This window comes from Pseudomonas sp. AP42 (genome assembly GCF_001728935.1).
Lineage (GTDB): Bacteria > Pseudomonadota > Gammaproteobacteria > Pseudomonadales > Pseudomonadaceae > Aquipseudomonas > Aquipseudomonas lactis.
Window position 1 is genome coordinate 1 of the sequence record NZ_LYSO01000002.1, and the last position, 109454, is coordinate 109454.

At 58.2% G+C, this 109454-nt stretch carries 124 protein-coding genes, 6 tRNA genes and 2 pseudogenes (1 of these 132 running past the window's edge); 89 read left to right on the forward strand and 43 right to left on the reverse strand.

Annotation, left to right across the window (positions count from 1 at the left end):
• Positions 1-319 precede the first annotated feature (319 nt).
• The 11 genes from A7K61_RS00940 to A7K61_RS00990 all read left to right on the forward strand — a co-directional run bounded on the left by A7K61_RS00940 (position 320) and on the right by A7K61_RS00990 (position 10936).
• A complete protein-coding gene (locus tag A7K61_RS00940; protein WP_003192538.1) occupies positions 320-877 on the forward strand; it encodes a CvpA family protein in 558 nt (185 codons plus the stop codon).
• Positions 878-918: 41 nt separating this feature from the next.
• The gene (gene purF, locus A7K61_RS00945) at positions 919-2424 is read left to right on the forward strand and encodes an amidophosphoribosyltransferase (protein WP_003192537.1); all 1506 of its coding nucleotides are present in this window, start codon (positions 919-921) and stop codon (positions 2422-2424) included.
• Between the two features lie 65 nt (positions 2425-2489).
• On the forward strand, positions 2490-3701 hold the full coding sequence (locus A7K61_RS00950; RefSeq protein WP_069556729.1) for an O-succinylhomoserine sulfhydrylase: 1212 nt from the start codon (positions 2490-2492) through the stop codon (positions 3699-3701).
• 11 nt (positions 3702-3712) lie between these two features.
• Positions 3713-4477: an SDR family oxidoreductase gene (locus tag A7K61_RS00955; protein ID WP_044274697.1), complete on the forward strand. Its 765-nt coding sequence runs from the start codon at positions 3713-3715 to the stop codon at positions 4475-4477.
• Positions 4478-4585: 108 nt separating this feature from the next.
• Positions 4586-4661 (forward strand) — tRNA-Val (locus A7K61_RS00960).
• 55 nt (positions 4662-4716) lie between these two features.
• Positions 4717-4793 (forward strand) — tRNA-Asp (locus tag A7K61_RS00965).
• Between the two features lie 105 nt (positions 4794-4898).
• Positions 4899-4975, forward strand: a tRNA-Asp gene (locus tag A7K61_RS00970).
• Between the two features lie 386 nt (positions 4976-5361).
• The gene (locus tag A7K61_RS00975; RefSeq protein WP_069556730.1) at positions 5362-8193 is read left to right on the forward strand and encodes a xanthine dehydrogenase family protein molybdopterin-binding subunit; all 2832 of its coding nucleotides are present in this window, start codon (positions 5362-5364) and stop codon (positions 8191-8193) included.
• The gene (locus A7K61_RS00980) at positions 8186-8725 is read left to right on the forward strand and encodes a (2Fe-2S)-binding protein (RefSeq protein ID WP_003192529.1); all 540 of its coding nucleotides are present in this window, start codon (positions 8186-8188) and stop codon (positions 8723-8725) included. Before A7K61_RS00975 ends, A7K61_RS00980 begins: the two co-directional genes overlap by 8 nt.
• Before the next feature lie 2 nt (positions 8726-8727).
• A complete protein-coding gene (locus A7K61_RS00985) occupies positions 8728-9963 on the forward strand; it encodes a cytochrome c (protein ID WP_069556731.1) in 1236 nt (411 codons plus the stop codon).
• Position 9964: 1 nt separating this feature from the next.
• On the forward strand, positions 9965-10936 hold the full coding sequence (locus A7K61_RS00990) for an XdhC family protein (protein WP_003192526.1): 972 nt from the start codon (positions 9965-9967) through the stop codon (positions 10934-10936).
• A 42-nt stretch (positions 10937-10978) separates the two neighbouring features.
• Here A7K61_RS00990 and A7K61_RS00995 read toward each other — a convergent pair whose 3' ends face one another.
• Positions 10979-12262, reverse strand: coding sequence for an FAD-binding oxidoreductase (locus A7K61_RS00995; protein ID WP_057711836.1), 1284 nt, complete (start codon positions 12260-12262; stop codon positions 10979-10981).
• A gap of 184 nt (positions 12263-12446) precedes the next feature.
• Here A7K61_RS00995 and A7K61_RS01000 point away from each other — a divergent pair.
• Positions 12447-12523: transfer RNA gene (locus tag A7K61_RS01000), tRNA-Val, on the forward strand.
• 109 nt (positions 12524-12632) lie between these two features.
• Here the strand turns inward: A7K61_RS01000 and A7K61_RS01005 are convergent.
• The 9 genes from A7K61_RS01005 to A7K61_RS01050 all read right to left on the reverse strand — a co-directional run bounded on the left by A7K61_RS01005 (position 12633) and on the right by A7K61_RS01050 (position 19726).
• Positions 12633-13769 carry a tyrosine-type recombinase/integrase gene (locus tag A7K61_RS01005; protein WP_069556732.1) on the reverse strand — a complete coding sequence of 379 codons (1137 nt, stop codon included), beginning with the start codon at positions 13767-13769 and terminating at the stop codon, positions 12633-12635.
• Positions 13769-14002, reverse strand: coding sequence for a hypothetical protein (locus A7K61_RS01010; protein WP_049712342.1), 234 nt, complete (start codon positions 14000-14002; stop codon positions 13769-13771). The genes A7K61_RS01005 and A7K61_RS01010 overlap by 1 nt, the downstream gene beginning before the upstream one ends.
• A gap of 2 nt (positions 14003-14004) precedes the next feature.
• Positions 14005-14223 (reverse strand): hypothetical protein, encoded by a 219-nt coding sequence (locus tag A7K61_RS01015; protein WP_069556733.1) that lies wholly within the window; start codon positions 14221-14223, stop codon positions 14005-14007.
• A 42-nt stretch (positions 14224-14265) separates the two neighbouring features.
• Complete coding sequence (locus A7K61_RS01020) at positions 14266-15225, reverse strand: hypothetical protein (RefSeq protein ID WP_069556734.1); 960 nt, start codon at positions 15223-15225, stop codon at positions 14266-14268.
• A gap of 289 nt (positions 15226-15514) precedes the next feature.
• Entirely contained in the window at positions 15515-16168 is a 654-nt protein-coding gene (locus A7K61_RS01030) for a hypothetical protein (protein ID WP_069556735.1), read from the reverse strand.
• An 80-nt stretch (positions 16169-16248) separates the two neighbouring features.
• Positions 16249-16806, reverse strand: a complete 558-nt coding sequence (locus tag A7K61_RS01035; protein WP_069556736.1) for a hypothetical protein — start codon at positions 16804-16806, stop codon at positions 16249-16251.
• 180 nt (positions 16807-16986) lie between these two features.
• The gene (locus A7K61_RS01040) at positions 16987-17355 is read right to left on the reverse strand and encodes a hypothetical protein (RefSeq protein ID WP_069556737.1); all 369 of its coding nucleotides are present in this window, start codon (positions 17353-17355) and stop codon (positions 16987-16989) included.
• Positions 17352-17762, reverse strand: a complete 411-nt coding sequence (locus tag A7K61_RS01045) for a DUF4406 domain-containing protein (protein ID WP_069556738.1) — start codon at positions 17760-17762, stop codon at positions 17352-17354. The genes A7K61_RS01040 and A7K61_RS01045 overlap by 4 nt, the downstream gene beginning before the upstream one ends.
• Positions 17763-17980: 218 nt before the next feature.
• Positions 17981-19726 (reverse strand): DNA cytosine methyltransferase, encoded by a 1746-nt coding sequence (locus A7K61_RS01050; protein WP_069556739.1) that lies wholly within the window; start codon positions 19724-19726, stop codon positions 17981-17983.
• Between the two features lie 81 nt (positions 19727-19807).
• On the opposite strand from A7K61_RS01050, the gene A7K61_RS01055 reads away from it, so the two are divergent.
• Complete coding sequence (locus A7K61_RS01055) at positions 19808-20038, forward strand: hypothetical protein (protein ID WP_069556740.1); 231 nt, start codon at positions 19808-19810, stop codon at positions 20036-20038.
• A gap of 7 nt (positions 20039-20045) precedes the next feature.
• On the opposite strand, the gene A7K61_RS01060 is transcribed toward A7K61_RS01055, so the two are convergent.
• The gene (locus A7K61_RS01060) at positions 20046-20606 is read right to left on the reverse strand and encodes a hypothetical protein (RefSeq protein WP_069556741.1); all 561 of its coding nucleotides are present in this window, start codon (positions 20604-20606) and stop codon (positions 20046-20048) included.
• A gap of 108 nt (positions 20607-20714) precedes the next feature.
• Here A7K61_RS01060 and A7K61_RS01065 point away from each other — a divergent pair, with 108 nt between their 5' ends.
• Positions 20715-21359: a hypothetical protein gene (locus A7K61_RS01065; protein WP_069556742.1), complete on the forward strand. Its 645-nt coding sequence runs from the start codon at positions 20715-20717 to the stop codon at positions 21357-21359.
• Positions 21360-21430: 71 nt separating this feature from the next.
• Here A7K61_RS01065 and A7K61_RS01070 read toward each other — a convergent pair whose 3' ends face one another.
• From A7K61_RS01070 to A7K61_RS01085, 4 genes are all read right to left on the reverse strand, one after another.
• Positions 21431-21796, reverse strand: coding sequence for a hypothetical protein (locus tag A7K61_RS01070; RefSeq protein ID WP_069556743.1), 366 nt, complete (start codon positions 21794-21796; stop codon positions 21431-21433).
• An 81-nt stretch (positions 21797-21877) separates the two neighbouring features.
• Complete coding sequence (locus A7K61_RS01075) at positions 21878-22192, reverse strand: hypothetical protein (RefSeq protein WP_069556744.1); 315 nt, start codon at positions 22190-22192, stop codon at positions 21878-21880.
• Positions 22189-22551, reverse strand: a complete 363-nt coding sequence (locus tag A7K61_RS01080; RefSeq protein WP_069556745.1) for a hypothetical protein — start codon at positions 22549-22551, stop codon at positions 22189-22191. Before A7K61_RS01080 ends, A7K61_RS01075 begins: the two co-directional genes overlap by 4 nt.
• Positions 22552-23015: 464 nt before the next feature.
• Complete coding sequence (locus tag A7K61_RS01085; protein WP_069556746.1) at positions 23016-23399, reverse strand: LuxR C-terminal-related transcriptional regulator; 384 nt, start codon at positions 23397-23399, stop codon at positions 23016-23018.
• A gap of 701 nt (positions 23400-24100) precedes the next feature.
• On the opposite strand from A7K61_RS01085, the gene A7K61_RS01090 reads away from it, so the two are divergent.
• The gene (locus A7K61_RS01090) at positions 24101-24418 is read left to right on the forward strand and encodes a DUF1654 domain-containing protein (protein WP_069556747.1); all 318 of its coding nucleotides are present in this window, start codon (positions 24101-24103) and stop codon (positions 24416-24418) included.
• Positions 24419-24455: 37 nt separating this feature from the next.
• Here A7K61_RS01090 and A7K61_RS01095 read toward each other — a convergent pair whose 3' ends face one another.
• Positions 24456-25283 (reverse strand): S24 family peptidase, encoded by an 828-nt coding sequence (locus tag A7K61_RS01095; protein ID WP_069556748.1) that lies wholly within the window; start codon positions 25281-25283, stop codon positions 24456-24458.
• 90 nt (positions 25284-25373) lie between these two features.
• Between A7K61_RS01095 and A7K61_RS01100 the strand changes: the two genes are divergently transcribed.
• The 42 genes from A7K61_RS01100 to A7K61_RS01295 all read left to right on the forward strand — a co-directional run bounded on the left by A7K61_RS01100 (position 25374) and on the right by A7K61_RS01295 (position 54876).
• On the forward strand, positions 25374-25580 hold the full coding sequence (locus A7K61_RS01100; protein ID WP_032903584.1) for a hypothetical protein: 207 nt from the start codon (positions 25374-25376) through the stop codon (positions 25578-25580).
• A 152-nt stretch (positions 25581-25732) separates the two neighbouring features.
• Positions 25733-26476 (forward strand): phage regulatory protein/antirepressor Ant, encoded by a 744-nt coding sequence (locus A7K61_RS01105; RefSeq protein WP_083263025.1) that lies wholly within the window; start codon positions 25733-25735, stop codon positions 26474-26476.
• Positions 26477-26487: 11 nt separating this feature from the next.
• Positions 26488-27264 (forward strand): helix-turn-helix domain-containing protein, encoded by a 777-nt coding sequence (locus A7K61_RS01110; RefSeq protein ID WP_069556750.1) that lies wholly within the window; start codon positions 26488-26490, stop codon positions 27262-27264.
• Positions 27264-28025 carry a replication protein P gene (locus tag A7K61_RS01115; protein ID WP_069556751.1) on the forward strand — a complete coding sequence of 254 codons (762 nt, stop codon included), beginning with the start codon at positions 27264-27266 and terminating at the stop codon, positions 28023-28025. Before A7K61_RS01110 ends, A7K61_RS01115 begins: the two co-directional genes overlap by 1 nt.
• Positions 27997-28293, forward strand: coding sequence for a DUF1364 domain-containing protein (locus tag A7K61_RS01120; protein ID WP_069556752.1), 297 nt, complete (start codon positions 27997-27999; stop codon positions 28291-28293). The genes A7K61_RS01115 and A7K61_RS01120 overlap by 29 nt, the downstream gene beginning before the upstream one ends.
• The gene (locus A7K61_RS01125; protein ID WP_069556753.1) at positions 28290-28706 is read left to right on the forward strand and encodes a VRR-NUC domain-containing protein; all 417 of its coding nucleotides are present in this window, start codon (positions 28290-28292) and stop codon (positions 28704-28706) included. Before A7K61_RS01120 ends, A7K61_RS01125 begins: the two co-directional genes overlap by 4 nt.
• Positions 28703-29983 carry a tyrosine-type recombinase/integrase gene (locus A7K61_RS01130; RefSeq protein ID WP_069556754.1) on the forward strand — a complete coding sequence of 427 codons (1281 nt, stop codon included), beginning with the start codon at positions 28703-28705 and terminating at the stop codon, positions 29981-29983. Before A7K61_RS01125 ends, A7K61_RS01130 begins: the two co-directional genes overlap by 4 nt.
• Before the next feature lie 16 nt (positions 29984-29999).
• Positions 30000-30206, forward strand: coding sequence for a hypothetical protein (locus A7K61_RS01135; RefSeq protein ID WP_069556755.1), 207 nt, complete (start codon positions 30000-30002; stop codon positions 30204-30206).
• Positions 30203-30520 carry a hypothetical protein gene (locus A7K61_RS01140; protein ID WP_069556756.1) on the forward strand — a complete coding sequence of 106 codons (318 nt, stop codon included), beginning with the start codon at positions 30203-30205 and terminating at the stop codon, positions 30518-30520. The genes A7K61_RS01135 and A7K61_RS01140 overlap by 4 nt, the downstream gene beginning before the upstream one ends.
• Positions 30521-30523: 3 nt before the next feature.
• A complete protein-coding gene (locus A7K61_RS01145; protein ID WP_069556757.1) occupies positions 30524-31087 on the forward strand; it encodes a hypothetical protein in 564 nt (187 codons plus the stop codon).
• A gap of 118 nt (positions 31088-31205) precedes the next feature.
• Entirely contained in the window at positions 31206-31577 is a 372-nt protein-coding gene (locus tag A7K61_RS01150) for a chemotaxis protein (protein WP_069556758.1), read from the forward strand.
• The gene (locus tag A7K61_RS01155; protein WP_069556759.1) at positions 31577-31894 is read left to right on the forward strand and encodes a hypothetical protein; all 318 of its coding nucleotides are present in this window, start codon (positions 31577-31579) and stop codon (positions 31892-31894) included. Before A7K61_RS01150 ends, A7K61_RS01155 begins: the two co-directional genes overlap by 1 nt.
• Before the next feature lie 40 nt (positions 31895-31934).
• Positions 31935-32156, forward strand: coding sequence for a hypothetical protein (locus tag A7K61_RS01160; RefSeq protein ID WP_069556760.1), 222 nt, complete (start codon positions 31935-31937; stop codon positions 32154-32156).
• 60 nt (positions 32157-32216) lie between these two features.
• A complete protein-coding gene (locus A7K61_RS33415; protein ID WP_069556761.1) occupies positions 32217-32573 on the forward strand; it encodes a hypothetical protein in 357 nt (118 codons plus the stop codon).
• Between the two features lie 8 nt (positions 32574-32581).
• Entirely contained in the window at positions 32582-32887 is a 306-nt protein-coding gene (locus A7K61_RS01170) for an HNH endonuclease (RefSeq protein WP_371914713.1), read from the forward strand.
• A gap of 126 nt (positions 32888-33013) precedes the next feature.
• Positions 33014-33421, forward strand: a complete 408-nt coding sequence (locus A7K61_RS30675) for a hypothetical protein (RefSeq protein WP_083263026.1) — start codon at positions 33014-33016, stop codon at positions 33419-33421.
• A gap of 2 nt (positions 33422-33423) precedes the next feature.
• Positions 33424-35115: a terminase large subunit gene (locus A7K61_RS01180; protein ID WP_069556763.1), complete on the forward strand. Its 1692-nt coding sequence runs from the start codon at positions 33424-33426 to the stop codon at positions 35113-35115.
• Positions 35115-36515: a phage portal protein gene (locus A7K61_RS01185; protein WP_069556764.1), complete on the forward strand. Its 1401-nt coding sequence runs from the start codon at positions 35115-35117 to the stop codon at positions 36513-36515. The genes A7K61_RS01180 and A7K61_RS01185 overlap by 1 nt, the downstream gene beginning before the upstream one ends.
• 14 nt (positions 36516-36529) lie before the next feature.
• Positions 36530-37417, forward strand: a complete 888-nt coding sequence (locus A7K61_RS01190) for a head maturation protease, ClpP-related (protein WP_069556765.1) — start codon at positions 36530-36532, stop codon at positions 37415-37417.
• The gene (locus A7K61_RS01195; protein WP_069556766.1) at positions 37414-38628 is read left to right on the forward strand and encodes a phage major capsid protein; all 1215 of its coding nucleotides are present in this window, start codon (positions 37414-37416) and stop codon (positions 38626-38628) included. The genes A7K61_RS01190 and A7K61_RS01195 overlap by 4 nt, the downstream gene beginning before the upstream one ends.
• A 42-nt stretch (positions 38629-38670) precedes the next feature.
• Positions 38671-38904: a hypothetical protein gene (locus A7K61_RS01200; RefSeq protein ID WP_069556767.1), complete on the forward strand. Its 234-nt coding sequence runs from the start codon at positions 38671-38673 to the stop codon at positions 38902-38904.
• A 1-nt stretch (position 38905) separates the two neighbouring features.
• Positions 38906-39247, forward strand: coding sequence for a head-tail connector protein (locus A7K61_RS01205; protein WP_069556768.1), 342 nt, complete (start codon positions 38906-38908; stop codon positions 39245-39247).
• Entirely contained in the window at positions 39248-39580 is a 333-nt protein-coding gene (locus A7K61_RS01210) for a phage head closure protein (protein WP_069556769.1), read from the forward strand.
• On the forward strand, positions 39573-40064 hold the full coding sequence (locus tag A7K61_RS01215; protein WP_069556770.1) for an HK97-gp10 family putative phage morphogenesis protein: 492 nt from the start codon (positions 39573-39575) through the stop codon (positions 40062-40064). Before A7K61_RS01210 ends, A7K61_RS01215 begins: the two co-directional genes overlap by 8 nt.
• The gene (locus A7K61_RS01220; RefSeq protein WP_069556771.1) at positions 40061-40429 is read left to right on the forward strand and encodes a DUF3168 domain-containing protein; all 369 of its coding nucleotides are present in this window, start codon (positions 40061-40063) and stop codon (positions 40427-40429) included. The genes A7K61_RS01215 and A7K61_RS01220 overlap by 4 nt, the downstream gene beginning before the upstream one ends.
• Before the next feature lie 59 nt (positions 40430-40488).
• A complete protein-coding gene (locus tag A7K61_RS01225; RefSeq protein ID WP_034127816.1) occupies positions 40489-40980 on the forward strand; it encodes a phage tail tube protein in 492 nt (163 codons plus the stop codon).
• A 9-nt stretch (positions 40981-40989) separates the two neighbouring features.
• On the forward strand, positions 40990-41337 hold the full coding sequence (locus A7K61_RS01230) for a phage tail assembly chaperone family protein, TAC (RefSeq protein ID WP_069556772.1): 348 nt from the start codon (positions 40990-40992) through the stop codon (positions 41335-41337).
• A gap of 29 nt (positions 41338-41366) precedes the next feature.
• A complete protein-coding gene (locus A7K61_RS01235) occupies positions 41367-41621 on the forward strand; it encodes a hypothetical protein (RefSeq protein ID WP_054917174.1) in 255 nt (84 codons plus the stop codon).
• A gap of 25 nt (positions 41622-41646) precedes the next feature.
• Positions 41647-44343 (forward strand): phage tail tape measure protein, encoded by a 2697-nt coding sequence (locus A7K61_RS01240; RefSeq protein ID WP_069556773.1) that lies wholly within the window; start codon positions 41647-41649, stop codon positions 44341-44343.
• A 6-nt stretch (positions 44344-44349) separates the two neighbouring features.
• On the forward strand, positions 44350-44688 hold the full coding sequence (locus A7K61_RS01245; protein WP_069556774.1) for a phage tail protein: 339 nt from the start codon (positions 44350-44352) through the stop codon (positions 44686-44688).
• A 9-nt stretch (positions 44689-44697) separates the two neighbouring features.
• The gene (locus tag A7K61_RS01250) at positions 44698-45450 is read left to right on the forward strand and encodes a phage minor tail protein L (RefSeq protein WP_069556775.1); all 753 of its coding nucleotides are present in this window, start codon (positions 44698-44700) and stop codon (positions 45448-45450) included.
• A gap of 3 nt (positions 45451-45453) precedes the next feature.
• The gene (locus tag A7K61_RS01255) at positions 45454-46218 is read left to right on the forward strand and encodes a C40 family peptidase (protein ID WP_069556776.1); all 765 of its coding nucleotides are present in this window, start codon (positions 45454-45456) and stop codon (positions 46216-46218) included.
• Positions 46219-46359: 141 nt separating this feature from the next.
• Complete coding sequence (locus tag A7K61_RS33035; protein WP_014717924.1) at positions 46360-46530, forward strand: hypothetical protein; 171 nt, start codon at positions 46360-46362, stop codon at positions 46528-46530.
• Entirely contained in the window at positions 46527-46985 is a 459-nt protein-coding gene (locus A7K61_RS01260; RefSeq protein ID WP_014717925.1) for a type II toxin-antitoxin system YafO family toxin, read from the forward strand. The genes A7K61_RS33035 and A7K61_RS01260 overlap by 4 nt, the downstream gene beginning before the upstream one ends.
• Positions 46986-47073: 88 nt before the next feature.
• Positions 47074-47418, forward strand: coding sequence for a hypothetical protein (locus A7K61_RS01265; RefSeq protein WP_014717926.1), 345 nt, complete (start codon positions 47074-47076; stop codon positions 47416-47418).
• Positions 47419-47468: 50 nt separating this feature from the next.
• Positions 47469-48050 carry a tail assembly protein gene (locus A7K61_RS01270; RefSeq protein WP_069556777.1) on the forward strand — a complete coding sequence of 194 codons (582 nt, stop codon included), beginning with the start codon at positions 47469-47471 and terminating at the stop codon, positions 48048-48050.
• Positions 48051-48109: 59 nt separating this feature from the next.
• Complete coding sequence (locus A7K61_RS01275) at positions 48110-51835, forward strand: DUF1983 domain-containing protein (protein WP_069556778.1); 3726 nt, start codon at positions 48110-48112, stop codon at positions 51833-51835.
• Between the two features lie 328 nt (positions 51836-52163).
• Positions 52164-52811, forward strand: coding sequence for a hypothetical protein (locus A7K61_RS32045; protein ID WP_124356071.1), 648 nt, complete (start codon positions 52164-52166; stop codon positions 52809-52811).
• A 24-nt stretch (positions 52812-52835) separates the two neighbouring features.
• The gene (locus tag A7K61_RS01280; RefSeq protein ID WP_057025738.1) at positions 52836-53303 is read left to right on the forward strand and encodes a hypothetical protein; all 468 of its coding nucleotides are present in this window, start codon (positions 52836-52838) and stop codon (positions 53301-53303) included.
• Between the two features lie 2 nt (positions 53304-53305).
• Positions 53306-53866, forward strand: coding sequence for a tail fiber assembly protein (locus tag A7K61_RS01285; protein WP_057025737.1), 561 nt, complete (start codon positions 53306-53308; stop codon positions 53864-53866).
• Between the two features lie 57 nt (positions 53867-53923).
• On the forward strand, positions 53924-54349 hold the full coding sequence (locus A7K61_RS01290; protein WP_057025736.1) for a cell wall hydrolase: 426 nt from the start codon (positions 53924-53926) through the stop codon (positions 54347-54349).
• Positions 54349-54876: a lysis system i-spanin subunit Rz gene (locus tag A7K61_RS01295; RefSeq protein WP_069556779.1), complete on the forward strand. Its 528-nt coding sequence runs from the start codon at positions 54349-54351 to the stop codon at positions 54874-54876. Before A7K61_RS01290 ends, A7K61_RS01295 begins: the two co-directional genes overlap by 1 nt.
• Here A7K61_RS01295 and A7K61_RS01300 read toward each other — a convergent pair.
• A complete protein-coding gene (locus A7K61_RS01300; protein ID WP_057025568.1) occupies positions 54857-55216 on the reverse strand; it encodes a hypothetical protein in 360 nt (119 codons plus the stop codon). The genes A7K61_RS01295 and A7K61_RS01300 overlap by 20 nt on opposite strands.
• A gap of 144 nt (positions 55217-55360) precedes the next feature.
• On the opposite strand from A7K61_RS01300, the gene A7K61_RS33040 reads away from it, so the two are divergent.
• The 5 genes from A7K61_RS33040 (at position 55361) to A7K61_RS01325 (ending at position 58960) form a co-directional block, all read left to right on the forward strand.
• Positions 55361-55477 (forward strand) — tRNA-Ser (locus A7K61_RS33040).
• Between the two features lie 627 nt (positions 55478-56104).
• The gene (locus A7K61_RS01310) at positions 56105-56821 is read left to right on the forward strand and encodes a DUF969 domain-containing protein (RefSeq protein ID WP_034135980.1); all 717 of its coding nucleotides are present in this window, start codon (positions 56105-56107) and stop codon (positions 56819-56821) included.
• Positions 56818-57768, forward strand: coding sequence for a DUF979 domain-containing protein (locus A7K61_RS01315; RefSeq protein ID WP_032896174.1), 951 nt, complete (start codon positions 56818-56820; stop codon positions 57766-57768). Before A7K61_RS01310 ends, A7K61_RS01315 begins: the two co-directional genes overlap by 4 nt.
• A gap of 7 nt (positions 57769-57775) precedes the next feature.
• Positions 57776-58405 carry a pyroglutamyl-peptidase I gene (gene pcp, locus A7K61_RS01320; RefSeq protein WP_069556780.1) on the forward strand — a complete coding sequence of 210 codons (630 nt, stop codon included), beginning with the start codon at positions 57776-57778 and terminating at the stop codon, positions 58403-58405.
• 63 nt (positions 58406-58468) lie between these two features.
• The gene (locus A7K61_RS01325; RefSeq protein ID WP_032896178.1) at positions 58469-58960 is read left to right on the forward strand and encodes an anti-virulence regulator CigR family protein; all 492 of its coding nucleotides are present in this window, start codon (positions 58469-58471) and stop codon (positions 58958-58960) included.
• Positions 58961-58972: 12 nt separating this feature from the next.
• On the opposite strand, the gene A7K61_RS01330 is transcribed toward A7K61_RS01325, so the two are convergent.
• From A7K61_RS01330 to A7K61_RS01340, 3 genes are read right to left on the reverse strand one after another with little or no spacing between them, the layout of a single operon-like run.
• Positions 58973-60373: a heavy metal sensor histidine kinase gene (locus A7K61_RS01330; protein ID WP_069556781.1), complete on the reverse strand. Its 1401-nt coding sequence runs from the start codon at positions 60371-60373 to the stop codon at positions 58973-58975.
• The gene (locus tag A7K61_RS01335) at positions 60370-61041 is read right to left on the reverse strand and encodes a heavy metal response regulator transcription factor (protein ID WP_044275184.1); all 672 of its coding nucleotides are present in this window, start codon (positions 61039-61041) and stop codon (positions 60370-60372) included. The genes A7K61_RS01330 and A7K61_RS01335 overlap by 4 nt, the downstream gene beginning before the upstream one ends.
• A gap of 42 nt (positions 61042-61083) precedes the next feature.
• The gene (locus tag A7K61_RS01340; protein ID WP_044275182.1) at positions 61084-61344 is read right to left on the reverse strand and encodes a DUF2790 domain-containing protein; all 261 of its coding nucleotides are present in this window, start codon (positions 61342-61344) and stop codon (positions 61084-61086) included.
• A gap of 253 nt (positions 61345-61597) precedes the next feature.
• Here A7K61_RS01340 and A7K61_RS01345 point away from each other — a divergent pair, with 253 nt between their 5' ends.
• Complete coding sequence (locus A7K61_RS01345; RefSeq protein ID WP_153474734.1) at positions 61598-62218, forward strand: HAD-IA family hydrolase; 621 nt, start codon at positions 61598-61600, stop codon at positions 62216-62218.
• A gap of 20 nt (positions 62219-62238) precedes the next feature.
• Here A7K61_RS01345 and A7K61_RS01350 read toward each other — a convergent pair whose 3' ends face one another.
• The 3 genes from A7K61_RS01350 to csrA all read right to left on the reverse strand — a co-directional run bounded on the left by A7K61_RS01350 (position 62239) and on the right by csrA (position 63299).
• Complete coding sequence (locus A7K61_RS01350) at positions 62239-62535, reverse strand: hypothetical protein (protein ID WP_047711353.1); 297 nt, start codon at positions 62533-62535, stop codon at positions 62239-62241.
• A gap of 98 nt (positions 62536-62633) precedes the next feature.
• Positions 62634-62894 (reverse strand): hypothetical protein, encoded by a 261-nt coding sequence (locus A7K61_RS01355; RefSeq protein WP_047711352.1) that lies wholly within the window; start codon positions 62892-62894, stop codon positions 62634-62636.
• Positions 62895-63104: 210 nt separating this feature from the next.
• Positions 63105-63299 (reverse strand): carbon storage regulator CsrA, encoded by a 195-nt coding sequence (gene csrA, locus A7K61_RS01360; RefSeq protein ID WP_003192511.1) that lies wholly within the window; start codon positions 63297-63299, stop codon positions 63105-63107.
• A gap of 263 nt (positions 63300-63562) precedes the next feature.
• On the opposite strand from csrA, the gene A7K61_RS01365 reads away from it, so the two are divergent.
• Entirely contained in the window at positions 63563-63928 is a 366-nt protein-coding gene (locus tag A7K61_RS01365; protein ID WP_044275175.1) for an SPOR domain-containing protein, read from the forward strand.
• 32 nt (positions 63929-63960) lie between these two features.
• Here A7K61_RS01365 and A7K61_RS01370 read toward each other — a convergent pair whose 3' ends face one another.
• The 3 genes from A7K61_RS01370 to A7K61_RS01380 all read right to left on the reverse strand — a co-directional run bounded on the left by A7K61_RS01370 (position 63961) and on the right by A7K61_RS01380 (position 66238).
• Complete coding sequence (locus A7K61_RS01370) at positions 63961-64650, reverse strand: endonuclease (protein WP_003192508.1); 690 nt, start codon at positions 64648-64650, stop codon at positions 63961-63963.
• 4 nt (positions 64651-64654) lie between these two features.
• Positions 64655-64906, reverse strand: a complete 252-nt coding sequence (locus tag A7K61_RS01375) for a DUF1654 domain-containing protein (protein ID WP_044275172.1) — start codon at positions 64904-64906, stop codon at positions 64655-64657.
• Positions 64907-65149: 243 nt separating this feature from the next.
• Positions 65150-66238, reverse strand: a complete 1089-nt coding sequence (locus A7K61_RS01380) for an asparaginase (RefSeq protein WP_032896200.1) — start codon at positions 66236-66238, stop codon at positions 65150-65152.
• A gap of 565 nt (positions 66239-66803) precedes the next feature.
• Here A7K61_RS01380 and A7K61_RS01385 point away from each other — a divergent pair.
• Genes A7K61_RS01385 through A7K61_RS01415 form a run of 7 tightly spaced genes read left to right on the forward strand, consistent with a single transcriptional unit; the run spans position 66804 to position 73773 of the window.
• A complete protein-coding gene (locus A7K61_RS01385; RefSeq protein ID WP_044275171.1) occupies positions 66804-67763 on the forward strand; it encodes a sugar ABC transporter substrate-binding protein in 960 nt (319 codons plus the stop codon).
• 57 nt (positions 67764-67820) lie between these two features.
• Positions 67821-69374 (forward strand): sugar ABC transporter ATP-binding protein, encoded by a 1554-nt coding sequence (locus A7K61_RS01390; protein WP_032896204.1) that lies wholly within the window; start codon positions 67821-67823, stop codon positions 69372-69374.
• Positions 69371-70348: an ABC transporter permease gene (locus A7K61_RS01395; RefSeq protein ID WP_044275169.1), complete on the forward strand. Its 978-nt coding sequence runs from the start codon at positions 69371-69373 to the stop codon at positions 70346-70348. Before A7K61_RS01390 ends, A7K61_RS01395 begins: the two co-directional genes overlap by 4 nt.
• Positions 70349-70351: 3 nt before the next feature.
• Positions 70352-71374 (forward strand): LacI family DNA-binding transcriptional regulator, encoded by a 1023-nt coding sequence (locus tag A7K61_RS01400; RefSeq protein WP_003192500.1) that lies wholly within the window; start codon positions 70352-70354, stop codon positions 71372-71374.
• Positions 71375-71397: 23 nt separating this feature from the next.
• A complete protein-coding gene (rbsK, locus tag A7K61_RS01405; protein ID WP_069556783.1) occupies positions 71398-72315 on the forward strand; it encodes a ribokinase in 918 nt (305 codons plus the stop codon).
• Positions 72312-72716, forward strand: coding sequence for a D-ribose pyranase (rbsD, locus tag A7K61_RS01410; protein WP_047711349.1), 405 nt, complete (start codon positions 72312-72314; stop codon positions 72714-72716). Before rbsK ends, rbsD begins: the two co-directional genes overlap by 4 nt.
• 28 nt (positions 72717-72744) lie before the next feature.
• Positions 72745-73773 (forward strand): nucleoside hydrolase, encoded by a 1029-nt coding sequence (locus tag A7K61_RS01415; protein WP_032896207.1) that lies wholly within the window; start codon positions 72745-72747, stop codon positions 73771-73773.
• A gap of 34 nt (positions 73774-73807) precedes the next feature.
• On the opposite strand, the gene A7K61_RS01420 is transcribed toward A7K61_RS01415, so the two are convergent.
• Positions 73808-74014 (reverse strand): hypothetical protein, encoded by a 207-nt coding sequence (locus A7K61_RS01420; RefSeq protein ID WP_047711348.1) that lies wholly within the window; start codon positions 74012-74014, stop codon positions 73808-73810.
• 156 nt (positions 74015-74170) lie between these two features.
• On the opposite strand from A7K61_RS01420, the gene A7K61_RS01425 reads away from it, so the two are divergent.
• On the forward strand, positions 74171-74476 hold the full coding sequence (locus tag A7K61_RS01425; protein WP_069556842.1) for a hypothetical protein: 306 nt from the start codon (positions 74171-74173) through the stop codon (positions 74474-74476).
• A 144-nt stretch (positions 74477-74620) separates the two neighbouring features.
• The gene (locus A7K61_RS01430; protein ID WP_003192494.1) at positions 74621-74941 is read left to right on the forward strand and encodes an I78 family peptidase inhibitor; all 321 of its coding nucleotides are present in this window, start codon (positions 74621-74623) and stop codon (positions 74939-74941) included.
• Between the two features lie 67 nt (positions 74942-75008).
• Here A7K61_RS01430 and A7K61_RS01435 read toward each other — a convergent pair whose 3' ends face one another.
• Positions 75009-75221: a cold-shock protein gene (locus tag A7K61_RS01435; protein ID WP_003179963.1), complete on the reverse strand. Its 213-nt coding sequence runs from the start codon at positions 75219-75221 to the stop codon at positions 75009-75011.
• 289 nt (positions 75222-75510) lie between these two features.
• Entirely contained in the window at positions 75511-75825 is a 315-nt protein-coding gene (locus A7K61_RS01440) for a hypothetical protein (protein ID WP_019820908.1), read from the reverse strand.
• A 364-nt stretch (positions 75826-76189) separates the two neighbouring features.
• Here A7K61_RS01440 and thrS point away from each other — a divergent pair, with 364 nt between their 5' ends.
• The 9 genes from thrS (at position 76190) to A7K61_RS01485 (ending at position 83644) form a co-directional block, all read left to right on the forward strand.
• Positions 76190-78112 carry a threonine--tRNA ligase gene (gene thrS / locus A7K61_RS01445; protein ID WP_003192490.1) on the forward strand — a complete coding sequence of 641 codons (1923 nt, stop codon included), beginning with the start codon at positions 76190-76192 and terminating at the stop codon, positions 78110-78112.
• Positions 78112-78663, forward strand: a complete 552-nt coding sequence (gene infC, locus A7K61_RS01450; protein ID WP_015884933.1) for a translation initiation factor IF-3 — start codon at positions 78112-78114, stop codon at positions 78661-78663. Before thrS ends, infC begins: the two co-directional genes overlap by 1 nt.
• 59 nt (positions 78664-78722) lie before the next feature.
• Positions 78723-78917, forward strand: coding sequence for a 50S ribosomal protein L35 (rpmI, locus tag A7K61_RS01455; protein ID WP_002553160.1), 195 nt, complete (start codon positions 78723-78725; stop codon positions 78915-78917).
• A gap of 29 nt (positions 78918-78946) precedes the next feature.
• Positions 78947-79303, forward strand: a complete 357-nt coding sequence (rplT, locus tag A7K61_RS01460) for a 50S ribosomal protein L20 (RefSeq protein WP_003192488.1) — start codon at positions 78947-78949, stop codon at positions 79301-79303.
• A gap of 109 nt (positions 79304-79412) precedes the next feature.
• A complete protein-coding gene (pheS, locus tag A7K61_RS01465) occupies positions 79413-80429 on the forward strand; it encodes a phenylalanine--tRNA ligase subunit alpha (protein ID WP_003192486.1) in 1017 nt (338 codons plus the stop codon).
• 26 nt (positions 80430-80455) lie between these two features.
• Positions 80456-82834 (forward strand): phenylalanine--tRNA ligase subunit beta, encoded by a 2379-nt coding sequence (pheT, locus tag A7K61_RS01470; protein WP_069556784.1) that lies wholly within the window; start codon positions 80456-80458, stop codon positions 82832-82834.
• A gap of 3 nt (positions 82835-82837) precedes the next feature.
• Positions 82838-83140, forward strand: coding sequence for an integration host factor subunit alpha (gene ihfA / locus A7K61_RS01475; RefSeq protein ID WP_002553164.1), 303 nt, complete (start codon positions 82838-82840; stop codon positions 83138-83140).
• Positions 83121-83477, forward strand: coding sequence for a MerR family transcriptional regulator (locus A7K61_RS01480; RefSeq protein WP_003174972.1), 357 nt, complete (start codon positions 83121-83123; stop codon positions 83475-83477). Before ihfA ends, A7K61_RS01480 begins: the two co-directional genes overlap by 20 nt.
• 90 nt (positions 83478-83567) lie before the next feature.
• A tRNA-Pro gene (locus tag A7K61_RS01485) sits at positions 83568-83644 on the forward strand.
• Positions 83645-84777: 1133 nt separating this feature from the next.
• On the opposite strand, the gene A7K61_RS01490 is transcribed toward A7K61_RS01485, so the two are convergent.
• The 5 genes and pseudogenes from A7K61_RS01490 to A7K61_RS01505 all read right to left on the reverse strand — a co-directional run bounded on the left by A7K61_RS01490 (position 84778) and on the right by A7K61_RS01505 (position 88915).
• Entirely contained in the window at positions 84778-85134 is a 357-nt protein-coding gene (locus A7K61_RS01490; protein ID WP_069556785.1) for a type II toxin-antitoxin system RelE/ParE family toxin, read from the reverse strand.
• Between the two features lie 2 nt (positions 85135-85136).
• Positions 85137-85427: a type II toxin-antitoxin system ParD family antitoxin gene (locus A7K61_RS01495; protein WP_069556786.1), complete on the reverse strand. Its 291-nt coding sequence runs from the start codon at positions 85425-85427 to the stop codon at positions 85137-85139.
• Between the two features lie 272 nt (positions 85428-85699).
• Positions 85700-85801, reverse strand: a pseudogene (locus A7K61_RS33420) (hydroxymethylpyrimidine/phosphomethylpyrimidine kinase); the annotation flags it as partial.
• Positions 85802-86018: 217 nt separating this feature from the next.
• Positions 86019-87815, reverse strand: a complete 1797-nt coding sequence (locus A7K61_RS01500) for a hypothetical protein (protein WP_139129443.1) — start codon at positions 87813-87815, stop codon at positions 86019-86021.
• A 59-nt stretch (positions 87816-87874) separates the two neighbouring features.
• Entirely contained in the window at positions 87875-88915 is a 1041-nt protein-coding gene (locus A7K61_RS01505) for a hypothetical protein (RefSeq protein ID WP_069556788.1), read from the reverse strand.
• Positions 88916-89027: 112 nt separating this feature from the next.
• On the opposite strand from A7K61_RS01505, the gene A7K61_RS01510 reads away from it, so the two are divergent.
• The 4 genes from A7K61_RS01510 to A7K61_RS01530 all read left to right on the forward strand — a co-directional run bounded on the left by A7K61_RS01510 (position 89028) and on the right by A7K61_RS01530 (position 94738).
• Positions 89028-89291 (forward strand): hypothetical protein, encoded by a 264-nt coding sequence (locus tag A7K61_RS01510; protein ID WP_069556789.1) that lies wholly within the window; start codon positions 89028-89030, stop codon positions 89289-89291.
• 238 nt (positions 89292-89529) lie between these two features.
• Positions 89530-91080, forward strand: a complete 1551-nt coding sequence (gene istA, locus A7K61_RS01515; RefSeq protein WP_069556790.1) for an IS21 family transposase — start codon at positions 89530-89532, stop codon at positions 91078-91080.
• The gene (istB, locus tag A7K61_RS01520; RefSeq protein ID WP_069556791.1) at positions 91077-91823 is read left to right on the forward strand and encodes an IS21-like element helper ATPase IstB; all 747 of its coding nucleotides are present in this window, start codon (positions 91077-91079) and stop codon (positions 91821-91823) included. Before istA ends, istB begins: the two co-directional genes overlap by 4 nt.
• 584 nt (positions 91824-92407) lie before the next feature.
• Positions 92408-94738 (forward strand): hypothetical protein, encoded by a 2331-nt coding sequence (locus A7K61_RS01530; RefSeq protein WP_256557686.1) that lies wholly within the window; start codon positions 92408-92410, stop codon positions 94736-94738.
• Positions 94739-95176: 438 nt separating this feature from the next.
• On the opposite strand, the gene A7K61_RS01535 is transcribed toward A7K61_RS01530, so the two are convergent.
• On the reverse strand, positions 95177-97462 hold the full coding sequence (locus tag A7K61_RS01535; RefSeq protein WP_069556843.1) for a restriction endonuclease: 2286 nt from the start codon (positions 97460-97462) through the stop codon (positions 95177-95179).
• 505 nt (positions 97463-97967) lie between these two features.
• A complete protein-coding gene (locus A7K61_RS01540) occupies positions 97968-98207 on the reverse strand; it encodes a hypothetical protein (RefSeq protein WP_069556794.1) in 240 nt (79 codons plus the stop codon).
• 332 nt (positions 98208-98539) lie between these two features.
• Here A7K61_RS01540 and A7K61_RS33425 point away from each other — a divergent pair.
• Positions 98540-98824: pseudogene (locus A7K61_RS33425) on the forward strand (LysR substrate-binding domain-containing protein); the annotation flags it as partial.
• 134 nt (positions 98825-98958) lie between these two features.
• Here the strand turns inward: A7K61_RS33425 and A7K61_RS01550 are convergent.
• Positions 98959-99396: a nuclear transport factor 2 family protein gene (locus A7K61_RS01550; RefSeq protein ID WP_171905446.1), complete on the reverse strand. Its 438-nt coding sequence runs from the start codon at positions 99394-99396 to the stop codon at positions 98959-98961.
• A 195-nt stretch (positions 99397-99591) separates the two neighbouring features.
• Here A7K61_RS01550 and A7K61_RS01555 point away from each other — a divergent pair, with 195 nt between their 5' ends.
• On the forward strand, positions 99592-100458 hold the full coding sequence (locus tag A7K61_RS01555) for an AraC family transcriptional regulator (RefSeq protein WP_069556797.1): 867 nt from the start codon (positions 99592-99594) through the stop codon (positions 100456-100458).
• 312 nt (positions 100459-100770) lie between these two features.
• Here A7K61_RS01555 and A7K61_RS01560 read toward each other — a convergent pair whose 3' ends face one another.
• The 6 genes from A7K61_RS01560 to A7K61_RS01585 form a co-directional block, all read right to left on the reverse strand.
• The gene (locus A7K61_RS01560) at positions 100771-101742 is read right to left on the reverse strand and encodes a hypothetical protein (protein WP_256557687.1); all 972 of its coding nucleotides are present in this window, start codon (positions 101740-101742) and stop codon (positions 100771-100773) included.
• Positions 101743-102415: 673 nt separating this feature from the next.
• A complete protein-coding gene (locus tag A7K61_RS01565; protein ID WP_083263028.1) occupies positions 102416-103519 on the reverse strand; it encodes a sigma-54 dependent transcriptional regulator in 1104 nt (367 codons plus the stop codon).
• A gap of 50 nt (positions 103520-103569) precedes the next feature.
• A complete protein-coding gene (locus A7K61_RS01570) occupies positions 103570-103821 on the reverse strand; it encodes a hypothetical protein (protein ID WP_069556799.1) in 252 nt (83 codons plus the stop codon).
• A complete protein-coding gene (locus tag A7K61_RS01575; protein ID WP_069556800.1) occupies positions 103818-105338 on the reverse strand; it encodes a phosphatidylserine/phosphatidylglycerophosphate/cardiolipin synthase family protein in 1521 nt (506 codons plus the stop codon). Before A7K61_RS01575 ends, A7K61_RS01570 begins: the two co-directional genes overlap by 4 nt.
• Positions 105338-106477, reverse strand: coding sequence for a hypothetical protein (locus tag A7K61_RS01580; protein WP_069556801.1), 1140 nt, complete (start codon positions 106475-106477; stop codon positions 105338-105340). The genes A7K61_RS01575 and A7K61_RS01580 overlap by 1 nt, the downstream gene beginning before the upstream one ends.
• Positions 106464-109007, reverse strand: coding sequence for a DEAD/DEAH box helicase (locus tag A7K61_RS01585; RefSeq protein ID WP_069556802.1), 2544 nt, complete (start codon positions 109005-109007; stop codon positions 106464-106466). The genes A7K61_RS01580 and A7K61_RS01585 overlap by 14 nt, the downstream gene beginning before the upstream one ends.
• A 235-nt stretch (positions 109008-109242) precedes the next feature.
• On the opposite strand from A7K61_RS01585, the gene A7K61_RS01590 reads away from it, so the two are divergent.
• Positions 109243-109454 carry the beginning of a DUF6361 family protein gene (locus A7K61_RS01590; RefSeq protein WP_139129444.1) on the forward strand. The gene runs 829 nt beyond the window's last position, so the window shows 212 of its 1041 coding nt (coding positions 1-212); it begins with the start codon at positions 109243-109245; its stop codon lies off the right edge, out of view.

Here is a 109454-nt window from a genome sequence, read left to right on the forward strand (position 1 = left end):
GGCCGTTACCGCAGCAATGGATATGTACACAATCCAACTGTGTTGACTGCTAGGCCGCCTTCGCGAGCAAGCCCGCTCCCACAGTTGGATCGTGGGGTGTCAGTTGTCGGTTCGTCACGGGCGGGAGCAAGCCCCCTCGCCACAGCTTCAGCGTCTGCCCTAAGCTATGTAGATACAGCTCCCACATTGGTTTGTGCCGGGGTTGAAATACGATCGGCCCGTCACAATCTATTGATTTGCAAAGCACCCGCAATCACCGCTTACCGATAGCCCGGCGCTCTGCTAAAATGCGCCGCCTTATCCGTACGTAGGCTGCACTGTGCCATTTACCTGGGTTGATTGGGCGATCGTTGCAATCGTCGCCATCTCCGCTTTGATCAGTCTGAGCCGCGGCTTCGTAAAAGAAGCACTGTCGTTGCTGACCTGGATCATCGCAGGAGTCGTAGCCTGGATGTTCGGTGGTTCACTGTCGGTCTACCTGGCCGGGTACATAGAGACACCTTCGGCTCGCGTCATCGCGGGCTGCGCCATCATGTTCATCGCCACGCTGTTGGTGGGGGCAATGGTCAATTATCTTATTGGCGAGTTGATACGTGTCACCGGCCTCTCCGGGACCGATCGATTTCTCGGCATGGCCTTCGGGGCTGCGCGTGGCGCGCTGCTGGTGGTCGTGGCGGTCGGGTTGTTGAGCCTGGGGCCGGTACAGCAGGATTCGTGGTGGCAGGAGTCGGTACTCGTGCCAAAATTTCTATTGGTTGCAGACTGGTCCAAGAACCTCATATTGGGGTGGAGCAGTCAGTGGCTGGCCAGCGGAATCAGCGTACCCGCTGATCTTCCGTTCAAGGAACACCTCTTGCCGGCCAAAACGCCTCAGTAAGTTGTGTTCAGTCAAGATTCATTAAGTAGGGGTTGCGTCGCATGTGTGGCATCGTCGGTATCGTCGGTAAGTCGAACGTCAATCAGGCGCTGTATGACGCGCTAACCGTCCTCCAGCACCGCGGCCAGGACGCTGCCGGTATTGTGACCAGCCACGACGGCCGGTTATTCCTGCGCAAGGACAATGGCCTGGTGCGTGACGTGTTCCATCAGCGTCACATGCAGCGCCTCGTCGGGCACATGGGCATTGGCCATGTGCGTTACCCGACTGCCGGTAGTTCGACCTCGGCAGAAGCTCAACCGTTCTACGTCAACTCGCCTTACGGCATTACCTTGGCGCACAACGGTAACCTGACCAACGTTGAACAACTGGCCAAGGAGATCTACGAATCTGACCTGCGCCACGTCAACACCAGCTCCGATTCGGAAGTGCTGCTCAACGTGTTCGCCCACGAGCTGGCCCAGCGCGGCAAGCTGCAGCCGACCGAAGAAGATGTGTTCGCTGCCGTGATCGACGTGCACAACCGTTGCGTCGGTGGTTATGCGGTGGTGGCGATGATCACCGGTTACGGCATCGTCGGTTTCCGCGACCCCCACGGCATTCGCCCGATCGTGTTCGGCCAGCGTCACACCGACGAAGGCGTCGAGTACATGATCGCTTCCGAAAGTGTGTCCCTGGACGTGCTGGGCTTCACCCTGATCCGCGACCTGGCGCCGGGCGAGGCTGTCTACATCACTGAAGACGGCAAGCTGCACACCCGTCAGTGCGCCGTAGCGCCGAAACTCACCCCGTGCATCTTCGAACACGTCTACCTGGCGCGCCCGGATTCGATCATCGACGGCGTCTCGGTCTACAAGGCGCGCCTGCGCATGGGCGAGAAGCTGGCCGAGAAGATCCTGCGCGAGCGCCCCGAGCACGATATCGACGTGGTCATCCCGATTCCGGACACCAGCCGTACCGCTGCGCTGGAGTTGGCCAACCATCTGGGCGTCAAGTTCCGCGAAGGCTTCGTGAAGAACCGTTACATTGGCCGTACCTTCATCATGCCCGGCCAGGCGGCGCGCAAGAAGTCGGTACGCCAGAAGCTCAACGCCATTGAGCTTGAGTTCCGCGGCAAGAACGTGATGCTGGTGGATGACTCCATCGTGCGCGGCACCACCTGCAAACAGATCATCCAGATGGCCCGCGAAGCCGGGGCCAAGAACGTGTACTTCTGTTCCGCCGCGCCTGCGGTGCGTTACCCGAACGTGTACGGTATCGACATGCCGAGCGCCCATGAGCTGATCGCGCATAACCGTTCGACCCAGGACGTGGCCGACCTGATCGGTGCCGACTGGCTGATCTACCAGGACCTTCCGGACCTGATCGAAGCGGTTGGCGGTGGCAAGATCAAGATCGAGCAGTTCGACTGCGCCGTGTTCGACGGCAAGTACGTGACCGGCGATGTTGACGAGGCCTACCTGAACAAGATCGAACAGGCGCGCAACGACTCGTCGAAGATCAAGACCCAGGCGGTCAGCGCGATCATCGACCTGTATAACAACTGAGTAAACACCGGCCCTGAGGGGCCGGTTTTGTATCTTAAACAAAGAATTGAATAAGGAGTCGCAGCATGAGTCAGGAATGGGATGCCGGTCGGTTGGACAGCGACCTCGATGGCGTAGCTTTCGATACCCTGGCTGTGCGCGCCGGCCAGCACCGTACCCCGGAAGGTGAGCACGGCGACCCGATGTTCTTCACCTCCAGCTACGTGTTCCGTACTGCCGCCGACGCCGCTGCGCGCTTCGCCGGCGAAGTGCCGGGCAACGTGTATTCGCGCTACACCAACCCGACCGTACGCGCGTTCGAAGAGCGCATCGCGGCCCTGGAAGGTGCCGAGCAGGCCGTGGCGACCGCCACCGGCATGGCGGCCATCCTGGCCGTGGTGATGAGCCTGTGCAGCGCCGGCGACCATGTGCTGGTATCGCGCAGCGTGTTTGGCTCGACCATCAGCCTGTTCGAGAAGTACTTCAAGCGTTTCGGTATTGAAGTCGATTACGTGCCCCTGGCGGAGCTGTCCGGTTGGGAGGCGGCCATCAAGGCCAATACCAAGCTGTTATTCGTCGAATCGCCGTCCAACCCGCTCGCTGAGCTGGTGGACATCGCCGCGCTGTCGGAAGTCGCGCATGCCAAGGGCGCGATGCTGGTGGTGGACAACTGCTTCTGCACCCCGGCCTTGCAGCAACCGCTGAAGCTGGGTGCGGACATCGTGGTGCACTCGGCAACCAAGTTCATCGACGGCCAGGGCCGTTGCATGGGCGGCGTAGTGGCCGGCCGTAGCGAGCAGATGAAGGAAGTGGTGGGCTTTCTGCGCACCGCCGGCCCGACCCTGAGCCCGTTCAACGCCTGGATCTTCCTCAAAGGCCTGGAAACCCTCAGCCTGCGCATGAAAGCCCATTGCGCCAACGCCCAGGCCCTGGCCGAGTGGCTGGAGCAGCAGGACGGTATCGAGAAGGTGCATTACGCCGGCCTCAAGAGCCACCCGCAACACGCCTTGGCTCAGCGCCAGCAGCGTGGTTTCGGTGCGGTGGTGAGCTTTGAAGTGAAGGGCGGCAAAGACGGCGCCTGGCGCTTTATCGACGCGACGCGCTTGATCTCCATCACCGCCAACCTGGGTGATAGCAAGACCACCATCACCCACCCGAGCACCACCTCCCACGGGCGCCTGGCGCCGCAGGAGCGTGAAGCGGCCGGCATCCGTGACAGCCTGATCCGCATTGCGGTGGGCCTGGAAGACGTTGCTGACTTGCAGGCAGACCTGGCCCGCGGGCTGGCGGCCTTGTGATCGAGTGGTCCATGGAGGCCGCGGGGGCCAGTAACGGGCGCGTGGCGTTGGTGACGGGCGCGGCGCGGGGCATTGGCCTCGGGATTGCCGCGTGGCTGATCAGTGAAGGCTGGCAGGTGGTGCTGACCGACCTGGACCGCGAGCGCGGTGCCAAGGTGTCCAAGGTGCTGGGCGACAATGCCTGGTTTATCACCATGGACGTGGCCGACGAGAAACAAGTGGCCCAGGGTGTCGCCGAGGTGCTGGGGCAGTTCGGGCGCCTGGATGCGTTGGTGTGCAACGCGGCGGTGGCCGACCCGCGCAATATTACTCTGGAAAGCCTCGACCTGGCGTACTGGAACCGCGTGCTGGCGGTCAACCTCAGTGGGCCGATGCTGTTGGCCAAGCACTGTGCGCCTTACCTGCGTGCCCATGGCGGTGCCATCGTTAACCTGGCCTCGACCCGGGCGCGTCAATCCGAGCCCGACACCGAAGCCTATGCGGCCAGCAAAGGTGGGCTGTTGGCCCTGACCCACGCCCTGGCCATGAGCCTGGGGCCTGAAGTGCGAGTCAATGCTGTCAGCCCTGGCTGGATCGACGCGCGTGACCCGGCGGCGCGGCGTGCAGAGCCGCTCACCGACGCCGACCATGCCCAGCATCCGGCGGGCAGGGTGGGGACGGTGGAGGACGTGGCGGCGATGGTGGCCTGGTTGCTGTCACGCCAGGCCGGGTTCGTCACCGGGCAAGAGTTCGTGGTGGACGGCGGCATGAGCAAGAAGATGATTTACAGCGAGTAGGGCCGGTAGCCGTCTTGAAGTCATTTTTGTCTTTTTCAGAAAAACTTCAAGCAGGCTATTGACTTAGGTCCGCTACCTGCGTAAATTTCGCGGCCTCAACGAAGCAAAGGGTGATTAGCTCAGCTGGGAGAGCATCTGCCTTACAAGCAGAGGGTCGGCGGTTCGATCCCGTCATCACCCACCACTTCTTGAGAGTTTTGCCTTAGGGCAAGACGCAACGTTAAAGGTTGCACCGACGCGCAGCGGTAGTTCAGTCGGTTAGAATACCGGCCTGTCACGCCGGGGGTCGCGGGTTCGAGTCCCGTCCGCTGCGCCATATTTTCCAGGTCCGATCCGTCGGGCTTGAGATTGAACAGCCAAGGCTGATCGGTCAGATGTTTAAAGGTGGTTGAGGCTTCATGCTCAATCAGCCAAGCGATACGCAGCGGTAGTTCAGTCGGTTAGAATACCGGCCTGTCACGCCGGGGGTCGCGGGTTCGAGTCCCGTCCGCTGCGCCATATCTGCCTCAAGGCCCACTGAACGCCTTGAAGCACAAGGAAAGCCACTGGCTCACCTTGATCCGATAGCAAAGACCCTGGTCGAAAGACCGGGGTTTTTTGTGTCTGGGGTTTGGAAAAACCTCATCTTCTTCGCTGCCACCAGTGCTCATTATCGGCAAACGGCCGACAGATCTTTTTGATTCTGTCGGCCGTTTTGCGTTCTTGTGTCAAAAAATTTCAATGTGGTTATTTGCCGCAGGCGCAGAAACCTTTAAAGTTAACCCTTCGGTCAACTTTGCACTGTCATCATGGCCTTTTGATTCGTCGAGAAAGGCTTCTGCAAGTCTCCAGATTCGGTGTACTTAACCATAAGGGCGGATTTATAACCGCTCAGAGGATGATCCATGTCCAACCGTGAAATAACCCGGCGCTCGTTCCTCCAGGGCGGGCTGGTGGCGGGTGTGAGTGTCACGCTCACGCCGCTCAGCACCCAGGCGCTGGCTGCCTTGATGGAAAACAGCGTGACCGTGCCGTCTGAAAAGTGGCTCGGCCATAATGGCAAGGCGCGCCAGCGTAACGATGCCTTGTCGAAAGTCTGCGGCAGCAAGGTGTTTGCCCGCGACATTCGTTCCAAGGACATGCCGGGCTGGCCCCAGCAGCAAGGTCACGCCATGCTGCTCAAAACCATCAAGGCCGACCACATCTACGCAGGCTACGACCTGTCGTGGCTTGGCGCCGATCTGCAGCCGGACCGTATTGTCACCGCTGCCGACCTGGACAAGGACGGTATCGTCTTCCCGGAAGAGCATGCGCCGGACCCGTTGCTGCCCGAGGGCAAAGTGCCGATGTTCATCGGTCACCCGGTGGCGATCCTGATCTGGAACGACTTCGAGCGTTTCCGCCAGGCCAAGAACAAGCTCAAGTTCAATGACAAGGCGATTCGTTACGGCGCCAAAGTGCCGTATTACGAAGGCGACCCCTACGGCAGCTTCCGCTATGTGCGCGTGGGTGGCGCGACCTCCGCCGATGAAGACGAATTCGCCAGCCTCAAGGATTCGATCCTGTTCCCGATGCTGAAAAACCGTCGCCCGGTGTGGAATTCCCAGCCGAACCTGCACGGCAACCTGACCGAGCGCGGGCTGTTCTATGCCGAGCGCATGAAGAGCCAGATCAACACGCCGCCGGACAACTGGCTGGTGTTTGACGAGCGCTACCAAACCCCATCGATCGAGCCGGCCGCCATGGAGCCGGACAACGGCAACGGTTGGTACGATCCGGCGACCAAGACCCTGCACTTTGTGGTGGCCACCCAGTGCCCATTGGAAGTCGCGACCGAGACCGCCAAGATGATCTCGCCGTCGCGCTTCGGCCTGGCCCATCTGAACATGCACCCAGGTTACACCGTGGGTTACGGTTCCAAAGACCACAATATCTTCGTCTACTACGCTGCCCTCGCTGCGTTGTATGGCGCCGGTGTGCCGGTGCGTCTGGCCAATGACCGTTACGAGCAATTCCAGAGCGGCATCAAGCGCCACCCGTTCGATATTCGCTATCAGTTGGCGGTCGACAAGAACGACCACAGCTTCAAAATCTTCCTCGCCGACATGAGCGTCGATGGCGGTGGCCGTATCAACTACAGCCCATCGGTGGCTGCGGTCGGCGCCACGGCGGCGCAGTCGATCTACTACATGCCGCAGAACGACCTGCAAGTCACCGCGTATCACTCCCGTGGCGTCGAGGCGGGTTCGATGCGTGGCTACGGCACCCTGCAAAGCATGGCCGCCACCGAAATGATGGTCGATGAAATCGCCGACCGCCTGGGCATTGATGCCATTGAGCTGCGGCGCAAGAACGCACTGCGTTCGGGCATGAAGAACACCCAGGGCGCGATCCCTGCCGGTGCGTTGCGCCTGCACGAAATTCTCGACAAGGCCGCTGTGCACGACGTGTGGAAAAACCGCGACGCGATCAAGCAACAACGCGAAGCCGCCGACCCGGATAACTGGTATGGCGTTGGTTTTGCCATCTGCCAGAAAGACTTCGGCACCGGTTCCGAAGCGCCGATGGCCAGTGTTGAATTCAGCGCTGACGGTCGCATCAGTCTGCGTCATATCGGTATCGAAATCGGCACCGGCATGTCCACTTCGCAATCGCTGGTGGTCGCCGATTTTCTCGGCAGCCCGGCCCACGAAGTGAAGACTGGCGAAACAGAGTGGAAGGAAATGCAGCTGGTCACCGGCGGCAACCCTTACACCATGAGCCAGGCCGAGCAGGACAACCTGCTGCGCAACCCGCGTTGGGTGGGCAAGCTCGCGTCGGCGTCTTCGGCGACCAACTCGGCGTACTACTTCAGCCACGCCACCCGTGAAGCGGCGCGTGTGCTGTTCAACCACGGCCTGTGGCCAGCAGCGCTGGAGATCTGGCGCCAGGGCCCGTTCGGCGGTCAGGCCAACCCCTATGTGGTACGCCGCGAAGACGCGCACTGGGTGGACGGCAAACTCACCGCCAACGGTATGCAGCCGTTGAGCTTTGAAGAACTGGCCAAGCGCGCGCACGAGCGCGGCCTGGTCACCGCTGCCACGGTCCACGGGTTCAACCGCTGGAGCTGGGCCGAAGCCGAATACAGCATCGACGGCGTGCGCGAGCGCCTGCCGCTCGACGGTCTGGCGGTGAAGTACGGCGACGGCGCACCGAAAGCCAAGCAGGCGCTGATGAGCACGGCCGGTTTCCACCTGCTCGATCGCCAGAACGTCAGCTATCCCGCCACCCAGTTGAACAACGCTGCGGTGACGTACTACAGCCCCGTCGCCACGTTGGTCGAGTTGAAGGTCAACAAGGGGTCGGCACAGGTCGAAGTGCTCAATCACCATTCGTGGATCGAGTGTGGTCGGGTGCTGGTTGAAGAATTGGTCAAGGGCCAGCTCGAAGGTGGTGTGGCCATGGGCATCGGTCACGCCTTGATGGAAGAAATGCCGCTGTACGAAGGCGGGCCGGGGGAGGGTGACTGGAACTTCAACCGTTACCGTCTGCCGATGGCGCGTCACGTTGCCGTGTGGAAACAGACCTCGGAGATTCTGCCGGCGCTGTCGCCAAGCGACCCGTCCAAAGGTATCGCTGAGGTGGTGATGATCCCGATTGTCGGGGCCATCGGTAATGCGGTGGCGCACGCCATCGGTAAACGTGTTCGCGACCTGCCAATCACGGCTGCCCGCATCAAGGAGGCCCTCAATGGCTAACCGTCCGCTTCAACTGACCCTCAATGGTCAATCCGTCGGCCCGGTGGACATCCCTGATGACCTGCCGATGATCGACTACCTGCACGAGTACAAGAACCTCACCGGCTCGCGGTTGGGCTGCGGCCAAGGTATTTGCCACGCCTGCGTGGTGATCGTCGATAACCCGGACGGCACCAGCGAAGAAGTGCGCACCTGCATCACCGGCGCGCACTACTTTGAAGGCAAAAAAGTACGCACCATCGAAGGCCATGCCAAGCGCGACGAGGCGGGCCAGGTCACTGAGCTGAACCCGATCCAGCAGCGCTTCGTGGATGAGTTCGCCTTTCAGTGCAGCTATTGCGCACCAGGCTTCGTCAACGCGGCCACGGTGTTGGTGGAGAAACTGCAACGCCAGCCGACCGTGCACAGCAAGCTGGAACAAGTCATCGAGGACAGCCTCGGTCATCACGTCTGCCGTTGTACCGGGTACGTGCGTTATTACAACGCCACCCGCAACGTGCTGACCGATCTCGGCCTGGTCAAGGAGGGTTAAGCATGAAGCTTTTTCTGACCCGCCTGGCCTTGGCGGTTGGCCTGGCCGCGCCGGTATTGTTTGCCCACGCTGATGATCAAGCCAAGCGCGGCGAATACCTCGCCCGCGCCGCCGACTGCATGGCCTGCCACACGGCACCGGGCGGCGCGCCGTTTGCGGGCGGCCTGCCGATTGTCTCGCCGTTCGGCACCATCTACGGCACCAACATCACGCCAAGCAAGGAACACGGCATCGGCTTGTACAACGATGATGAGTTCTTCGCCGCGTTGACTGAAGGCAAGCGTCGCGACGGCGCGTACTTGTACCCGGCGATGCCCTACACCTCGTACCACCTGATGCCGCGTGAAGACTCGGACGCGATTCATGCGTACCTCAAGACCATCGAGCCGATCGAGCGCGCAGCGCCGGTGACGAGCCTGAGCTTTCCGTTCAACGTGCGCCTGGGCCTGATGGGCTGGAACGTGTTGTACGGCAAAGCGCTGAAACTGGAACCGGCGCAAGGCAAGAGCGAAGCCTGGAAGCGCGGCCAATACATGGTTGAAGTGCTCGGTCACTGCGGCGAATGCCACACGCCACGCGGCCTGCCCGGCGCGATGGAGCTGGACAAGCGCCTGACCGGCGGCATCCTCAATGGCTATCTGGCGCCCAGCCTGCTCGCCACGGACCTGGCCGCACGCGGCTGGAATGAACAGGACCTGAGCACCTTCCTCAAGCACGGCATGAGCGCTCAGGGCACGATGTTCAACGAGATGTTCCCGGTGTTTCACAACAGCACCCAGGGCCTGAGCGATGCGGACCTGGCCGCGATGGCAACCTTCCTGCTCGGTGATAAACCGCCGGCAGCCAAGGCGTTGGTCGAAGTGCCGGTGGACCAGCTCGGCCCGAGCGCTCAGCGCGGCCGCCAGGAATACCTGAACGTCTGTGCCGGTTGCCATGCGGCAGGTGGCGAAGGCAAGCCGCACATCGCGGTGGCGATGCGCGGCAACACCACGCTGCGGCTGGAAGACCCGCGCAACCTGGTACGGGTGATTGAGGACGGGATCGGCGAGCAGAAGTTCTCCGGGTTCGAACACATGCAACCGATGCCGGGCTTCGCTGGAAAACTCAGCTCGGAGCAACTCACCGATCTGATCAATTACCTGCGCCAAGGCTGGGGCGGGCAATCGGCGGAGCTGGCGGTAAGCGACGTGCAGAAGCTGCAGGCTGAGGCGCCGTCCATCGAGCACAAGGCGCACTGACATGCAGCATCTGGATCTGCAGGTGATACGACGGGCGCTGGAGTGGTCGGTGGCCGGGCAGCGCATCTGGCTCTGTACGGTGCTGGCCACCTACGGCTCGGCGCCGCGGGCGCCGGGTTCGCTGCTGGCGGTGAACGCCGCTGGGCAGTGGATTGGGTCGTTGTCGGGTGGTTGCGTCGAGGAAGACTTTCTCGAGCGCGTCGCCGAAGGTGCGTTTCTCGATGCGGTCAACGTGGTGCGCTATGGCGCAGGGGACGATCCGCGCTCGCGGGTCAGCCTGCCCTGTGGCGGTATTCTCGATGTCTTGGTTGAGAAGCTCGAGCCTGACTGCGAGGTGCAGGCGCACCTGCGTGAAGTGGAGTCGGCGCTGCTCGGGCAGCGCCGCTTGATTCGCGAGGTGTACCTGGCCAGCGGGGCGCACAGCCTGTTTGCTGACCGCGAGCAGGGCGCGCGCATCGAGCGTGACAGTGACCGGGTGCGCATCCGTGTTGGTGCGGCTCAGCGTTTGTTGCTGGCCGGGTACTCCAGCGTGGCGCAGGCGTGTGCCGAGTTTGCGGTCGGTCTTGGGTTTGAGGTGATCCTCTGCGACCCGCGCGATGAAGTGCTCGAAGGCGTGGTGCTCAATGGCGTGGAGATTCGTCGCCAGTTGCCGTCGGTGTTTATTGCCGACGGTGGCTGTCACCGTGATACGGCGGTGGTGGCGCTGACCCATGACCCGCGTATCGACGATCTGGCGATGATGGAAGCGGTGCGTACCGACGCGTTCTACATTGGCGTGATGGGGTCGTTGCAGACCTCGCAGAAGCGCTTTGAGCGACTGCGCCGTATCGGTGGGTTAGGGGAGGCTGAATTGGCGCGGATACACGCACCCATCGGGCTTAACCTGGGCAGCAGGACGCCATCGGAAATCGCGCTGGCAGTATTGGCCGATATCGTGCGGATTCGCAGCGGGATTGCTCGCGACCAGCTCTGAAGCGCAGCCCTGTAGGAGCGAGCAAGCTCGCTCCTACAGTGGTTACATCCCGAACTTATCCCGCAACCCGTAGTACCAGGCCCCCAACGCCGCAAACGGCGTGCGCAACATCTGCCCACCCGGGAACGGGTAATGCGGCAAGTCCGCAAACGCATCAAAACGCTCAGCCTGACCCCGCAAGGCCTCTGCCAGCACTTTGCCCGCCAGGTGCGTGTACGTCACGCCATGGCCGCTACAGCCCTGGGAGTAATAGATGTTGTCGCCAAGGCGGCCAACCTGCGGCAAGCGCGACAGGGTCAGCAGGAAGTTGCCGGTCCAGGCGTAGTCGATCTTCACGTCCTTGAGCTGTGGAAATGCCTTGAGCATTTTCGGCCGGATGATCGCTTCGATATTCGCCGGGTCCCGCGCGCCATACACCACGCCGCCGCCGAAGATCAGGCGCTTGTCGCTGGTGAGGCGGTAGTAGTCGAGCAGGTAGTTGCAGTCCTCGACACAATAATCCTGGGGCAACAGCGTCTTGGCCACTTCATCGCCCAGTGGCGCCGTGGTGATCACTTGGGTGCCGCACGGCATCGACTTGGCCGCCAACTCCGGCACCAGATTGCCCAGGTAAGCGTTGCCCGCGACGATAATGAACTTGGCCCTGACCCTGCCTTCGGCGGTGTGCACCACCGGATTGGCACCGCGCTCAATGCGCACCGCTGCCGATTGCTCATAGATCGTGCCGCCCAGTGATTCCACGGCCGCGGCTTCACCGAGCGCCAGGTTGAGCGGGTGGATATGACCGCCGCTCATGTCCAGCAGGCCGCCCACATAGTTGTCACAGGCCACCACTTCGCGGATGCGGTGCTCGTCCAACAACTCCAGTTGCGTATGGCCGTAGCGCTCCCACAGGCGCTTCTGCGACTCCAAGTGGCCCATGTGCTTGCTATTGAGGGCGGCGAACACGCCGCCGTCCTTCAAGTCGCACTGGATCTGATACTTGGCCACGCGCTCACGGATGATCCTGCCGCCTTCAAACGCCATCTGCCCCAACAACTGCGCCTGCTGAGGCCCGACACTGCGCTCGATCACATCGATATCGCGGCTGTAACTGTTGACGATCTGCCCACCGTTGCGGCCCGAAGCACCAAAACCGACCTTGGCGGCTTCCAGCACCGTGACGCGAAAGCCGTTCTCCAGCAAAAACAGCGCACTGGAAAGCCCGGTATAGCCAGCCCCGATCACGCACACGTCGGTCTCGACTTCACCTTGCAGCACAGGACGGGGCGGGACTTCATTCGCAGAAGCGGCGTAATACGACTGGGGGTAGGGGGTGTTCGCCATCCTGGAACCTCTGTTTTATATTTTTTACGAGTACGCCGATCCTACCTGAGTTGAAAATTGCCTGCCAGCCACCCGGAAATCACGGGTGTACCCGACGCAAATAAAAAATTCGCATATTCATAGGGTTAGCTGCAAAAAAGATGTTGACACCCCTTCGGAATTCCGTAGAATGCCGCCTCACAGCAGGCACGTAGCTCAGTTGGTTAGAGCACCACCTTGACATGGTGGGGGTCGTTGGTTCGAGTCCAATCGCGCCTACCAAACAAAATCCGCTCTGCTGGGCGGTCTAGAGGGGTCATCGGAAACGGTGACCCCTTTTTGCTTTCTGCGATTTGCAAAACTTTTGCAAAACTTTTGCAAAACCCCCACCTCAAAACGCCAATTCGGCGCCCACCTCGACATACTCGATCTTCTTTTCGTCGTGCCCCTCCTGGTAGTGCTTCGTCATCTTCTCGTCCGCGTGGCCCATGAGCGCCTGGATGTACTCCTGTGGGAATTTCTGCTGCTCGTACAGCCACGCGCCCAATGCGCGGATCTCGTGAAAAGTGGGGCGCTCACCAGCCGGCACATGGTCGTAGGCGTGCGCGGCGTCCCTGGCCTTGCTGAACTCTTTGGTTAAGTAGTCCGGCGTCACGGATGTCCAATGATCCTTGGCGTCTATCTGTTCCCGCCGGCGGGCCTTGGGCTTGTAGTGGATCAGGTAGGGCGAGGCGAGCGGCGACCGCAGGCACTCCCCAACCACCTCCCGCAGCGCAGCGCCCATGGTGATTTTTAGGTGCACAGGGTTCTCATAACCCTGGGTCTTTCCGGGGGAGACGGTCAGCGTGTTCTTTTCCATGTCGGCTGCTGACTTTAGCCAGGTGACGATGTCGTCCCGGCGCTGAAGACTGGCCAAAGCCAGGCGGATCGCGCGCTTCAGCCATGGCGGCGTTGTCGCGGCATCGATGATCAGCTTCAATCCGTCGAGCGTGTGGCGCTGGCGCTTCTTCTCGGCCTCCTTCTTGACCAGGGTCAGCTCTGCGTTGTTGCGCTCGGCCAGGCCCTTGGCCACCGCAAAGGCGAAGATCTGCACCCATAGCCCGCGGTGCTTCGTGTAGGCGTTGTTGCTGAAGTTGTCGAGATACTCGGCCATCGCCAGCACGTCCAGTTGACCTATCAGTCGGTCGCCTAGGTCCTGCCGGTACCGCTCAAGCTTGAACTTGATTTCCTCCAGTGTGCGGGCCGCGTATGACCGGTCAGGTAGCCATTCCTCTTCGAAGCGCGTCAGCAGGTTGCTCACCATGGGAAGCCGGTCTCCGGTCAGCACGGCCAGCAGCGAGCCGTCATCGACTACCAACTCGGCGAACTTGAGGTTGGCCGCCCGGGCCAGCTTAATTGCTTCCTCCAGTGGGCGGTTGATGCTAGTCATCACGCCGGTGACCGGGTTGCGGTACCGCCAATACTTACCGTTCGGGTAAAGGTTTGGGGGCAGCTTTCTGTTTTGCAGCGTGCGCGGGCGGGCAGCCATCACCCGATCTCCAGCATCTTGGCAAGCAGCGGGTCATTCGAGCCCATGACCGCCGCCTGCACATCGACGAAATACATCCCGCCTTTTACCTCTCCGATCACTTCGCCTTCCTCGATCCATTTTTTCAATTGCTGCAGGCTCGGCTTTCCGCCGACGTACCGCAACTTCCTGTATTCGCCGGCCTCCATGAGGCGCGGCAGCTTGACCGTAATCTGGGCAAGGACTTTTGCCATACCTACCTCCCGCCCACCGTGGGCCGCGCTGTCTTGATGATGTGAATTGCCAGGCCGAAGCTGATCAGCAGCCAGGCGCAAGTGCCGGCGAAGGCGTAGAGCAGTGCCTCGGCGGTACCGGTGTCCAGCAGGTCGAGCCCGAGCCAGCCGAACCAGCCGAGGGTTCCGACCAGGTACAGCAAAGCGCCCAGCAGGATCAGGGTGAGTTTCATAGCGAACATGGGGTGTCCTTGCCGCGCTGGGCGGCAGAAGGTGGGTGTGAGTTATGCGATCGGCACGTAAGCTTCGCCGCGGCGTTGAGCTGAAGCCTTCCGGTAAGTCTCGTTGGTGTACGGAGCGTCAGGCTCTCGGCGGACCAGGGTCATCTGGTAGTGGGAGCCTTTGGCGCGATGCGTTCCGGCGCAATATTTCTCGATGAGGAACTGGGCGTCGTGCTTATCGCCTTTCTCTGCCCGGCTACCTGTGCCGATCGTTCCGCCTTTCCACGAACCTTTCTCGGGGCCGGTCTCGCCATCAAAGGCGATATCCAGCTCAACGAAAGTTCGTGTAGGGCGCAGTGCACCGAAGTACTTTTTCACCCAGCCGGTACCGATTCGGTAAACGCGCTTCTCCATATGGCAATAGGCTCGTATTTCCTGGCCGTCATAGTCCTTGAGCAAAAACACATAGCGGGGCATTGTGTCTTTGATGGCCTGAGCTTCCTTGTAGCCAAGACGAACACCTTTGCTCTTCTCGATATGCTCAACGCCGTTTGCGTCACACAGCGCATTCAGGACCAGATCGAATTCGCGCCAAGGGAATGAGAAGTACCGAGACTTTTCGGATTGCGAGTCCATTGTGCTAGGCCCGAAATTCGTGTGGATTCCTCGGGTTTGCAGGCGGAACCCGTACTTGCGAGCGTGATACTCGAAGTAGTCGAGATGTCCGAACTGTTCAAGTCGTCGCGCTGTAGCTTCCGGGCTCAATGTAGTGAATGTGTGCTTCTGCGCCCAAGGCTTGATGATGTTGGGAATTTTGATCCAGGCTGAATACTTCCAGACATGGATGATCAGCTTATTTCCTGGGTAGTCGCCGTTGTCGCCGGAGTCGATGGCGATGCCGAATATGCTGTCACGCTGGCCCTTGTAGTAGAGGTCGATGAAATTGAGGATCACGAACTTGTCTTGCCATGGGTTGGCCCTGAAAACATTGCGGGAAAACCAGGCTTTGATTATTTCGAACATGCAGGAATACCTCGCCCGCCGCTCACCGGCAGGCATGTAGGGGGATTGGGGTTAGGGGTAGTTCTTGCTGATGCGCTGGGCGATGGCTTCGAGTTTTTCGGCCATGTACCACATGTCGTTATTGTCACGGCGTTACACGACAAGGGATCGCTTGACGTTCCGGCCCATGAGGATTGCGATAGCCAAGCGGATCATGGCCGACTCTAACTTTCGCCGAATAAATCCGGATCGCAGGATCATGGCCTGATCCCTCGATAGATGAAGACGTAGGCGAACTAGAGGGTGGCGATCATGGCGTCACCCGCTTGAACTCGACCACCCAGACCCAAGGGTTGGCGTCCCAGTCGCCGCCAGTGCCAATCCAAAGGTCTTGGAACGCAAAGGCAGGTGACTTGAACCCGAACTGATGCCAGTCATCAACGTTGCTCGGATCATGCTGGTGCCAGTGCCAGCCACCACGGACGTGAGGAATGATTCCCTCGGCCAGCGCCTGCTCTTCGCTGATGTCCTGCAACCGCTCGACGCGCACGTCGGTGATCTCCAGCAGGATGCGGCTGTCGCGGCGGAACATGTGGATGCTGGGTTTCCAGCGGATCTGGCTGGCAGGCGGAATGTTTTCCAGTTCTGGCGGAAGGCAGGAAGGGTAGGTGGCGCCGAAGGTCAGATAGCCCGGATCGTCATTGCCGACACGGGCCCAGGTCTCACGCACCCACAGCCGGTCACCGGGCTTGCCATAGGGGCAGCAGCCGTTGACGAAGTGCTTGGTTACAGGTTTTCCGTAGCCGTCCTGGCCGTAGCTGGAGTTACCTACGCAAAAATTTCCGCTAACATCGATGTGCGGCTGAACCTTGATTGCCCTCCGCGTGACCGTCTTCCGGCCTTCCAGGATGGCGCGCACCATTGGCGCCGAGAATAGGATGGGCCGTTCCTTTATTTCAGACATGTGTCGTCCTTGCCGCTATAGCGGCTGACTTTGAAGGGGGAGGGGTTACAGATTGTCGCAAGGAGTACAGGCGTACTCTTTCAGGGTCTGACGCCCAGCATCTTGTCGATTGCGGCGTTGTGGCCGGTGACGTACTCGTAGGTGTGCAGGCCGTCGGTCATAACCAGGGGCTCAGGGATTCGAACCGTGGCGGTCAGGCGAGCTACTTCGTCGAGGCAGGCGTTCCAGCCCCATTCCGAATCGCTTTGAGGCGAGAAGTCTCTACGCTCAGGCAGCACCACCGCTACCGGCGCGGACTGACCGCGATACAACGTGCAATGCCCATCCTCGGCACACAGCTCCTGATCCTCGGCAGCGATCAGTAGCACAGCACCCTCCCAAAGCTCAGCCGTGCCGCCTTCAAGGGTCCACCCTGGCGCCAGACCACCGTCACCGTCGTCGCGCAATACACCGACTGCCGTTAACGCCACCGGCACTCCCTGGGGCGTCGATGCCGGAATATCGGCATCGGTCTTATCCAGCAGGGCGCGCAGCTGACTAGCAGCGTTACCCCCGACACCCCATTGCTGCAAGGTGTCGGTGTAAAGGCTTTGCAGAAGACTACGCGGCACGCCGTCAATCGTTTGGTTGGTGGTCATGGCTTCGGGCTCGCATTCAATACAGTGGTCACCGCGTACTTCGTCCTGATGGATTGACGTTTTGCACGTCAGGCAATGGCCGTATTCTGGCGGGTCAGGTGGTTGGAAGTTCATAAATACCTCAGCAAATCAGTTGTGCCAGTGCCAGCAGGCACCAGCAGTAGGCGGGGAGTTGGGCTTTCATGGCTCGTCGTACTCCATAGGCTGCATTTTCTCGGTGCCTATCATCCGGAAGTCAGGAGTCGCCTTAGCTGGCCCGAGTTCGGCGTCGATATGTTGAGATAGTCTGCGCATAGAGCCAGCCAACTCCCAATCAGCTTGGTCTTCACAGTTTTCAGCCATGTCATCTACGGCAACTTTTGATTTTCGCAACAACACCTCCAGCGCATCCGCCCGCTCATCCGCTGCGGTCAGCAGGGCTTGCAGGGCGTCACGCTCGGCGACAACTCGGTCATAGGCCCAATCCTTCACAACACACGTGTCGTCCTGGTGCCAGCCTTCCTGAACCAATCGGCTGGGGTCGATCCAGTAGCGCTCAACTTGGCTCATACAGCCTCCCTCGTTACCAGATCATGGGCACTCACGACCGTCATCCCAGCAAACTCTTCGGCCGTCGGCAAATCTTCCAGGCATGCAAAGATCGGCATACCCAGCTCGCGAGCCCGGTGTACCTCGCCAAGGGTTCCGGCGCTGTATCGCCAGCCATTGATCAGGACAACCGCGTCACACCGCTCCATCAGCGCCAGGGTACCGTCAAGGAAGAACTGGTCTTGACCGGGTAGGTCGTCATCGAAATGCGCTGTGTTGGTGTGCGGGCAGAGCGGGAACCAGCACAGACGGGCGGTGGCGACCGCGACCGACCTGGCAACGGCAATATTCTCGGCAATCAGTTCGCGGGTTGTGGCGCGGTAAGGGCCGGCCACGTAGACGACAGGGATTTTCTGTTTTGTAGGCATGGGGAGTCCTTGCCGGGCCATGCCCGGGCGGTGGAGTGGGGTCAATGGGGGAAAGATTTCAGAGGTAGTTGTAGTCGGGGCTTCTACAAGGTTTCACCCGCGAGAACTTCAATAAGCGCGTCATAAACTGGGCGGACTTGAAAAAGAGGCTCAGACCATGTTCGACAAATTTATGAAGTTCGTTCTGCTTGTCACAGCGATTCTCAAGCTTGTAGAAGTTATTCGCCGTACGGGCTGGTTTTGAGTTGCTGCAGAAGCCGCCGGCCGATCCAGCGAACTACGGTGACGGCCTTGCTGTTGCCGATCGCCTTGTAGCGGGGGCCGTCTGGGCATTCGCTTGCAGGCTTGCCGCGCCAGGGGATCAGCGTGTAGTTGTCGGCCATGCCTTGGAGTCGTTCGCACTCGACAGGAACGAGTCGGCGCACAGAGCTTGTATGCGACACAACGTTGGGGCCCAGGGCTGAGTCCGTGTTGTCGACCTGTTTGCCGTAGTTGCAGGTCAGCGTCTGCGCCACTTCTCGACACGCAACAATCGGCTGCCCGCGACCTGTCCCATCCTCGCTACCGTCGAATCCCTCAGCTTTCAGCGTGTGAGTGATTTCTCCAGTGATGCACACAGCTACCTGGCCGCCGGCGTTTGCATGGCTGCCTGAGTGATTCATTGCGCGCAGGGTCGGCGCAATCACCCCGGCATCAGCGCCGTGATCCTTGCAGGAGAAGGCCAGCAACGCATTTTCCGCTCCGTTGTTTCGGCCCAAGGCAAAGGCAAGACTGTCACTGACACCAGGGTCTTGCGTGCCATGCACCACCAGCAGACCCGATTCAGCATCCTGCTGAGTGGCGCTGCCAGCGGCCTTTCCGTTGGCGTTGAGTGTGCCTGCGATCAAGTGACCAGCTTGGGCGTGGTCGACATCGGCGCCGCCATCTGTGCTGCGTAGTGCGCCTGCGACCGCAAGAAAGTGACCTGCCGCTGCGCCCTCCGGTCTTCCGCCTGCGCCGCCACTGTATGCGTTACTTGTGAAGGCTCCGATGACATCTGGCTGAACAAAGAACGTCTCGCTGTCCAGATCGTTCCGGCCTTCATGGTGGGTGAGGGTGCCAGCCTTCTCGATGGAACCGGACATGCGGCCGGCACCGAAGGCCGGGATGCCGCCGAACATCGATACCGCTGGCCCGAAGTCGCCTTCGCAGTTCGGGCAGCCATAGGCGCCTAACTGCTCGGGGAAGACATACTCGCATCCTTCTCCGCACTGGAGCGCAGGGCCGAAAGGAGCTGTTCCGGTAACGTCCTGCCCCTCGCCTCGGCGCGGCGCAGTATCCCGGCGCACGCCTTCTCGCTCAAAAAGTACCTCGGTGGGATCGAATGCGTCACGAGCACTTGCGACAACGAACACACGACGGCGTCGTTGGGCCAGGCCGAAATATTGGGCGTCCAAGATCCTCCACGCGATTGTTCTTTTGGGTCCATACACACAACCAGCGTCCTGCCATTTTTTCCCTGGAGGCTGCAGCTCGCAGTCTTCCCCAGCAAGCGCGCCAAGAAAGCATCCGAAGGCGTTCCCTTTGTCGCTGAGGACGCCGGGGACGTTTTCCCAGACGATAACGCTGGCGGGCTTTCGCTGGCCGGCGCGAACATAGTCAACTGCATCTGCAAGCTCCACGTACTTGATGGTGAGGGCGCCGCGCGGGTCGGTGAGGCCTTCGCGCATACCGGCGACCGAGAAGGCCTGGCATGGTGTGCCGCCGACCAGCACGTCCGGCGCCGGGATCTTGCCGGCCAGCACCAGGGCGGCCAGCTTGGTCATGTCGCCGTGGTTCGGCACGTCGGGATAGTGGTGGGCCAGGACCGCCGAAGGGAACGGCTCAATCTCGGCGAACCAGGCGGCGCGCATGCCCAGCGGGTGCCAGGCCTGGGTCGCGGCTTCGATGCCGCTGCACACAGAGCCGTAGGTGATATCGGGCATAGGGGATCCTCGCCGGCTGGCGTGATTCGTTGATATGGGGTATTACGGGTGACCGGCATGGAGCCGGATCAAGGAGAGGAAATGGTTAACGATTCGATATACAAGGGCATACAGAAGGTGGCCCAGGTGAACAGTGGTGTCGGAGAGTCTTGCTCAGTTTGCAGCGCAAGACTCGATGCGACCGAGAACTTTGGGCAAGCAGTAAACCACTACCTAGATCACGGCTATATTCTGCTGCACGTCGGCCAGCAAACCTCTCGCTCAGATGAAGGCATCTGGCACGAGACGGTCGCTATGCTTGGTCGCATTTAGAGCAGTGTCACGCTGCCTTGCGCTGGTTAAGCACACGATCCCGCGCCGCTTCAAACTCGCTGCCGAGGATCTCGGCGGCACCCTCGATGCTCTCGTGCCCATCCTCAAGCCTGAGGCCGAGGTTCAGGTAAACGACCCCATCCAGCTCGAAGAACACGCCACCGCACATCCACAGGGCGCCCAGGTTCAGGCCGATCGCCTCCCAGGCCTCGTCCATATCGATGCTGGCCGGGCAATGCTCTTTCCACAGTGCCGACAGGCGCTCGTGCTCGGCGACCTGAGCAGCGCGCGCCTCCTTCGGCGTCCCTTTCGCGTGCTTGGCGCTGGATCGCAGAGCGCGGTAGTCGTACTGGTCTGGGCGGCACCAGTGCACGTCCAGATCTCGGCTATCACTGAGCTTCACGCCGCCGACATATCTTCGATTGCCTGAGCGCATAGGTGAGGCCGCACCACCAAACACCTGCCCAAGCTTGGCGCGCTGGGCGTCCCACTCTTTGCGCTTGGTTTCCCAGGCGATGACCGCCGCAACCACGGCTGGCGCAGTCGTCTTGTACATGTAGTTGCTCATGGATTATCTCCAGTCAGGCGCCGCCCTCCGGTTACCGGTGGTGGCAATTTGGTTTGGGTTGGGGTATTACGGGTGACCGGCATGGAGCCGGGTCGAGGGGAGACGCACATGTACGTTAGAGAACTAGTTGATGAATGCGGCAGTAATTGGAGGCAGCAGCATGAGGCAGACTTTATGTTACCAACATTGCTTTCTTTTCTCTTTCAGACAGTTGATGCTCTTTATTGTGCTGTGAAAAACTTCCCGGATACATGGACTAAAGCAGAGCCGGTCAAGATAGTTAGTGGCGGGACTCAGTCAATGTACATAAGGTTTAACGCGGGTCCAGATGCTCTTTTTATGCAGAAGTCAGCAATAAGTCTAACCGGCGACATTTGGTGTATCCTAAAAAGACTAAATAAAGAGAAGCTTTTTGATCTTGAGCAGCCTGTCTCAGCCTTAATAGACTTGCTGGACGAATTTCGTGACCTCAGAAATTTTTACGCGCACCTTGATGAGCGCCTGTCCGACCTAAAAAATAATGGTTTTACTGGGAGCTGCGAGACGGGTTGTGGTATTCGGTACGAAAATGCAAAAGAGTGCTTTCACATGATTCTTGTTGGAAACACTTTCTATTACACATCCCAAGGAAAATGTCTTAAAAAGGACATTGGAAAACGCTCTTTTAGAAATGTTCTCCATTTGTCGTTAGATATATTGAGGGTATTATCTAAGGATAAAGGCATTCCTATTGAGCAGATTTACAAGGTTTAGCACTGCTTTTTATAGTTTCTATGCTCTTTGAATAAGCAAGTTACATCACCGGGAGCGGCGAGTATGGCGGGTTATGCTGGTGTTTCGATTTCGTCGTCAGGCTCGGGTGGGTCGTCGGCGAGCGACTTCAGGCCGGCTGCCCTGATGATCTGCGACACCTTTTCGGTCACTACGAAAGGTGTCGTGACACACTTGAGCATCTGCGCCTGAGTTTCGAAGTCGGCGGCGATCAGGTTGCGCAGCAGGGCCTGGTGCACCTCCTGCTGGTTGTTGAAGCCGTGCTGCTTCATCAGGCGTTTGAGGTCGGCCTTGAAGATACCGGCCACCTCAATCGTAAATTTCTCGACGCCCAATGCAGCGTCCTTCGCTGCTGCCTTCTCGCGTTTTCGGCGTTGCTTCAAGGCTTCCGCCGTCGGCTGCTGCTCTTCCTCGGCCATGGCCTACCTCTTCGATTTCATGTGCTGGCAAATCAAGCCATGCCTGGCGCCGGCGTTGTCGCACCTGGTTGTTGATGCGCTTCATGGGTTGTCGGCGAACTTGAAGCCATTTTCCTGGGCGATCAACGTCACACGCTTGATGTGCATACCCAGGTTCTTCGCTGCCACGCTGGCTACCACGCCCTTAGCTGCTTCGGCGCGTACGGACGGTGCAAGCTTGTCGCGTTCTTTGCGCAGACGTTCGTGGTGTGCCGTGGTGCCGCTGTAGGGACCATCAACACCAACGCCGTTCGGGATGACCTGAGCTTTCTTGCCAGAGCCGAAGAACGCTTCCAGCTGCTGGTTCAGGTTGTCGATAATTGAGTGCTGTGGATCCGGCATTGGTTCGCCGATCATGGCTGCGCACCGTAATAGGCGAACAGCACAAGCAGCGCCGAGAAGCCGGCCGTCCAGCGCACCATCCGCCAACCGAAGCGTTTCGACGTGGTCATGGCTGCGTTGAAGAAGTCAGCGTTGCGCTCGAGCTGGTCGGCGTACTGACAGGCCCCATCGTGACCTTCGCGAGCGCCGCGGGAAACGCCTGTGGAGCGCTCCACCACATCGAACAGGTTCTTGCCGAGCGGCACCACGTTGAAGCGCGGCACCCTCACGGGTTCTTCGCGACCGATCTTCATGTACATCTCCGAAGTGGAAAGCGAAACACGTTCCCGCAGGGCCTGCAGAACGGCTTGGCTTTGTTGGATGGCTGGGTTCATGCCGACTCCTTGGTTGTGGTTGCGTTTATTCGTCAGCACCCTGACCGCCTGGTTCGTACCGGTGGGCCCAGGGGAGGGTGCTGACGGGTAAAGGCTAGGCGTAAAAAAGCCCAGTCGAAACCGGGCTTTTGGTGGCGCACATAGACCTCCCTATGTGACGCCGGGGTGGCGGTCGAGCGCCTGGGTGTTATTCCTGCATGGCTGCCAATCCTCCGTGCTGGGTGGGTTGAATGCAGGTGGGCGGTTATAGGCCGCGATTTCGTCCGCATCGGGGTGTGATCTGTCGTCCGGTCTGGGCTGCCCGGCTTACTGGCTTGCGCCTCCCATATTCCTCCGCTCCGGCTTCCCATTTCTGGGCCCACCCATTGCGGGGCAAACAGATCACACCCCGATGCGGCCTGGTGCTGGGGAGTACCAGGTGCTCGGGCAGTTAACGACAGGCTGTCGTGGCGCTGGTTGTTCGGCTAAGCGATGAGGCTTGGACGTTCGGCTTGGCGCACCATCCGCACCTGGGCAGTACGGCGCTCAGGAGTTCGGCGATCACGCCGCATGGCGTCATCACCGATCATTGCGTGCATGGCGATCAGGCTGGCCAAGACGAAGCACATCGGCGAGATGATCTGCCGGCGCATGGCCTCGGCAACTGCTGCTGTCTGGCGGGTCACGCCGAGCTTGAACATAGCGCAGGAAAGACGCTTGGCCACGGTGCAGGCCGCCACGTCGAACTGGCGGGCTATTTCTTTTGCTGTCATGCCCTGGGCAGTGCCGAGCAGGTACTGAACTTCTTTTGGCGCAAGGCCGCGTCCGAGATGACCCTTCCATGCGCCGCTGACGATTGTTGCTTCCATCGTTGTGACTCCCGGTTGGTTTCCCGTTAGGCCCTGTCGCCAAGGCCTATCGGTGAAACCCCCGGCCTCGCTACTGGCGACAGGCCGGGGTTGTTGCTTCATCGGTGTTGGCCAGTCACCCGCCGCTGATTGCAGGGCTGGCCGTTCGTCTTCGTGGTTGGGCTTCGAGCTTCCTACGCACAGCGTCAAACAGCATCTTTTCGCCGTGGATCACAGGTCCTTACAACATGCACGCTACAGCTCTGAATGCCCTGATTGAGTGGGGCAGGGTGCATGAGGTCCGGCGCGCCCAGCCGAAGCTATCGGGCCCGCTAATTCAAATCGCTTGGATCTGGCCGTGACCCGCTACTGGCGGCCGTCACTGGCTTGAATCAAATGTCTCTCCAGCCGCGGGCCTTTCGGCTTGTTCTCCCGCTGGATAACTCGTCTTGGTGTTTTACGCTGCACACCCGGGTCAGTTGCCAACCCTCTGAACCGTTGAGGCCGGTTCATCGCTGCCTTCCATCTGGCCGGTTGTTATCCGGCGATGGAGTTAATTTAGAAAACTAAACAGAACTCGTCAACAGTTATTTTAGATATCTTAACTATCGAGACGATGAGGTACGCTCGAACGGTTTGCACGTCAAGACTTACGCGACTAGAGAAGTTCGGATAGTCTGCTCTCAAACCTGTATGGATATACAGCAATCAAGGAGCAGCCCATGGCGAGCCCGCAGAAGAAAACTCAACAGCAAGCGCCCATGTCAGGAGTTGAGCGCCTGACGCTCAGAGTTTCCAGCATGATCAACCATCCCATCGCTCAGGAACGAAAGTGGGCAACCATCCATAGGCTTGATAGCGATGGAGAGCGTGAGTGGGAGGAGGTTATGGGCGTGCTGGCCGACGTAGACGGTATTGAGATGACTTTCAACGACGAAGATGAGTCGGTCACTTTGAGCTGGGAAGCTGCGGCTGACGAAGACCCTCGGGTCCAGAATCACGATGAGTTAGATTCGGTTGAAGAGCCTGCGACTTTCTGAGCCGCATAAAAAAGCCCGCTAGGTGGCGGGCTTTTGGTCATGCCTTTCGGGCATTCCAGATCAAGAGCACCTTGGCGTGGATTGTTACGTCGTCAATTCGAGCCGTTTGGTTTTCATAGTGTTTGTTGTCGGATATCAGCCGATAGCACTCTTCATCCAGGCGCATTACACGTTTGATGTACAGTTCTCCATGCCAAGTGAGAACGTATATCCCCTCACCGATGAAATCCTTTACGCCCTTGTCGACTATCACCAGATCTTTGTCGTTGATGGTTCCTTCCATGCTTTGGCCCCATCCGTTAATCATGCCTAGCGCTGACGCGGAGGTGTAAGTGACCCCTTTCTCGCGCAGAATTTCCTCTCGCACCACAAGGTTTCGTACGACCTCGGTGTAGTCGGGTGGTACCTGGCCGTGCCCCATAGCGGCTCGGATATCGTATTGAGGAATGACAATTTCTTCATTGGTTGGTCGAAGGCTAGCTAGATGACTAGGGACGTAACTCCCGCCGTGCTCGACTGGGCTATCTGCTTGCTCCGCTGCAGCGAGCATCGTCTCCCGAGCTTTTTCTGAAAGATTCTTTCCAGCCCTCGACGCGAGCATTTTAGCCATCAACTCAACCGTGGACATGCCGGCCTTGGTGTCATCGGTAAATGCCTGATCCGGTGTACCGACGCCGTCGGACAACCAGTCAGGCGAGCAATCCAAAGCCTTCGCCAGCGCCAAAAGGTTTTTGCCCTTCGCGCCATTCGTCCCGCTCACCCAGAAACTGACCGTCGCCTTCGATACGCCAGTCAGTTTGCTGATGTCGGTGGCGCTGAGGTTGAGCGCCTTCATGCGTGAGGTCACGCGGTCTTTAAAGTCCATATTTAGGATTCTAAACATTTCACTGTTTAGATAACTTGCCTTGTGTTGTTAAGAACTCTAAACTCGTCAGAGACAACGGAGACGCACCCCATGACCTTTGACGAAGCCCTGAAATATTTCCGCACCGGTCGCGCCATCGGTGACGCGCTCCGCGTTAGCGGTAGCCGCGTCTCCCAGTGCCGCGCAGCAGGTGGATTTTCGTACCCGATGCAGTGCGTTCTTGAAAAGGAGTCCGACGGTGCACTGGTTGCCAAGCGAGACGATGACCCAGCCCAGCCAATGAAACAGTCCGCTTAAGCGTTCGATGTGGCCATTTTCCGCTGAAGCGGATAGGGCGAATAGAGATTCTGGATCAGCTGTTAATTCATACAGTGACCAAATCGCAGGCATAAAAAAACCGCCTGGCAGGGCGGTTCTTCCAACAACTTGTAAAACACAGTGGGGCCATTATGAACACCAATACCGCTCCAGGCAATACCCCCCATGTCGCGACACTTTTTCGGCACGAACAAAACGTGTCGCGACACACGATGTCTTCACGCGAAATCGCCGAGCTGACCGGAAGCACGCACGACAACGTGCTGAAAACCGTCCGGGCCTTGGTTGCCAAGGGTGTCGTTTCTTCAAACGACACCCCCTACATCCACCCGCAGAACGGCCAAGTCTACCGCGAGTTCCTGCTTTCCCAGCGTGACACGCTTGTGGTGGTCTCCGGCTACAACGTCGAACTGCGCGCGCGGATCATTGATCGCTGGCAGGAGCTGGAGGCGAGGGCGGAACAGTTCCAGATTCCAGCCACCTATGCCGAGGCTCTGCAAGCGGCAGCCGACCAAGCCAAGGAAAACCAATCCCTTCGCTTGGTGATCCTGGATCAAGAGCCGAAGGTTTCCGCCATCAAACGCTTGGCGGCCGCCGGTGGGGCGATCTGTATCAGTGATGCTGCTAAACAACTTCAGGTTCCACCCTCAAAGCTTTTTCAGTGGCTGGAGAAAAACCGGTGGATCTTTCATCGCGGCGGCTCGAAGCGCTGGACCGCCTACCAGCCGCGCATTACTTCCGGCTATCTGGTTCACAAGGTCACTGCGCTGAAGAGCGACCCGGAGACCGGTGGGGATCGTGCTGCCTTCCAACCTCTTGTTACGACGAAAGGCCTGGCCTACCTGGCCGAAAAGAATATCGGAGCTTCGCTGTGAGCGTTCAAGCAATGGGCTGGGCGCTTGCTCTGCCAACGGAAATTCTCAAAGATTCGAGCGCGCGTCACGTGCTGCTTTGCCTCGCCAACTACGCCGGGCCTAACGGTGCTGGTGCGTTCCCATCGGCCTCGACCCTGGCACAGGACACCGGCCTGTCTGAGCGTACCGTCCGATACAAGCTGGACGATTTGGAGAAGTCCGGGTTGATCCAGAAGGGCAATCAGGCTATCGCCGCTGTGCATATCGATCGTCATGACCGCCGCCCAGTCGTTTACGACCTCCAGATATTGCGGGGTGCAAATCCTGCACCCCGTACAAAACGGGGTGCAGATGACGCAACGGGGTGCAACTCACAACAGAACGGGGTGCAGCCTGGAACAGAACGGGGTGCAGCAGCTGCACCCAATACATCACTTAACCATCAAGTAACCGAAGAGCAGCTGCAGCAGCGCGAGATCGATTCCGCTGTCGCCGACCAAGACCGGGCAGCCCTCGAATCGCAAGACGACCGCCAACGCTTCGCCATGTTCGCTACCTGGGCTCCGAAAGAGAAAGCGCTGTCGGATCAGATTGCAATCGCCGGGCTTCCTGCCGATGCGGTTCCCGATGCGGCGATCCGGGCGTTCATGGGGTTCTTCGTCGCCAAGCCAGCAACCATCGACACCTCCGCCGGCTGGTGCTACCGGCTGGTTCAGTGGGTCAAGCGCGAACGCGTGAAAGCTTCGGGGCAGGGCAAGGCTCCTGACTTCGATGACACCAGCTGGGCGAACGATCTGGGGGACCTGTGATGGAAAACAAGAAGCCACGCAGCACCGAACAGCTGCTCAGCACGATGGGCAATCTTCCACCGGTAACGCTGGTTCAGCCGAAGCAGTTGCCGCCGGGTACCGCCGACGTCGTGAACGCGTTGTTCAAGGAGCTACAAGCAATATTCCCGGCCTGGAAACAGGCTTGGCCTGATGCCGAATCGCTGAACGCCGCCAAGCGCAGCTGGATCAAGGCGTTCATCGTTGCAGGGATCACGACCCTTGAGCAGATCAGGTATGGCCTGCAGAACTGCCGGCAGATCGGGGGAGACTTCGCGCCAAGCGTCGGCAAGTTCATCAAGTGGTGCCAGCCGACACCCGAGATGCTGGGCATTCCTTCCCACGACAAGGCGTTCCGTGAGGCGCTCGAAAACTCCCACCCAAGCCGTTTTGGTGCGCGCACCTGGTCTCACCCGGCGGTCCGTCATGCAGCCTTGCAGTGCGAGCTGCATAACCTCGGCGACTTGATCCCGGAGAAGGCCAGCAAGGTGTTTGACCGGGCTTACGACATCACCATACGCCGGCTGGTGCAGGGGCTCCCGCTTGAAGAAATCGCAGTGGGCATTGGTTATGACGGCAACAAGTCGGCCGCCGATCTGGCTTCTGAGCTCACCGAGCGAGTTGCCAGTGCGCAAGTCGCCCGGATGGGCATCAAGACGGATGGCAAGGCTGCCCGCCAAGAGTTGATGGCCAGATTCGGTATCGGGAGGCGCAATGAGCAAGCTCACGAAGGCCGCGCGTGATCGTGAATGCCAGGTTCGGTTGCCTGGCTGTTCTTGCGAACCGTCTACCACTGTCCTGGCGCACTACCGCCTGGGCGGCACCTGCGGCATGGGCATGAAGCCGAACGATTTCCAGGCTGCCTGGGCCTGCGGCTACTGCCACGACATCGCCGACGGACGCCTGCGCGCACCGGTGCAGCTGAGCCGTGATGAGGTCCGCCTCTACCTGGCCGAGGGCGTCATGCGTACTCAGGACATCCTTATCCGTGAAGGGAAGGTGAAACTTTGAAGCCGTTCATCGCGAAGCCAGTGCGCGCCAAGTCCATCGACCGGGAGGGCCTGGAACAGGCCGCCCTGATCAAGGAAATAAGCCTGCGCTACCCGGCCGCCGCGAAGCTGATCTACCACGTCCCGAACGGTGGGCACCGGCACAAGCTGGTGGCGATCAAGCTGAAAGAGCAGGGCGTCAAGGCTGGTGTTCCCGACCTGGTGTTGCCGATGGCCCGCGGAGGGTACTTCGGCCTGTACATCGAATTCAAGGCCACAGCACCGCATGACGCCGCCGTTTCCCCGGCCCAGGACGCTTACCTCCAGGCGCTGACCGATCAGGGTTACCTGGCCATCGTTTGCCGCGGGCACTTCGACGCCATCGAGGCGATCCGGGCCTACCTTCTCCAACCTCAGACCAAGGCCGCCGCATGACCCAGACAATGCTCACTTCGTTTACCGATGCGGAGATCAGACGCCAGGCCAGCAACAGCGCCGTGCGTGACCTGCGCGACGCTCGGTACCCGGGCGTGTACTTCCGTTTCCACCAAAACCGCGAGCGCGGTACCTGGTACCTGGTGTCGGGCGGCAAGTGGGACAAGATCGCCGGGTTTCCTCAGCTGCCGGTGAAGGGGCTGATTGTCGCGTTGCCGAAGATCCGCGAGCGTCTGGCCGCTGATCCAAAGGCCTCGGCCGCCGCTGGCACCTTGCAGACTGTCGGCGAGGTGCTCGACTGGTTCGCCGCCCGCCAGGCCGTGGACCGGAGCCTGTCAGCCAAGCGCCGTTCTACCAATACCTCGATCATCTCGTGCCACCTGAAGCCACGGCTTGGCACCCTGGCGGTGGAGGATGTTGAACGGTCAACGCTCGACAAGCTGGTCATGTGGCCGATGCAGGCTGAAATGTCGCTGTCCTACGTCCGGTTGATGTGGGGCGTGCTGGTAGTCGCCTTCCGCCAGGCCGAGAAACTGCGCCTGATCACTACAAACCCCATCGCCGGGTTCAAGTTCACCGACTTCACCAAGGCCCGCATTCAGCCAAAGCCATCACGGCTGCGCGCCGTCCAGCTCGAGGAAGTGATCGGGCAACTGGCCGCCGCGTTCGACCAGCACCCCCAGGACTGCATGCTGGCCCTGATGATGCTGTGCCACGGCACCCGCGCCGGCGAGACTCGGCAAGCCCAGTGGTCCCACCTGACCTTGGGTGAGCAGGGCGAATGGTTCATCCCCACCGAGAACACCAAGACCCGCTGCGAGCATCACCTTCCGCTCACCCACCAGGTGTGTGCCTTGCTGGAGCGGTACCGTGATTGGCAGTCGTCCAAGGGCTACAAGGGCACCTACCTGTTCCCGGCTCGCACCCGCGGACCGATGAGCGATAGCCAGGCCTGCGCCGTGTTCACCCGACTGGGTAAGGGCGAGTGGACCAGCCACGACCTGCGCAAGGTTGCCCGCACTGGCTGGACCGACCTGGGTGTCGACTTCCTGATCGGCGAGATGCTGGTGAACCACACCATGACCCGCAACGTGCAGACCTACATCCATACCTCGGCGGAACTGCTCAAGCGCGAGGCGCTGAACAAGTGGCACGACTGGTTAGACGGGAAGGGTTTCAACCTCATTCACCGCTCGACCATGACTAGAAACGGAAATTCGCACAATGACGCCGAAGCCTTGAGTGGCGCGGCCTCTAGCCAAATTCAGAAACCATAAAAGGCGAGGTTTAAAAATGATGATTTTGGTCGATCCTCGCAGCAAGCTTGCGGTCCAGCCCGGGGATATCAGTTCCATGCAGGTCGTTCAGGCTCCTGGTGGTCGCTGGATTTTGGAGCTACGCATGATCTCTGGCGGAGAGATCGTTATTCCGGCCAGCAACGATTACGGCCAGGTTGATCTGACTTCTATTCACGCCAAGTTGATGGAGGCCAGCAAGTGAAGAAGCCCCACGGACCAGCATTCCGCGCCGCCCAGCTCGACCTAGCCAAGTGCCCGGCATGCCGTGGTCGCGCGGTGATCAATGGCGTGTTCCACGAACTGGCCTGCGTGCAATGCAACGCCTCCGGCTGGGTCACCGCCGAAACCGGCGAGTCGCTGCCGCTGGATGTCCTGGTGACGCAACTGAGCATCCGGCTCCAGGCCGCAAATCATCAACTTGCGCAACTTCGCAAGTTGGCCCCGTCCGGGCCTTCCGCACAATACGAACAGAACAACCGCCGCGGCGCCGGCGGCACCAACTACACAGGGGATTGAGCCATGGCTATGTATAAGGACGTGATGAGCACCCTGGTGCGGGTGCTGGCAGCAGACAACATCGACAACAGCACCAAGCAGTCCTGGCAGAAGCTGATCGACGCAGACCTTCGCCAGGGCGGCACCGGTAGCACGCTGTCAGTGCGTGACAAGTTCGATTACGACTGCTGCCTGTACGCGCTGCTGCACCGCAAGCTTGAGCCGGCTCAGTGGGATGTGCTGGTGGCCAAGTATTCGACCCACAAGGCCAACAAGGTCGGTGCCATTGGCAGGTTGGTAGCACGCATGGTTTCGCCGGCACCGCAGCTGTTCATCTATAAGGCGTTGACGGCCTGGGCCATACCGAAGCTGAAGGGCGTCCAGGTTGGCAAGCGTTCCACCGACATGATCGTGCTGCCAACTGAGTTCTACGACATGAATACCTGGGACCTGGCTGGCTCGCCGGAGCGCACCCGCCGCAACTGGCGAGGCGGAATCCACAAGCGTTTGGAGAAGCTCGAAGAGCAGGCCGTGATCCATGCGACCGAGATATTCGACAGAGAACAAATCTTTGTAGATGCCGCTTGACCCATTGGCCGACTGGCCGTAAATTAACCCCATCATGTCGATCTTGCGCGTTATGAGAGACGACCAAAAATTCTGAGCCCCGCCCCTGTGCGGGGCTTTTTCGTTTCTGGAGTATCGGATGGATCCAAACGACCTCGGCCCTGGCGGCTTTGCTTGGCTGGGCGGCAGCGGAACCATCCTGCTCGGCGTCTTTCTCTGGCTGAGGAAGTTCCTCTCCAGGGATGCCACAGAGCGCGTCATGGACAATGCCGACATCGGCACCGTGCGGCGCCTGAACGAGCTGCTTGATTCGGAGCGTGTCGCTCGCAAAGAGGCCGAGGCCAGAGCCGATCAGTTCGCCAAAGAACGCAATGAACTGGCTGCAGCTGTAGGTCGAATGGAAGGGCGCATTGATGCGCTGACCAGTCAGGTCGCTCAACTCACTGACAAGGTGACATCGCAGAGCCAGGAGATCGCCCGGTTGCGCACTCAGCTTGGAGGTAACAACTGATGGAAAGATGCGCAATCAACTTCATCGCCCGCCATTGGTGGAGGCGATTCGAGGTCTGGGTCATCGCGCTCGCTCTCGTTGGTGGCGGCGCCATCTTCGGCTACCAGGCCGCGTACTGGTCTCTCGCCGAGAAGCAGAGCAATCAGGTTACCGACATCCGCAAGGCCTATGACACCGCAATGGACGAACGTGACAAGCGCCTCGAAGAGCTGACCCGCAAGACTGGCACCGCTGCTGACAAGGCGTCGAGGGCTGCGACTACTGCTGCGCAGGCTGCCGACAAGGCGGATGAAGCGCTCAACCGAGTAGCTCAGTGATGGCTTGTAGTGGATGCGCCAAGATCGCAGGAGGTTGGTGATGCGGTATAGAGAGCTGGTGCGCAAGACAACGAGCGACCTGAGTGCCTGTGTAAAAGCCGGCGTGCCTGAGTGGCTGGCAGGGTATGCCAAGGCGTCGATGGCCAAAGCCGACTACTACCACGCCAGGCGCAGAAGTCGTACCTGCCCTTTGCGAGCGCGGGCAATGAACGAACTGCTGCAGCTTAGCGACGTGCTGCGGCACTGGAGGCGGTGGGCGTAATGGCTTGCAGTGGATGCGCCGCCCGGCGCGAATGGTTCAACAAGATGACGAGGCTGGCACATGAGCGAGCAGTTCAATTATTCAGATCAAATCCAGAAGATGAATCCGGGCGCGGGCGAGCTTCTGATAGTGACGGCCCCGTCTCGGCTGACCTTGGAGCAACGCCAGAAGATGGCGGACAGCCTGGCGCCATTGGCTGACCGCCTGGGTGTGCAGTTGCTTGTACTCGATGGCGGCTTCACTGCCCAGCTTCAGCCTAGTGCCAGCGAGCTACTGAGCGAGCAGAAGAAGCAGACAGCGATCCTTGAGCGGATGGAGAGACAGCAAGGCCTGTTGATCCAGGCCCTGGCCGAGGATCAGGGTGAAGACCATGACGCGCCGCCTTCCACCTACATGGATGGCAGCAAGGTGACCTGATGGCGAAGATATCCAGCCTAAAGTCCAGGTTCACACCTGTTGACAGTCGCAAGGTTTCGAAACTGGCAGACGCTGCAAGCACTGACTCATGGGGCTCTGGTCGCGGCGGCCGTCCATGGCGCCGAAAACGCGCCGCGATACTGGTGCGTGACAACTACACCTGTCGCGTCTGCGGACTGATTACCAAAGACCTTGAGGTAGACCATATCGTCAACGTTGCTCAGGGTGGCACCGATGACGACGACAACCTCCAGGCAATCTGCATCCCATGCCACAAGGCCAAGACGGCGCGTGAGTCGTCGGCACATCGATAGGTCTGCACGTCACGGGCGTGCCACACATGGGGGGGGAGGGGTAAGAGTTCACGCCCTTTTGTCTCGGACACCGCTCCCCCTCTCACGCGCAGATTTTCTCCCCCTTTTGAAAAAGGAATTCAGCAAATGGCAGGCGTCAAAGGCAAGAGCGGGGGCGCTCGCCCCAACTCTGGCGGCGCTCGGCCGGGTGCTGGCAGGAAAAGGAAGGTCGAGCCGGAATCAGCAAATTCCTCGGCGATCTCTGTGGAGTTTGAGGCACAACCTCACGGCGGCGCGTTGAAGCGCGAGAGGGCGGTGCCGGTGCCAGCGCCTGAGATGGATATGCTGGCCCTGCTGACCAAGATCGCGCTCGGTCAACTCGACGCGAGCCCCATTCAGGTTAGGGCAGCCATCGCAGCAGTCCAATACACCCACGTCAAAAAAGCGGAGGGCGGCAAGAAGGACGGGAAGCAGAAGGCGGCTGAAGAGGCTGCTGGAAAATTCAACCGGCAGGCCCCGCCCAAATTAGTCGCAGCTAACGGTAAGCAGGTTTAACTATGGAATGGTCGACCGCATGTCCTGACTGGGAGCAGCGCCTGATCGACCATAAATCGATTATCCCTCCCCCTATTTTTATAGAAGAGGCGGAGCGTGCACTACAAATATTCAAGGAGCTGCGCGTTCCAGATCTGCCGGGCAAGCCAAGGATGGCCGAATGTTGCGATGAGTGGGTACTCGACTACGTTCGCTGCATCTTCGGCGCTTACGATGCTGAGACCGGCAAGCAAATGATCCGCGAGTTCGGCTTACTGATCAGCAAGAAGAACACGAAGAGCACCATCGCAGCCGGCATCATGCTCACTGCCTTGATTCTCTGCTGGCGCGAGGAAGAGGAGCATCTGATTCTGGCGCCGACCAAGGAGGTTGCGGACAACGCTTTCAAGCCAGCTGCCGGGATGGTTCGCGCTGATGAAGAGCTTTCAGCGATGTTCCACATCCAGGAACACACCAGGACCATCACGGACCGAACTACCCTGAACTCATTGAAGGTCGTTGCGGCCGACACTGACACCGTTTCCGGCAAGAAGTCGGGCAAGGTGCTGGTCGATGAGCTTTGGGTGTTTGGTAAGCGCGCAAATGCCGAGTCGATGTTCATGGAGGCCCTAGGCGGACAGATCTCCCGAGAAGAGGGATGGGTCATCTATCTCACCACTCAAAGTGATGAGCCGCCGGCAGGGGTTTTCAAGGAGCGCCTGAGTTACTGGCGCGATGTTCGTGATGGAAAGGTGGTGGATTGCAAGACGCTGGGGGTTCTTTACGAGTTCCCGGTCCGGATGGTCGCTAACAAGCAATACCTGAATCCAGAAAACTTCTACATCACCAACCCGAACATCGGGCGCTCCGTGAGTGCGGAGTGGCTAGAAGACCAGCTCAAAAAGAGGCTGGGCACTTCAGATGGATCCCTGCAGAAGTTCCTGGCCAAGCATCTGAATATCGAAATTGGTCTGAACTTAAGGACCGACCGGTGGGCGGGGGCTGATCACTGGGAAGCCGCCGGCGACAAGTCGCTCACCTTTGATGAGTTGCTGCGGCGCTCCGAGGTGATTGTGGTAGGTATCGATGGCGGCGGCCTTGATGACTTGTTGGGCCTGAGTTTGATTGGCCGCGAGCGTGAAACTCGGCGCTGGTTGCACTGGGCGCACGCCTGGGCCCACCAGATCGCACTCGACCGCCGCAAGGATATCGTTTCAAACCTGCGCGACTTCGAAGCTGATGGCGATCTGACCATTGTCGAGCGGCCAGGTGATGATGTCCTGCAGGTCGCAGATATCATCTGCGAAGTCCGGGACGCTGGATTACTGCCTGACAAGCAGGCAATAGGCGTCGATGCGGCCGGTATCGGCGATATCGTTGACGAGCTCACCACTGAAGATCGCGGCATTACCATGGAGCAGATTGTTTCTATCTCCCAGGGCTGGCGACTCAACGGCGCAATCAAAACCACAGAGCGCAAGGTTGCGGGCGGCGAGTTTGTGCACGGTGGCACGCGGCTCATGGCCTGGTCTGTCGGTAACGCCAGGACGGTGGCGGTAGGCAACGCGATTGCAATCAACAAGCAGGTGAGTGGGTCGGCCAAGATTGACCCGCTCATGGCTACCTTCGACGCAACAACGCTCATAGCGCTGAACCCGGTGGGTTGCGGTGATCTACAGGGCTTTTTCGACAATCCAATTATGGTGGGGCTTTGATGGCGCGCGAAAAGAAACCCGGGCGAATCAAGGCCACTCTTCAAAATTGGCTTGGTGTGCCCATCGGCTTAAAGGATGGTTCGTTCTGGCAGGAGTGGTTCGGAAGTTCAGTCAGTGGACAGCACGTATCGGTTGATAAAGCCATGCAGCTGTCCACGGTATGGGCCTGCGTGCGTTTGCTTTCGGAATCGGTATCTACGTTGCCGCTGAAGCTGTACCGGCGCCTGCCTGATGGCTCAAGGGCGCCGGCTACTGATCATCCGCTTTTTCGGCTGCTATGCCGGGTGCCGAACGCAGAAATGACCCCTCAACGCTTCATGCTGTTGGTGGTGGCCAGCATCTGCCTACGCGGCAACGCGTTCGTTGAAAAGAAGATGCTTGCGGGCCGGATCATCGCCCTGGTACCGCTGTTGCCGCAGTGCATGCGGGTCAAGCGCGAGGACAATGGCCGACTCAAGTACACATATACCGAGAATGGAGTCGAGCGCGACATCCCCGAAAAATCCCTGATGCATATCCGCGGCTTTGGCCTGGATGGCGTGTGCGGGATGCTGCCCGTTACCACAGGCAAGGAGATATTCGGTTCTGCAATGGCGGTAGAAGAGGCCGCCGCGAAGGTTTTTGCCCAGGGTATGCAGGCCTCCGGGATTCTCTCCAGCGACAAGACTCTCACGCCGGCGCAGCGCGAGCAGTTGCGAAGCAGTCTCGGTTCCTTCATGGGCTCCAAGAACGCCGGCAAGATCATGGTGGCCGAGGCTGGGTTGAAGTACCAAGGGATCACGATGAATCCCGAAGCCTCGCAAATGCTTGAGTCGCGGTCGTTCAGCATTGAAGAGATGTGCCGGTGGTTCCGGGTGCCGCCCTTCATGGTCGGTCACATGGATAAGCAGTCCAGTTGGGCCAGTTCGGTGGAAGCGCAGAACCTGCACTTCCTGACCAACAGTTTGCGCCCACTGCTGGTGAACATTGAGCAGGAGATCACCCGATGCCTGATCGGTGAGGCTGACGCTGACGAGTTCTTCGCTGAGTTCGCTGTTGAAGGCCTGCTGCGCGCCGACAGCGCCGGTCGTGGCGCCTGGTACAACACCGCTCTGCAAAACGGCTGGATGTGCCGCAACGAGGTGCGGCGTCTGGAAAACATGGCTCCAATCCCTGGCGGCGATACGTTCACTGTTCAGTCGGCGCTTGTACCGCTTGACCAGCTCGGCAAGCAGTCAGCCGGCATGTCGCCGGCGGCTACCGCCTTCATGTTGCGCATCACTGCGGCAAATCAGAGCGGGGATAGGGAGGCAATCAAGGAAGCCTTCGACCTGGCGACCAAGGCGCTCGATGCCGGAAACCCCGATGGGCCAATGATGGCCCACGCACTGATATCTCTACCTCGGCTTCTCGCCGCTTGATCCTGGAGTAACCAATGACCCTAAAGACCATTCCGGCGGCGCCGGAGGCTCGGCCGCGCGCGCAGGTTCACTGCGACCTGACGCCGAAGGCCTTGGAGCGGTGGAATCCATCGATCAAGGCGGCAAGCACGGACGACAACACCATCACCATTTACGACCCAATAGGGTTTGATTGGTGGACGGGCGAGGGCGTGACTGCAAAGCGGATCAGTGCCGCGCTGCGATCAATCGGTGACAGCGATGTAACCGTGAAGATCAACAGCCCAGGCGGCGACGTGTTTGAAGGCCTGGCCATCTACAACCTGCTGCGCGAGCACAAAGGCAAGGTAACAGTGCAAATCCTCGGCCTAGCAGCCTCGGCCGCATCGTTCATCGCCATGGCAGCGGATGAAATCCAGATTGCTCGGGCCGGCTTCCTGATGATTCACAACAGCTGGACCATGGCCGCCGGCGACCGCAACGACATTCGGGAGGTTGCCGACTTCCTCGAGCAGATCGACGGAACATTGGCGGATATTTACGCCGTGCGAACCGGCGACCCCATCGAAGCCATGCGCAAGCTCATGGATGTTGAGACCTGGATGGGAGGCGCTGCTGCAATCGATGCAGGGTTTGCAGACAGCCTTCTGTCATCTGACGCCGCTGTCGAGGATGCCAGCGCATCGGCGCCTCACCAGGTCGCTGCCCGCCGTATGGATCTGATCCTGGCCAAACAGGGCATGCCGCGCTCCGAGCGCCGCGCCCTCATTCAAGAACTCAAGGCTGGTACGCCTGGCGCTACCACCTCCGGCAAGCAGAACGCTGCCGCAACCCCGGCCAACCTGGCCGACCCCATTGCCGAACTACAGGCCGCGCTTTCGCGGTTCTCGGCAGCAGCAATTCAAACCGGAGAAAAACCATGAGCGACACTACTGCCGAGCTGTTGAAGAACGTCTCCAACGAGCTCAAGAAGGCAACCGACGAATTCAGCAAACAGGCTGAAAACGCACTGACCGAGGCCAAGAAGGCCGGCTCCTTGTCGGCGGAAACCAAAAACGCAGTCGACGAACTGGCCACCAAGTTCAACAGTCTGACCGAGGCTGAAAAGCAGCTGAAGGCACAACTCGGCGAGCTGGAGCAGGAGTTTGCACGCATCCCTGCCAGCACTGCCGCCGCATCCCGCGACACTGTTGGCGGAGTAGTCATTAAAAGCGAAGCGCTGAAGCAGTTCTCCGCTCACGTCGAAGGCAACCGTCGCATCAGCATTCCTGTTCATGCAGCACTGCTCAGCACCGGTGTGCCAGCTGGTGTGGTGGAGCCGCAACGCCTTCCTGGCATTGATGTGGCGCCAAAGCAGCGTCTGTTTATCCGCGACCTCATTGCGCCTGGCCGCACCACGTCGCCCGCGATCTTTTGGGTTCAGCAAACCGGGTTCACCAACGCCGCCAGGGTTGTGGCTGAGGGCACTCAGAAGCCTTACAGCGACATCCAGTTCGGGACCAAGATCACACCGGTCAGCACCATCGCGCATATGTTCAAGTCGTCGAAGCAGATTCTGGATGACTTTGCACAACTGCAATCGACCATCGATACCGAAATGCGCTACGGCCTGAAGTATGCCGAAGAGCAGGAAATTCTGTTCGGTGACGGCACCGGCGTGCATCTGCATGGCATCGTGCCGCAGGCATCGGCCTTCGATCCTGCATTCACCGTTGAAAATCAGTCCGGCATCGATGATCTGCGCCTGGCCATGCTTCAAGCTCAGCTTGCACGCCTGCCAGCATCCGGTCACGTCTTGCACTTCATCGACTGGGCGAAGATCGAGCTCACCAAAGACTCTCTGGGCCGCTACATCCTGGCTAACCCTCTGGGCCTGGCTGGTCCGTTGCTGTGGGGCCTGCCGGTGGTGGCAACCGAGATTGCAGCGTTCCAAGGCAAGTTTCTTACCGGTGCGTTCCAGACTGGCGCGCAGCTCTTCGACCGCGAAGACGCCAACGTGGTGATCTCCACCGAGAACGCTGACGACTTCGAAAAGAACATGATCTCTATCCGTTGCGAAGAGCGTGTGGCGTTGGCCGTGAAGAGACCTGAAGCGTTCATCTACGGTCCGTTCAGCGCTCCGACAACTCCTTAACCCTTAACGGGCCGCCATTGTGGCGGCCCAGCGGAGCGTGCCATGAAAATGAAAACGATCAAGCCGCTTTATTTGGGCGGAAAAACTCTGGTTGAGGGCTCGCTGTTTGTCACAGATGAACAGCACGGTCGCCAGCTTCTGCAAAAAAACTACGCCGTGGAGTGCGATGACGACGGTGAGCTCCTGGTGGACCTGACTGAACAGGATGGCTCACCCGATCCGCTGACCAGCGACAAGGCAGCAGGCAAACCGGGCGGCAAGAAGAAAGGCGCCTGACATGACAGTCATCCCGATTGAAGTAGCAATGCAGCACTTGCGGGCCGAAAGCGAGGATCAGAGCTATGTCGCGCTGGTGTTGGAGGCTGCCGAAGACAGCGCGGCTCGGTTTTTGAACCGCCGCTTCTACGCCGATGCGGATTCACTTGCTTCCGGTGTGCTGGCTGGAGACGCCGGTGCTGATCCGATCCTGATCAATCCGTCTATCCGGGCCGCCTGCCTGCTCATCGCTGGCAAGCTTTACAACTCGCGAGAGGATGCGGTCACGGGCGTATCTGTCACCGAGCTTCCTTCAGGCTCCCAGTCGCTATTGATGCCATACCGCGTCAGTTTGGGGGTTTAGATGAGAGCTGGCGATCTGCGTCACCGCATCACCCTTCAGCGCCCCGAGTACACACAGGACGATATTACAGGGGAAATGACCCCTTCATGGGTTGAGGTCGCGAAGATCTGGGCCAGCGTTGAACCGGTTTCGGTTAACCAGTTCGTTTCTGCCGCTACAAACCAGTCGGAGGTATCTGCCCGCATCGTCATCCGGTACCGCAAAGGTATCGACCCGACCATGCGAATCCTTCACCGCGACAAGATCTACAACATCGAGGGCATTCTGGCTGACAAGGTCAGCGGCCTGGAGTATCTGACGCTGCCCTGCAGCGAAGGGGTGAACGATGGCTGACGGCGTGGAGTTCAGCATCACCGGTTTAGATTCCTTGCTCGGCAAGCTTGAGGCGGTGACATACGACCTCAGACGCAAAGGTGGGCGCTCTGCGTTGCGCAAGGCTGCGCAGTTGGTTGCCAACAAAGCAAAGGAGGGCGCCGAGAAGCTGGACGACACGGCGACCGGCAGGTCTATCGCCAAGAACATCGCGCTTCGGTGGAATGGGCGGCTGTTCAAGCAAACCGGCAGCCTAGGTTTTCGAGTCGGTGTGTTGCATGGCGCTGTGCTTCCCAAGACAGGTTCCGCGCCCGACCTATCAGCCAATGGCCCCACACCTCATTGGAGGCTTTGGGAGTTTGGGACTGTAAAAATGCAGGGCTCACCTTTTATGCGCAAAGCCCTCGCCGACAACATCAGCGCGGCCACTGACACATTCGTCACCGAGTACGAGAAAGCAATCGACCGCGCCCTGAAGCGTGCAGCCAGAAAGGCATCTCAATGAAGTATCCGCCAATCTTTCAAGTTGCTGCTGCTGACTCTGGCGTCACGGCGCTACTGGGCACCAACCCGACGCGGCTCTATTTGTTCGGCATGGCCCCCGACACGCCTGCGGGCACATATTGCGTGTGGCAGGTGGTCAACGGCTCTCCGGAAAGCTTCTTGGCTGGCCGACCCGATGCAGAAGCCTACGGCCTTCAGGTGGATGTTTACGCGGCCACCGCCGCCGCAGCCCGGGCCGCTGGTCACGCCATTGAATATGCCATCGAGCTGAGCGCCACGATTACTAGCTACAACGGTGAAACCAAGGACGCGGAGACAGGCCTGTATCGATACAGCTTCGACGTGGACTGGATCGTCCGCCGATAACCAAGCCCCAAACCCCAGCCCGCGATGAGCGGGTATTTTTTTGTCCGCAGGAGACACCTATGTCCATTCTCACCCAGGGCACGCAGGTCTTTGCCCTTGTTCCACCGCTGTCCGGCACCGGCCCCTATACCGTCATGGAGGTGGAGTGTGCCACCAGCTTTGACCCAGGCGGCGCTCCAGCTGACCAAATTGAAGATACTTGCCTGAGCGCCAAGGAGCGCAGCTACAAGAAGGGCTTGCGCACCCCTGGCCAGGCTTCCCTGGGCTTGAATGCTGACCCCAACAACGCCAGCCATATTCGCCTGCACCAGCTCTCCGAGGCTGACGGCGATACCAGTATTAAGTGGGCGGTGGGCTGGTCTGATGGTACGGCGCTGCCAACGCTTGAAACTGACGGTGATGATTTTGAATTGCCGGCCACGCGCACCTGGTTCGTGTTCGAAGGTTACGTATCGGACTTCCCGTTCTCGTTCGCGGCAAACACCGTTGTGACCACTACGGCAACCATTCAGCGTTCGGGCGGTTCCGCCTGGATCAAGAAAACCACATAAGGGCGAAACATGAACCTGACTGAACTGAAAGCTGTCGGCGGTCTCGTCGGCGGCGCCATGGTAAAAAAGGCGGTTGTGTGGAAACACGAAGACGCCAAGGGCAAACCTGTGACTAACAAGTTCTCGATTTTTGTAATGCCGCAGTCCTTCGGCATGATCGAAAAGCTCTTCTCTGCCAATGAGCCAGAAGAGAGCCGTAACGCCAAGTACATATCCACTTGCGTGACGCTCGGCGAAAACGGCGAAGAGGCAATTTCCTACGAGGACGCCTACCGCCTGAACCCTGGCCTGGGCTGGGCAATTCTTGCCGCAGTGCATGAGGTCAATAACACCGGTGCCGACCGCACAAAAAACTAACGGCCGCCGATGAGTTCTGGCATGAGCTGGTGCTGAACGGAGTCGGCGGGCGAACAGTGGCAGAGGCCAAGGCCAATATCAGTTATCCCGAGGCCATGGCCTGGGCTGCTTACAGAAACAAACATGGTTCCTTCAACTTGGCGAATCGATCCGAGCAGATGGGCGCGATCATTGCGCTGCAGGTGAATCGGCTGGGCGGCGGCACCGCAGAGTTGATCGACTTCATGCCTCACCAAGAAAAAGCAGGGGTATCGCTCGAGACGGCAATGGCCGAATGGGCATGACCTGCGCATCCACAGGAAATAGCCCATGGCTACTCGTTCACTCGGCACGCTGACGCTGGACCTGATTGCGCGCATCGGTGGTTTCGAGCAAGGCATGGACAAAGCCGGCCGCCTCACCGAAAAGCGCATGAAGGAGATGGAGGCCCGTGCCGAGGCCGCCGGCAAGAAGATCGGTGGCGCACTTGCAACCGTGGTGACCGCCACCCTGGGTGTGGGTACCGCCTCGCTGGTGATGCTTAAAAACACTGCGGCGGCGACCACCGAGACCGACCGGTGGGCCAAGTCCCTCGGTATCGGGACGACCGTTTTGCAGCAGTGGCAGTATGCTGCCGAGCGCGCCGGACTCAGTGGCGACAAGATGGCCGACATCTTCAAGGATATCGGCGACAAGATCGGCGACGCTGTGATCACCGGCGGCGGGGAGGCCATAGAAGGCCTCAAAAAGCTGGGATTGGGCGCCGAAGAATTGGCTCGAATGTCTCCGGACAAGCAGTTGTTGGCAATCGCTGACGGTCTTAAAAAGGTTGCAACCCAGTCCGAGAAAATCAACATTCTGGAAAGCCTCGGCAACGACCTTTCTAGAATGCTGCCCTTGCTCGATAAAGGGGGCGAGAGTCTGCGCAAGTACCTGGCCCAGGCCAAGGACTTTGGGATCGCGATGGATCCTGCGCAGATCGCGAATTTGGTGCGCGCAAACGAAATCATCCAAGACCTGCAGTTCCAAGTCGAAGGGTTGCGCAACGAGTTCGTGTCCGGGCTCGCAAACGTTGATATGGGGCCCCTGCAAAACTCGCTCGACGGCTTGCGCGATATCGTTAAGGATCCAGCGTTCCAGCAGGGCATGGCAGACTTGGCCGCGCTGGTTGTGAAGTTGACCGGCGCTGCCGCAAGCGGCTTGGCACAACTGCCCAACGACTTGCGCGCAATGGCCAATGATCTGAAGCAGGTCACATCCTTTTTCTCTACCGACAGGAAAACACGGCATCTTGCAGGGGTGTCGGATGAGGAAGCCACCAACCGCTCATTGGACGCTTATAACAAGTCACAGGGCGCGCTCAACAAGTTCGCCACCAACCCAACGCTATTCGTTGGCGACCTGTTCGGGCAGGACCTTGGGGCCGCCAAGAAAGCATCGGATGAACGCCTGGCTAGTTATAAGGCCTATAGCGATCTGCGCGGCTGGGGCGATCAGAAACTGGTTGAGGGAAACAAGCAGGTTGAGCAGCAAGAGCAAAAAGTCGCCGCAGCATTTACTGGAACCACCGCCGCGTCACTGAAACTGCTCGACTCATATGATCGCCTGAACAAATTGCAGGAGGACCGTGCCGAGCTCGTTGCAGCAATGGCCAAAGATCCCGCAAACGCTGACCGCTACAGGCGAGCAATTGAGGCGATTGATAAGCAGGTAGCTCAACTCAACGGTACCACCAAAGCCACCACGGAGGCCCAGAGCAAACTCAAGGCCCAGATCAAAGAGGCCGCCACGGCTTTTGATCAACTCCGTCAGACCTATGATCCGGTAAATGCTGCGGCGCACGAATTCAGCAAGCAGACCGGACAGATCGCACTGCTGGAGAAAAACGGAAAAATCTCCAAAGAGCAGTACGGTAAAGCCACCGCTTGGTTGGCTAGCCAATTCAACGAGGCGGTTAACGCAGCCACCGGGCTTTCCCAGGCGATGCAGTTCCAGGCTGACCTGGAGCGGCAGCTCAATAATCAGAGGGAGCAGTACGCGGCGCAGGCGGCAGCCGTCGGCATGGGTAGTAAGGAATCAGATCGATATCTCGAGCGTCTGGAGCTGGAACGCCAGACGAACGACAAGGTGTTGTCGCTTAGAACAGAACTTGCGACTGCCACGACCGATACCCAGCGAAAGGCGCTACAGGATCAAATCGACCTCACTAACGCCTACCTTCCCAAGCAGATAGCGGCAATGCAAGAAGGTTGGGCACAGATGGATTCTGCGCAAAGCGACTGGTCGAACGGCGCAAAGAGCGCCTGGCAGGATTATCTGGATAGCGCCAAAGATGTTGCTGGCCAGACGAAAAGCATGTTCAGCAACGCGTTCAGCTCCATGGAGGATTCGCTGGTGAACTTCGCGATCACCGGTAAGGCTTCGTTTGCTGACTTCACCAAATCCATTCTTGCCGATATGGCGCGCATCGCTACCCGACAGGCAAGTTCGGCTCTGCTGGGCAGTCTGGTCGGAGCCGCCGCCAGTTACTTCGGAGGTGCTGCCGCTGGCGGCAATGGGCTTGCTGCCGGGTCTGCTGGTGCTACGTCCTCCAACCTGGGTGCGTCCGCTGGTGGTTACTCCGGCAGCTACTTTCCGCAAGCCAAGGGCGGTGCGTGGTCGGGCGGTGTGCAGATGTTCGCAAACGGGGGAGCATTCACGAACTCTATCGCCACGGGCCCAACACTGGCACCTATGGCGTTGTTCGGCGAGGCCGGTCCAGAGGCAATTATGCCTCTGACCAGGACGTCGAGCGGTGCTCTTGGTGTGAGGGCTGTCGGTGGGAGCTCTGGCGCTATGGGCGCTCCTGCCCAGATAAACGTGACTGTGACTGTCGCAAGTGATGGGACTACCAGTTCTACAGCGGACGACCCGGCATATCAGCAGTTCGGGAAGGATCTCGGTGATTTTGTTGACCAGCGTTACCGCCAGCTGATTCGCAAGGATCTGGGGCAGGGCGGCAGCATTAAAAGAGCAATCAGTGGGTAATCAACTATGGCGCTTGAAAGGTTCACCTGGTGCCCGAGGACTGACCCGCAGGGCCAAGCAAAATTCCGGGTCCGCACCAAAGGCTTTGGTGATGGATACGCGCAATCGGTAAGCGATGGCATCAACAACAAATCGCAGTCCTGGCCGCTCACGTTTCTCGGTGATGGCGTTCGCACGAAGCAGATAATGGACTTCATCGACGCCCATAAGGGAGCCAGAGGCTTTTTGTGGACGCCGCCGCTTGGCGAGCTGGGGCTGTACAAGTGTGATGGATATCAGCTCACACCCCACGGCGCGGAAAACTACACGCTGACCGCTACCTTCGAACAAAACTTCCAACCCTAAAGGTCGTATATGGCACTGATTACGGACATCCAAAAACTGGAGCCCGGCGGCGAGATTCGCCTGTTCGAAATCGACGGGACTGAATACGGCGCCGATTATCTGCGCTTTCACGGTCACGCCATACCGCACACGCCGGATGAGCTTCTGGCTTATGAAGGTTCGGAAGAGGAACTCCCAGCCAAGTCGATCTGGTGGCAGGGTGCCGAGTACGCCGCCTGGCCTGTACAGGTTGAAGGTATCGGCTCAAACAGCGATGGATCTGCTACCAGGCCGACGTTCGCCGCCGGCAACATCAATGGACGTGTCACAGCGCTGTGCCTGGCATTCGAGGACATGCTCAAGTTCAAACTGACCGTTCGCGAGACGCTGGCCCAGTACCTGGATGCGGTGAACTTTCCAGAAGGTAACCCAACGGCCGACCCTACCCAGGAGGCGCTGGAGATCTGGTACATCGACCAGAAAACGAGCGAAGACGGCGAGGCGGTGGTCTGGGAGCTTTCTTCCCCGGGCGAGATCGACAACCACGGATTGCCTGGGCGCCAGATGACTACTTTCTGCCACTGGGCCATGACCAACGGTTACCGCGGTCCGGACTGCGGCTATACCGGCGCAGCCATGTTTGACGACGAGGACAACCCAACGACCGATCCCGCCCGGGACCAATGCAAGGGCTGCCTATCGTCCTGCAAGCTGCGCTTCGGCGAGAACAACGAAAACTCATTCGGTGGATTTCCCGCTGTGTCACTCATTGCCCGGAGCTGAAGAATGCGCAAACACATCATCGCAGCCATCCAGGCGCACGCTGCCGCCGAGTACCCGAAAGAGTGCTGCGGTCTGTTGCTTGCCATGGGCCGCGCCCAGAAGTATTTCCCCTGCCGGAACATCGCCATGGAGCCGAACGAAGAGTTTAGGCTTGATCCAGAGGACTACGCCGCAGCGGAGGACCTGGGCGAGGTGATCGGCATCGTCCACTCCCACCCGGACGCCACCAGCCGGCCTTCACCGCACGACATGGCCATGTGCGAAACCACGGCACTGCCCTGGCACATACTGTCCTGGCCAGAGGGTGACCTGCGAACTATTACGCCTAACGGAAGCACGCCGCTACTCAAGCGACCGTTTGTTCATGGTGTGTGGGACTGTTGGGCTGTATGCGAAGAGTGGTATCAGCGCGAGTGGGGCCTCAAGTTCGAGAGCTTCAAGCGGGCTGATGGATGGTGGGAGAGTGCAGACAGCACCAGCCTTTATGAGGCGAATTACGCTGCCGCCGGCTTCGAGCAAGTCGACACACCGCAGCGCGGTGACATGATCGTTATGCAGGTTGGCCGGACGGTGCACCCGAACCACGCTGGCATATACCTGGGCACCGATCCGGCGCTACCTGGTGAAGACTCAGGTACGTTCGGCCCTGGCCCGTTCCTGCTGCACCACCTATACGGCAGGCCATCCGAGATCATCGTCTACGGGGGGCCATACCTCGACAGAACACGCTTGATCCTGAGGCACAAAACAGCATTCAACCCTGAATGATAATCCGAATAGATCCTTGCAAAAGGTTGCGAATACTTGTTTACGGTTGTAAATGGTTGGGCAATCGTTATAATTAGTTGACACCAGCTACAAAGCCGAATAGGCAGCTGAAACGCTATCGACCCAAGTAGGGCGAATCAAATGACGAATACTGAAATCCGGTTGGATGGAAAGAAATCTACGCTTAGCGCCTACGAGCGCAAGATGGCCCGTCAGCGCCCTGCTTTTCTCAATCAAGCCACGCTTGATTACATTGCTCAGGATAGTGCCGCCTATCTGATTGAATTGGGTAAGAAGTCCGGCGCTAAATGACAGCAGTCATCCTGAGCAGGAAGCTCACTCTTCTGATGCCGCGACAGGAAGCGGTTTCTCTCGTTTCCGAATTTAAGCTGTGGCGCGAGGGTGGGATTGGTCCTGGCGATACTTTCGGGAAGGATAGCGCATTTGCGAAGCCGAAAAGCGTCGTCGACATGGGCCTTAGAAAGGTACACCTCGAAGAACCTAGTGTGTCGGACGCCTGGACGCGTCGGTTGAGAACTGGTGAGGAAGACCCGCAGCGATTTACCTCCGACAAACTACTTGTTTACGGTCGGCTCGGGGATGCTCAGTACAACCCCTACCTGCTGCTAACCATCTTAGAGCCTGGGCACGCGCATATGGAACAGCCAGATCTTGTCCGAGGGTTAGGTGTCTTTTTCGAAACCGAGAGGCAGGACATCGGGAAATATTTCCCTTCGTCCGAGTGGCTTTCGGCAGGATTTCCTTAAATCCCTTCATATGCATCAGAGCGCCCAGCCATCCCGCTGGGTTTTTCATTTCTGATATCTTGTGGCCATCTTCCACAGGAGTGAATCCATGAAATTGTTCGTAGGCGCGGTAGCGTTGGCGATGTTGGCGGGGTGTGTATCGCCAGGGGATCTTGAGTCGAAAGACCCGAGCATTGCTGCCAGTTCTACCAAAGACCCGAAAAAGTACGCGCTCTGCGTATTTCCTAAATGGCAGGACGCGCGCAGCGACGTGACGATGTCAGAGACTGAGTACGGCTATCGCCTTGTTGCTGCAAGCAACAACATGACCGATGAGCTGCTCAGTATCCGCAAGGTTTCAAGCGGCAGCTCGGTGAAGCTGTTTCAGAGGATGGCATGGGGTCCTGGCTGGGGCAGAAGTGACATGGAGAAGGCGGTCCGGAACTGCCTTTAGTAAATCAGCACAAGCCGCCTCCGGGCGGTTTTTTTATACCTGGAGTAAATATGGCCGCGCAGACAATTGAATATCAACCGCTCACCAACGTACTCCTTTACGGACGGTTACGACAGTTCGGCAGGTCCTTTCGGCTCTCTGTGCGCTCACCAGCAGAGGCGATCAAGGCTCTGTGTGTTCAGATCCCAGGGTTTGAACGATTTATTTCGAATGCAAAGTCTCAAGGGATGGAGTTCGCTGTTTTTCGAGGTAACAAGTCCCTGGGTGAGAATGAATTAGGTTTTTCAGGATCTGGAGACATTCGCATTGCGCCAATCGTTACCGGTAGCAAACGAGGCGGTCTTATCCAGACCATTATCGGCGCAGTCCTGATCGCTGTGTCGTTCATTCCAGGGTTCCAAGTTCTTGCTGCGCCAGGTATTGCGCTTGTGGCTGGCGGCGTAATCCAGATGCTTAGCCCTCAGGTCGGTGGCTTGAAGACCAGCGCGGCCCCAGAGAATACCCCTGGCTACGCCTTCGGTAGCGCCAAGAACACCACGGCATCGGGTAACCCGGTACCGCTTTGCTACGGCAAGCGCCGGGTGGGCGGGGCAATCATCAGCGCCGTTATCTACGCCGAAGACCAGATGTAGCCAATATTTGCAGCACCGCAGCCGCCCACGAGGCGGTTTTTTATTGCTTGGAGAAAAAGATGGGCGACGACAGCAAGATCGACATCCACGGCGCCAAGGGCGGCGAAGAGAAGCCTAAGACGCCAACGGAAGCCCCTGACAGTCTGCGCTCGGTTGCTATTGCCAAAATGCTCATCGCTGTGGGCGAGGGGGAGTTCGAAGGCACACCAACCGCCAGGGACATCTACCTCGACAACACTCCGCTGCAAGACCCCCAGGGCAACATGAACTTCCCGAACGTGAAGTGGGAGTGGCGCACCGGGGCAGTGGACCAGACCTATATCCAGGGGATCCCGTCGGTCGAGAACGAGACCACCATCAGCACCGAGCTGCGCAGCGGTACACCCTGGGTCAGGGCGATCAATAACACCCAGCTTTCCGCCGTGCGTGTGCGCTTCGCCTGGCCTGCGCTCCAGTCCGTGGATGCCGGGGGCAACATCAATGGGTACCGGATCGAATACAAGGTTGAGCTGGCCACGGATGGCGGCGCCTACCAGCAGGTGCTGAGCGAAGCTGTCGATGGCAAGACCACCAGTGTGTACGAGCGCACGCGCCGTATCGACTTACCCAAAGCCACGACCGGCTGGCTGATGCGCATCACCCGCATCACGCCCAACCAGAACAACAACAAAATCTCGGACACCATGCAGATCGCCGGATTTACCGAGGTGATCGACGCGAAGATTCGCTACCCGAATACCGCACTGCTCTACATTGAGTTCTCAGCCGAACAGTTCCGCAGCATCCCGGCGGTTACGGTCGAGACCAAGCTGAAGAAGATGCAGGTGCCGAGCAACTACGATCCTTTGTCGCGCTCGTACAGTGGTGTTTGGGACGGCACCTTCAAGCAGGCCTGGACCGACAACCCTGTCTGGATGACCTACGACGTTACCACCGCTGACCGATTTGGCCTTGGCCGGCGAATCAAGCCGTGGATGGTGGATAAGTGGGAGCTGTACCGGATCTCGCAATACTGCGACCAGTTGGTGCCAGACGGGAAGGGTGGCCAGGAGCCGCGCTTCATCTGCAGCCTCAATCTGCAAAGCAAAGCCGACGCCTGGTCACTGCTGCGTGACATCTCGGCGATCTACCGAGGCATGACCTACTGGGCCCAGGGCCAGGTCTTCACCCTGTCGGATATGCCGCGTGCCACTGACTTCGACTTCGCTTATACCCGGGCCAACGTCCTCGACGGCAAGTTCACCTACTCGAGCGCGTCTGAGCGCACCCGCTACACCCGTGCACTGGTCAGCTACGACAACCCGCTGAACAACTACGACACCGACGTCACCGCCGTGACCGATCAGAAGCTGCAGCGGCGCTACGGCGACAACCCGCTGGAGATCAGCGCTATAGGCTGCACCCGCGAATCCGAGGCCCAGCGCCGCGGTAAGTGGGCGCTGCTGACCAACTCCAAGGATCGGGCCGTAACCTTCAAGGTTGGTTTGGATGGCCGTATCCCGCTGCCTGGCTACGTGATCCCGATTGCTGACGAGCTGCTGGCCGGCCGTGCCATTGGCGGGCGTATCTCAGCGGTAAACGGCAAGGTCATCAAGCTGGACCGCGACACCCAGGCCAAGCCCGGCGACCGACTGATCCTCAACCTGCCTGACGGCAAGTGCGAGGGGCGTACCGTGGAAGTGGTCAGTGGTCGGCAGGTCACGGTCACCGTGGCCTATTCAGTTACGCCTGAGCCGGAACTTGTGTGGGCACTGGATGCTGATGACTTGGCCGTTCCGCTTTACCGGGTGGTCAGCGTTGCGCGGCCAGAGCCTGGCGTGTTCGAAATCTCGGCCGTGCAGTACGACCCGAGCAAGTTTGCGCACATCGACACCGGCGCACGCCTGGAAGAACGCCCAATCAGCGTTATCCCGATCACCGTGGTACCGCCGCCGGCTAGCGTCACGCTGACGTCGAGCTACGCGGTGAACCAGGGCATAGCCATCAGCACCATGAACATCTCGTGGCCTGCCGTCGCTGGAGCCGTCGCCTATGACGTGGAGTGGCGCAAGGACAACGGCAACTGGATCAAGGTGCAGCGCACAGGCTCAACGAGCGTCGACGTCACCGGCATTTACTCAGGCGCCTATCTGGCCCGGGTGCGTTCGGTAAGCGCTTTCGAAATTTCGTCGATCTGGAAAAGCTCCAACCTGACCAACCTGGAAGGCAAGACAGGTCTGCCGCCGGCGGTGTCGTTCCTGACAACCACCAGCGAGCTGTTCGGCATCGGCATCAAGTGGGGCTTCCCTGCTGGCGCCGAGGATACGCAGCGGACCGAACTTTGGTATGGACCGGCGAACAACCTGGCGGCCGCGACGAAGCTGGCCGACCTGGCTTACCCGCAGGCTGACTACCGGATGCAGTCCCTGCTGGCGGGCGCCACGCTGTTCTTCTGGGCGCGCCTGGTGGACCGTACCGGCAACATCGGTCCGTTCTATCCGGTGGTGAATGGGGTTATGGGGCAGGCCAGTTCGGATGCCGGGCCGATTCTTGAGCAGATCAAGGGGCAGATAGACGAGACCGCCCTGGGTCAGCATTTGAAGGACCGGATCGACCTCATCGACGGGACGGGGCCTGGCTCTGTCAATGGCCGCATCGAAGCAGCCAAGGACGAACTGGAAGGGCTGATTGACCAGATCGTCGACGCGCTTGAGTACGACCCTGCGAAGGCGTACGCGCTTAACGATATCGTGCGCATGGGGCAGCACCTGTATCAGGCCAACGGCCCGGTTCCGGCGAACAGCCCGCCGCCGAACGCTACTTACTGGACCGACATCGGCACGGTAACGCAGACGGTCAACGCCCTGGTGACTCAGGTTCAGCAGAACTCGGCGACGATCAACCAGCACGGCCAGGACATCACCGCCCAGGCGCAACAGCTCAATGCGGTGAAGGTCACGGTCAACGACCCAGTCACCGGCGTGAACGCCACGGCCAGCGGGCTAAGTACCCTCAAAGCCACGGTTACCACGCTCGACGGCAAGGTCACCACCACGGCGCAGCGAGTAGACGGCATCTACCTGCAGGTCAACCCGCCGCTTCAGGGTGATGACAGTGCCTTGATGGGGTCGGAGGCCAGTTATGTAGGCGTCTGGTCCGTTCAATCCGCCCTGATCGAGGGCGACCTGGTGCAGGGGCAGCGAACCGACACAGTGGAAGTGAAGGTGGCCAACAACGCCGCCGCAGTCGTTGCTGAGCAAACCGCCAGAATCAATGCCGTCGGAGCGCTGTCGTCCAGCATCGAAACGGTCAAGAACTCGGTCAACGGCAACACCCTGGCCATCCAGACCAACACCACGGCCATTCAAACGGTCGACGGTAAGGTCACGGCGAATTGGTCGGTGCGGATGCAGTACGAAACCGCCACCGGGCTGTACAAGATCGCCGGCATTGGGCTTGGGCTGGAGAACGGCCCAGGGGGGTTGCAGTCGCAATTCATCGTGGACGCTGACAGGTTTGCCATCGGCCAGGCGGAGACGGTGCCCTTTGCGGTCACAGGTGGGCAGACCTTTATCAAGGCTGCGTTTATCCAGGACGGCACTATCACCAACGCCAAGATCGGGTCTTACATCAGTTCGACCAACTACATCGCAGGCCAGCAAGGATGGATCCTCAACAAGGACGGAACCTTCGAGATTAACGGCGTAGTGCCAGGGCAAGGTCGCTCGATTATGACGAATCGATCTTTGCGATTCTGGGATGTTAATAACGTGAAGCGGGTTCAGATCGGAGACTTGAGCGAATGAGTTCCGGTCTGAGGATATGGTCATCGGCTGGTGTGCTGGAATTCGATACGGGTACCTCAACTTATAGGGTTGTTCTGTCCGTACTTGTTTCATATGCGGGCGAGGGTAGATCCACGAAAACGTTTTCAGTGCCTGGATGCAGCCCTAGCAATTCAGTATGTTTCATGCTGCCGATCAACAATAATAATGATGACAGCTTGGCAACTAATAGGCAGTTGGAGTGCGAGATGGGGAATGGAGTAGTCTCTGTAAGAAACTTTCTAGGTCAGAGGCCGAATGATTCTATTTCCCAGGCGACGATGCGCTTAATAGTTATGAGGTGGATTTAATGAGTTATGGTTTAGAGGTGGCTAATGACGCTGGCGCCGTCTCTCTTGATTCCGAATATGCGAGGCTGTGTGTTTTTCACAAAGGCACGTATACAGCGGGCGTTTCCATCGTTTTTGCTTCGGTTATTGACACGCAGGAGCCTCCACTTGTCTTCGTTCGGCCTCAAAGTAACGGATCGCTCATTCAGCTTGGCGTTCTCCTAGTAGGAACGCCAGGCGCCTGGACGGGGTGTAGTGTCACATCAGGTCAAGCCCACTCAGGCGCTATTTTTGTCGCGGCATTTTCATCGAAACCTACTGCCTCATATGGATTGAGATTGTGGGATGCGACTGGAAAGCAAATATTTGATTCTGGAACCCAAGCAGCAGTATTTACCAGGGCCTTACAAAACTGGACCTACACACATACGACCTATAGCGGACAGGGGCTGCCTACTAATTGGTACTCTGTTCCGATGAGTTATGAGCTTGGCGATTATTTGATGGTAAATAATTCCAGAATGCCGATGATGGGCGGGAATAATGAATCCCGCGGGATTGGGCTTAGGTATGATTTTGCAGCCTCGCTTTTGAGATTTAGCGTTACGACTGTATCAAATCCAATCTACTTTTTGCTTCCTGCGATATTTGGAAAAATAACCGCTTAAATGTAATTTACAAGGAACATCTAAATGGCTAGGCAAGAAATTAATGTCGGCACGGCCCCAACAGGCGCCGGCGGCGACACTACCCGAAGCGCCGCTGTAAAAATCAATTCGATGACGGCAGAGCTATATGCGAAGACTAATAGCCTGGGTAGTGCGGCAACTCGGAATGTTGGCATCGCTTCGGGAAACGTCATGGAGATTTCACCAGCGCAACTGGTCGACGGGAACTCAGCGTTTATTGTTGAGGGTAGTCGGTTCCTATCCTACGGGGAAGGGACCACGGGTGGCCCACCTGGCGTTACCTATGCATCCGGCATCCGTTCAAGATTCTACGATGGTTCTTTTTTTGCTGTTGATATTGTCGGGAATATTCTGAACGGCAATCTTTACTGGCGAACAGTTAACTCGGTCGGGGTGCAGAACGGCTGGCGAACTATCTACGACACTTCCAATACCACCCGTGCCCAAGACGGCACCTTAAAGGCGATCTGAACATGGCAAGAGCAGCAATCAACATCGTGGGCGAAACCGGCGCCCTGTTTGACATCACATCGCTCGGAGGCAAGGACGTAGATAGTTACCGCTCTGGTGTCGGCGTGTACTGCGTCACGGGCACCCTGGGCATGGTTCCTTTTCCGCCATTAGATCAGGGCTGGGGCTACTCGCTGCATCCTTCGGAGGACACCGCGAAGGTCGATATCGCTTTCGCTGAAGGCCTGCTGACCGTGACCGTCACTATGGATGGCGAACCCTACGATCTGAAAACGATGATCACGCTTCACATAATGGTTCCGGACTTGCCGGTTCCGAAAATGCCCGAGGCGCCGCCGGTTGTTACTGACCCTTTGAAAGAGGCGCAGGCCGAGATTACCCGTCTACGAGCCATAGCAGACTACGCCGTCGCGCCGCTGCAGGATGCGGTCGATGTGGACGAAGCCACTGACGCCGAGATTGCTTTGCTCAAGGTCTGGAAGAAGTACCGCGTTGCGCTGAGCCGAGTGCCCGAGCAAGAGCATTACCCGGACGCTATCGAGTGGCCCGTGGTTCCGGCCTGACCGCCGACCTGGAAACCATCACCGCCTTGTGCGGTTTTTTTTCGTCTGGAGAAAAGCATGAACGCAATCGAGAGAGACCGAGACATCCTGGCGCGCACGCTGTGGGGCGAAGCCCGCGGTGAGGGGCTGGACGGGCAGATCGCCGTGGCCTGGACCATCCGCAACCGTGTGTTCGATGGCAAGGCCAAGTCATGGTGGGGCGAGGGCTATGCCGGTGTGTGCCTGAAGCCATGGCAGTTCAGCTGCTGGAACCAGAACGACCCGAACTACGCCTACCTGAGTGGCGCCAAGCAGATCCCGGCCGCGCAGTTCGCCCAGGCCCAGCGTGCGGCTGATCAGGTGATGTCGGGTGCGGTATCGGATCCAACCGGTGGCGCCACGCACTACTACGCAAACACGATGCCGGAGGCCCCGGCCTGGGCGGCGAAGGCTAAGCAGACCCTGCGCCTCGGGCACCACGTTTTCTTCAAGGATGTGCCGTGATGACGCCTGCACAGAACCTGATCGGCCTGGGGCTGGCAATCCTGCTGGCGCTGGCCATCGGCTTTGGCGGGGCATGGAAGGTTCAGGACTGGCGCCTGGGCAAGAAGATGGCCGAGCGTATCGCGGAGCAGGGCGCCCACCACCAGAAGGAACTGGATGCAATCACTGGCGAGGCCTGGCTTCAGCAGTCGGCCGAGCTGGATAAGCGCCTGGCCACCGAGGAAAAGCTCGCTCTCCAGGACCAACAACACACCAAGGAATTATCCGATGCCCAGCGCAACCAGGCTCGCCTGCGTGACCGGCTTGCTACTGCTGATGTCCGGCTGTCAGTCCTCATTGCCGAGGATTCAGCCAGTAGCTGCAACGTGCCTACCGCCCCCGGCGCCGTCGGCGTGGTTCATGCAGCCCGTCGAGCCCAACTTGACCCAGCGCATGCTCAACGAATTATCGCCATCACCGACGACGGGGATAACGCCATAATTGCCTTGCGCGCGTGCCAGGCGTACGTCAGGGCTGTGGCTCCTTGAGTGCCCGCAGCTCATCCAGCAACCGTTGGTTTTCCCTGAGAAGGTGATCTCTCTGCTCCGTGATTATCGCCAACCCGTTTAGCTTGCGGCCCTGGCCTGAGTTTTCCAGGTTCAATTCAGCAACTTGGGACAGTGCGGCTTTCAGGGCGGCCTCGGCCTGATCCTTTCCCGTCATCAGTAGGTCATTCATCTGCACCAGCCCGGCGATATTTGCCCGCGCTCGACGCAGCATGCGCTCGGTCTCCACCAGCTCATCTACGAGGATTGAGCATTGGTGCTGGTACATTTCCAGCGGAGTGGGGCAGCCGAGCCAATCATCGGTGTCCATGTCAACGTTCATAGCGTTAATCTCAAATACTGTATGCGTGTACAGTAATCGAGGTGCTGCTGGTTTGGGGAGTGGTGTTCGTCGGCAGGACGCCGGGAGGGGAATCACTGTAGCAATATCCAACGCTAAGTTATTGATTCTTATAGAGCTATAAGCAGGTTTTTGGAGTGGCCTAAATAGGCCTGATTTCTATATATATCAGTCAGTTACGAGTGTTCCGGGGTCACCTTGACATGGTGGGGGTCGTTGGTTCGAGTCCAATCGCGCCTACCAAACAAAATCCGCTCTGCTGGGCGGTCTAGAAGGGCTCACCGAAAGGTGGGCCCTTTTTTGTTGCCTGAAATTTGGGCACAGCAAAGCCAAGACGCCTCGCGGCGTCCTTACAGCGCTACAAAGTCCAATCAGGCGAACAGCGTCGCCACCGCCAGCAGGCAAATTACTTGGGCGAACAGTTGGCAGCGTATTTCGCCAAGCGTGGTCGCCATATTACTCATTTGTCCGGCATACATAGCGGGACCCCCTCATTGTCGGCATGACGCCGTGAATGAACTGCAAGTACACACAGCTGCATCGTGGAGTATAGGTGCTGATCAGGAATTTTCACTTCCGACGCCATAGCGAGCTCACCCACGCGATTTGTCCAAAAAAAACTGGGCTCAATTCCTTCCAGGCACCGTACCGAACAGTGTCATCCCCCCACAAAAATTATTGGTTTGCAGCAACAATTTTTCTTGTTGGACACCCCAAGGCCCCAGGCAGCAAAGTTGCCGCCACTGACGCTCGACCTTCCAGGTCAACAATAAAAAACCGAGCCGACTGCACGCCACTTTCAAGCTGTGAGCCCTTTGCCCACATCCTGCTGTAATGGCGCCGCAGCGCGCACTAAAGGACCTCCCCGACATGCAAACTGTTGTGAACTTATGGCCGTTGATCGGCGTACTTGTCATCGTGGTCGGCTTTGTATTGCGCTTCAATCCGCTGTTGGTGGTCACTGCGGCCGCCATCGCCACCGGGCTTGCCGCCCAGTTCCCGCTGGAAAAAATTCTCTCCACCATGGGCGATGGCTTCCTTCAGACCCGTGCCCTGCAACTGATTCTGTTATTGCCGCTGGCGGTGATTGGCCTGTTGGAGCGCCATGGCCTGCGCCTGCATGCGCAGAACTGGATCGCACGCTTTGAACGCGCCACGGTCGGCCGCTTGTTGATCATCTATTTGTTTGTGCGTGAGTCCACGGCGGCCATGGGGTTGACCAGCCTGGGTGGGCATCCGCAGATGGTGCGGCCGCTGCTGGCGCCGATGGCCGAGGGTGCAGCGGAGAAACGTTATGGCAAGCTGCCGGACAAGCTGCGTCACAAGGTATTGGCCATGTGCGCTGCTACCGACAATGTCGGGTTGTTTTTTGGTGAGGACATCTTCGTGGCCTTTGGTGCGATTGCGTTGATGCACACCTTCCTGCTCGGCTCGGGGATTGATGTGGAGCCGCTGCACATTGCGGTGTGGGGCATCCCGACGGCGATCTGTGCCTTCATCATTCACGCTATCCGGTTGCATCGTTTCGACCGGCGCCTGACCCGCGAAATGAGCTCGGCCACTACCCCGGTGGAGGCTGCTCAATGATCATTTCCATTCAATACCTGTACTGGCTGGCTGGCGTGCTGTTGCTGATCACCGCCGGCATGATCCTGCTCGACCGTACCCACCCCAAGCGTTGGTCCAGTGCGCTGTTCTGGTTGTTGTTTGCGGTGCCGTTCCTTATAGGTGAGCGCCTGCCTTCGGTGGTCATCGGGGTGGGTGTGGTGGTGATGGCATTGATTGCGGGCTTGGGCGGCGTAGGTCGTGGCCAGCACGCCGAATTGCACGACAAGGCGTCTCGCGCCAGTGCCGGGCGCCTGGGCCATAAATTGTTCATCCCGGCGTTGGCGATTCCGCTGACCACGGTGATTGGTTCGGTGTTGCTCAAACACACCGAAATCGGCGGTGTCCCGCTGCTGGATCCGAAGAACACCACCTTTGTCTCCCTCGGCATCGGTTGCCTGATCGCCCTTGGCCTGGCCTGCTGGCTGACCCGTGATACGCCGGTACAAGCGCTGCGCGAGTCTCGTCGCCTGACCGAAGCGCTGGGCTGGGCCATGGTGCTCCCGCAAATGCTGGCGATGCTCGGGTTGCTGTTCAATGAGGCCGGGGTGGGCACGGCGGTTGCCCACGTTACGACCACGTACATCAACCTGGACTACAAGTTGGTGGCGGTGATGGTCTATGTGTTGGGCATGGCCTTGTTTACCGTGATCATGGGCAATGGTTTTGCGGCCTTTCCAGTGATGACCGGTGGGGTCGGCGTGCCGGTGCTGGTGGGGATTTACGGCGGCAACCCTGCGGTGATGGCGGCCATTGGTATGTTTTCGGGTTATTGCGGTACGTTGATGACGCCCATGGCGGCCAACTTCAATATCGTACCGGCGGCGCTACTGGAACTGCCGGACAAAAATGCGGTGATCAAGGCCCAGATACCCACGGCGTTGATGATGCTGGTGGTCAATATCGTGCTGCTTTACCTGTTGATGTGAGGTCATTGTGCAAAACGTATTGCTGACGGGCTTCGAGCCCTTTGATAAGGCGGCGGTAAACCCCTCTTGGGAGGCCGTGCGCCAGTTGGACGGTGTGCCGTTGAGCGAGGGCGTGACGATGGTTGCGCGTTGCTTGCCCTGCGCATTTGCCACCGCTGCCGAGACCTTGCTGCAGTTGATCAACGAACTGCATCCAGCAATGGTCATCGCCACGGGCCTGGGGCCTGGGCGCAGTGATATTTCCATCGAGCGCGTTGCGATCAACGTTAACGATGCGCGTATTCCCGACAATCTGGGCGCGCAGCCAATTGATACCGCAGTGGTGGAGGGCGGCCCGGCGGCGTACTTCTCGACGTTGCCGATCAAGGGCATGGTCAAGGCGGTGCGTGACGCGGGCATTGCGGCCTCGGTGTCGCAGACGGCGGGGACGTTTGTGTGTAACCAGGTGTTTTACCGCTTGCAGCATGCGTTGGCGGGGACTGGGGTGCGCAGTGGGTTTATTCATGTGCCTGGCTTGCCTGAGTCGGGCGAGCCTTCGATGGCGTTATTGACGACCGTGGAGGGGTTGCGGGTTGCGGCGTTGGCCGCCTGGCAAACCCAGGCGGATGTCGTCCTTGCCGGTGGCCAGATCAGCTGAGGCTATACGCTGTGTTGCAATTTCAACTACAGTTCCAGCACACCCTCGCCTTGGAAAGTCGCCATGCTAAAGCGTACGAAATTCGTATCGATTGCGTTGTCGCTTGCACTGTCCGTCACCAGTGGCCTTGCCCTTGCAGATCCAGGTAATGGCAAAGGCCAAGGCAACAACAAAGGTGATGCCTATGGTGGGCAGGACACCGGCAAAGGTCACGGTAATAACAAAGGTAATGCCCAGGGTGGGCAAGGTAAGGGCAAAGACAAGGGCGGCCCCTCCAGCAATGACTTCAGCGTTGATCGAGGTCGTGTGCTGAATGTGTTGGGCGGTCACCGCGATTATTGGCGCCCTGGCCCGGCCTTACCGCCTGGCATTCAGAAAAACCTGGCACGCGGAAAGCCACTGCCGCCGGGTATTGCCAAGAAACTCGACGGCCGCTTGCTGGGGCAGTTGCCTCGCTACGACGGTTACGAGTGGCAGCAAGCGGGAACCGACTTGATATTGGTGACCATTGCGACCGGCATCATCTACGAAGTCCTTAACGGCGCGTTTGATTGAGTTACCGCATCCTCAGGCTTCACGGCCAGGGAAAAACAACTCAAAACAGGTCACGCCGTCTTCACTGCTGACGCGGTACCGCCCGTTATGCAACTGCATGATGGTCGCCACGATCGAGAGCCCCAGGCCGTTGGACTGGGACGAGCGCTCGCGGGATTCATCCACCCGGTAAAACCGTTCGAACAGCCGCGGCAGGTGCTTGGCCGGGATCGTCTGGCCGTGGTTGCTGACCCTCAGGTTGATGCCCGCGCCATCCGGCACTGCCTGGATACTCAGCTCCGAGCCCGGCGCGCCATACTTGATGGCGTTGGCACACAGGTTGGCCAAGGCCCGGCGCAGCAACATCGGTTCAGCCCAGATCACCCCTTCACCCAGGGCGGTGATGTGCATGTTCACATCCCCGGCCAGCCCTTCGAAGTAATCCGCGATACGTTCCACTTCATCCGCCGCATCCAGCGCCTGGCGTTGGCGCAGTGCGCTGGCGGGGTCGGTGCGGGCCAGGAACAGCATGTTGTCGAGCATCCGCGCCAGGCGCTCCAGCTCTTCGACATTGGAGGCCAGCAGTTGCTGATAGCTCTCGATGCTGCGGTGCTGCTGCAGGGCCACCTGGGTTTCGCCGAGCAGGTTGTTGATCGGGGTGCGCAGTTCATGGGCCATGTCGGTGGACACTTGGCCCAGTTGTACAAAACCTTTGGCCAGGCGCTCAAGCATGGTGTTGAACGAGTCGATCATGGGCAGTAATTCTTTCGGTGCGCCGTGGCTGTCGAGGCGTTCGGCCAGGTTGCTGACGCCGATCCCTTGGGCGTGTCGGGCCAGACGGCGCAAGGGCAGCAAGCCGCGATGGACCAGTAGGTAACCGACCAGCGCCAGGATGATCGCGGCGATACTCGCCAGGATGTATACGCTGAGTCGATAACTGGCGAGCACCGCGGTGCGCTCGGTCATCAGCCGGCCGCTGGTGATTTGCAGGCTGCCCAGGTCGCCGGAGTCGATAGCCACGGCCACCATCGAGAAGGGAATGCCGTTCAGGCCTGGTAAATGTTGCACGTCGCTCAATATGAGCCGGTGATCCTTGGGCAGCGGCTGGATCGACGGCAGCGCAATGTTCCCCGGGTTCACCAGTAGCAGCGGCTGCTGGCCGGGTGCGGCGATGCTCAGCACCGATTCGCGGTTGCCCAACATGTTCTGGAACAGCTCTGGCTTGGTCTTGATCAGGTCCAGGGTATTGCTGTCGTTGAGCAAGTTGCGTAGCTGATCCACTCGGGATATCAGCGCGGCGTCATCGCGGCGGATCAGTTCGCGCTCCAGTTCCCGGTACAGCGCCACGCCCAGGGTTGCCAGCAGGGCGAAGGCGAGCAGGGCGAAGATCAGCGCCAGGCGCAGGGTCAGGGAGTAAGGATGCCCGCGGTTCATGGCTGGGTATCGAAGCGGTAGCCAATGCCCCGCACGCTGTGGATCAGCTTGAGTTGGAACGGGTCGTCGATTTTCAGGCGCAGGCGGCGCACGGCGACGTCCACCACGTTGGTGTCGCTGTCGAAATTCATGTCCCACACCCGCGAAGCAATCAGCGAGCGGGACAGCACCTGGTCTTGGTGCGTGGCGAACAGATGCAGCAGGGCGAACTCTTTGTTGGTCAGGGTAATGCGCGTGCCGGCGCGGGTCACCCGGCGCTTGAGTACGTCAATGTGCAAGTCGGCGATTTGCAGGTGTTCTTCATCCCGGCTCGGGCCGCGACGGTTGAGAGTACGCAGGCGCGCCACCAGCTCGGCGAACGAAAAGGGCTTGATCAGGTAGTCGTCGGCACCCAGCTCAAGGCCCTTGATGCGGTCGGCGATGTCATCGCGGGCGGTGAGGAACAGCACCGGGGTATCGGCTTCTTTGCGCAGGCGGCGCAGCACTTCCCAGCCATCCATTTTCGGCATCATCACGTCCAGTACGATCACGTCGAACGGCGTCTCCAGGGCCTGGTGCAAACCATCCACGCCATCGCGGGCCAGGCTCACGCAATGCCCCAGCTCCTGCAGGCCATTGAGCAGATAATTGCCGGCCTTGGGTTCGTCTTCGACTACAAGGATGTTCATGGGAAGTGCTCTGCCTCAATAAGTTGCGCCAGTGTAGCCAGATCAATTGTCATTGGTGCAACCGGTATCCTGGACTTGATAATCCAGCACGTGTACGCGGTTTTGGTGGTCGAGGTAGCGCAGTTGCGCCGGCACAACCCCGCATTGGCCGTAGGTGTCGGTGCTCGAGAGCACCTTGGCGACATCCAGGTGGACGAAGAAGCCGGTTTTGTCGTGGATCACGTTGGCGGCAGGGGCGGCGTCGGCAGCGAATGCCGAGCCAGTGACGAGCAAAGCGGTGAAGCCCAGGGCAATCAGTTTCATGGTGGTGTCTCACGTTTCGGGTTGGCTACCGGGTTGGCAGTGAGCTCACGGTAACCAGGCGACCCCAACAGCCAACCAACAGGATCATGACAAGTTCGTCATTTTTGCCTCGGAACTGACGGGCCAGGTCTCGGCGTTTACAAGCGCCTAAGTGATCCGTAGATTGCAGGGGCCCAGCCCATGAGGAAACCGCGCAGTGTCCAGTCCAAATCCGAGTGTATTTAGCCGGCGTTACCGCGCCTTTCTGTTCGATATGGACGGGACTCTGCTCAACTCCATTGCCGCTGCGGAGCGCGTCTGGGGCATCTGGGCTGCACGGCATGGCTTGGATGTGGAAGCATTTCTGCACACCATTCATGGGGCCCGCGCGATTGATACGATCACCCGCCAGGCGTTGCCGGGTGTCGATCCACAGGTAGAAGCCCAATGGATCACCGAGGCTGAGCTGCACGATGTCGAAGGCATCGTGGCAGTTCCTGGCGCGGTGGCGTTTTTGGCGAGCCTGCCCGCCGATCAATGGGCGTTGGTTACCTCTGCGCCAAAAGCCTTGGCCGTGCGCCGGCTGCAAGCGGCGGGCATACCTGTGCCGGCGGTACTGGTGACAGCCGAAGACGTGAAGACGGGTAAGCCTGATCCGGCCTGTTATGTGCTGGGAGCCCAGCGCCTGGGTGTGCCGGTGCAAGACTGCCTGGTGTTCGAGGACGCCACAGTGGGCATTCAGGCAGGGGAAGCGGCGGGGGCGGATATCATGGTGGTGACCTCGACACACTTGGCGCCGATGGTGACGGCCCATGCTTGCATCGAGCAATACGGTGCGTTGAAAGCCGAGCGTGGGACTGATGGCTTGCTGTCCCTGAGTCGGTTAGCGCCGTGACACATGGAAGGCCGAGCCTGTTACCGGTTTCGGCCTTCCAGGCTGTCGATGGGATCGGACAACGCCTGCAGCCGGCTGTTTTTCATACCCTGACGCGACAACACCATTTCCCTGAGGATCTCGGTGGCGAGCCGGTTGATGGCTTCTGTACCGTGATAGTGCGCACGCACGATGCCGGTAATCGCGAAGTGATCGGTCTCTGGGCCGGTCAGCACGGCGGACAGGGTGCCGTCGGCATGCAGCGTGCACTCAGCTCTGTAGCTGGGCAGGCGGTCAGCCAAGGCTTTTTCGATTTGGGATTTGTTGAGGGTGTCCATCTGCATTTGCACCTTTGATTGGCTACGCAGAGCAAGGCCAATGATAGGTGGTGCGGCGGCGCTGTAAATACCGGCTATCCGATAGCAGGCAGCAGCGCTCAGCGTGCGGCTTTCCCGCGGGTGCGATGGGCGGCGCGCTGGCGCAACTTGCGCAAGATCACCTTCTGGATGGGCTTGAGGCAGAACACAAGCAGGTAGCCACAGAGCAGAAGCGCCAGATCCACCCAGGAATGGGTGTCGGGATCGGCCCCTTCAACTTCCATTCTCAACCCACACCCGAGTGCCACGAAGACCAGCCCTATCAGCAGGGCAATCATCCAGGATCTTGAAACAAGGGGTTGCGACGCGGCTGGCCTCATCGACGTGTTCCTGAAATGCACTCGGATGGCAGGATAAAGTGTCAGAAATTGGGCTGCCAATAGCGCGACAAGTTCCGGATGCCCTGACAGTTTCATCTTGCAACGAAGGGAAGGTTCAAGGCGCGCTGGTCACGCGGGGGTACGCGAACAGGCCAATTGGGTTTTCGCCAGCCGTTACAGTGAACGAAAAGGCTGGCTACTGGAGGCGTTTCAAGGCGTCTGGTTTTTGTCGGGTGCAGTCAGGCCGGCCTGGATACGTTGGTAAATCTCTTCGCGATGCACGGCAACATCCTTAGGGGCGTTGATGCCGATTCGTACTTGCTGGCCGCTAACGCCCAGGATGGTGATCGTAATGTCATCACCGATGTTTATGCTTTCACCGACTTTGCGGGTGAGTATAAGCATGGACTTCTCCTTGAATTACTTTTAAGGACACATGTTTCAGACAGGGCAGGTGTCGGATGTGTGTAGCTTACTGCGAAGCGCTTCCCTGTGACTGCCTCTTTTAGGACGCGTAGAGGCGACATTAATTCCCATGGCGGTATCATACAGGTCGCGATACATGATTCGCATTGTTTAAGCCAACGTTTATGACGGCCAGAATAGACAGTGAATGGTAAAGTTGCCTCTTTGATCCTCAAAGGAGCAGGGCAGTGCGTAAAGTAGCGATGGCAATTGTGGTGTTGGCGTTGGCCGGATGCGGTGAAGGTAAGTCGGTCGATACCCCCAAGGCCAAGCCTGCCGTGACCGAAAGCCTGCCGCAAGCCGGTGCGATTGCCGCCCAGGAATGGGATATCCGGGTCGGCCCGCCGGACCACAAGTTGCAGGCGATCACCGACCTGACCGCCTGGTTGCTGGAACACGGGTTCAATTTCTATATCGTGAAAGTCGACGGCAAGGATGAGGTGCTTTTGGGGCCGTTCGCGACCAAAGCCGAGGCCGAGGCCAAGCAGGCGCTGCTAAACGAGAAAATGGCGCGGGCCAAGAAAAACGACACGGTGTCGGAGATTATCGAACACAAGGCAGCGCAGTAGCAGGCCAGTTGGGCGGGCCCCCCCGCCCACGTTCAGCCGCAGGCCTTGAGGTTGACCGGGCCGACGAACTCATTACCCCGCCCCATCACGCAAGCCACGGTCTGGTTGCGCTGGCGCTCCCAGGTTTGCACCGGGTAGGTCTTGTTCCAGGCCTCATACAATTGCCGGTCCTGCTTCGACAGGCGCAGGCCGTATTGCTTGCTCATATAAAAATACGTGCGCGCGATCATTCCGCGAATGGACGGGCGCGGCATGACCTTCTTCGCCTTGAAGTCCACCTGGGTCAGGCATGAGCCGTACTGCCCGCTTTGCACCGGCAGCCAGCCAAAGCTGAAGTTGTTACGGTCGCCGTTCACTTCACCGATGCTCGGCACCAGGTTGTGCAGGTCGGCCTCGGCGCGCTTGAACACCTCATCATGGCGCGTGCAGTTTTTTCGCCCGCCATTTTGCCAGCATTGACGCAGATGCCCAATTTGCCAGGCCGGCACGATGTGTTCCCACTCAATGCGCGCGGCGCGGTTGGCGTTTTTACGCGGTATGTAACCGCAGGCTTTCAGGTTCACCCGATTACCGGTGTATTTGCAGCCGCAATAGAATTCAGTGGATTGCGGCGCGTAGAGCTTCCAGGCGATTTTCTTGGCTTCGCTGAAGGTTCGAGGGGCCTGGGCGTTGGCGGTGACGGTAAAAAACAGACAGCACACAGCAATAAAACGGGCACTCATTGAATCAATCTTCCTTCGGCACAACCCAGAAAATCTGCACGCCACCGTCATCTCGATAAGCGAGGGTGACGTTGTCGTTTTCCGCAATCTCTTCCAGTAAACGTTGCCAATCGTTCTCCGGTTCATCGGGTAAACGGAAGATCAGCGCGGCCTTGGCTTTCTGCGCGTTGGTTGAGTTGATGATTTTTTGCACGCGGATAGCCAGGCGCTGGTAGGCGTCAGGCGTGGTAGATGCTGCGGAAGAGGGCTTTGCCACAGGGTGTTCCTTAATTGGCTGTACGCACATACAGTATTTAACTGTAGGCAATTTCGCAACTGCTTAAATTTCAAGAAGTTCGTCTGACAGCGAATCAGGAAGTTTGTTGAGAAGGGCGGGCAGCAATTGTAGGAGCGAGCTTGCTCGCGAAGAACGTTAACGATAACGCGTAAAGCCTGACTTAACGCGGCGCTATCAAGTTTTTCGCGAGCAAGCTCGCTCCTACGGGTGAATCAGCAGGGATCAGTACTCCCAGAAGATCCGTTGCAGTTCCTTGCTGTCCTGGGTCTTGGTCAGGGCGACCATCGCCAGGATGCGGGCTTTCTGCGGGTTCAGGTCAAGGGCGGCGACCCAGTCGTATTTGTCGTCTGGCTGTTCGGCGTTACGCAGAACCATGCCACCGGCGTTGACGTGGGAAGAGCGAATGATCTGCACGCCTTGTTTACGCAGTTCCACCAGCGCTGGAACGACCTTGGACGATACCGAGCCATTGCCGGTACCGGCGTGAATGATCGCTTTGGCACCCGCTTGGGCCAGTGCTTTGTAGGCGGTGTCGCTCACGTTGCCGTAGCCGTAGGCAATTTCAACGTCAGGCAGGCTTTTGATGGTTTTGATGTCGAACTCAGAATCCATGGTGTGACGCTTGGCCGGCAGGCGGAACCAGTAGGATTTTCCTTCAACGACCATGCCCATTGGGCCCCATGGGCTCTTGAAGGCTTCGGTTTTGATGTTGATCATCTTGCTGACGTCGCGACCCGATTGGATCTCGTCGTTCATGGTCACCAGCACGCCTTTGCCGCGGGCTTCCTTGCTACCCGCGACCGCAACAGCGTTGTACAGGTTGAGCATGCCGTCTGCCGACATCGCGGTGCCTGGGCGCATGGAGCCGACCACCACGATAGGCTTGTCGGTTTTTTCTACCAGGTTCAGGAAGTAGGCGGTTTCTTCAAGGGTATCGGTGCCGTGGGTGATCACGATGCCATCCACGTCCTTGTTGTCGGCCAGTTCGGCGACACGGCGACCCAGTTGCAGCAGGTTTTCGTTGTTGATGCTTTCCGACGCAATTTGCATCACTTGTTCGCCGCGAACGTTGGCGATCTGGCTAAGCTCAGGAACGCCGGCGATCAGTTGTTCGATGCCGACTTTGGCCGCTTGGTAAGTGGCACTGTTGGCCGCACTGGCGCCAGCGCCAGCGATGGTACCGCCGGTGGCGAGGATGACCACGTTGGACAGTTTGGTCTTGCTTTCAACTTCCTTTGCCTGGGCGGCAACGGGGAACAGCAGCAGAAGGGCCAGGGCGCCCGGAATAACGTTCTTCAATGCAGATTTCATTATTTTTCTCTCTGGTTTTTGATGAGTGCTGTAGCAGGTTCATCTAGAACACCCGGGCGGTTCTGAACGCCGCGAGGTGCTGAGAAAGAGCAGGATTTGTACCAGGCTGAGCATGTTGGTTTTTTTAAATTAACTTATTGATTTAAAACAACTTAAAGTAATATTTCGGTTTGATGGGGTGCGGCGCTGTCCGGCTTTCCGAACGAGAAGGGCTGTGGTGTTCGGTTGTCCGAAAGCCTTCACGATTTGTCCGGGCACCCTGTGTGAGCATTCGCCGCACAGTCTGTCGTTTCAGAGAACGGTCAGGCAGGGCGAATTTGCTTAAACGTATCAGCGGTCAGTAGCTAAAGTGTGAGCTTTGAGGGCGCCCATGAAAGGCTTGCTGCTACCGTTGACAAATCTCGACAAGGTTCTCATAGTTTGCTCAACGCAAACGTTTGCGAGATGTTTCACTGCGCCCTTGGCACATCGTCACAGCTCGTATCAGCCGCCCAGGTGGGAGGGCTGCCGAAGGGGTCTTCGGTGCAAGCGTTGCTCACAATAATCATAAGATCGGAGTGAACCCATGAAGCTGCCATTTGCTGGACGTCTTCTTGCTGTTGCTGTGCTTGCTGCCGCATCCGCCGCTTTGCCTCTCTCTTCTGCATTTGCCGATGACGCTGCCAAAACGCCTACCGTGGGTTTGGTGATGAAGTCCCTTGCCAATGAGTTTTTTGTCACCATGACCGACGGTGCGAAGGACTACCAGAAAGCGCATCCTACAGAATTCAAGTTGATCTCCAACGGCATCAAGAACGAGACCGATACCAGCGCGCAGATCGCCATCGTCAACGAAATGATCAACGCCAAGGTCGATGCGCTTGTCATCGCTCCCGCCGACTCCAAGGCACTCGCCAGTGTGCTGAAGAAAGCTTCCGATGCCGGTATCAAAGTCGTCAACATCGACAACCGCCTGGACCCGGATGTCCTCAAAAGCAAAAACCTCGATATCCCGTTCGTGGGCCCGGATAACCGCAAAGGCTCCAAACTGGTGGGCGACTACCTGGCCAAGCAACTGGCCGCCGGTGACAAGGTCGGCATCATCGAGGGCGTACCCACTACCACCAATGCCCAGCAGCGCACCGCAGGCTTCAAGGATGCGATGGACGCGGCGGGCATGAAGATTGTTTCCACCCAATCCGGTAACTGGGAAATCGACCAGGGCAACAAGATCGCGGCAGCGATGCTGAGCGAAACGCCAGATATCAAGGCGCTGTTGGCCGGTAACGACAACATGGCTCTGGGCGCTGTTTCCGCCGTGCGTGCGGCAGGCAAGGCCGGCAAGGTGTTGGTGGTGGGTTACGACAACATTGACGCGATCAAGCCAATGCTCAAGGACGGCCGCGTGTTGGCCACCGCTGACCAGGCCGCCGCCCAGCAAGCCGTGTTCGGTATCCAGAACGCGCTGAAGCTGGTCAAGGGTGAGAAAGTCGATGCCAAAGATGGCGTGATCGAAACCCCGGTCGAACTCGTCATCAAGCAGTAATCCTGGCAGTACCCAACAGCGCCCGCTCGTCCTGAGCGGGCGCCTGGAGATTTTCCTATGTCATCTTCCGCCCCGAACGCTGTCCTCTCGGTCAGCGGTATCGGTAAGACCTATGCCCAACCGGTTCTGTCCGACATCACCCTGACGCTCAATCGCGGGGAAGTGTTGGCGCTGACCGGTGAAAACGGCGCAGGCAAAAGTACCTTGTCGAAGATCATCGGCGGCCTGGTCACGCCCACCACCGGGCACATGCAATTCAACGGTCAGGATTACGCCCCCGCCAGCCGCACCCAGGCCGAAGCCTTGGGCGTGCGCATGGTCATGCAGGAGCTCAACCTGCTGCCGACGCTGACCGTGGCTGAGAACCTGTTCCTGGATAACCTGCCAAGCCGCTGTGGCTGGATCAGCCGCAAACAACTGCGCAAGGCCGCGATCGAAGCCATGGCCCAAGTCGGCCTGGACGCGATCGACCCGGACACGCTGGTGGGCAGCCTGGGCATTGGTCACCAGCAGATGGTCGAGATTGCCCGTAACCTGATCGGCGACTGCCATGTACTGATCCTCGATGAGCCCACGGCGATGCTCACCGCCCGTGAAGTCGAGATGCTGTTCGAACAAATCACCCGCCTGCAGGCCCGAGGCGTGGCGATCATTTATATTTCGCACCGGCTCGAAGAGCTGGCCCGTGTCGCCCAGCGCATTGCGGTATTGCGCGACGGCAAGCTGGTCTGCGTCGAGCCGATGGCCAATTACAACAGTGAGCAGTTGGTGACCTTGATGGTCGGTCGCGAACTGGGCGAACACATCGACCTGGGCCCGCGCACCATCGGTGGCCCGGCCTTGACGGTGACGGGCCTGACCCGTTCGGACAAGGTTCGCGATGTGTCCTTTGAAGTGCGCGCCGGTGAAATCTATGGCATTTCCGGCCTGATCGGCGCCGGCCGCACCGAATTGCTGCGCCTGATCTTCGGCGCCGACCCGGCCGACAGCGGCACCGTGGCCTTGGGTTCGCCGGCCAAGGTGGTGAGTATTCGCTCTCCGGTTGACGCAGTCGGTCATGGTATTGCCTTGATCACAGAAGACCGCAAGGGTGAGGGTCTGCTGCTGACCCAATCCATCAGCGCCAACATCGCCCTGGGCAACATGCCGGAAATTTCCGGCGGTGGCGTCGTCAACAGCCGCAATGAAACTGCTCTGGCCAAGCGCCAGATCGATGCCATGCGTATCCGCAGTTCCAGCCCGACACAACTGGTGTCCGAGCTATCGGGTGGTAACCAGCAAAAGGTGGTGATTGGCCGCTGGCTGGAGCGCGATTGCGCGGTGATGCTCTTTGATGAGCCCACCCGCGGCATCGACGTCGGTGCCAAGTTCGACATCTATGCCTTGCTCGGTGAACTGACCCGCCAGGGCAAAGCGCTGGTGGTGGTGTCCAGTGACCTGCGTGAGCTGATGCTGATCTGTGACCGCATTGGTGTGTTGTCTGCCGGGCGCCTGATCGAGACCTTTGAGCGTGACAGCTGGACCCAGGACGAATTGCTCGCCGCCGCCTTTGCCGGCTATCAGAAACGTGATGCGCTGCTCAACGAAGCAGCGCCTAGGAATACCCCATGAAAACAAACATTTCCCCTGGTAAAACTGGCGGCAACTTCTATGGCCTGGGTACCTACCTGGGGCTGGCGGGTGCGTTGCTGGCGATGATTGCGCTGTTCTCGGTGCTCAGCGATCACTTCCTGTCCTATGACACCTTCAGCACCCTGGCCAACCAGATCCCGGACCTGATGGTGCTGGCGGTGGGCATGACCTTCATCCTGATCATTGGCGGCATCGACCTGTCCGTGGGCTCGGTACTGGCATTGGCGGCCTCGGCAGTCAGCGTGGCGATCCTGGGCTGGGGCTGGAGCGTGTTGCCCGCTGCTCTGTTGGGCATGGGCTGCGCGGCGTTGGCCGGCACTATCACCGGTTCCATCACGGTGGCCTGGCGCATTCCGTCATTTATCGTATCCCTCGGCGTGCTGGAGATGGCCCGCGGCGTGGCCTACCAGATGACGGGCTCGCGCACCGCTTATATCGGTGACTCGTTTGCCTGGCTGTCCAACCCGATTGCCTTCGGTATTTCCCCGTCGTTTATCATCGCGCTGCTGGTGATCATCGCCGCCCAATTGGTACTGACCCGTACGGTCTTCGGCCGTTACCTGATCGGCATCGGCACCAACGAAGAAGCGGTGCGCCTGGCAGGTATCAATCCCAAGCCTTACAAGATCCTGGTGTTCAGCCTGATGGGCCTGTTGGCCGGTGTGGCGGCGCTGTTTCAGATTTCGCGCCTGGAAGCGGCGGACCCGAATGCCGGTTCGGGCCTGGAGCTGCAAGTGATCGCTGCCGTGGTGATCGGTGGCACCAGCCTGATGGGCGGGCGTGGTTCGGTCATCAGCACGTTCTTCGGCGTGTTGATCATTTCGGTCTTGGCGGCTGGGCTGGCGCAGATCGGTGCGACGGAGCCGACTAAACGCATCATTACCGGTGCTGTGATCGTGATTGCCGTGGTCCTCGACACTTACCGCAGCCAGCGCGCCAGTCGGCGGGGCTGAACCATGGCAACGATCAAAGATGTGGCAGCGCTTGCAGGTATTTCCTACACCACCGTGTCCCATGTGGTGAACAAGACGCGCCCGGTGAGCGAGCCGGTACGCATCAAGGTCGAGGCGGCGATCAAGCAGTTGGACTACGTGCCCAGTGCCGTCGCACGCTCGCTCAAGGCCAAGACCACGGCGACCATCGGCCTGCTGGTGCCCAACAGCCTCAACCCGTATTTTGCTGAACTGGCCCGGGGTATCGAGGATTACTGCGAGCGTAATGGCTATTGCGTGATCCTTTGCAACTCGGATGACGACGCAGAGAAACAGCGCAGTTACTTGCGCGTGTTGCTGGAAAAACGCGTCGACGGCTTGATCGTGACCTCCGTGGGTGGCGATGACAGTGGCCTTGCCGCGGGCTTGAGTGCAGTGCGCACGCCCATGGTGATTGTCGACCGGGCGCTGGATGGGATTGATGTGGACCTGGTGCGCATCGATCACGAGGAGGGCGCTTACCTGGCGACCCGGCACTTGTTGGAATTGGGCCACCGCGACATCGCCTGTATCGGCGGCCCGGGGCATACCCGCGTGGCGCAGATGCGCCTGGCGGGTTACCAGCGTGCATTGCGCGAGGCGGGCATCGAGGTGTTGGCCAGTCGTACCCTGGAAAGCGATTTCACCAGCACGGGCGGGTATGCCGCAGCCGTACAGTTATTATCGCAACACCCGCCCAGCGCGATTTTCGCCAGCAACGATATGATCGGGTTTGGCGTGCTGCGCGCCGCCGCCGAGCGCAATGTGCGGGTGCCGGGCGAGCTGTCGGTCATCGGTTTCGATGACATTCAGATGGGGCGCTACGTCTACCCGGCGCTGACAACGGTCGGCCAGTCGATCCTGCAGTTAGGCGAGACTGCGGCCGAATTATTACTGCAACGAATAGCAACACCCCAACTGCCGATCGATCAACGTATCGTGACGCCCAGTATTGTTTTGCGTGAGTCGACCGCGCCATTGGCTGATGTGTTCGCCCAATACCGCTGAACCGAATTGATGAGTACTGATGTATGCCAGCAAAAGTAGTGGTAATAGGCAGCTTGAACATGGACCTGGTCACCCGCGCCAGTCGCTTGCCGCGTGCCGGTGAAACCCTGATCGGCCAGACGTTCTCCACTGTGCCCGGTGGCAAGGGCGCCAACCAGGCCGTCGCCTCGGCACGCCTGGGCGCCAGTGTCGCAATGGTGGGGTGCATCGGTACCGACGCCTACGGCAGCCAATTGCGCGATGCGCTGCTGGTGGAAGGGATCGATTGCCAGGCAGTCAGCACGGTGGAGGGCTCCAGCGGTGTGGCGTTGATCGTGGTCGATGACAGCAGCCAGAACGCCATTGTCATTGTGGCCGGCAGCAACGGTGAGTTGACGCCTGCGTCGCTGCGAACGTGCGACGCTGTGCTGCAGACGGCCGACGTGATCATCTGTCAGCTTGAGGTGCCAATGGAGACCGTTGGGTATGCGCTCAAGCGGGGTCGCGAGCTGGGCAAGACGGTCATCCTCAATCCGGCCCCGGCAAGCGGACCGTTGCCCGCTGATTGGTATGCCTCGATCGATTATCTGATCCCCAATGAAAGCGAGGCCAGCGCTCTAAGCGGCGTGACGGTCGACTCCCTCGACAGCGCCAAGGTCGCCGCGACCGCGCTGATCAGGGCGGGTGCTGGCAAGGTCATCATCACCCTGGGCGCCCAGGGCGCGCTGTTTGCCGACGGCAAGGGCTTTGAGCACCTGGTGGCGCCGAAGGTCAAAGCGGTGGATACCACCGCTGCTGGCGATACCTTTGTCGGTGGCTTTGCCGCCGCGCTGGCCGCGGGCAAGAGCGAAGCCCAGGCGATCCGTTTTGGCCAGGTGGCGGCCGCGTTGTCAGTGACCCGCGCCGGCGCTCAGCCTTCCATTCCTACGCTGCACGACGTACAAGGTTTTGTGCCCGCATGAAAAAGACACCTTTGCTGAATATCGCCCTGTCGCGCGTGATCGCGTCCCTGGGCCACGGCGACATCCTGGTCATCGGCGATGCCGGCTTGCCGGTGCCTCCCGGCGTCGAATTGATCGACCTGGCACTGACCCAGGGCATCCCGGACTTCATCAGCACCTTGCGCATCGTGCTTAGCGAAATGCAGGTGGAAAGCCATGTTCTGGCAGAAGAGATCCTGCTGAAGCAACCGCCCGCGCTGACTTCGCTAAATGCGCTCACTGAGCAGGCTGCATTGGGCGAAAGACGCCTGCTCAGCCATGACCAATTCAAGCAATTGAGCCGCAATGCCCGCGCCGTGGTGCGCACTGGCGAGTGCCAGCCGTACTGCAATATCGCGCTGGTGTCCGGCGTAACGTTCTAGCGTCCCCCCCAATGACAAGGAGTGCTTTATGCAACGTGGTCTACCTACCCTGAAAAACCTGTTCCGGAGTGTTCTGCTTTTGTCCGCGCTCACTGCTGCAAGCGCCCAAGCGGCGGAAAAAATCGACCTGATCATCGACACCGACCCGGGTGCCGACGATGTGGTGGCCTTGCTGTTTGCCATGGCTTCGCCGCAGGAGTTGAGCATTCGTGCGCTGACCACCGTGGCCGGCAATGTGCGCCTGGACAAGACCTCGCGCAACGCGCGCCTGGCGCGTGAGTGGGCAGGGCGCGAGGACATCCCGGTGTACGCCGGTGCGCCAGCGCCGCTGCTGCGCAAACCGATCTACGCCGAGAATATCCATGGCAAGGAAGGCATCTCGGGCGTCACGGTGCATGAGCCGAAAAAAGGCCTGGCCGAAGGCAATGCCGTCGACTACCTGATCAAAACCCTGAGCAGCGCCAAGCCGCACAGCATCACCATCGCCATGCTCGGCCCGCAGACCAACCTGGCACTGGCACTGACTCAAGCGCCCGAAATCACCCAGGGCATCAAGGAAGTGGTCGTGATGGGCGGCGCCCACTTCAACGGCGGCAATATCACCCCAGTGGCTGAGTTCAACCTGTTCGCCGATCCGGTGGCGGCGGAGATCGTGCTCAAAAGCGGTGTGAAGTTGACCTACCTGCCGTTGGACGTGACCCATAAAGTCCTCACCAGCGACGCCCGCCTGAAGAAAATTGCCGACCTGAACAACAACGCGAGCAAGGTCGTCAGCAGTATTCTGAATGAGTACGTCAAAGGCGATATGGAGCACTACGGCATTCCCGGTGGCCCGGTCCACGACGCTACCGTGGTGGCGTACCTGCTCAAGCCTTCGCTGTTCAGCGGTCGTGAGGCCAATATGGTGGTCGACAGCCGCGAAGGCCCGACCTTCGGCCAGACCATCGTCGATTGGTACGACGGCCTCAAGCAGCCCAAGAATGTGTTCTGGGTTGAGAATGGCGACGCCCAGGGCTTCTTCGATCTGCTGACCGAGCGCCTGGCACGTCTGAAGTAAGGTATTTTACCGGGCGGCGCTCGTCGTCCGGTTCTTATTCGCGCCCTTGGGCGCCCCCGTAATCGACCGGGTATTTCTCGAATATCTGGCCGATGAACGCTTGCGCCGCCTGGGTGCCCAGTTCCTTGACCAGCAGGTCGATACCAATGATCGCCAGTTCTTCCGGGCTTCCGGGGCTGTAGGAACTTTGCCCTTGGGGCCACTTGGCTTTGATGTCGGCTTGAAGCGTTACGGTGGTCATGGAAATCTCACGGGCTGAAAATGCGGGGCAGTGCACTGGAACGCTGTTCCAGAGGGGCGCAGTTAAGCATTTTGTACGGCATTTGGCACTGCTACTTAGGCATGACGCAGAGGCTGTGCGACACTGTCTGCCTGTTAAATGGCCGGGAAACACCGCGTGCAAATCGATTTGAGCAAGCCCGACAACCTGACGCTGGACGCCGTGCGCCAACTGCTTGGCAGCGCCAGTGACGACGAACATACCCAACTGCGGGTGACCAAAAAAGGCGTCGCCTACATTTCTTCCGGCGTAGTCGGGGGGGCTGATATCGATGGCCTGCTGTTTCGCCTGGAGACCTGGGCCAAAGGTTCCGGCTACGTCGGCAAGGTGACAGCCAGCGATGAAGTCTGGGTTATGCAGATTTTCAACGCGCTGAAGCAGAATTGGCCTACGCCTTCGTCTGACTACATCGACATCTACTGAATACGTTCATATCTAGTCACGATTCACCGAGCGATTGCATGCCGGGACTCAGGCAGACTTGCCTACAGGCGGTTAACGTCTTGAAACCAATCGCTTTGACTGCTGTCGCACGATCTCTGTCCACTTTTTATCATAGGAGGCTTCATGCCTTGGAAGCTCGCATCATTCGGTACTTTGTTGGCTGCGCTCGCGTTGGCAGGTTGCAGCACCCCGGGTGCCTCTGAGCCAGGCAAAGCTGCCACCGCGACCGATGCCGGTCATAGCCGCTGTGAGTCGAAGGCTGCAGAGTTCGCCATCGGCCAGAAAGCCTCGCCTCAATTGCTGGAACAGGCCCGCACGCGTGCCGGCGCGCAGAATGCACGCATTCTCAAGCCCAATGACATGATCACGCTGGAGTATCGCTCCGACCGCTTGAACCTGAACACCGACAACAACCTCGTGATCAACCGGGTTAACTGCGGCTGATGCGGCTTTTGCATCACCCATAAAAAACCCCGTCACATGGACGGGGTTTTTTTAGCTCAGCGCAGAATTACTCTGGGCGAACCTGTGCAGCTTGCATACCCTTTTGGCCTTTCTCAGCCACGAAGGAAACGGTCTGGCCTTCTTTCAGGCTTTTGAAACCGTCGCTTTCGATAGCTTTGAAGTGTACGAACAGGTCGTCACCGCCACCTTGAGGAGTGATGAAGCCGAAGCCTTTTTCATCGTTGAACCATTTAACGGTGCCGGTTTGGCGATTAGACATGGTGTATCTCCAAGAAACATATATTTTCAGTAGTGCTGTGCTGCTCAGGCCAACTGGGCACACTGGGCTATCATAGTCGAAATGTTCGGCTTGGGAGCCCCCCCAAGGCACTGTTTGCTAATCAATCGCTTTGCGTTTGATCCGTCTTTAGGCTGAAAGCCCCGATTTACGGGGCTTTGCGACGAAATATCAGCTGTTAAAAAAAGCCGTAAAACCTGCATAATTTGTGCGAAATGGCAGTTTTCAGGCTGTTTTTCCAGCGAAATGGCCGTCGAATCGTCAGCCAATCTTACTTTTTCTTCACCACTTTGCAGGACGAAATAGCCGCGACTGCTTTGTTTTTAAGCTCCGGGCTGGCGTTCTGGTTGGTCATCAATTCCTTGATCTCGGCAGTGCTCAATTCGGCATTGATCTTGTCGGCGCCACATTCACAGTGGGCTTTGGCAGTTTTGACGTCCACGTTCTGGCTGGCGGCGGCACTGCAGTCGTTGACGAAGGCGTCACGGGCGCCAGCTGGCCAGTTGGAAGGGGCTGCAGCCTGCGCGCCGAGGGAAAGGAGGCTCAGGGTAGCGGCGACAGCGAGGGTAGAGGTAAAACGCATCATGGGATGCTCCTTTGGGTCGAGGACGAACGGCGATTCTCAGTGGCTTTGAGGCCTCACGTACAGCTCAAGTTCACTTTCGCAGCTATAAAGCCATGAATTGCTCTTTCCCCAACGCTTGGCCGACGCGATGACCGTTCATCTGTGCTAGCATCCTCGCCTGGCTATTTCCCGGCGCGCCATTTGCCGCCTTGCCAGGTTCTTTTTGTTCACTCCAGTCACTCTGGTTCGATTATCGGTTGGCCGAAAGGCTCCTGCCGCTGTAAGGCAGGCGTTCAGCATTGAACGGCCTGGTGTTGGATCTTGTACTGGCTCATCCCAACCCACGTGACCTTTGGTAGGGGTCACCACTAGGAGAGGAGGCGCCATGCCAACTATTACTCTTCCCGACGGCAGTCAACGTTCATTCGATCATCCGGTTTCCGTAGCCGAGGTCGCCGCATCCATTGGTGCAGGCCTGGCCAAGGCCACCGTGGCCGGCAAGGTCGACGGCAAGCTGGTTGACGCCAGCGACCTGATCACCAGCGACGCCAGCCTGCAAATCATCACGCCCAAGGATCAGGAGGGGCTGGAGATCATTCGCCACTCTTGCGCGCACTTGATTGGCCATGCGGTCAAGCAACTGTACCCAACCGCCAAGATGGTGATCGGCCCGGTCATTGAAGAAGGCTTCTATTACGACATCGCCTATGAGCGTCCTTTTACTCCGGACGACTTGGCGGCCATCGAGCAGCGCATGCACGCGCTGATCGAAAAAGATTACGACGTCATCAAGAAAGTCACCCCGCGTGCCGAAGTGATCGACGTGTTTACCGCGCGTGGCGAGGACTACAAGCTGCGCCTGGTGGAAGACATGCCGGACGAGCAGGCCATGGGCCTGTACTACCACGAAGAATATGTCGACATGTGCCGTGGCCCGCACGTGCCGAACACGCGCTTTCTCAAGTCGTTCAAGCTGACCAAGCTGTCCGGTGCCTACTGGCGCGGTGATGCGAAGAACGAACAACTGCAACGGATCTACGGCACGGCCTGGGCTGACAAGAAGCAGCTGGCCGCCTATATCCAGCGCATCGAAGAAGCCGAAAAACGCGACCATCGCAAGATCGGCAAGCGCCTGAACCTGTTCCACCTTCAGGAAGAAGCGCCGGGCATGGTGTTCTGGCACCCCAATGGCTGGACCCTGTACCAAGTGCTTGAGCAGTACATGCGCAAGGTGCAGCGCGAAAACGGCTACCTGGAGATCAAGACTCCACAGGTGGTTGATCGCAGCCTGTGGGAGAAATCCGGGCACTGGGCCAACTATGCCGACAACATGTTCACCACCCAGTCGGAAAACCGCGACTACGCCATCAAGCCGATGAACTGCCCGTGCCACGTGCAGGTCTTCAACCAGGGCCTGAAGAGCTACCGCGAGTTGCCGATGCGCCTGGCCGAGTTTGGTGCCTGCCACCGTAACGAGCCATCCGGTGCGCTGCACGGCATCATGCGCGTGCGTGGCTTCACCCAGGACGATGCCCACATCTTCTGCACCGAAGAGCAGATGCAGGCCGAGTCCGCAGCGTTCATCAAGCTGACCATGGACGTTTATCGCGATTTCGGCTTTACCGAAGTCGAGATGAAGCTGTCCACTCGTCCGGAAAAACGCGTCGGTTCCGACGAACTGTGGGATCGCGCCGAAGCGGCACTGGCGGCAGCGCTCGACAGTGCGGGCCTTGCATACGATCTGCAGCCGGGTGAGGGCGCCTTCTACGGTCCGAAGATCGAGTTTTCGCTCAAAGATTGCCTTGGTCGTGTCTGGCAGTGTGGTACCCTGCAGCTCGATTTTAACCTGCCGATCCGTCTGGGAGCCGAATACGTCTCCGAAGACAACAGCCGTAAACACCCGGTTATGCTGCACCGGGCGATCCTCGGCTCGTTCGAACGGTTCGTCGGTATCCTGATCGAGCACTACGAGGGCGCGTTCCCTGCGTGGCTGGCTCCGACCCAGGCAGTGATCATGAATATCACTGATAAACAGGCAGATTTTGCCGCTGAAGTTGAAAAAACTCTCAACGAAAGCGGGTTTCGTGCCAAGTCCGACTTGAGAAATGAAAAGATCGGCTTTAAAATCCGCGAGCATACCTTGCTCAAGGTTCCCTATCTCTTGGTTATCGGAGATCGGGAAGTCGAGATGCAGACTGTCGCTGTGCGTACTCGTGAAGGTGCTGACCTGGGCTCGATGCCCGTCGCCCAGTTCGCTGAGTTCCTCGCGCAAGCGGTTTCCCGGCGTGGTCGCCCAGATTCGGAGTAATTATTATTAAGCGTGAAATGAGACAAGATAAACGAGCTGCACCGAAAGCCCCGATCAACGAGAATATCTCGGCACGCGAGGTTCGGTTAATTGGCGCTGATGGCGAGCAGATTGGCATCGTCTCGATTGATGAAGCGCTTCGTATTGCAGAAGAGTCCAAGCTGGACCTGGTGGAAATCTCCGCCGATGCAATCCCACCTGTTTGTCGGGTGATGGACTACGGCAAATCGATCTTCGAAAAGAAGAAGCAGGTTGCCGCAGCGAAGAAGAACCAGAAGCAGATTCAAGTAAAAGAAATCAAGTTTCGTCCAGGGACGGAGGAAGGGGATTACCAGGTAAAACTGCGCAACCTGGTACGTTTCCTGAGTGATGGGGACAGGGCCAAGGTATCCTTGCGATTCCGCGGCCGTGAGATGGCCCACCAGGAGCTGGGGATGGAACTCCTCAAGCGGGTTGAAGCTGACCTGCTCGAGTACGGTTCGGTCGAACAGCATCCTAAGATGGAAGGACGCCAGCTTATTATGGTCATCGCCCCGAAAAAGAAGAAGTAATCAACAGGGCACGGCAGGCCTTCTGATTATGTTTATCAACTGAATGCGGAGTACCGAACATGCCAAAGATGAAAACTAAAAGTGGTGCTGCTAAGCGGTTTCTGAAAACTGCTAACGGCATCAAGCACAAGCACGCTTTCAAGAGCCACATCCTGACCAAAATGTCGACCAAGCGTAAGCGTCAACTGCGCGGTAGCAGCTTGCTGCATCCGTCTGACGTGGCAAAAGTCGAGCGCATGCTGCGCCTTCGTTAATTTTGGTTCAAGAATAGAGGAAGTAACTCATGGCTCGTGTAAAGCGTGGCGTCATGGCCCGTAAGCGTCACAAAAAAATTCTGAAACTTGCTAAAGGCTACTACGGCGCGCGTTCACGCGTATTCCGTGTTGCCAAGCAAGCGGTAATCAAGGCAGGCCAATACGCCTACCGCGACCGTCGTCAGAAAAAACGTCAGTTCCGCGCTCTGTGGATCGCTCGTATCAACGCTGGTGCACGTGTTAACGGTCTGTCCTACAGCCGTTTCATCGCTGGCCTGAAAAAAGCGTCCATCGAAATCGACCGTAAGGTTCTGGCTGAACTGGCCGTGAACGAAAAAGCGGTGTTTGCTGCGATTGTCGAGAAAGCTAAAGCCTCCTTGGCTTAAGTACCCCCGACAGTCACCCTGGGCTACTCCTGTGGCCCAAGGTGGTAAACGTCATAAATAGGGGAAGAGCCTTCAAGCTCTTCCCCTATTTTGTATCTGGAGTCTGTACATGGAAAACCTGGACGCGCTCGTCGCCCAAGCCCTTGAGGCTGTGCAAAGCGCTGAAGATGTAAATGCCCTGGAGCAAATCCGGGTTCACTACCTTGGCAAGAAAGGTGAATTGACTCAGGTGATGAAGACCCTGGGAAATCTGCCTGCTGAAGAGCGTCCGCAAGTCGGTGCGCTGATCAACGTCGCCAAGGAGCGTGTCACAGAGGTTCTCAATGCGCGCAAGGCGTCGCTCGAGGAGGCCGATCTTGCGGCCAAGCTCGCCGCCGAGTCCATTGACGTGACCTTGCCTGGTCGTGGCCAGGCATCGGGCGGTCTGCATCCGATCACCCGGACTCTGGAACGTATCGAACAGTTCTTCACCCACATCGGCTACGGCATTGCCGAAGGCCCTGAGGTCGAAGACGACTACCACAACTTCGAGGCGCTCAACATCCCAGGCCATCACCCGGCCCGGTCGATGCACGACACCTTCTATTTCAACGCCAACATGCTGCTGCGCACCCATACCTCGCCGGTACAGGTCCGCACCATGGAAGCGAACAAGCCGCCGATCCGCATTGTCTGCCCAGGCCGTGTGTACCGTAGCGACTCGGATATCACCCATTCGCCGATGTTCCACCAGGTCGAAGGCCTGCTGGTTGATCGCGATATCAATTTCGCCGACCTCAAAGGCACCATCGAAGAGTTCCTGCGGGTGTTCTTCGAAAAAGAGTTGGCGGTACGTTTCCGTCCTTCGTTCTTCCCGTTCACCGAGCCATCCGCCGAAGTCGACATGGAATGCGTGATGTGCAGCGGTAAAGGCTGCCGTGTGTGCAAGCAGACCGGCTGGCTGGAAGTAATGGGCTGCGGCATGGTTCACCCCAACGTGCTGCGCATGTCCGGGATCGACCCGGAAGAGTTCTCGGGCTTTGCCTTCGGCATGGGCGTTGAGCGTCTGGCCATGCTGCGTTACGGCGTGAACGACTTGCGTCTGTTCTTCGACAACGACTTGCGGTTCCTCGCGCAATTTCGCTAGTCGTAACGAATCTTTAGGAGAGCAGGATGAAATTCAGTGAACAATGGCTGCGTGGCTGGGTAAGCCCGCAGGTAGATCGCGACGAGCTGGTTGCTCGTCTGTCGATGGCCGGTCTTGAGGTCGATAGCGTTACGCCGGCCGCCGGTGTTTTCAGTGGCGTGGTGGTGGGCGAGGTGTTGAGCACCGAGCAGCACCCGGATGCCGACAAATTGCGTGTGTGCCAGGTCAGCAACGGTTCGGAAACCTTTCAGGTCGTGTGCGGAGCGCCTAATGTGCGCCCGGGCCTGAAGATCCCGTTCGCCATGATCGGCGCCCAGTTGCCGGGCGACTTCAAGATCAAGAAGGCCAAGCTGCGTGGCGTTGAATCCAACGGCATGCTGTGCTCCCAGGCCGAGCTGCAAGTAGGTGAGGGCAATGATGGCCTGATGGAGCTGCCGGCCGACGCGCCAGTGGGTCAGGACATTCGTGCTTACCTGGAACTGGAAGACGCCAGCATCGAGGTCGACCTGACCCCCAACCGCGGCGACTGCCTGTCCCTGGCTGGCCTGGCCCGTGAAGTGGGTGCGCTGTACAACGCGCCTGTCACCCGTCCAGTGGTTGCTGCCGTGCCGGCGGTACACGACGAAGTACGCTCGATTGAAGTATTGGCGCCCAACGCTTGCCCGCGTTACCTGGGGCGTGTGATCCGTAACGTCGACCTGTCCAAGCCAACCCCGCTGTGGATGGTCGAGCGCCTGCGTCGTGCCGACGTGCGCAGCATCGACGCCGCCGTCGACATCACCAACTACGTGATGCTTGAACTGGGCCAGCCGTTGCACGCGTTCGATCTTGCCGAAATCAACGGCGGCATCCGCGTGCGTATGGCCGAAGAGGGTGAGAAGCTGGTGCTGCTCGATGGTCAAGAAGTCAGCCTGCGTGCCGATACCCTCGTGATCGCCGACCACGCACGCGCCCTGGCGATTGCCGGCGTGATGGGGGGCGAGCACAGCGGTGTATCCGCGACCACCCGTGATGTATTCCTTGAAAGTGCGTTCTTCGACCAGATCGCGATCGCTGGCAAGGCCCGTTGCTACGGCCTGCACACCGATGCGTCGCACCGCTACGAGCGTGGTGTGGATTGGAAACTCGCCCGTGAAGCCATGGAGCGCGCCACCGGCCTGCTGCTGGAAATCACCGGTGGCGAAGCCGGCCCGATCACCGAAACCGTCAGCGAACAGTACCTGCCGTCGATTGCGCCGATCACCTTGCGTGCCAAAAGCGTTGAGCAGATGCTCGGCCTGGTCATCGAGCCGGCTGAAATCGAGCAACTGCTGTCTGCGCTTGGCCTGGGTATTTCTGCGGGCGGGGAAGGGCAGTGGCAGGTTGCAGTACCTAGCCATCGCTTCGACATCAGCCTGGAAGTCGACCTGATCGAAGAGCTGGCGCGCCTGTACGGCTACAACCGCCTGCCGGTTCGCTATCCGCAAGCACGCCTGGCACCGCAACCCAAGGCCGAAGCGCGTGCGCACCTGCCTGAACTGCGTCGTTTGCTGGTTGCCCGTGGTTACCAGGAAGCAGTGACCTATAGCTTCATTGATCCAAAACAGTTCGAACTGTTCAACCCTGGCGTAGAGCCGTTGCTGCTGGCCAACCCGATCTCCAACGACATGGCCGCCATGCGTTCCTCGTTGTGGCCGGGCCTGGTGAAGGCACTTTCCCACAACCTGAACCGCCAGCAAGACCGCGTGCGCCTGTTCGAAAGCGGCTTGCGTTTCGTCGGCCAGCTCGATGGCTTGAAGCAAGAGCCAATGCTGGCGGGTGTTGTCTGCGGCAGCCGTCTGCCGGAAGGCTGGGCGCAAGGCCGTGAGGTCGTGGACTTCTTCGACGTCAAGGCTGACGTGGAAGCGGTGCTGGGCTTTGCCGGTGCGCTGGACGCCTTTACGTTTGTACCGGGCAGCCACCCAGCCTTGCACCCAGGCCAGACTGCACGTATCGAGCGTGAAGGTCGCCTGGTGGGCTTCGTCGGCGCCATTCACCCGGAACTGTCGAAAACCTTGGGTCTGGACCGTCCAGTCTTCGTGTTTGAGCTAGTCTTGGCTGAAGTTGCGTCGGGCAAGATGCCTAAATTCAGCGAGTTGTCGCGCTTCCCTGAAGTGCGCCGCGACCTGGCCCTGATTGCCGACCGTGAAGTCGCTGCCACTGCAGTTCTGGATGTAATCCGTGAAAATGCAGGGGAATGGCTGACAGACCTCAGGCTATTTGACGTCTATCAGGGTAAAGGCATTGATCCGCATAGAAAAAGCCTTGCAGTTGGCTTGACCTGGCAGCATCCATCGCGCACTCTTAATGACGATGAGGTGAATACCACGACGCAAAATATCCTCACCTCGCTCGAACAAAGGTTGAACGCCACGTTAAGGAAGTGACGTATGGGGGCTTTGACGAAAGCTGAGATGGCGGAACGTCTGTACGAAGAGTTGGGTCTGAACAAGCGCGAGGCCAAGGAATTGGTCGAGCTGTTTTTTGAAGAGATCAGACACGCTCTGGAAGACAACGAACAGGTCAAATTGTCCGGTTTCGGCAATTTTGACCTGCGAGACAAACGCCAGCGGCCTGGCCGCAATCCAAAAACGGGAGAAGAAATCCCGATCACGGCTCGCCGTGTGGTCACCTTTCGTCCAGGGCAGAAGTTGAAGGCCCGAGTTGAGGCTTATGCTGGAACCAAGTCATAACGACGAGCTACCCGTCATCCCAGGCAAACGCTACTTCACCATTGGTGAAGTCAGCGAGCTGTGTGCGGTAAAACCGCACGTGCTGCGCTATTGGGAGCAGGAGTTTCCTCAACTCAACCCCGTCAAACGCACCGGGAACCGTCGGTATTATCAGCGCCAGGACGTGCTGATGATCCGACAGATCCGCGCGTTGCTGTACGACCAGGGGTTCACCATCAGCGGTGCACGCCAGCGTATGTCCGGTGATGAAGCCAAAGACGACACCACCCAATACAAGCAACTGATCCGCCAGATGATCTCCGAATTGGAAGATGTACTGGTGGTGCTGAAAAAATGATTCAAGCTTTAAAAATACTTCCACATTTCAAAAGCTTGCGGTATATTCCGGTTCGCTTCGTTAAGAAGCGAACCCAGTAACACGCCTAGTCGGGGCGTAGCGCAGTCCGGTAGCGCACTAGCATGGGGTGCTAGGGGTCGAGTGTTCGAATCACTCCGTCCCGACCATATCTTTCAATGACTTAGCCCAATCTTCACCGGTTGGGCTTTTTCATCTCTGAAAAAATACTCCCACATTTACTCCCACGGATATCTTGGATCTCGGTAGCTATGCCATCTGAGAGGCGTTCGAGTCTTGTGTCCCCCGGACAGCCCCTACCGGTGCAAGAACCTGAAGAAGCGAAGACGTTCGTTAATGAGTTGCCGATCTGGACAGTCCGCGAGGCAAGCTTCGGGCGATGGCTGTAGGTAACGCGGAGCTCTCTGTTGCTGGTGAAGTGATCCGGGCATTCGCTCAGACTTCGGTAGAGTCATCGAATATCACATGATTCCAGCGGCGGAGGTTCGTGTCGATGGGTGTTATGAACTTCCTGGTGATGGAGACATAGGGCCGATCAGCGCAGTAACCTGATTGTTAAAGCTATCGATGCCGTGCTTGGGTGGTTGCGGTTGACGCTGAGCCGCGCCGCAAAGCGTGGTGAACCCGAACCCTGTAAATACAGTCAAGGTCGTTCTCTCCAAAGAACATTTTGACTAGGCTCTAGAACGGTGGTTCTAGCCTTGAAAAAACTAATTGTGCGCCCAGTTTTGCCCCCATTCGCACCGAGTGTGCGAGTGATCGCGAATGGCGATCTCCGACGGACTCCAGTATGGCAGTGGCTGGTATTCAGTGCGCCTCCGCATACTGGATGAGCAACCTTTATCTGGCAAATCCTTGGTCGTTCCGAAGAGGATATGGGTAATGAGTCGATATCCTTAAGTGGAGTTATCGGGTCTGTCTCTCTGCACCTATCCTGAAATTGACTCGCGAGATGCTCGTGCTCTGCGTGATGTTGCCAGGGCTCTGGTCGCTAGGGGCATTTGATCCGCGTGTCCATCGACAGCTGGAGAGTAATGAGCGTAATGCTAGGCGCCTGGTCACGGAAAACACCTAAGAAGCGGTTATTCTGCGTTGAAAGTGGTACGCAAAGTTGAACATAGTGTTTCTGGTCGTGGGTCTCGATAGCCAGGTTGGACCCAAAACCTCCCGCTTCAATTGGCCGCCAAGTCGGCTGACAACGAGGGCGCTCAGGTTGAGATATATAGGGGGCGCCTTACCTTCGCTATTCCTGGCCAGTTAAGCCGTTGGGCCAGGTCGCTGATCAGTCGTTAGGCAGGTGCAACTGCACTTCCATGGCGTCATGAAGGAGTCTGACGACCTCGATCACGTCGTCGTTTGCCACACGATAGAACACGATATGGCGTGGGTTTTTGACCGTTCCATGGGTTTGTTTGGCCTGCTGGCGTGAATAGATGAGGTGATAGCTGCGAAGGCCCGGTGCAAGCTCATCGCGGTCGTGGCTGCCAATGCGATAAGGCGTGTCGGCAAGCGCTTGCAGCGCTGCGAGGATCAGCGCCTGGTAGCGCTGGCGTGCTTGATCGCCGAACTGCGTCTGGGAGAGCCTGAGGATGTCGACAATGTCGGCGCGCGCCGGGTTGGAAATCCGATACTGCGGCATGCTCAGTGTTTCTCTCTCGCGGGGAGGGTTGCCTCCAAGCTCAAGCCCTCGAGGTAGTGCTCCAGATCCCCTTCGTTCACCTGAGTAAAGCGCCCGTGGTCAAGATCCATGATGCCGATCGAGCTAGCCTGACGCAGGGCCTCAATTTTGGCGGTGTCTTCGGCGACGCGCTGCTCCAATAAACGCAAGCCTTCTCGCATCACTTCGCTGGCATTCTGATAACGGCCGGACTGCACCAGGTCATGGATAACCTGTTCCTGGTGAGGGGTGAGCACAACGTTTCGCGTCGCCATAACTAGCTCCAGTTCCATGCAAACAGGTACTTTTGATTGTTGGCATATTATGCCATTTTCGCTCTGGAGAATAGCTTGGGGCCGACATCCGGCGATCAGGTGATGGCTGGCTCGGCGCCAATCAGCAAGGTTCAAGGTGATCCTGCGCCGCTGCCTGCCTGGAAGTGTCCGGATGGCCGTGGAAATCAACAATCGCATTGAACGATCTGTGGGACACTGCTTTCGCACGTCTGCACGCCAGTAATGCGAGGCTAGCCTCGAGGGTTACTACCCTATTTGGCTATAGGTATCCGCCTAGGAATGGATTGCCCTCTCCCAAGGCTCTCGGCCGCTTGAAAAGTCCGCCACGTGTAGTCGAGCGCATCGCCAACAGCTATGGGAGTACGGCTGTGAAAGTGATAACGAAGATTCCGGTTTACGTAAGAGCTGCGTGGATGACCAATACATCACTGCTACAGGTGTTTTCTATAGTTTCATGACCCATGGTCTGGGGAGAGTATTGGGCTTGGCGTCAGGGATTTCGGTAACCGTAACCTACATCGTTTTCGAGGTCGCACGGGTTAGAATTTTCGACTTCTTCGCAACATCGGATTATCTGACCCGGCCAGCTCGAATGTCTTCAATCAACTGCAACTGAGAGTCGTATTCGCCACGTTTTTTATCCGAGAAGCCGGAGCGGAAGGGCGCGAGCGAGGCCATCTCCTTGTCAGCGCCCTTTAAATCTCCACAGTAAGCCAGGATCACGGCGTAGAAGCTTCTGGCACTGGTGAGTTCGCCCAGCAGTTGGGCCTGCGTGATGAGAGGGATGATGTTAGAACCCACCATTTCCCGGGCTGCCTCAAAGTCACGCATATCCAACATGTCCTGAGCAGCATCGAGCCCCGTCCTGATTACGGAACTGAATGCTTGGATGCAGCAGAAAAATTTGAAAGCGAAGAGGCGAAACGTTACCGGGTTAACTCGACGCAGCCTCATCAACATGGACTTGACTTCGTAGGCACTTGCGAGGTGGTTCACGGCCTCCAAATCAGCAGATGATTCACTCAAGAAAGCTGAGACATCCGCCATTGCCCGGCCCAGAATCCACCGTTCGCTGATTTTCAGGACGTCAAGATAGTCCTTAACGGCTTTATCAACATACGTCTCGGCGGCCCGATACTCATGTACTCGCCACAGTGCGACGGCAGCGTTGTAGTGGAACGGCGGGATGCGTTCTGGAGTGAGCCCCGGCAGTCCGCTTATAAGTTTGATTGCCAGGTGGACACCGGGCGCGTCCCCCTGCATTCCCAGCCAATCCATCTGTTTGAGGTGGTAGGAGATGACTGCACGTCCGGAGAGCGTGTTGTCACGAACCAATTGAGCCATCAGTGCGAGGTGTTCTGGCTTGTCACGCTCCTCTTCCGATTGATGGAGGAGGAAAAACAGAGAGTCGACGGCCCAGTACCGGGTCTCGGGATCAAAGTCTGGTGCGGTGGAGGCGGCCTCCAAGTAGTCGATGAGCATGGTTCCAAGTCCGGTTTCCTTGAACATCTCTTCGCCGGCCAACTCGATCAGGAACTCGTGTTCCTCCAGATCCAGCAAGGCACGGACAAGAAGTCTCAGTCGGTGGTAGCTGCGCGCCTGCTGCAACGAAGTCAACAGGAGGTCTTTGAGCAACCTTTTCGTCGCGAGCAGGTGTTCTTCGTCTACGGCGTGCGATTGGCTGGCCCCAATCAGTCGCATGGCATCGTGGAGTTTGATCTCGCGGTTACCTTGAACCTCCAGAACTCCGAGTGCACGCAGTGTCCGCACTGCCGTATTGACTGCAGCGGTTGGCAACGTGGCGTAGCACTGCATCAAGCTCTGCAGTTCGTCCTGGGTGATGGCGACATCCACCATGCTCAACAGCATGACGATTCGCTGGCAGGGTTGTGCGAGCCCCTGGTACACCTTGGTCAGGATGAGTTCCTGAACAGTTGTTTCCATGGTGGCCTGCTGCTCAAGTGCCGCACAAAGCTGGGCCAGGTCGCCTGCGTAAGCCTGGGCCGCGAGCCGGGCTGCGCTTTGCAGATAAAGTGGCATTCCAGCCGTTATGGAGCGCACCTTCTCCAGAGCGTTGACGTCACCTCTGGCGCCCAAGCGAGACGTTTCTGCTGCAACAGAATCGAGGCTCCACCCCTGGAGTATCTCTCGTCGCAAGCCACACAGTTGCTCCAGTTCCTGGATCGATCCCAGCGGCTGACACAGCAGAATGAAGCGCATGTGTGGGGTGCATCCGAAAACCGCCTGCAGGTCTGCGGCAGGGATCTCATGAGCGTTATCGATCACCACCAATGGCTGCATGCCTTGGTGGGAAATTGCACTCCACTTGACCACCCGTTTGCATTCGACTTGACCAGTCGTTTGCATCGGACGTGACCAGGCATTTGCATTGGACTTGACCACCCGCCTAGCGGGTCATGGGAAGGCTACAGCAGTGCTACGGGTGGCACTACCTGGGGCGTGCCATCAATGATGCACATCCATCCCCAAGTCCTGAGCGCCGACGTCTTCTTAAACTCCTCGACCAAATCGCCCGCGATTTCCCCGATGTCTTCCCGCAACTCGAACTGCGGGCGCATTGCGTGCAGAACGTCAATTCCCATATCCCCAGCAAGCAGCTTGCACATCAGCCTGGTCCGAAGCTTCCAAGGCAAGGTTTTTCCGCGTCTTTCCGGATGCTGGTAAACCATAGTGTTTAAATGTGCTGACGCGTGGATGTAGTCAGCGCTGCTCATCCAGATCTGCAAGTGCGCAGGCACGCCAAGAGGTAAGACGTTGAGCACTAGCCAATCGATTAGGCCAATGGCAACACCGCGCGCCTGAAGCTCCATCGCCAGCATAAGAAGTACTTTGTGTAGGGAGTTTGCTGCTTTTATAGCAAGAGATTTTCGACCCAGTTGATCTGCTTCGACCACTATCGCGATCAGCGCTGCGAGGGTATCCAGGCTTGCCCTGCGTTCGAGTTTTTCGAGTAGAACTTGAGTGGTTGGTTCGCGCTGAACACTGTCCCAAATCATGTTGCTGGTGTTGCGGTAAAGCACCAGCTGGACTTCGGTGTTTAGCGTACGGAAGTAACTGTCGAAGTTGATCTTCTGTTGCCGAGAGATCAGCTTCATCAACGTCCATATAGGATGGTTCAGGTCGCGGGAGGATCCAGGTGCTAGCATTTCCACCCTGCTCAAGGTCTTGGCCTTGGGCGAGATCATTTTCTGTTCGTATCTAGACCACTTGCTTCGGTAATGCCGGATCGTGCCATTCGTGTTTCTTCGAAACGACTCTTTTTCGAAGTACAGCTCAAGGGCATAGGCAGTTTTGAGGCCTGTCCGCTGCCTTAGGCCTTCGAACCAATAGCCCACTGCGAGCATTTCCACAGTGCTGCTCCGGGGGCTGTAATTTTCCGGAATTAGTTCGCGCAAGCTCTCTGCGAACTCCGAATAAATGTTTGCAATTCTCTTAAAATCAGACACTTAAAAATCCCTGATTGATCTTTGTACCGTAAAAAATGTAGAAGTCTTACGGCTGGAGCGCAAGGGGGCGGTTTATTACTATTAACTGTGACCAAACCGGACATTAAGTGCGATGCGCAAGCCCCTTGAAATCCACAATCTGGCATCCGAATTAGAGCTTGATCTCAAAGATCGATATGGCCTGATGGTGGGTGGCAGCGCGCTGTGGAGAGAGTTGGGATACGCGTCCTATGACGCGTTTCGAAAAGCCAAACAGCGGGGGACTATCGAAGTGCCCCTGTTTGAGGTGCCCAATCGTCGGGGCTTCTTTGCCCTGTACAAAGAAGTCGCATGCTGGATTGCCACGCAGCGCTGCGCACGGCAGCAGGCCATATGAACTAGGTATAAGGAGTACCGCAATGAGGCCAGGCTAGGAGTTAGCCGGTGGATTTGGAGCACAAAAAAGCCCAGGGGTGGAGCCCTAGGCTTTTTTGATGGTGTTAGGTTTTGAGCCCTATACACCTTCATTCTGTGTTCCCTCGCGTTCGGCGTCAAGCCGACCACCTTCCGTTTGTCTGCAATTTTCACACGGCGCGACTTGTGAGGCATTCACACGCCTGTCGCGAGGAGAACACATGAGGCTGCCAATAGTTACACAGCGCGAGGTGCTACGACTCGCGAGCGACCCAAGGCTGTCGAATAGGGCGATTGGTTTATTAGCCAAAGTGTCCCACAACACTGTTCGCACTATTCGCGATCAGTTGGCCCAGTGCGGGCAAAGTTGGGAAGAGCTGAAGCACCTTGATGACAAAGCGCTCGCGGAGCGTCTGCGGACTCAGCCGAGAACCTCACCTCAAAGGAAAGCCTACCCGTCATGGCCCGCCGTCCACGAACAGCTAAAACTTCCTGACATCACCTTGGAGCTTCTATGGCAAGAGTTTCGTACGAGCGAGCCAGAAAGCGTGTCATATGCTCAATTCACGCGGCTCTATCGAGAGTGGGTCAATATGCGAAAACTGAGCATGCGACAGATTCACCTCCCCGGAGACAAGTGCTTCGTGGACTTTTGTGGCAGGACAATGCCTGTGACAAACCCGGACACGGGAGCGATCAGCCAAGCCCAAGTATTCGTGGCAACACTAGGCGCCTCGGGCTACATTTTTGCCACCGCGGTGAACAGTCAAACGACCCCAGACTGGCTCAAATGCAACGTTCTGGCCCTGGAGTTCTTCGACGGGGTTCCCCGGTTCGTTGTTCCTGATAATTTGAAGTCAGCAGTGACTAAAAACACGAGAGATGTGGTGACCTTAAATCGTGCCTACGCCGAGTTTTCTGAGCACTACGGATTTCAAATTTACCCCGCCAGACCGCGCAAACCGAAAGACAAGTCGCTAGGTGAAATTGCCGTTCAACTGGTACAGAGGTTCGTTCTCGCAAGGCTGAGAGCGAGCACTTTCTTTTCCCTAGAAGAGCTCAACGAGAAAATCAGCTACTGGGTCGATGAGCTAAACAGTCGAATCACACGGACGTACCCAAAGAGCAGAACCAGCCGCTTCCTTGAGCTTGATTATCCAGCCCTCAAGCCTCTCCCAGAAAAGCGCTACAGCTACAGTCAGTGGGTGTATCAGGTTCGGGTAGGTAGCGATTACCACGTTGCATTTGAGGAGCACAGCTACTCCGTCCCTTATCACTTTGCGAATCTTCTTGTCGATTTGCGCGTGCGAGACGACTGGCTCGAAATCCTTCATCAGCGCCGTGTCATCGGATCGCACAAGCTGAATCGCCAGCGCGGCACTAGCACTCTCAAAGAGCACTTGGCCCCGAATCACAGCCATTTCCAAGACTCCCAGCCGGAAACGCTGATTGTATGGGCTGAGACTATTGGGCCGGAAACGCTCCGTTTCGTGAAGGACAACCTCAACCTGCGGAAAGATTTCGCGACCGGTTTGAAGGCCGTTATTGGCCTGAAACGCGACGTTCGCAAGGGGGCGATCACGCCGTCACGCCTTGAATCCGCGTGCGGCTATGCCAATAGCTTGAACATCCTGAGTTCTGAGCGGCTACGGTCGATCCTTCGGAACGAATCTGACCTGCGTCCTAACTACCAAAGATCCGCCCCCTTGGTCGAACACGCCAACATTCGCGGTGCTGAATACTACGCCTCACAAGGAGATGAGCCGCAATGAAGTCAATCCTAGATACTGCCCAAAACCTCATGACTCTTGGTCTGCACGGGATGGCCGTGGCCTACGAGCGACAGCTTGAAACACCTGCGCTGCTGAAAGAACCATTCGATACAAGGCTTGGTTTAATGATGGACGCCGAAAATAGCGAGCGTGAGAGCAGAAAGGTTGGACGCTTGCTAAAGGCCGCGAGGCTTCGTGAGAATGAAGCCACAATGGACAGCATTGAATTTAAGGCGTCCCGAGGCATAGACCGGAATACTGTCATGTCCCTCGGGGAGTGCGAATGGTTGGCGCGACGTCAGAATGTGATCATCACAGGCGCTACGGGTACTGGCAAAACTTGGCTCGCTTGCGCACTCGGAAACCAGGCCTGCCGCCTTGGACGAGCGACGCTGTACCGCACTGCCACGAAGCTTTTTGAGGAGATCTCACTGTCTTACGCTGACCACACCATTCCCAAGCTGCGTCGGCAATTGATACGCGCAGAATTATTGATCATCGACGATTTGGGCATCGGTGGCATTGACTCCCAACTCGGACCATTCCTCCTGGATGTTATCGATCAGCAGTCACAGAACGGGTCATTGCTGATCACAAGTCAGTACCCTAAAGAAAAATGGTATGACCTGTTCTCTGACCCCACGATTGCCGACGCAATTCTTGACCGTATCGTTCACAAGTCCCACATCATCGAACTGAAGGGCGAATCAATGCGAAGGATCAAAAGTCGCAAACGGGCGTAAGAGCATCCGGCATGCATCTATGGTGGTCAATACGAATGCAATTGGTCAAGTCGAATGCAAACAGGTGGTCAAGTGCAATGCAACCACCTGTTTTTCAATACCTTTCGCCATATCGGAATTCGGCCATTTGCTATGCCCATTTTGGATCGTCGTCCTTTATCCGACATGTTCAGAATGGATCTGGGCCACCCTCAACACCCGTAAAAGTGATTTCAGGGGGTTCCCCCTCCCGCTGCCACCCGAATTGATAAAGCAGCCATTGGTAGGCGCCTTCCTGGCGGTCAGCCACGAGCAAAAGCGTCCATCCGACTCGGAGTAGTAGATTCGCGTTTTCTTCACTACGGGTACTGGTCAATTTAGTCGTCTTGTCGATGCTCATCTAGCAACCTCATGCTGAGACCATTGATGAAAGATAGCCTTGAGCCCGCCTGACCACATCTGAACGGTTCGGGTTACGCTAATTGAGGTGGCGCAAGCAAGGTCCGTCCACTCACTCTCTTCATCCAATAATGACCGCCAGAAATCGGCTAGAAGCGGAGGCTTGCCTGCTGTCGGTTTTGAGGCCTAGAACAGCAGCGAAATGTATGGATGCCGCTAAAACGAGCGCCGCATATTGGATAAGTTCTTCATCAGTGCGCATGCCAGGCCAATGTGAGGCAGCATCGCTATATGGACATGATGATAGCGAAACGATACCGTCGATGGAGGAAAATCATTTAATTTGGAGCATAGATATGGATGTCTTAGATATTAAATTAGAGAATTGCTATGGAATTCAAAAACTTGATGCCAAGTTTGATTTCAAAGGGACTCAGAAAACACCAGATGGCTCAGCCTTCTCGATCTATGCGCCGAACGGCTTCATGAAGACGTCGCTTGCGCGGACATTTCTGGACTTCCAAGAAGGACGTGACAGCCAAGACCTGATTTTCCCGACACGTACAACCATCCGCGCAATCACAGCCGAACCTGCTGCCTCGATCACCCCCGACTCCGTGTTTGTCATCAAACCCTATGTAGAGCGTTATTCCGGCTCTGGAACCTCGACATTACTAGTAAACCCCAAACTGAGGGGAGAATACGAAGAGGCGGTGAGAAATATCGAGTCAACTCAAGAAGACCTGCTGAAGACGTTGAAGGAAGCTTCAGGGTGGCCAGGTAAAGCGTCTCCCGTCTCCGAAATAAAAGAAGTCTTCAAATTTACGAATCCGTATGAATTTTTCGCAGAACTAGCAGGTAAACTTGACGGCGATACTAGATTCAATGATTTGTCCTATATAGAAATTTTCAACGACAAAACGATATCTGCGTTTAAGGCCGGCACGCTCCATCAACAGCTTCAAGAGTACATGTCTAAATATCAAGAGTTGGTGGAAGGCTCTCCTCTCCTCAGCAAGAAGTTCAACCATGCCGGGGCCAGTGATGTCTCTAAAAATCTTCAAACAAACGGTTTCTTTGAAGCTAACCACACCCTAAATATTTCTAATGGAGGGGTAAGGACTGAAGTTTCTTCTGCCAAGGAGCTGGAGGGGTTAGTTCAGGCAGAAAAGCAACGCATCTTGGGCGACAAAGAGTTATCTGCGAGGTTCGATGCGGTTGATAAACAGCTGCAAAAAAATGCTGAGCTAAAAAAGTTTAGGGAGTATTTGACACTCCATCCGGAAATACTCCCTGAACTTGGTGATTTTGAAAAATTCAGAAAGAAGCTGTGGTTCAGCTACTTCAACGTAGCTCAATCAGCTATGAAAATTTTCGCCATGGCATATGCTTCAGCAAAGGACGTAATTGCGCACACGGCAAAGCAGGCCCAGGAAGAAAAAACCAAATGGGCTGCCGTTGTCACTCAGTTCAACGAACGGTTTTATGTTCCGTTCAAGCTGGTTGTTCAGAATCAACAAGACGTAATTCTCAAAGGCGAAAGCCCAAAAGTCACCTTTGAATTTCATGATGGCCAAGAAACCTGTGGTGTCGAAGAGGAAAAGCTGCTTCAGGTTCTCAGCCAAGGAGAGAGGCGGGCACTTTACATATTGAATGTCCTTTTCGAAGTACAGGCACGCCGAGAATCGAACCAGACTACCCTGTTTGTCGTTGATGATATCGCGGACTCATTCGACTACAAAAACAAATACGCCATAATTGAGTACTTTAATGAAATTTCCAAGGTCAAGTTTTTTAGACTGCTATTTCTAACTCATAATTTTGACTTTCACCGAACAATTAGCAGCCGTCTCAATATTGCTAGAGAGCGAAGATTCTTTGCGAGAAAAGATCAGCACGCGCTAACATTTGTACCGGAAAAATATCAGAATAATCCATTTATTATTTGGAAGAAGGGACTAGCCAAGAACCCAGCTTTTCTAGTAGCGAGCATTCCTTTTGTGCGAAATCTAGCTGAGTACTGCCACGGGACTACTAGCCAGCACTACCTGAGGCTGACATCCCTTCTACACATAAAAGCAGATAGCAAGGCTCTTACAATAGCGGATCTTGAGTCAACGGTTAAGGCCACGCTATCGGACCAGGCAGCATTATCTCTTCCAAATTCCACATATAGCGCCCTTCAACTAATATACGATCAAGCGGAAGCACTCGCCGCCAATGCTGCGGACGATGTCGAACTAGAATCTAAGGTGATTTTATCCATTGCCATCAGGCTAAAGGCCGAAGAATATATGATTAATAAAATAAATGATACCGCCTTCGTATCGGCTATCAGCAGGAATCAAACATTCGAGTTGTTCAACAAATTTTCATCAAGTCTATCATTCGGTAATGATGAAATCATGGTGCTCTCGCAGGTGAATCTGATGACTCCTGAAAACATCCATCTCAACTCTTTCATGTATGAGCCTATATTGGATATGTCAGCACTTCATCTTTATGATCTGTACGAAAAGATCAAAGCTCTGTCGTGAAAGCTAGCTATAGCTACGGTATGGAGTTTGTTGCTGTGGCGTTCGCTGGATAAATGCACTAACCTGCCCCGCCCAATTTACGTTAGATAACAAGTTGCTTAAATCCGGCATGGTCGGTCATCACATCGAATTTAACCAGCACACCGATTGTGTGATGACTAGCTGCGAGTCCTGGCAACGCAGATGGCGAAAGGCAGAAAGCGGCCGATAGAGGTGATTGAATCGTGCCTATATAAGACGAGGACAACACACGGTAGCTGAGCCGGGTTTTAAGTAGGGACGTGGTTTCGGCATTATTTCTGTGGGATTCTCCGACCCTAAACGTTTTCACACAGCTTGGACCCATACCAGACGGTCGGGAAGCTGAGACCATGCAAGAGACGGCTCGCAATTTGTGAACGAAGGGCGACGCGCCTGTTCCGCGGAGCTGGCGCTGGCCTAGCGATCAAGGAGAGGGGTAAAAAGGTCTCGAAGGGCGCGGTCGTCAAACTTTTCCCCGTCCCGCTTACTCGATGACGGGATACTCGGAGAGGAGGCGCGACTGCTTCGGTCTTCAATCTCGCCTATGCGATCCTCGATGGCTGAGACGGCGCTATTCAACTTAGCGTCCGGCACACCAAAACGTGGCGCGAACTTTTTCAAGGCATCGATCCGGTCCGATAGCGAGGACTCGCTATCATCCTCGCGAATGCGACTAGTGTTATCCTCGAACTCTTCGAGCACAGCCGTCTGCAAAGCATAGGTAATGCTGTCGGGCAGCCCATTCGCAGCGTCCACTGCATCCACAAGGGTGGAGAGCATGTCACTTGAACTCCACCGTATAGTGTCGGTAAGGGCCTTTTCGATGAGTTCTAGGAATTCGGCTTCATAAATGAACGGCCGGCCATAACCCCTGCCGTCCCGCAGGGAAAAGAACTCGATCAGAGCCTCCCCGTCTGACCATGCACTGAAGCCCTGCTGTGGATTTCGCGCGATCTTGATAATGCTGTCGGCAAACCGCCCGTCGTCAGTGATCTCCCACCAATCCATCAGCATCCGGAGCCGCCTGGAGTTTGCGGCATCATTGTATTCGAGTGAGCGGGCGTCACCGGCTCGGGGACGCCAGTGCGGGCGCTCTTCGATCATCTCGACCATATCAGCGCAGGCTCTGGCGATCTTCGCCTGGTCGGACTCGCTAAGCCCAGACGGATGCACGAAGTCCCAAAGGCTCGACAGCCAGTCGATTGAGCCCGCCGTAGGGACAAGGCGAATAAGGAGATCTGTGTCCAACAGGTAGGTTGAGAGATAGTCTTTGAGCGAAGGATTGAGAAAAGAAACCGTTGGCACGTCGATGTTGACGACATTGACGAAGCTACCTTCCATAATACGAAGGGCTTCTTCGAAATCTTTAGGACCGTGTGCCAGACCGTAGGCCGTGCTCATCGAGGTATGCAGAATATCGAAAGATGAGCGAAGAGTCGTGATTGAAATCCCGTATTCTGATAGGAAAAACATCGCCATCAGGAGATGCCTGCACCGGTGATCAATGTGCGTTCGGAAAGCGGTGTCCCAAATCTGGCTTGGATTGTTCAGGGCGCCGATAAAGGCAGCGGGATAGTTGGCGGGTTCAATGTCACCAACGCGAAATGCATCGGTCATTGCTTCGATGACACGTGGGTTATAGTTCTTGTGATCAACGATTTCCGGGAGCTTCTTACTCTCTAATAGCGCCAGGATATGCGACTGAGGCGTCTCTGACACGAAAAGATGATTGTAGAGAATCCGCGCTTTGATTCGACGAGTGTAAATGCCAACATCGAGTACGTACTTCGTCACATCGAGGCGCTGATCACCAAGATGTTCAGAGACTCTACGGGCTTCCTCAAATATATAACCCCTCGTTGTCAGAATGAAACGGGCATTCGGTGAGCGACGTATGCGGCTCATGAAGCGCGCAAGGTCAGAATCTTTATGCGCCAATGCTTGTCGATCAAGGGCGACCTTTCCAAGAAAATCGTCGAAAAGAAATATTTGCTTTTTGCCGTCGTTAATGGCGGCGAAGCCGTCTTCCAAACTACGGATGGGAATAAGCTCCCACTCCTCGCTTAGAAAGGTATAGCAAAGCATCTCGGCCAGTGTGGTTTTGCCGACTCCCGGCGGCCCGGATATGATGAGAAGCCGATGCTTTTCAAGCGTAGCCAGTGATTCGTCGAAGCTTGGGTTTGATGCGTAGACACGAACCTTTTGTTCGATGTCTTCACGTGTTAGCGCTGCAAAGGTATGGGCCGCCGCATGTACGACCCGCTCCAAAACACCCACGCCCGAGAGCCATAGTTTGATGTGTGACTTGAGGATGTCTGGGTACTTCCGGAGAAGACCATTGAGGTCCTCCGGACCAAAAATATCTGCCTCAGATTTCAGACTTGGTCCTATGAGTGGAGAGAGCCTACTTTTGCCAAGCGGAGTAAACCTACTGGAGGTCGCGAGGATGTAACGGGTGGGAGCCAGCCTATCGATTGAAGAACGCTCGCGCTTCATGGCCGCCGTTAATTTGCTGAACGGCGAACCTTCATAATGCTTCGCCTGGAGAACAACGTTTCCGCAGGCGTGCGCGTGCCGACCGTCAATACCACCATCTGGGCCTGCGCAGAATGCCTCAAAGCGAAGCCCTTCTTCTTTTCCGATGAGGTCCCGGACGAGATCCTCAAAGTCCGCCGATGAGAGATTTCTGAAGTCATAGCTCATGCTGCATTTTACTCCAATCCGCGCCAAGGTCAGGTCGCTAATACTCGTCTGACAGAAGATCATCCACAGGTACCTTTGCCGTCGAATATAACCGGATGCTATCAGCATGACGCGTGAGTAAGGAGGCGAGGCGGAGTGCCCGGAGGATCGACGATTTCGCGCTGCCATCTGATAGTACAACGATGTTTAAGACAGCAAGCGGTTATTCAACAACGTCAAAACGATTGAATTTCTCTACTGAAAGTCTTAGCCCCGTTACCAGACCCGATCCCTGAAGAGACGGGGAGCGGGGGTAACCCTGAACACTTCTGCGCCAGAGTGGGATGAATATCAGACGCCTACTTTTCTGCTGTAAACACGCGCCTAAAGCTTCAGCAGAATCGACCCAATACAGCCAGTGAAAATTGGCGGTGACCGACCAGCATCGGTCGATCGTGAGGTGGAGCCGAGCCCGTTCGGCTACCCCCCAGACGCAACGCTTAAAGCGAATAAACACTTCACCTGTTTACTCGTATATTTTTCCGCAGTACAAAAAATTAGCGAATTGCCGCCAAGGATTGGAGCCTTGAAGCCCCTGATCGACGCCAAAATTACTGGCTTCGGCCCATGCAATAGCTCCGTCTAGGAAGGCTTCTATCGTCCCGTTTTCCCAGTCACCATTCGATTTGTCTTCCGCCAGGGCGTGGGCAAAAGCCAGAAAGGTATTGGCGTCCTTGACCTGATCCAATTGCTCATGAAGCTCCATGGGTTTCTCCGCTCAAAGTCATAAGTAGCTCGTCGGATTATCCATCGAGCAAATAATGTCCGCTACTGGCCGAGGCTGTGTGAAAACGGTTTTCAGTGCGACAGGTACTCAAAACCGGACTGGAAATCGCGCTTCTACGCGAAATCCACATCTGCTGACGTGCCGATAAATTTCAGATTTAACGTAGACGCGCGCACTTCAATGTAGGCGAAGCGTTTTTACACACTCTGGGCCGATTACTGCCCGTCACGAACGGCAGAAATCGGCCAATAGCTGCCAGTCACAGAAGGTTGCTTACGACCCAAAGCGAACGGTCGCGACAGGGAGAACTTGGCCGAATGACACGGATGGCGGTGGATGCCTGGCGCCAGAAGCAACGTTTTAGTCCGAACATCGTGCTGGAAGCTAACTCGATTGCCATCTTGAACAAGGTACTCAAGCAATGTCGCTTGGCGACTATCCTTCTCGACGCGATAATGCGTGAGCAAGCTGGATTACGTGAGCTTCGGACAATCCTATCGTTGCCTGGTCGCACAGTGGTGCTGTATCGCCGAAACAATGGGTATCACAGCGTGGCCGCTGACGCGTTTGCGAAACTCGTAAGCGTTCTGAGAACCCGCGTGTGCCGTATTGCCTGGGCGAAAATCGTTGGAAGCGGGTCGATTGCATCGCGCCCGCTGTAGCCCAAAAAACACATCTGTTTCGACATATGAATAGCCCTGTCAAAGGGATCAGGTAGTCAGGCCAGGCATTATGCCGCCGGAAATAGCGGGAATCCGGTTCCGGAGAACGCTTCGGTGTCGAGCCAGAGGTACTGAAAGGATCTGCTCTTGAAAACCCAATCGTCTCCCGAGCGTTGCAGCACATCGAACGCAATGCAGTGATTGCGGTAGTACTTCTCGCCTGGGCCGCGTGCAGATTCATGCACGAATGTGCGGGTAGTTGCCTGATCACCGTCGATAACAATCACCCCCGGCAGTGCGAATTGGACGAAGAACTCCTTGCCTGCGCGCAGTTTGTGGAGCAGCGCCACGTTGTTGTCTGCGCCTTTGGAGTACTGGCCGTGAGGGGCTTGACCAATGATGAATTCGCCATCATCTGCCCAAACCGAGTAAAACATTGCGAGGTCTGCGCGAGTCGCGCTGTCGGCGAAACGTGCAATGGTGTTCCGGATGGACGCCTCGTCCATGAATTGCTGCAAGCGAGAAGGTTGGTCTGACATCATCGGCCCTCTAAGCCAGGGTTATATTGGATGCCTCCACTTTCGCGAACATCCGGCCCGACCACATCCTCGATAGTGCTAAAGCCTTGCCTGATCCTACCAACTGTTTTAGTTTGAGAAACCACTGGCCTGTCGCGAGTGCGACCAGGATCGATAGCCATCATGCTGGAACATCTCCTCGCAATAGTGAGCCGACATCGCGGTTGCGCCGATCTATCAAACACTCTTCCCCGACTGACAATCAGATCCACAGATGCTCCGGTTCCTCCGACCCCGGCTCTATTTGCGCCGAAGTTCTATCTGCTGCTGCAAGGCGCCAAGCGGATGAACATTGCCGATAGCACGTTTGACTGCCATCCGGGCACCTGTGCAGTGGCATCGGTCGGGTTACCGTTCGTGAGTGAAGTGGTAGAGGCGAGCCCGGAAAAACCTTATATCAGTGTCGAATTAATGCTCGATGCAGGGATCGTCGCTGGCTTGCTTCTCGATATGAGCAAGTCCACCCAACCGTATCCGCAGGCGGGCGCTATCTCTATCGCCCAAGCCGATAGCAGTTTTGTCGAGCCGTTGGTTCGCTTCATCGGTCTGCTTGACACGCCAGCAGAGGTTAAGGTGCTTGGCTCCCAGTTCGAGCGCGAGTTCTACTACCGCCTATTGTTAAGTCCGCTAGGCTCCAGGCTCTGCCAAATTGGAATGCACAACACCCGGTTCGGACAAATCAAAATCGCGGCAGACTGGATCAGCGCGAACGCCGATAAGCCGATGAGTGTGCATTGGCTTGCCGCTCATGTCGGTATGAGCGTCACGTCGTTCCACCGACATTTCAAGGCGGTTACTGCACATAGTCCGCTCGCTTACCAGCGACAACTTAGGCTACTCGCTGCTCGACGGCTGCTCGCATCCGGAGCATCAAATGTTACAGGTGTCGCATTTGAGACCGGATACGCCAGCCCCTCTCAGTTCAGTCGAGAATACAAGAAGGCTTTCGGCGTAGCGCCGAACCGTGACGCTTTATCACTGCGCCGCTGAGTTGAGCTTTTTCAATCGGATCAGGCTCGAATTGCGCGTGAGCCTCTATGCGTCAGGCGGCTGGAAAGCTTGAAGCGCATTTGAAGTCAATGTGTTTGGGTTGTTGACGAAGGCCCGGCGCAATGCCGGGGTTTTGGCTTTCAGCGCAGTTGCTGTTTGTACTACCCAATGGGGTTCTTAGTCTATGTGATGCGATGGTGGAGGGTCCGCTTCTGGCCGTTTTTTGCCGGTCAAGGCCACTCAGTGCGCTGGTCAAATCCGATGCAAACGACTGGTCAAGCCGAATGCAAATGGGTGGTCAAGTCCATGCAATTACGCACCTTGGGCCTCCAGATGGCGATCAAGAGCGTTCAATGAGTCGATGCCCGAAGCGCCGGTTGCAAAGAGCTCGTTAATCTCATGAGGGCTATCAACAACAGCTCCCGTAATCTCCCTTGTCAGTGACCGAGCGAGAGCCGGGCCTGCGGTTTCGCGGGCGTTGAAGTAAACACAGGGTTCCGGGCTACGTATCGCAGCTTGGGCGCACCATGATGTCTTTCCCGCCCCTGAGAAACCGCAAATGATGCGAATACGTTCGCCATTGATGAGCTCGGGTTCATCAATCTGTGGGAGGTAGTTGGCTTCGAGCGCCGGCAGCCGCTGAAGCTGTGTAAGGATCTGTTCGAAGAGGGCGGGCAGCATTTTTGTGTGAAACGTGTAGCCTCCCAGATCTTCGCGACCGGTAGCAGCGGCTTGCACCTTGCCCGCCAGCTTCCATACCAGTGACTCCGGTACCAGTACCCCATGGGGTACCATTTCTGCCAGTCTCACGCAGTCAGCTACCATGCGTGCCAAATCGGGCTGGCACGCCGGAAGGCAAGCGAGTTCCGTCGGCATCGCCTGGCCCGGATAAATGAAATGAACATCATCCGCCAGTTCCTTGCGCTCGATGCTGGCACTGAGCTTCGGGCCTGGAGGTTGGTTCGAGGCAACCACGAACACAGCTGTGCCGTGGCGCTGGCCCTGAGTATGCTGATCGCGAAGCTGCTGGAAGCGGTCAAAGGCAGTGTTGAGGTCACTAGGCACGAGCGGCTCGACACGCGTTTTGACTTGGACGTAGATGCGAGTGTCAGCGAGAGCGATTTCGACGTCCTCGTCACGCTCGATCACCAAATGCGATACGTCCGAGCCGTTCGCTTTCAGCAGGCAACCGACGGCGAACAGATGTTGATAGAGGAAACCACCATGAACAGCGGCAATACGCTTTTCCTGTGCCTCATCAAGGGTTGGATAATCGACCGACATGGAATTGTCTCTGTTGTTTGTGGCATTGGTGGCATGGCATGCGTGGGCCAAGCTCACTTCGTACACGCCAGAGAAACACCGTTGAACAACGCATGGGTGATACCGGCATATCGGGTGAGTACGGCGGATCCCATCCTGCCGTATCGGCCGTTGCCTGGCTAGCTGGAGTATCAACCCAGCCCGGGGAAAGGCTGTTCTTTGTAGCCTTCACCCAAAAGCATTTTCAGCTCTCGATTTTTCAGATCCCATGCTTCCTTTAAAAAAAGAGCTGGAGCATCGACAGTCCTCATCCATCAAGAACCTTTTTGAAACAGTGACTTTGCAAGGCTCTCACCAATTCTGGAGCGCCGCCATGCACCTGTTAGCGCCGCTCTGACCATTAGCCGGACTACGAAGGGCGCGGCCGGCCGCTGGAGGCTTTTCCGGTGGGATGCTAGTGAGTCTGAGCTTTCGGCCAGGCGCCGCTGGAATTACACCGGCTAGTGCAATCTCTACCATTATGGCGTTCATCATCCCCACTGGCTGATCCTGGTGCTCGTTCTGTGGCCGACGTTCGTGCTGGCGATGGGCATGGGGCAGCAGCCGTTTGGTCAGAAGTTTTAGGGGCGTGGGGCAGGCTTTCGGCAGTGCCCCTGGTCCCGACCAGCCAGGGGGACGGGTTTAACTGTGAACGTCAGTATCCCTCGGTATCACGCAGCAGCGTTTTTACGCTGCATTCCAATACGCTCGCAGCCGCCTTCCAACTCCCTTCAGTAGCTTTGGTTCGTAGTGCCAGCTCTGCCTGGAATTGCCTGGTCTGTTCCTCACGGCTGCCTGTTCGAACCGGCTCGGCAGTTGATAAGCCATGGACGACACCGGACCACTGTTGAAGAGCCTTGTCCAGCCAACCAGTCGCGCTGCCAGGTTCGAACCAAGCCATGCACAGCGCCGCAAGGCGCTGCAGATCTCGCAGGTTGCCGGTCAGGGGGTGTTCTGCCAGCCCTTTCTGCAGTGCCTGCGACCAGGGGGCGGCCGCTGGAAGGCGTGCATCGACACGGCAATCTGCCCAGACCCGCTGCCAGTCTTCCTGCAGGTCCTCGCGACATTCGCGCAAGGCGGGCAGCGATACGCAAAGGTGGCTCAGGCGATCGCACAGGTCCTCGTCCAGCCGCTCGCGCAGTTGGGCCATGGACAGGTTCGAGGCACAGACCAGTTCGAAGTCGGCGCTGATCTCTGTATCACTGCCGATGGGGCGGTAGCGTCGCTGGCGATCCTGGAACACCCGCACCAGCTGGCGCTGCACAGGCCGCGGCAGATCCTGGATTTCATCAAGAAATAGAATGCCGCCACTGGCCTGCGCGAGCAGGCCCTTGCGCGCTTGCGCGGCGCCGGTGAAGGCGCCCTTGACGTGGCCAAACAACAGACTTTCCGCCAGGCTCGATTCCAGGCCGCCACAGGCGAGGGTGACCACCTTGTCCGGTCGATGCTTGAGCAACGCCACCTGGGTTTCCACCAGGCGGCTCTTGCCGGTGCCGCGCTCTCCCAGTATCAGCAACGGAGCCCCTGCCACCCGGGCATAGCGAAACAGGCAGTTCATTGCCTCGCGCCGTGCTGCCGAGCGTGCCTCTGGATTGTAGGACGGCACGCCCGGCTCCAGCCGCTGTTGCCGGCGTATCTCTGCGAGGTAGCTACTGACCTCGAATGGTACGGGGTCAAGCCGTCCGGGTTGGGATGACCACAGGCGCGTGCCCACTGCAAATGCCCCACCGGCATGCAGGATCAACCAGACGCTGTGCATGGCAGGAGTACCCGGCGAGAGGTTCAGGTGCAGGCTCCCGACGACCGCCTTCAGCCTGGGCAGTACCTGGCGCTGGATCGCGTCATAGATGGCCTGGTGACGAGTGGGTCGGGCAGGCTGATCCTGATCGGTTCGATGTGCGCAGCGCCGATGCTGGGCGGAATGTCGGCAGCGCTTTGCGCCTGGACCAGGTAGATGACTCGGCTGACCTGGACGCCAAGCTCGGTAAGCTTGCCGAGCGCGCCTTCCAGCACCTCCAGGCCGGCCCGTTCTGCGTGCCAGCAAAGAAGCGTATCGCTCATGGGCGCTGCCTGCTGTCGATGACGACGGCGGCGGCACCGATTTCACCGAGCAACTGGACCGCAGGGGCCAGTTCGCCAGGCTGGCTGATGGCTACCGTGAGGCGCCCGCCCGGTTCGCGCAGCACTTTGGGGGCGTAGGGTCGAGGTTTCTCCTTGCCTTGCGCGGGGCGCATGTGCGGGCTGGCCTTCGGATTGCTGTAGGGGGCCGTTACGGTCCAGCTGCAGGTCAACTGGTGGGCCGGGTCATGGCTCTGCGAGGGCTGGGAAACGTCCGGGCGTGGTGCCTCCAGGTGGTGGGCGGACTCGGCAACCACCTCACCCAGGTTGATCTCGGCTGCGGCCAGGATCTGCACCGGGTCCAGTCGACCGTTGCGCCACAGCTGCACCTCGCCACTCAGGTCCCCCAGCACGGGTGCTGGCAGCAGTTGCCAGGGCGCGACGGCCTGCCAGTATTGCAGGCGCTGCTTGAGCTCTTCGGCCTGGCGCACATCCAGCAGCGCGCCAAGCTCGAAGCTGTCGTCCAGCCCGTGTGGCTCGAGGTTGGCCGACATCACCATGGCGTCACCGGCATCGGTCCACAGCGCCTTGGCATGCAACCACTTGAAACCGTGAACCTGCGCACCGCTTTCGGCGAGTGCCAACAGCGCCGGCATGGCCGACGGGCGTACCCGTGCCAGCACCGTCACCTTCAGCCCTTCACGGGCGCGCTGGCACAGCCGTTCGACCATCGGATGTTGCGGGTCCCAGCCGAAGCTGCTGACGATGATGTGGCTTGAGGCGTTGCTCAACGCCTGCAGCAAGTGTTGCGCGATGCCTGTGTGCTCGGCCGTGGTGGCGCGGATGCCAGCCTGGGGTGCCGGGTGCTGCACGTCCTTGATGGGTTTGGCGGCCTTGAAGTCTTTGCCGTTGAGCAATTCATGTTCCGCCGTTTGCCACATGGCCCAGCGCAGGTAGCCGGCAATGCCCTCGACTTGAGTCGGGCTCAGGCGCACTGCGAGTTCTTCGTTGCGGGTGAGGGCGCCCTCCGTGAGGTTGGCGGTGAGCAGGACGCCTGCCGGCCGGGTGTAGGGGTCGATCAGGACGACCTTGGCGTGAAAGTGCGCCGCTGTACGGAAAAGCACGGACTTGCCCAATGTCTTGAGCATCGCCTTGTGGTGCGCGTGGGTCTTCTGGTCGAACTCGCCCTGGCTCGGTTCCCTGCCCAGGCGCGCTTCCGAAGCCACCATCACATACACCCGCACGCCACGCTCGGCAGTGGCCTTCAGCGCTGCTTCGAAACCGGGGTCGGCGATCAGGAAGCTGCAGATCACTGCCATGTCCACGGCCTGGTTCAGCAGTGCGATCAGTTCGGCGCGCAGTGCGCCCTGGTTGCCGGAAACGTGGATCGAGTGGCCGATCTCCGGGGTTGGCGGGCGCTGCGCGCGGCCTCCTTGCCATGCTGCAGGCATGGGCAAGGCACGTTGGTCGAGCACTTCGGTGTGCGTGCGTACCCAAGGGTTGGTCATTTTGGTGTTCATCACAGTCCCCAATCTTCAGCGGCAACCAGGTGCCAGAGGGTGGTGGCGCGGCTGTTTTCGCGCTGTTGCCAGGTCTGTTCGGCAAGGTCCTTGCGCCGGGGGGCGCTCAGCTCGAAGCTGAGAAAAGATTCGTAGGCCTGCGTAGTCCAGGTTTTGAAGCGTTCGCTGCTGGCATAGTGATTGACGTGCTCGAGCAGGCGCCATTGTGCCCAGCGCTGGGCATCGTCGTGCGAGCGCGGGGTCAATGCCACGCGCGCGATGCGTAGGTCATCGAAACGACCCAGCTTGGCAAGCTGCGGCGCGGGTACACGCAGGTCGGCGCGCAGGCTGTTGCGCTCGGCATCCGAGCTGGTGTCGAAGGATCTTTTCAAGGCCAGCGCCTGGTCATCCCAGTCGTCCACCAGTCCGGCAGACTGCAGCAGCCCCTGCCAGACGGCTTGTGCGGTTAGCGGCGGGGCACTGGACGGGGTGTCGATGGGCGTCCCGTCGAGATTGCCGTGCAGCTGCAAGCCGCTATGATCGACGTCCCAGGTGGCAACCAGCGTCGCCTTGGTCTTCTGCGGCTGCAGGTTCTTTTCCAGAAGCTCGATGCGCAGCGCTTCCTTGTTGCCTAGGGGCGTGATGGTCTTGCGCAGGGCCTGGTTCAGCCAGGCAGGGATTTTCTCGTGGGTAGGGTGCTCTTTGCTACGGACATCCTGCCTGGCACGGGGCTCCTCGAACGGTTCGACCAGCAGCACCGGGCACTCCAGCAAGGTGTCATCACTGGCCCACAGCCGCCAGCAGGCGTACTCGGGCACGAACACTTCCTTGCGTTGCAAGGCATCCCGGCCGAGTTCGGTCAGGCTGTAGCTGCAACGCTTGGCGCCCTGTGCGCCGGGATCCGGCAACTGTTGCAGCAGCCCCAGCCCGCAGGCGATGTCCAGCAGGCGCCGCGCCGCAGCCAGGCGGGAGGGCTCACAGAACAGGTGCACGGCGATGTCGTGGGCGTCGATGGCCTCCTTCACGTCGGTCCGTTGCAGCAACGGCAGCAACTCCGGGCGCTGGGTGGCCCGGGCCACCTCACCGATCACGTGCCAGCAGAAAATGCTCACCTGACGGCTCAGGACGATATTGCCGCGTTCGGCGTTAGTTCTTGTCATGCAACGAGGTCTCCCAGGTCTTTTCAGCGGCGAGTTTGCCGAGCAGGCTGTCTTTGGTTTTACCCAGGGCATGGCGATCGCCCACGATGATCCGGCAGTAGCGCGCCCTGGTCAGGGCGACATTCAGCCGGTTCGGGCTCCGCAAGAAGGGGGTCATGTGATTGCGTACCAGCGACAGCAGTATCAGGTCGGCTTCGTGCCCCTGGAAGCGATCGACGGTGCACAGGTCCAGCGTGATGAACGGGCTGCCTTTCGGGCCCTTGGCGAAATGGCGCTGGGCATGGCCATTGGCGGACCACTTGCGCAGCGCGTTGCGCAATGCCCGTTCCTGCCCACGGTAATAGGTGAGAACCGCGACCTCCCAGGGGCGGCCATCATCCCTGCGGTTTCTGCCGGCCCAACGCTCGAAGCGCTTGAGTTCTGCGATGACCTCTTCGACCTCGGCCGGGTTGCTGTTCGATTGCCCGTCGAAGCGTGCCTTGACATGGCGCCAGGTGGCGGGGTGCCGGTCGTAGCTCCAGGTACGCTCGGCCGTCATCCGCGCTGGGCTGAACAGCGCCTGGCCCTGGTAGATATGCTGGTGCGAAAACGCCGCGATATCGGGGTGCATGCGGTGCTGATGGCTCAGCCGCACGTGCCGTGAAGCCAGGACCGCCTCGGGCAGGCCATCGCTTAGCGCGTTGCCGCTTCGCTCCTGATGGTTGCGGCCAAAACCCTCTTGCAGGGATTCAAGGATCGAGGGCAGGGCCACCTTGCGTACCCGGGCGACGTTCTTGTTCACGTGATCGGGCGCCACTCCCGAACCCTCGACTGGCATCAAGGCCTCGATCTGGCGGGCTATGCGCGCCTGTCCGGAGCTGTCTTCCTGGCTAGCGTGGCGTTGCTCGTATTCGGCATTGATGCGCCACGCAAGCTCCATGCTCCAGTCTGGCACAGGCTCTGCGGCACTCAGCCGCGGGTTCCGCCGGCGGGCCGCCGCCGCACGGCGCTCGAGCATGGCCGGTGCTTCGCCGCGCACAAGGGTCGTATCCAACGGCAGTTCATCCAGGCGTGCGCCGAGGGTTTCGCCTGCCCCCAGCACGATCCAGGCATCCTGCAGCGAAGTGGGGTCCTCAGCCTGTGCAAGGTTTACCCCCAATGCGGCGGCTTGAGCCTGGTAGGCCTGACGAGCCTGCGCGTCGGGGTTGGCAACCACACAGCCACGCCCCTGATGGCGGGCCATGAACGCATCGACGCAGGCGTTGCGCAGCCATGTCTTGGGCAGGCAGGCGTCAAGGTTGGCCGCCATGGCCTGTTCATCCACGTAAGGTGAGAGCTGCAGCGGATCGCCGACGATGATCCAGCGCTTTGCCAGTACGGCGGGAACGAGAAATTCGTGGAACGTGGTCTTGGAGGCCTCGTCGAGAATCAGCATGTCGTATGGCGGGTAGTTGCTGCGCCGGCGTTTGAGGTCCGGGTGCTGCAGGATGCCTGTGGTGGTGCCGCAGGTCAGGTTGGCGGTGCTGAGGACCAGTTCAGTGATCACGTGATCATCCTGGCGCAGCGCATCGAGCAGTGTCCGTTGCGCCAGGCTCGGGCTTGGCTGACGGCTCAATGCTGCTTGCAGTCGCTTGCGCTCGGTCGTTCGAAAAGTCTCCAACTGCCATTCGCGGGCCTTTTCGGACACGTTGCGGGTATCACCGATGCGGATGGGAATGATCTGGTCGCGATGGGGGTTGCGGGCGTCCATGAGTTTTTCCAGGACATTGTCGACGGCCACGTGGGTCGAAGCGCACAACAGTACCCGCTTGCCCTGTTCGGCCATCTGCAGGATCAACTCGCAGATCGCGGTGGTTTTGCCAGAGCCTGGTGGGCCTTCCAGCAACATGAAGTCGGTGGTGTGCAAGGCCTGTTCGACGAAGCGGCGCTGTTCGTCGGTACCGGGGCGCTCAAGGTCAAGCAGCAGTTTCCAGGCATCGCTCGCCAGGGCAGGGGCGAGCAATTCTGGCCAGCGCGCATGGTCGTTGGTCTCCAGCAGGCGCAGCAAGGGCCGGTGCTCCACCGAAGGTACGTCCTGCAGGCAGGCGATGGCTTCCTGCTGGCGCCTGAGGGTATTGGTGTTGGGGCGCAGCAACAACTGGCTCTCGGTGGGTTGGCGCTCCAGTAGCAGCCGCTGGCCGGCGGGGTCCCGGTCGAGGATGCGCAGGGAACGCTGGCGGTTGAACCTGAATTGCACGTCCAGGCCATCGGGTGCGGAAAATTCGTAAACCTCACGCGCGTCTTCGTCGAGAAACGCACGGAAGGTCGCTTCCGGCTCGCCGGGCCGATCTTCGGGCGGCTCCAGGCTGATCCAGAAGCCTGCGGGGTTGTCTTCGATGCCCTCCGGCCGAAAGGCGGCCGCCCACCCCAGCCGCTTGACGGCGTGGTCGCTGTTGAGGTGCTTTTCAGAGACCTGAAGGAAGTCGTTGAAGTCCTTGAGGCCGTGAAAAACCCGGCTCATGAGAATGTCGGGGCGGTGGTGCTGAAGGTTTTGGTAGTAGAGCAAAGCCATCGGTCAATTCCTGTTGGGACGGTCAGCAGGGTCCATTGCAAGTGGTATGCCTATGTGGTTTTCATGCTCAAGATATTGATTTATAAGTAAATTTCTATTCAGAGATAAACAGGTTACTGGCCAGACTTGGCCATTCGCAGACATAGTTGTCTATCGAGGCGAACCAGCTTAACGGATGATGGCTAAAAGCTATATCCTGTGGTGCCTGCGCGAAGAGGACAAGGAGCGAGACAGGGTGTCGAACCGTAGCCAACTGGGATGGGTGGACTTTTCCAACGAAGACCGTGAACGGGTCAAGCATGCGCTCAGCCAGCTTGCGCAGCCCGGCACGCTGGACGAATTGGGCATCGGGGGCTTGCGCGATGCATTCTCCGACCTGATGTTCCCAGGGTTTTCCACCCTGCAGACCCGGGCCAAGTATTTCATCGCCGTGCCGCGGATCATCCG

What these genes read in the sequence shown, in the direction of transcription:
- A7K61_RS01100 (WP_032903584.1), top strand. Translation starts at nt 25,374, where the DNA reads ATGACCTTTGACGAAGCCCTGAAATATTTCCGCACCGGTCGCGCCATC.
- csrA (WP_003192511.1), bottom strand. Translation starts at nt 63,299, where the DNA reads ATGCTTATACTCACCCGCAAAGTCGGTGAAAGCATAAACATCGGTGAT.
- A7K61_RS33415 (WP_069556761.1), top strand. Translation starts at nt 32,217, where the DNA reads ATGAGCGAGCAGTTCAATTATTCAGATCAAATCCAGAAGATGAATCCG.
- A7K61_RS00955 (WP_044274697.1), top strand. Translation starts at nt 3,713, where the DNA reads ATGGAGGCCGCGGGGGCCAGTAACGGGCGCGTGGCGTTGGTGACGGGC.
- rbsD (WP_047711349.1), top strand. Translation starts at nt 72,312, where the DNA reads ATGAAAAAGACACCTTTGCTGAATATCGCCCTGTCGCGCGTGATCGCG.
- A7K61_RS01230 (WP_069556772.1), top strand. Translation starts at nt 40,990, where the DNA reads ATGAACCTGACTGAACTGAAAGCTGTCGGCGGTCTCGTCGGCGGCGCC.
- A7K61_RS01030 (WP_069556735.1), bottom strand. Translation starts at nt 16,168, where the DNA reads ATGTCTGAAATAAAGGAACGGCCCATCCTATTCTCGGCGCCAATGGTG.
- A7K61_RS01340 (WP_044275182.1), bottom strand. Translation starts at nt 61,344, where the DNA reads ATGAAACTGATTGCCCTGGGCTTCACCGCTTTGCTCGTCACTGGCTCG.
- A7K61_RS01115 (WP_069556751.1), top strand. Translation starts at nt 27,264, where the DNA reads ATGGAAAACAAGAAGCCACGCAGCACCGAACAGCTGCTCAGCACGATG.
- A7K61_RS01560 (WP_256557687.1), bottom strand. Translation starts at nt 101,742, where the DNA reads ATGTCGGTCGATTATCCAACCCTTGATGAGGCACAGGAAAAGCGTATT.
- A7K61_RS01120 (WP_069556752.1), top strand. Translation starts at nt 27,997, where the DNA reads ATGAGCAAGCTCACGAAGGCCGCGCGTGATCGTGAATGCCAGGTTCGG.
- A7K61_RS01075 (WP_069556744.1), bottom strand. Translation starts at nt 22,192, where the DNA reads ATGATCGGCGAACCAATGCCGGATCCACAGCACTCAATTATCGACAAC.
- A7K61_RS01260 (WP_014717925.1), top strand. Translation starts at nt 46,527, where the DNA reads ATGACAGCAGTCATCCTGAGCAGGAAGCTCACTCTTCTGATGCCGCGA.
- A7K61_RS01220 (WP_069556771.1), top strand. Translation starts at nt 40,061, where the DNA reads ATGAAGTATCCGCCAATCTTTCAAGTTGCTGCTGCTGACTCTGGCGTC.
- A7K61_RS01575 (WP_069556800.1), bottom strand. Translation starts at nt 105,338, where the DNA reads ATGAACACCAAAATGACCAACCCTTGGGTACGCACGCACACCGAAGTG.
- A7K61_RS01570 (WP_069556799.1), bottom strand. Translation starts at nt 103,821, where the DNA reads ATGAGCGATACGCTTCTTTGCTGGCACGCAGAACGGGCCGGCCTGGAG.
- A7K61_RS00995 (WP_057711836.1), bottom strand. Translation starts at nt 12,262, where the DNA reads ATGGCGAACACCCCCTACCCCCAGTCGTATTACGCCGCTTCTGCGAAT.
- A7K61_RS01390 (WP_032896204.1), top strand. Translation starts at nt 67,821, where the DNA reads ATGTCATCTTCCGCCCCGAACGCTGTCCTCTCGGTCAGCGGTATCGGT.
- A7K61_RS01535 (WP_069556843.1), bottom strand. Translation starts at nt 97,462, where the DNA reads ATGAGCTATGACTTCAGAAATCTCTCATCGGCGGACTTTGAGGATCTC.
- A7K61_RS01210 (WP_069556769.1), top strand. Translation starts at nt 39,248, where the DNA reads ATGAGAGCTGGCGATCTGCGTCACCGCATCACCCTTCAGCGCCCCGAG.
- A7K61_RS01020 (WP_069556734.1), bottom strand. Translation starts at nt 15,225, where the DNA reads ATGTTCGAAATAATCAAAGCCTGGTTTTCCCGCAATGTTTTCAGGGCC.
- A7K61_RS01440 (WP_019820908.1), bottom strand. Translation starts at nt 75,825, where the DNA reads ATGATGCGTTTTACCTCTACCCTCGCTGTCGCCGCTACCCTGAGCCTC.
- ihfA (WP_002553164.1), top strand. Translation starts at nt 82,838, where the DNA reads ATGGGGGCTTTGACGAAAGCTGAGATGGCGGAACGTCTGTACGAAGAG.
- A7K61_RS01300 (WP_057025568.1), bottom strand. Translation starts at nt 55,216, where the DNA reads ATGAACGTTGACATGGACACCGATGATTGGCTCGGCTGCCCCACTCCG.
- A7K61_RS01040 (WP_069556737.1), bottom strand. Translation starts at nt 17,355, where the DNA reads ATGAGCCAAGTTGAGCGCTACTGGATCGACCCCAGCCGATTGGTTCAG.
- A7K61_RS01055 (WP_069556740.1), top strand. Translation starts at nt 19,808, where the DNA reads ATGGTTAACGATTCGATATACAAGGGCATACAGAAGGTGGCCCAGGTG.
- A7K61_RS01345 (WP_153474734.1), top strand. Translation starts at nt 61,598, where the DNA reads ATGGACGGGACTCTGCTCAACTCCATTGCCGCTGCGGAGCGCGTCTGG.
- A7K61_RS01010 (WP_049712342.1), bottom strand. Translation starts at nt 14,002, where the DNA reads ATGGCAAAAGTCCTTGCCCAGATTACGGTCAAGCTGCCGCGCCTCATG.
- A7K61_RS01160 (WP_069556760.1), top strand. Translation starts at nt 31,935, where the DNA reads ATGCGGTATAGAGAGCTGGTGCGCAAGACAACGAGCGACCTGAGTGCC.
- A7K61_RS01035 (WP_069556736.1), bottom strand. Translation starts at nt 16,806, where the DNA reads ATGACCACCAACCAAACGATTGACGGCGTGCCGCGTAGTCTTCTGCAA.
- A7K61_RS01005 (WP_069556732.1), bottom strand. Translation starts at nt 13,769, where the DNA reads ATGGCTGCCCGCCCGCGCACGCTGCAAAACAGAAAGCTGCCCCCAAAC.
- A7K61_RS01130 (WP_069556754.1), top strand. Translation starts at nt 28,703, where the DNA reads ATGACCCAGACAATGCTCACTTCGTTTACCGATGCGGAGATCAGACGC.
- A7K61_RS01145 (WP_069556757.1), top strand. Translation starts at nt 30,524, where the DNA reads ATGGCTATGTATAAGGACGTGATGAGCACCCTGGTGCGGGTGCTGGCA.
- A7K61_RS01365 (WP_044275175.1), top strand. Translation starts at nt 63,563, where the DNA reads ATGGCAATTGTGGTGTTGGCGTTGGCCGGATGCGGTGAAGGTAAGTCG.
- A7K61_RS01480 (WP_003174972.1), top strand. Translation starts at nt 83,121, where the DNA reads ATGCTGGAACCAAGTCATAACGACGAGCTACCCGTCATCCCAGGCAAA.
- A7K61_RS01050 (WP_069556739.1), bottom strand. Translation starts at nt 19,726, where the DNA reads ATGCCCGATATCACCTACGGCTCTGTGTGCAGCGGCATCGAAGCCGCG.
- istB (WP_069556791.1), top strand. Translation starts at nt 91,077, where the DNA reads ATGAAGTCAATCCTAGATACTGCCCAAAACCTCATGACTCTTGGTCTG.
- A7K61_RS01225 (WP_034127816.1), top strand. Translation starts at nt 40,489, where the DNA reads ATGTCCATTCTCACCCAGGGCACGCAGGTCTTTGCCCTTGTTCCACCG.
- A7K61_RS00975 (WP_069556730.1), top strand. Translation starts at nt 5,362, where the DNA reads ATGTCCAACCGTGAAATAACCCGGCGCTCGTTCCTCCAGGGCGGGCTG.
- A7K61_RS01285 (WP_057025737.1), top strand. Translation starts at nt 53,306, where the DNA reads ATGGCAAGAGCAGCAATCAACATCGTGGGCGAAACCGGCGCCCTGTTT.
- A7K61_RS01370 (WP_003192508.1), bottom strand. Translation starts at nt 64,650, where the DNA reads ATGAGTGCCCGTTTTATTGCTGTGTGCTGTCTGTTTTTTACCGTCACC.
- A7K61_RS01290 (WP_057025736.1), top strand. Translation starts at nt 53,924, where the DNA reads ATGAACGCAATCGAGAGAGACCGAGACATCCTGGCGCGCACGCTGTGG.
- thrS (WP_003192490.1), top strand. Translation starts at nt 76,190, where the DNA reads ATGCCAACTATTACTCTTCCCGACGGCAGTCAACGTTCATTCGATCAT.
- A7K61_RS01150 (WP_069556758.1), top strand. Translation starts at nt 31,206, where the DNA reads ATGGATCCAAACGACCTCGGCCCTGGCGGCTTTGCTTGGCTGGGCGGC.
- A7K61_RS01045 (WP_069556738.1), bottom strand. Translation starts at nt 17,762, where the DNA reads ATGCCTACAAAACAGAAAATCCCTGTCGTCTACGTGGCCGGCCCTTAC.
- A7K61_RS01255 (WP_069556776.1), top strand. Translation starts at nt 45,454, where the DNA reads ATGCGCAAACACATCATCGCAGCCATCCAGGCGCACGCTGCCGCCGAG.
- A7K61_RS01135 (WP_069556755.1), top strand. Translation starts at nt 30,000, where the DNA reads ATGATGATTTTGGTCGATCCTCGCAGCAAGCTTGCGGTCCAGCCCGGG.
- A7K61_RS01435 (WP_003179963.1), bottom strand. Translation starts at nt 75,221, where the DNA reads ATGTCTAATCGCCAAACCGGCACCGTTAAATGGTTCAACGATGAAAAA.
- A7K61_RS01530 (WP_256557686.1), top strand. Translation starts at nt 92,408, where the DNA reads ATGGATGCCGCTAAAACGAGCGCCGCATATTGGATAAGTTCTTCATCA.
- A7K61_RS01510 (WP_069556789.1), top strand. Translation starts at nt 89,028, where the DNA reads ATGCGCAAGCCCCTTGAAATCCACAATCTGGCATCCGAATTAGAGCTT.
- A7K61_RS01500 (WP_139129443.1), bottom strand. Translation starts at nt 87,815, where the DNA reads ATGCAAACGACTGGTCAAGTCGAATGCAAACGGGTGGTCAAGTGGAGT.
- A7K61_RS00985 (WP_069556731.1), top strand. Translation starts at nt 8,728, where the DNA reads ATGAAGCTTTTTCTGACCCGCCTGGCCTTGGCGGTTGGCCTGGCCGCG.
- purF (WP_003192537.1), top strand. Translation starts at nt 919, where the DNA reads ATGTGTGGCATCGTCGGTATCGTCGGTAAGTCGAACGTCAATCAGGCG.
- A7K61_RS01430 (WP_003192494.1), top strand. Translation starts at nt 74,621, where the DNA reads ATGCCTTGGAAGCTCGCATCATTCGGTACTTTGTTGGCTGCGCTCGCG.
- A7K61_RS01330 (WP_069556781.1), bottom strand. Translation starts at nt 60,373, where the DNA reads ATGAACCGCGGGCATCCTTACTCCCTGACCCTGCGCCTGGCGCTGATC.
- A7K61_RS01205 (WP_069556768.1), top strand. Translation starts at nt 38,906, where the DNA reads ATGACAGTCATCCCGATTGAAGTAGCAATGCAGCACTTGCGGGCCGAA.
- A7K61_RS01415 (WP_032896207.1), top strand. Translation starts at nt 72,745, where the DNA reads ATGCAACGTGGTCTACCTACCCTGAAAAACCTGTTCCGGAGTGTTCTG.
- A7K61_RS01095 (WP_069556748.1), bottom strand. Translation starts at nt 25,283, where the DNA reads ATGGACTTTAAAGACCGCGTGACCTCACGCATGAAGGCGCTCAACCTC.
- A7K61_RS01080 (WP_069556745.1), bottom strand. Translation starts at nt 22,551, where the DNA reads ATGAACCCAGCCATCCAACAAAGCCAAGCCGTTCTGCAGGCCCTGCGG.
- A7K61_RS01315 (WP_032896174.1), top strand. Translation starts at nt 56,818, where the DNA reads ATGATCATTTCCATTCAATACCTGTACTGGCTGGCTGGCGTGCTGTTG.
- A7K61_RS01400 (WP_003192500.1), top strand. Translation starts at nt 70,352, where the DNA reads ATGGCAACGATCAAAGATGTGGCAGCGCTTGCAGGTATTTCCTACACC.
- A7K61_RS01350 (WP_047711353.1), bottom strand. Translation starts at nt 62,535, where the DNA reads ATGGACACCCTCAACAAATCCCAAATCGAAAAAGCCTTGGCTGACCGC.
- A7K61_RS01295 (WP_069556779.1), top strand. Translation starts at nt 54,349, where the DNA reads ATGACGCCTGCACAGAACCTGATCGGCCTGGGGCTGGCAATCCTGCTG.
- A7K61_RS01275 (WP_069556778.1), top strand. Translation starts at nt 48,110, where the DNA reads ATGGGCGACGACAGCAAGATCGACATCCACGGCGCCAAGGGCGGCGAA.
- A7K61_RS01155 (WP_069556759.1), top strand. Translation starts at nt 31,577, where the DNA reads ATGGAAAGATGCGCAATCAACTTCATCGCCCGCCATTGGTGGAGGCGA.
- A7K61_RS01105 (WP_083263025.1), top strand. Translation starts at nt 25,733, where the DNA reads ATGAACACCAATACCGCTCCAGGCAATACCCCCCATGTCGCGACACTT.
- rbsK (WP_069556783.1), top strand. Translation starts at nt 71,398, where the DNA reads ATGCCAGCAAAAGTAGTGGTAATAGGCAGCTTGAACATGGACCTGGTC.
- A7K61_RS01555 (WP_069556797.1), top strand. Translation starts at nt 99,592, where the DNA reads ATGCTGGAACATCTCCTCGCAATAGTGAGCCGACATCGCGGTTGCGCC.
- A7K61_RS01550 (WP_171905446.1), bottom strand. Translation starts at nt 99,396, where the DNA reads ATGGACGAGGCGTCCATCCGGAACACCATTGCACGTTTCGCCGACAGC.
- A7K61_RS00980 (WP_003192529.1), top strand. Translation starts at nt 8,186, where the DNA reads ATGGCTAACCGTCCGCTTCAACTGACCCTCAATGGTCAATCCGTCGGC.
- A7K61_RS01540 (WP_069556794.1), bottom strand. Translation starts at nt 98,207, where the DNA reads ATGGAGCTTCATGAGCAATTGGATCAGGTCAAGGACGCCAATACCTTT.
- A7K61_RS01070 (WP_069556743.1), bottom strand. Translation starts at nt 21,796, where the DNA reads ATGGCCGAGGAAGAGCAGCAGCCGACGGCGGAAGCCTTGAAGCAACGC.
- pheT (WP_069556784.1), top strand. Translation starts at nt 80,456, where the DNA reads ATGAAATTCAGTGAACAATGGCTGCGTGGCTGGGTAAGCCCGCAGGTA.
- rplT (WP_003192488.1), top strand. Translation starts at nt 78,947, where the DNA reads ATGGCTCGTGTAAAGCGTGGCGTCATGGCCCGTAAGCGTCACAAAAAA.
- A7K61_RS01015 (WP_069556733.1), bottom strand. Translation starts at nt 14,223, where the DNA reads ATGTTCGCTATGAAACTCACCCTGATCCTGCTGGGCGCTTTGCTGTAC.
- A7K61_RS01060 (WP_069556741.1), bottom strand. Translation starts at nt 20,606, where the DNA reads ATGAGCAACTACATGTACAAGACGACTGCGCCAGCCGTGGTTGCGGCG.
- A7K61_RS01240 (WP_069556773.1), top strand. Translation starts at nt 41,647, where the DNA reads ATGGCTACTCGTTCACTCGGCACGCTGACGCTGGACCTGATTGCGCGC.
- A7K61_RS01380 (WP_032896200.1), bottom strand. Translation starts at nt 66,238, where the DNA reads ATGAAATCTGCATTGAAGAACGTTATTCCGGGCGCCCTGGCCCTTCTG.
- A7K61_RS01110 (WP_069556750.1), top strand. Translation starts at nt 26,488, where the DNA reads ATGGGCTGGGCGCTTGCTCTGCCAACGGAAATTCTCAAAGATTCGAGC.
- A7K61_RS00990 (WP_003192526.1), top strand. Translation starts at nt 9,965, where the DNA reads ATGCAGCATCTGGATCTGCAGGTGATACGACGGGCGCTGGAGTGGTCG.
- A7K61_RS01185 (WP_069556764.1), top strand. Translation starts at nt 35,115, where the DNA reads ATGGCGCGCGAAAAGAAACCCGGGCGAATCAAGGCCACTCTTCAAAAT.
- A7K61_RS01580 (WP_069556801.1), bottom strand. Translation starts at nt 106,477, where the DNA reads ATGACAAGAACTAACGCCGAACGCGGCAATATCGTCCTGAGCCGTCAG.
- A7K61_RS01565 (WP_083263028.1), bottom strand. Translation starts at nt 103,519, where the DNA reads ATGCACAGCGTCTGGTTGATCCTGCATGCCGGTGGGGCATTTGCAGTG.
- A7K61_RS01215 (WP_069556770.1), top strand. Translation starts at nt 39,573, where the DNA reads ATGGCTGACGGCGTGGAGTTCAGCATCACCGGTTTAGATTCCTTGCTC.
- A7K61_RS01490 (WP_069556785.1), bottom strand. Translation starts at nt 85,134, where the DNA reads ATGCCGCAGTATCGGATTTCCAACCCGGCGCGCGCCGACATTGTCGAC.
- pheS (WP_003192486.1), top strand. Translation starts at nt 79,413, where the DNA reads ATGGAAAACCTGGACGCGCTCGTCGCCCAAGCCCTTGAGGCTGTGCAA.
- A7K61_RS01090 (WP_069556747.1), top strand. Translation starts at nt 24,101, where the DNA reads ATGGCGAGCCCGCAGAAGAAAACTCAACAGCAAGCGCCCATGTCAGGA.
- istA (WP_069556790.1), top strand. Translation starts at nt 89,530, where the DNA reads ATGAGGCTGCCAATAGTTACACAGCGCGAGGTGCTACGACTCGCGAGC.
- A7K61_RS01270 (WP_069556777.1), top strand. Translation starts at nt 47,469, where the DNA reads ATGGCCGCGCAGACAATTGAATATCAACCGCTCACCAACGTACTCCTT.
- A7K61_RS01265 (WP_014717926.1), top strand. Translation starts at nt 47,074, where the DNA reads ATGAAATTGTTCGTAGGCGCGGTAGCGTTGGCGATGTTGGCGGGGTGT.
- A7K61_RS30675 (WP_083263026.1), top strand. Translation starts at nt 33,014, where the DNA reads ATGGCAGGCGTCAAAGGCAAGAGCGGGGGCGCTCGCCCCAACTCTGGC.
- A7K61_RS01495 (WP_069556786.1), bottom strand. Translation starts at nt 85,427, where the DNA reads ATGGCGACGCGAAACGTTGTGCTCACCCCTCACCAGGAACAGGTTATC.
- A7K61_RS01190 (WP_069556765.1), top strand. Translation starts at nt 36,530, where the DNA reads ATGACCCTAAAGACCATTCCGGCGGCGCCGGAGGCTCGGCCGCGCGCG.
- rpmI (WP_002553160.1), top strand. Translation starts at nt 78,723, where the DNA reads ATGCCAAAGATGAAAACTAAAAGTGGTGCTGCTAAGCGGTTTCTGAAA.
- A7K61_RS01355 (WP_047711352.1), bottom strand. Translation starts at nt 62,894, where the DNA reads ATGAGGCCAGCCGCGTCGCAACCCCTTGTTTCAAGATCCTGGATGATT.
- A7K61_RS01335 (WP_044275184.1), bottom strand. Translation starts at nt 61,041, where the DNA reads ATGAACATCCTTGTAGTCGAAGACGAACCCAAGGCCGGCAATTATCTG.
- A7K61_RS01245 (WP_069556774.1), top strand. Translation starts at nt 44,350, where the DNA reads ATGGCGCTTGAAAGGTTCACCTGGTGCCCGAGGACTGACCCGCAGGGC.
- A7K61_RS33035 (WP_014717924.1), top strand. Translation starts at nt 46,360, where the DNA reads ATGACGAATACTGAAATCCGGTTGGATGGAAAGAAATCTACGCTTAGC.
- A7K61_RS01310 (WP_034135980.1), top strand. Translation starts at nt 56,105, where the DNA reads ATGCAAACTGTTGTGAACTTATGGCCGTTGATCGGCGTACTTGTCATC.
- A7K61_RS01420 (WP_047711348.1), bottom strand. Translation starts at nt 74,014, where the DNA reads ATGACCACCGTAACGCTTCAAGCCGACATCAAAGCCAAGTGGCCCCAA.
- A7K61_RS01395 (WP_044275169.1), top strand. Translation starts at nt 69,371, where the DNA reads ATGAAAACAAACATTTCCCCTGGTAAAACTGGCGGCAACTTCTATGGC.
- A7K61_RS32045 (WP_124356071.1), top strand. Translation starts at nt 52,164, where the DNA reads ATGAGTTATGGTTTAGAGGTGGCTAATGACGCTGGCGCCGTCTCTCTT.
- A7K61_RS01065 (WP_069556742.1), top strand. Translation starts at nt 20,715, where the DNA reads ATGTACGTTAGAGAACTAGTTGATGAATGCGGCAGTAATTGGAGGCAG.
- A7K61_RS01200 (WP_069556767.1), top strand. Translation starts at nt 38,671, where the DNA reads ATGAAAATGAAAACGATCAAGCCGCTTTATTTGGGCGGAAAAACTCTG.
- A7K61_RS01085 (WP_069556746.1), bottom strand. Translation starts at nt 23,399, where the DNA reads ATGGAAGCAACAATCGTCAGCGGCGCATGGAAGGGTCATCTCGGACGC.
- A7K61_RS01385 (WP_044275171.1), top strand. Translation starts at nt 66,804, where the DNA reads ATGAAGCTGCCATTTGCTGGACGTCTTCTTGCTGTTGCTGTGCTTGCT.
- A7K61_RS01280 (WP_057025738.1), top strand. Translation starts at nt 52,836, where the DNA reads ATGGCTAGGCAAGAAATTAATGTCGGCACGGCCCCAACAGGCGCCGGC.
- A7K61_RS00950 (WP_069556729.1), top strand. Translation starts at nt 2,490, where the DNA reads ATGAGTCAGGAATGGGATGCCGGTCGGTTGGACAGCGACCTCGATGGC.
- A7K61_RS01585 (WP_069556802.1), bottom strand. Translation starts at nt 109,007, where the DNA reads ATGGCTTTGCTCTACTACCAAAACCTTCAGCACCACCGCCCCGACATT.
- A7K61_RS01250 (WP_069556775.1), top strand. Translation starts at nt 44,698, where the DNA reads ATGGCACTGATTACGGACATCCAAAAACTGGAGCCCGGCGGCGAGATT.
- A7K61_RS01195 (WP_069556766.1), top strand. Translation starts at nt 37,414, where the DNA reads ATGAGCGACACTACTGCCGAGCTGTTGAAGAACGTCTCCAACGAGCTC.
- A7K61_RS01325 (WP_032896178.1), top strand. Translation starts at nt 58,469, where the DNA reads ATGCTAAAGCGTACGAAATTCGTATCGATTGCGTTGTCGCTTGCACTG.
- A7K61_RS01180 (WP_069556763.1), top strand. Translation starts at nt 33,424, where the DNA reads ATGGAATGGTCGACCGCATGTCCTGACTGGGAGCAGCGCCTGATCGAC.